We start from the raw sequence: 115,343 nt of genomic DNA, 5'->3' as shown, positions 1-115,343 counted from the left end.
AACCTGCCATTCCATTTTGGGATATACGAGATGATCGCATCAGACAAACGGATATTATCCGCTCTATGCGCCAATATTTCGGAATTCCTGTAGAAATTTTCCCTTCCGGAAACAGTTGGGAAAACTATGGACGGCACGTTCGTAGTGAGTTCGTCACCGGGGTTCTGCCATCGTTCTAGGTAGTCGGGGTGAACAGCACCATTCAGTAGCATATTATAGTTAACTGTTGGAGATCTATAAAAATAGCCCAACCTAAAAACTAAATTGAATGAAAGTTCAAAGCAACCCATGGAAACTGTATTGCGCATATTGCCAAATTTAGTAGGTACAGCGGAACCATTAAATACAAGGTCCTCATATTTAGATCCTGTAGTAAGGTCTCCGTAATTATCTGTCAGCTCCCCTCCTGAGTAGCCCAATGGATTGCCGTTTGCATGATCCAGACCGCCCCAGCGGTAACTAAAAATGCCATATACAGGTTTCCCAATAATTGGAGAGATCAACAGTCCGTTCCCTACGATATCGCTTCCCCCGTTTTTTTCAACTTCGTAAGAAGTGACTCTGTCATTGGCCATACTGAAGTTGAGTTGGGTATTCCATTTAATTTTGCCCTGAATATTGGAACTATTGATGGAAAGATCCATTCCTTTACCCTTCATAGAGGCGACATTTCCTCTGTATCCAAATTTAGTGGTTGAGATCGTAACACCTGTGGTGGGGTCAACTAGAGCATCACCTATAAGATCGGTACTTCTTTTGCTGTAAAAGTCAAAGCTCCCCGATAGCCTCGAAGACAATATGGAAAAATCCAGGCCTACATTTGTTATTGCCGTCTTCTCCCACCTTAGATCTGGGTTCGGCGGATTTATTATGGTCGCAAATTGTTTTCCATTATAAGGATCTGGATAGGTACTATATCGCATAGTTGTATAGGCAGACATAGAATTGTCAACATTTCCATTGAAACCATAGGTCGCCCTTATTTTTAGGTTCTGTATCCATCCCACGTCGAAAAAGGGCTCACTGGTCAGCAGGTAGGAGAGCCCTGCCGACCAAAGCGGTACAAACCGCTGATTGGAATTTACCCCAAATAGGTTTGATCCGTCTTTTCTGATACTTACTGACGCAGTGTATCTATTCTTAAAGCCATAGGCACCATTTATATAGTATGAAATGTTCCTATCTGTCCGATGGCCAAAGCCGGTTCCCTCATATATTTTAGATGTCAGTGCCGGGAAATACAACAGCGGATATTCTTCGTCATAATTGACCAAAGAGCTTGTTAAAACGGCAGCGTTATATCCATACGTACGTGCTTTTTCCCATTTGCCAGTCATCTGCCTAACATCAATCCCCGCAATCCCGGAAAACTCATGGTTGCCGATCTGATAATTATAATTCATCATTGTACGGAAATTATGCGATGCCAGCCTGCTTTCTGTATTGTCCAGAATATCACCCAATGGGACCCGTCTCTTGATATCTCCTGATGTAGTTATTTCTGTAAACTGATTTATATAGTTTCTGGTTTCATAACTATTCACGGATTGTCTATTATGTATTCCCTTCTGCGCTGACAGAAACTGATAAATCAGATTTAGGTTTAAGCCCTTGACCAGCTTTAGCTCAAGGCCTGTCCGCAGTACAATTTCTCTTTCCCTGTTAACATTGTCTCTAAATCCGACATCTTCAATGGGCCTATATTTCCAGTCCAGTGTCCCTCTGGTTTCATTCTCTACCACAAAAGATTCCCTAAAATTACCTGGCCAGATTGCAGGATTATTGTCCCCGTCAAACAATGTGTAATACGACGAAATAGGCACGGTTCCCTTTGGAATCCCGTCCCAGCTCGGTTTCCCGCTATTCTGTTCCGTATTGGTGAAAGTAAGGCCAACATTGAGTTTAAATTTTCCTGACAGCTCAATGGTATTATCTGTACGTATATTGAACCGATTATCAACAGCCTCCAGCGAAGATGCAGCCCTATCGTAGCCTGCATCCAAAAGGTAGGTATGCGTTTGCGCACCCCCGGCAATGTTCATGGAATATTGTTGCCTGTTAGCTCTGGTATACCAGGACCGCTGTAAATCCGATACGATATTGTTACCCTTAAGATATTCTTTTCCCAGTTGAAAATCCTGTTCACTGATCATGTTGTCCCTTCTTTTTATCAACAGCTCCACAAAAGGAGAAAGCGGTTCATGAACAACACTGTTCTCAATATCGGTATAAGCTCCGCTGGAAAATAACAATTCTTCCAATTCAAGCTGATCGGCTGACCCGAGCATTGGAATCTTGACGAGGTTCGGTTTTTGGGCAACTGTAAAATTAAAGGTTCCATTTGCTCGGGCTTTCTGATTCTTCCCTTTCTTGGTCGTTATGACAATAACTCCATTGGCAGCTTGTACACCCCAAATTGAAGCAGCTGCGGCATCCCTCAATATAGTTATATTTTCGATGCTATTGGGGTTTATATTGTTGATATCGCCATCATAAGGAAAATTGTCCAGTACCACGAGAGGAGCGGAATTTCCTTTAATTGTACTCCTTCCCCGAATGCTCATATTTGACATATTCCCCAAAGAATTGTTATTTCTCCGATCAAAAAGGACCGAGCTGACCTGTCCGTCCAAACGATCAAGGAGTCCTATGGTCGTTCTTTTATTGAGTATATTGGAATCGATCAGGGTAAACGAGCCTGTTGACCTCTCTTTTGGGATCTTCTGATAACCGGTAGAAAAAACCTCTATATCATCCAGTTTAGTAGTGGCAGACCGCATGACAATCGTATTCTCTCCATTCTTAATGATATGTTTCTTATTTTCATACCCTATTCTGGTAATAAGGATTGCATGTGCTTTACTCTCCCTGGGGATGATGAACTGAAAGGTGCCGTCGGGATCAGACTGCGAATAGATTTCGCTTTCGATCAGGTGTATAGTAGCTCCAGAGATCGGATTGCCCAATGAGTCTAATATCCGTCCTGACACTTTTATGTGTCCTTGTTGGGCATCCAAGGGGTTTAAAAAGATAGCGACAAATAGGAAGCCAATAATGTGGCTATAAAATAATTTACCCATGATATTATAGTAGTCCTCCTTCAACTTTTTTAAACCTTAAAAAATCTACCTGTTGCATTTCTTTTCGCAATCTTAATCCATAGCCTTTTAGAAAACTGTTTATTTGGGTCAGCGAGGCCGAATTAAGAATTTCTTCATTTATAGCGTAAATCTTTTCTTTGTCAATTTCCGTGGTTACAAAAGGAAGATCTATCCGTTTGTTTAATAGGTAGACAATCCTTCCTGCGGAAACCTTTCCTCCGTTCAATTCGGATGAGTCTTCGAAATGGGGAGTCAATGGCTCAAGGACCAATTGAACCGTGTCTTTGGACACAAGTTTCATTGTAATACCAAAAAGACGCTCAATGTCTTCCTTTACAGCCTTTCTCAGTGCAATAATATCTTGGCTGCCAAACAGCTCATAGCAGAATAAATTATTTCTCTGCCACTGGCGGCTATCCCCATTTTTTCTGTCGATCAGAATATCGTATATTTTATCATCTATGTCCCATAGTTTTCTAGGGATGGACTTCGTTTTAGGGTCGGTCCACATCAAAAGATTTTTTATACCCATATTGGTCGCTTTAAACCATCTTTTGCCAGTAGAGGTATCTGTTGATATACCTATGGAAGAAGGTATACCCGCAAGATATTTTGTCAGCGTGCTCCTTGTTATCTGGTCGGAGCTAAAGTCAGGTCTTTTGAATAGGGTCAACGGTTCATTTAGATCATAATCGAGAATATCAGCTTTCTTGTTGAAAGTTAATGAACCTGTTGAAAGGAGTTTTTTTATATTCGTTCTATTTAAATCATTCGGATATGTTATTGCTACGACTATTCCTTTTTGGTCAATCCACACAAGATGGGGAACAGATCGGTGCGGAAATACGCTGGTCAATATGGATCCGTTAATAACTGATGAAAACTTTAGCGTTTTTAGAATATGATTGTTTTTGATCGTTTCTAGTACTTTGACTGAATTCTCTTCCGTAACCGGAATTATCGAAGTTGAGGGAAACTCCTCTTCTATCCCTATATTTTTTGGTATACTTCCGATACATGCACCGCACCACGTTGCCCAAAAATCCAGAATAATCAGTTTGCCCCGGTATTCGTTCAATGTAATCGTATCTTTTTTGTCTGGATGATTGACTATCTGTAATGGTATATGCCACAGTTCCTCTGGAATGGTATCGCTGATCTGTAGTGGTTTGGCCGGGATGTCTTTTACCACAGCCTGTGCGCTGACAGGCTGTGGAAAAGACAATAAACTAAACATAGAAACGAAAATGAATATATATAATTCTAACAAGTTTCTCCATATAGGGAGCCTTGTTGTTAAAATATCTTTTGGTAATAACAGTATATGTGTGATCATAATATGGTCTGTTTATGATCGAAAAAATGAGCATAGGCCGCCCATTCTGCATGATGCAGTTATTTTTTCGATGAAAATTGGTTTGTTATTTAGGGTTATAAAAAGAGCCGCTCCCAGCCCTTGGAAAATTTATGACGGATTCGGTCGGGACAAAGAGGGAGCGGAATGTGGTTATACTTAGATTATTCTGGAGGACAGGCTAATTTTTGGAGCAAGTACTTTTTGCTTGCATCAAAAGCAAAATAAGCATCACTATTACCATTTTTCAATGATAAAAGACGATGCTTATTCTGTGTACTTATTGTTCTCATCAGCTCTTATTTCTAAGAACTCTCCAAGAAGTGGCAAAAATGGATTGACTGCCGGCTTATCTTTACAGCGAGGTTTTGGCGAAACCTTTACTCATCACCCTAGGGTGTGACTTTCAGTATTCCATACTTCGAAAAGTATGGGCAATGCTCAGATGAAGCAAGCGCCAACCCTACCCTAGGAGTTTATATCTCCCAAAGATAGGAAAATTGACGCATTACCCACCCTCGCATTGCTAAATCGCCAAATCCGCTACGAGAGTTCGATATTGTCTAATTAATATCCTACTTTTTTATTCAATTCTCTACAAGCCCATTTTACTGCTTGTTTAAAACAAATATATTAATAATAATCTAAAAAAGAGAATTTATTTGCGCTTTTTTAGATTATTTTTATTTTGATTTTGTTGCATGAAAAAATTTAGTGCAACAATAACGAGGAAAAATATATTTATATTAATCCGCTATAGTGGACTGACATTGGAGGAATTTGGTAATATAATCGGATTGTCTAAAAGGTGGGTTCAATACGTGAAAGAAGGAAAATATGATTTTGATATACCTTCTATTGAAAAGGCCAGTAATTTCTTCAATGTACCATTTATTAAGTTAACTACAACCATTGTTACACCAAGTTTTGGGTATCGTAAAATGTTGGAGGCATATCATAAAAATAATACTGAATACGGTAAAATCCTGTCTGAACCTCCCTCAATTCCATATCTTATTGAATTTATCTTAATGAAAGACTCAGAATTTACTACGAGAACCGAAATGGAAATTAGAGATATAAGAAAAATTATAAGCAAATATGATCTTGATTATAAAGGGAGCAGTCTATCTACAGAGCTTCAAAAGTCTGATTTTGTGGAATTCTGGCCACACCCGACAAAAAATAGGACAAATTTGTATAGAGCAAAAATATAAATTACTGCCCAATTTCACCCTCTTAAAGCTTAGAGTGGCAAATACCATCCCATTGTCACCACTTAGGCCACCAAAAGGCAAGATGGTACAATTGGGTCAAGGGCGCTAGTAGGGGCAGTGTGATTGGGCGTTCACTATACCCTTGACCTTTGAACCATCGTGGCTATATTTGCTTTTGCGGTGACAATAGATATCCATATTTACAGTTATTGATATATATATAATTCTTTATTATTAGCGCATACCTCGCCCTCTGCCTTTCTTTTTCCGCTTTCTTTTTCTTTCCTCTTCCGCAGCGACAGTATCATGTCCTCCGAAATCCTGAACTGGAGCTAGCAGGATATCCAATAGCCCCCAACCGGCTTCTGCAAATGAAGGTACCCATCCTGTTAGCTGCGGAAATTTCTCTAAGTCCACCTTTGAAAGAATCGGTTCGTTCTGTTGCTTTTCCCTTGCCGTATCTCCGCCACTCTTCAATTGTCTGTCAAGTGTATGCAGTGCCGCCTGCTGGTTAATATTTCCGTTCTTCATCGTATTTGTGTAGAGCAATGTATCTTTCAGTTTTCGGTCAAAGCCGAACATCCTGTCAAAAACTGTCTCGCCGCACTGCTTGAAAGCCATCTGGTCAAACTGCCCCATTTTTTTTGAATGTTCCACATTCCTGCCCCGAGATTTGTTCTGTGGACTCAGTTTGATCCTGTTTGTTATATCTTTTCTACTGACGATGACCTGCACATGGAACTGTGGTCCTTCTTTACGATCCCCCACTTTTTTTGTGCCATTTTTTACCTCTCTGTCCTTATGGCTATAGTACCGGTAGTTTTCCAGTTTGCCAAACCACAAAAGATCCTTATTGCTTTCTATTCCCGGGCGCCTGAAATTGCGTGCATATTCATCCATGATCCTTACCGCGTATTCTTTCAGTTTTTCTTTTGCACCCTGCTCGCCATAAGCAGCTAGCAGAAAGTCGATCTCTTTTCTGCTGGGGCTGATGTTGATCAGAAAAAACTTACTGTCATCTTTTCCCAGCTTGGCGATATTGCCATCTATACCGATACGGACTTCATGCGGCCTGATGTTATTGCTAGCCCCATTGAACCAATGCTGGGATCCTTTGTTTTCAGCAAGGCAATTTTCCTTCTCGAGATAAGAAACTAGATTCCCGCAGCTTTCCTTATTGTTCCCTGTTTCGGAATCTGTGATATTGATATACATAACGACTAAAGTTTATCCAGTGCTTCTTTGACCTGCTTGGCCAGTTCTTCCTTTCTGGCGGCAGAGACCGGCCAGCCCAGCGTCTCCCGTTGACTGATATAATGTTCAAGGATCTTTCTGAAACCATCTTTTAACTCCTGCTTTTCTGCGATCCCCAAAAGTAATTTCTTAAGGACTTTATCAAGACTCCCGAGATATTCCGTATTGGCTTTCAAAAATTTTGATGCCTGCTGCTGTTCATCAGAAATAATGTCTATCGCACCTGATTGTTGTCTGTGCATGGTAGTCAGTTCATCCAGCATGGAATAGACAGGTACCAATAGGTCGGTTTCCTGCTTCCTGATAAAGGAAAGTATACGGCTTACTCCACTGGAAAGTTCCTTTTTCAGCACCTCATCGTTCAGATCGGCCGGATCCTTCTTGCTCCTGTAGAAATAATCGACCATCTGTATCACCAGCAGACGTTTTGTCCGCCCAAGTTTGAGGGAAAGGTGCTCGAGTCTGCCGTCCACTTCCATAGGGAAGCGGACGGATCTTGTGTTTTCATCGGACCTAGCCATTACTGCCAGGATTATTGTTCATGATAAACCTGAACCTGCTCGCTCTAGTGGGGTGCCATGAAGGATTATACTCTAGATAACCATACCGAACAAGTTCGGAGAGACATTTGTGATAGGTAGCTATTGAACGTATGCGCGAAAAATGCATCAGTTTCCTGCGGCTGGTATGAAAAAAATCATTGAAATTATCCTGCCGATGAAAATAACACAAGGCCATGATAAGTCCTATATGTGAAGGCAGCAATCTATTATCCTGCGTGATATATTCAAAATAAATACTAAAGCTAGGGGCATGCGTATTATTAACCATTGCCGTCACCTCCTTCCATCATCATATCTACATCGCTGCTGCGATAATACATACTGCCGCCGATTTTCTTGAAGGGTAATACTCTTGTTATCCGCAGGTTTTGCAAAGTGCCCGGCGATATGTTCAGTTTCTTTCTTACTTCCCGGCTACGGAGCCATTCCCTATCTCCATTTTCAGCTAAGGTTCTTCCTTTTACAATCTGTCTGATTTCATCGAGCAGTTCTTTTTTTAATACCTGCAAGTCTTCCTTTGTCAGAATATCCAATATCATAGAATACCAATTTTGTGAACAATACGGGCAGGCCTGTATGCCGTGCCTCCGTTACAAAATTGGGGTCTGGAAGAGGGTTTTGGATGACCACAAGACTGCGATGGTCATGTTCAATAATCAGACAGGGCGGCCATTAACCCTGATTTTTGGGAATAATGTCGAATAGTTTTTTGTCATCGGGGATCCTGACTCCCTTCATGGAATCTTTCGGGTCTTTCTGTACAAAATAATTGCGGACGGTATTGACCGGTATATCCTTACCATTATAGACAAAATATTTTGAGACCATTTTATAATAGGGACTTTCATGGTCACTGACCAATAGCTTCCTTCCGTTGGGAAGAGTAAGATTTTTCATCTGCTGCAACAGGTCAATTAAAGTGGGGAGGTGTTCGTCCTGTATCATTGGTTTTACAGAGACCTCATATTTCTCCAGATCGGCAAGTTTGTTCTGTAGGATCTCTAGCTCTGACCGTAGTTTTGCGATCTCTTCGTCTTTCTCTTTGATGAGCATATCATTAGGTCGAATATTCCATTTGTCCAGTGGCGTGAGAAATTCCAGAAATTCTCCCAGCTTCATAACATTGGAGATATGGAGCGCATGCTTTGAGGAGAAGGGATCTTGTCCCTTAAAATAATCTATCCTATCAGAAACAATATACCAGACATGAGAAAAGAACTCTTTTTCTGAGCGGTTTCCTCCGGAAAGGTAATATTCCAGATGGTACTGATAATAGTAACTAAAAGCCGCTTTCTCTAGGCCATAGATCTTCAATAGGAAGTGGTTGTCCTCATACCCATTAGGTACTCCCTTGATAGTGCCTATCGCAAATGGGCTAGGCTTGAAATCAAATGCTTTTCTTGCTTTAAAATAATGTTGTGGCATGGACCTAATTTTACCAAAGATATTTATGTGTAATTATTGTGAGCTATCTAGAGTGATATTTTTCAATAACTCACTTAATAGTTCAATTTAATGTATATATTGATACAACTATTGGATATCTGAGATACTAAATTTGAAAGAGCTCTCAATAAGTAGAGGCCATTTCAATGGTATTATTTGGGGGTACAGCGGCATTGCCATTATGTTAATAATCTCGTGTAAGTTCCAAAGTTTTGTTATATTGTTCTGAGTATAGTTCATCTTTTAGTATTAATTTGTTTTCAGTGAACTCAACGACCATCCATTCGCCTTCTAGCTTACTGCTTTGTAATCCTCCAATTCTTAATAGTTTACCTTCTACAATATAGTCAAAGCCACCAGTTTGTGTTTTTTTATATTCATATCGTCCCACTTTATCATCCAGAAATAGCATGCTGATTTCTTCTTCACTCGTTTCATCCTTGAAGTTGATTCGAAGTGTTCCCTTCCATCCAGTCTGTTTAATAGTATTCTTATTAAATTCAAATATAGGTTTAGATGTCTCATCTTTATTGCAGCCAGTTAATATAGAGCCGACCAAAATAACCATTATGTACATTACTTTTTTCATGTTGTATTGATTAATTAAATGTAAAAATAATAAAAAATTGTTCTGCCAACGAAGTTGGCAGAACATTGAATTACAAACCAATTATTGTGTATCTTTGATAAAGATTCGTCATGGAAATAGTCTTTTCCTGCAATGTATCGAACCAATCCTTCATTCCATAGACTTCTAGTATATAATCGTCCAAATAGAAAGAATACGCAGTTAAACCCACGGGATCATAAATATACCACATATCCGATTCAGTGTTATAAAATTTAAGCATTCGGCTTTCGCTAACATTCGCAATATTGATACTAAGTGGAATCCGTAAGAAAGGTAGGATTGTTGTACTTTCATTCGACTTAATCAAACATTGATAGAAATTCATCTTTTCATTTGCGAGCGCTTGACTTTTGGCAGCAAAAATAGAGGGTGTATTATTTGCCCTTAAATCAGCGTCAGTAGCATTGGCTGCCGCTCCTTTTCCTAAAATAATCTTATCTCCTTGCCTTGTATTTAAAACAGCGGCAATATCGTAGAGGCGTTCGCCCGATCCTGTTGTTCTCACCAAAACTTTTACAATTTCTATGAACGGCTCAACAAATGTATTGGTATTAAAATATCCTAAATGGGTATCCTGCAACCTTCGTTTAAAATTAGCTTCCAACATAAAATCAGAAATAGGGTTAAGTCCTTGATCTGCTAGCCCAGAGAACGCATGATTACTTACATTGTTCAGAGAAGAAAGCCATTGAGAAAGATCAATATTAGAATTTTTTATTTCCGTTGGCGGTGTCCGAACCTGAAAGTCATAAGCTCCACCAGTTGTCTCAATAATATAAGAGGTCGACTCAATGTTCGACTGAAATGAACTACCGTTGCCTGTATTTCTTCCAAAACCGAAATTGGCACTTACTGAGTTAGTGGTATCGCCCTTTCCTCCCCATTTGTAAGATGCGGTAATATCAGTTTGCATATCTTTTTCCTTATTTGTAGAATCGGCGCTGAATTTATGAGTCCCATAGTATGTAGCACTAGCTCTTCCTCCAGAGTAATATCCAGTAATTACAAATGGACCGTAAGTATTTAAAACATCAACAATCGTAGAATTGTAAAGATCATCCAAAAACCAACTATCCATATATCCTGACGCGATTCTCCTCATACTACTTGGGGATAAATCCATTCGATACATTGCATCTCGAACTTCGATGTTTAATTGTCCACTTACACTGCGAGACGTTTCCATCGTATTATTCGAGAATTTCTCCGTTGTGGTTCTCTTAGCACCTAAGCTGAATAACCCTAAATTGAGGCTAAATCCAGCAGATACTTTTTTTGTAATGTTAGTCCAACTAGCATATCGCTGAAAATCAGAGAATGCAAAAGATTCGATATTGGTTTTTTTAATGGGATCTTTTACTATTAATCCGTTTGTCTGAAGTTTATTAAAATCAAGAATTTGTCTTCTGACATTATCGACGCTCCCTAGAATGCCGTTCCCTACTGTGTAACCACGACCCGAATATGCATCTATTGGTAATGCGGTAGTATTTTGCGTATTGAACTGATTTGTGCTTTTCTTTTTAGTTGACCTAGACAACACTTTCGGGAGTTTTGAGTTCCTCACCTGAAGTATGATATCCTCAGCGTGTTCCTGTTTGATTGTATCGTTGAAAAGATCATTTTGCTTACAGGAAACGATAAGCGAAAGCAGAGCAATATAGATGAAGTATTTTTTCATTTTTATGTTTTTCTGTGCTAAATTATTTCTCAATTTGTTATTGGACAGCCAAAGGTTTATTTATCGCATTAAGATTTAAGTTTGGATTTGGAAGTTTGACCATTTTTGGAGCTCCTGTGTCTATATCAGTTATTATATAACTGTGGTCACTTAAAGGATATTCATCACTTATCACCCTTCCAGTCCAACGTCCACTTATCTTTATTTCACGATCTTGATATGTAGCGATTGCAACAAAATCAACAGATACTGTATAAGATGCAACTTTATAGTCTATCGCAACTTTTGTACGGGGAGATATAAGAAAAGGTACTTTGGTGAGCATATTTTTTGTGTAACCAGTTGAGTTTAAAGAAACATCAGCTTCAATATTTGATCCTGGATTTAAGTTAATTACCCCTTGGAGCACCGAAGGTCGTTTAAATTTTTGTGCTATATTTTCAAATTGGAAATTAATAGACTTGTTAACGGAAAAATTAGAAGGCAAAAATTCAGACTTCAAACATTCAATATCATACGAAAGATTAGAATAACCAGTGTTTGTATAGCTTCCCTTTAAAATGATATCTGGCCCTTTTGTTACAGTGGCATTATAATCATTAATATATTCCATTGAGCTTAGCGTAAACTTGCTCCTAGGGGTAATCAAGAACTCTTGCTGAGGTTTATTTGAATATTTACCATATCCTATTTTGGTCGCATCTTTTAGTTCTACTACATTATAAAATATGTCCCACATTCCTCCAGGGCCTTGTTCAAGATAAGATTGACTTTCTATGGCAAAATATCCAGGATTATTTGATGACGCAATCAAATCCCATGACGCATTGTATAATGATCCACTTTCATCATTTAAAAGAAACAAAACCTTATTATTTGGGGCATTAGAATATTGTCCAACACTTATTGGTGTATTTTCCTGAAAAGAATAGATGAGGTATGGTATTCCTGAGCTTGCTGGTAAGACCCTTACTTTAAAATTTGTTGTCGAGGGATTATCTGTGGACGTTAAAACCAGCTCTTTACCACGCCCATTGGTTTGCAAATATTTATTTGCAGAGTTTGCGCCTCCTCCTCTGGCTTGAAAAGTTAATGGCATATCCCTAAGAGCATACATATTTGATGACAAATAAGGGTCATAAGATAAACCATTCATCAAACTGAAGGTCTTATTCTGATTTTTACCAAATAATCTTGATTTAATTGAGTCAGGATTTACTTCAATGGGTACGATTGGGCCTTTCGTAGCCAAAGAATCAGACGCTGTCTTTGCCAACATCTTTATTGTTTCTTTTTCTACTATATTCTCTTGTAAAACGTCATTTTGTTTACATGAGAGAATTAACAACATAGTAGATAGGGCTATTATAAATTTTGTTTTGTTCATGATTAGAATTTGATATTTTCTAGTTATTTTTATAAGTCGAACTTTCCTGTAAGGAAACCATTTGTATTACCCATTTTTAGGATATAACTACCTGTGGTTAGTCCAATAGTTGAAATAGAGGTATCGCCGCCCACACTACTCGAAGAATAACTGCGAACTATTGTGCCATCCTCCGTCTCGATTACGATATCTACTATTCCAACATTAGAATAATACTCAATCAATATACCGTTATCAATTAAAAATGCCTTAAGAGCTTCTCCTCCTTTTCTATTTGGGCTACTTGGTGGAAGGTGTCCCGTACAATCAATTTCCTGCTTCTTTTTTTCAGCTTGTATGCCAATGTGATCTTCTTGAGAATTATTAAGAGCTTTGCAAGGAAAAAATGCATTGGTGCTTAATAATAAAGCAAATACTACTTTCATATCTAGTTATTATAAGTTAATACTCTGGCAAATATAAAGGGGTAAATAGTCTAAAAATATATGGAATGATAGCGTGAGGTAAATGTGACGGGTGATTGCGATTAAATAGTTGTTTTTAAGTGAATTAAATAGCGTACTGTGATCGGAGAAATACGCTGTTTAAAGAGGTTGTATTCAACAAAAGGACAATTTCACAAATGCCAAATTAAACAAAATGGGATCAGCTATTGGTTGAATTTAAGAAAGTACGAATCTAAATAATTGAGCTATTTGTTCGGTTCAAATATCTCGGATATTTGTGAATCTAAAAGTCCAATAAGTTGTAGCTTTGATTTCAAACGTGATTTTCGGGTAGTAAGTGCGTGACTTTTAATCTGGAGCAATCCAGCTATTTCTGTGTGTTCAAAATTAGCATGCAATAGTGTAATCAATAATTGCTCTTCTAGTTTTAATTGGGCAATTTCGAATCCTTGTAATAAGTCTAACGATTTGAGATAATTGGTGATAAATGAGGTATAGCCTGAATGAATATTTACCTCCATATCTTCGACAATTTCTCTTATTTTTTCAAAACCAATTCTAGGATCCTTACTATCTTTACGCGAGTATTTCACTATAAGATTGTTAATTTGAGATTTAAATGTCGCGGTGTTACCAATATGATTTCTGTAAACTTGAATTAAGCATTCATTCCTTTCAGATTGCTGTTGCAGTTTGACATTCTCTTCCTTTTGGCGTATATTTTCTTCTTTTTGTCGTCTGTGTTTGAGGGACAAATACAGAACAATTAAACCAATGATTAAAATAATTAGAAAACTCAATGTAAGGATCAGACCAAGTTTGTAGTTTCTAGTTTTTTCATTTGCTAATTGTGATTTCTTTGTTTCTAAATCAAACCTACGTTCGGCATTGGCTAGTTCCTGAACATTTGTATTCCTTATTATTTGCAACATTAAACTATCCTTTAGTTGCATATAGTGTATAGCTAATTGATAATTTTTTTTATCAATATAGTTCTCTGCAAGGAATTTACTTGCAGCGGCTTTAAAATTTATGTCTGAATTATCCTTGATTGAATTTTTTAGCTTGCCACTATAAAATTCTGCAGAATCTAAAATTTTCGCAGCTTTATAGGTTCGCGCTAAATTAAGCTGATAGCGTCCTTCAGCAGTAGAATCCGGATCAATCTGTCTAGCGGTATATAGAAAATTAATGGATCTTAAAAAGTCTCCCTTTTCAAATAGAGCCACTGAAATATTCTGTAAGCATTTTGCCTCTTCAAATTTATTCTGGGCTTGTCTAATTAGCATTAGTGCCTTATCAAAATACAGCAAAGCAGAATCTATTTCTCCTTTCAGCAGAAATGATTGCCCAGCTGCCTGCAAAGAAAGTGCTTGCTTTGGTTTGTCATTTTTATATTTTATAGATGCGTCTTTATAATATGCTAATGAAATATTATAGGTTCGTTTTTCGAAGTAAAGATCCCCTAAATTATATAATACAAACGCTTGGTGAATTTGATTATCCTGACTTTTAGCAATGGAAAGAGCTCGCTTATATTCTTCGACAGTTTTAAAGTAATTTTTTTGATCACGGAACACGCTGCCACTGTAGAAGTGAGCTAGAAAACGTAAATTACCAACATCTGTTTTTTTAGTATCATAATAGTCACGGGCTTTGAAAATGAGGGTATCATCAGAAATATCACGAAAGTTTTTATAATAAACTTGGACACGAGTCACTAGATAAGACATATATTCTTCCTTATCCAAATTACTTTCGGGATCTAATATTGAATCTATTAGCCGCATAGCCTCTTGGGGAGAACTTTCAGCAAGATTTCTAGCCTCTTGAAGTAAAGCTGTTGGATGGCTCCTTGATCGACAAGAAAATAAAAATATCACATATAATGATAGTAAAAAAACAACAATCTTTAACTGCATACTATTATCAATATTTTACACTCCAAATTAGCGATATATTTCGTTAAAAATAATGAAATTTTCGAATTTACACTAAACTCGAACACATTTAAGACTAATTGAATGAGAGGTTAAAAGCAAGAGTTTAAAGAATAACAGAACATAAGCAAGAAATGAGATTTCTTTAAAAATTTTCAAAAACAACTCTCCATTTATCAAACTTTCATTATATTCTTTGTAAAACACTGTGTTTTGGGCATAATATAATAATAGCATCTCATTGGACAACTTTTTACAAAAACGTTATATCCATTTATAATATTCTTACGATACATATTAGTCCAGATATATAGATAAGTGGTTATATAGCCTATCAATTTACTCGTATATGAGCTAAATGAAAACTAGTATACTCCTCAGTATACTAAAAATTGGCTTTATGCTATCGCTAAGGCCTTAGAGTATCCCCGGAGGATGCTCATAACCCCATTTCTGGTAAATGGGGCAAGAAAAGTAGGGCTCTGCCCAACTTCTGCTTGCTCAGATGTCTCGTCCGATTATAGGTTTACACATTGTGTCGTACTTTATAGGTTTAATTTTTTTTCTTACGATTTTTTTTGGTTGAGATGCAGTATTGCTGCTCAGTGATATATATTTTCTGTAATATTAATTATATTTTGCTATATGTGGTAAATAATCTAGTTTAATACACCCATACACTATTGTGTAGTATTTTGTTTTTCTTATGGTTAAAAAGGTATAAAATTTTATATTAGTGATATGCAAGGTATTAAGATGCTTGCTGTATTAATCCAATATTTTATAAATTAAATTTAAATTAAATGAAAACAAAATTTTTTATGATTGGCCTTTTCGCTTTACCGCTAGGATTGGTAGCATTTAGGCCTGCAACTCTTTCCAACTCTGAAGATCTAGCCGCAGTTCAAAGAGTGAGTTATGAAGCCGTGCAGGGCAAAAATACTTTATATGCGGAAGCTGGATTTGTTGCAAAAAAAGGAACAATAACTAAAAGTGCAGAAACCTCAACAGTATCGTCTGAAACAGTGGTTGCATCGTTTGCAACTTTGAATACAGACAATGTGTCTCTTGATGAGTTCATTAAAAGCCATGAATAATTGATCATTTCCTTCCTCCGTATGGGGGAAGGATATTCACAATAAGAATGAAAGAAAAACTGATTAACAATAGAAAAAACCTATTTTTTTTGTTTACAATATTTCATTTTACCATCGTAGTATTCTCTACATTCCTTGGAGGGTATTCAACTGCCAAAGAATACTTTCATGAAAGGACTGTATCTAAGGAAGATTCCTTAGAACCGGATTTAATTCAGAAAACTGTAAGAAGTTTTTTAAATACTCCCGGAATAACTCCTTACGCTATAATAGCAGGAATTGATGCCGGATACGGCTTTTTTGCACCAAATGTAGCTAGCAGCTATATTATAGAATGTGCAATAAAAAATAGAACGGGAGAAATTATATCACGGCAGTATACTCCCAACTTATCTACACAAGAAGCTAGAAATAGATATGAGACTCTGGTATCCGACTTTCAGGAAAGAATGAAAGCACTTGAAAAAGCAAATGAGAAAACTCTTTATACACGTTATTTGGATATTGTACTGAAGAAAATTGGTCAGAATATCTATGATCAATCGTCTGTCGCAGATAAATCTAACGGGACCGTTACTTTATACTTATATAAATACCCTAATTTGAACGACTATATTGCCGGAAATAGAAAGCCTGTATTAATTAGTTTAGTAGCCTTCGATATTAACTAAAAAGAGTTTTAGAATGTATGCATAAAATATCAGTATATTTTGACAAAATTAGATCGTCATTTTTTAAATACCGCGGCGAGGATGAAAATTTCTTTTTTGTTTACAGGCTTGGCATAGGTTTCTTTAGTCTATTCCATTTTCTAGCATGTTTAAAAGACTTTGAGAGACTTTATATAACGAACGATATCATCTCCCAGGACGCGATGAGAATCCAAAAGCCTTGGTTTATACCTAACATAAATGAGGTTCTGCGATTTCTCGGTGAAATTACTTCTGCGCCAGAGAAGTCATTATTGACTGTCTTTATTTCTCTTTATATTATTTTCTGTATTACATTGGCAATTGGTTTTCGAACCAGACTATCTGCCATAGGATTAGTCATTTTACATTTAATTATTGTCAAAGGTTCTCCAATATTTAGCTACGGTGTTGATTATTTTACCACAATTAGCCTATTTTATTGTGCAATTTTTCCTCTTGGTCATGGAAAGGGAATTGATAAAGCAACTATTTATAAGGAAAAGGCGTTCGTCAACCCCAGTCCATACAGAAGAATTTTACAGATCCATATGTGCATAGTTTACTTTGCCGGAGGTATAGAAAAAATTATTGGAGAAGACTGGAGAAATGGAGAATCATTCTGGAAATCCGTGCATCTACCTGGTTTTACAGGTCTGATCAAGATAGACTATGGATTTATGGCTTCGTTTCCAATCACAGCAATACTAGCCGGATGGTTTGTAGTCATTCTGGAACTATTTTACCCAGTATTTATATGGAAAAAATCTTGGCGAGGCTATGTACTAGTGCTAATAAGTCTAATGCATGTTGGTATATTACTAAGTTTAGGACTGTATTTTTTCTCAATCTTAATGATCATTTTAAATTTAACTGCGTTCTTAAATTTGAGTTCTGACAAAAGTAAAAAATGAATCCAATCTTTTCTTATGATTATCTTTTTCCAATTATTAGCATTTTCTTAATATTGGCTATCGGAGGTAAAGGACTATTTAAAGGAGGCATCAAGCATGCTCAGCAATATACGTTTTACAAAATTGATATTTATGTTTTCATATTTTTAGCCTTTTATATCTTAAATAAGTATTTTCTTTCAGCTGTCAGCTTTGTCATTGCGGATTATTTCAGAATTCTAGCTATTTCTACTTTTTATATAATTCTAAGATTATTTATATGTGGGAATGAAGGTCGAAAAAAAAATCTTATTGTGGTATTTGCACTTTTAGGGATATACGAGGCCTTTGTTGCACTATTACAAGTTGTAGAAGGAGGCACAATGGTTGGAAGCTTTGGAAATAGAGCTGTTCTAGCAAATTTTTTTGCAGCTATTTTACCCTTTTTATATTGGACACTTGTTACCCGGGTAAGAAGTAAGGGTTGGTCAATCATCACTATTCCAATCGCCTTATCTATTTTCTTGATCTTGTATTTAGTTTTTTTTCATTCATTTTCAAGAACCGCTATTTTATCGATTCTAATTACTTCAATAGTAGCATTGTGCATTGAATACAAAAGCTTATGGACGATATGCTTTAGGAAAAAGAATTTGCCGGCTTTTTTATTTGGTATAGGATGCTTATGTTTTATATTGGTTACTTTATTACTCTCAAAAAAGGATTCCACTAATGGTCGGTGGTTTGTTATTTGCAGGGAAATAGAATTGCTTAAACAGAACTTTATCACTGGGATCGGGTTTGGTAATTTTGAAAGAGTATATAATCAGTATCAGGCAGAGTACTTTTCCCAACATAATATTGCTACCGAGAAATATCTGGCTTCCTATATCAACGTAAATTATAATGAAATATTAGATTTTCTGCTTCAGGGTGGAATATTCGGTTTTGTACTTTTATCGATTATTACTGTTAAGATATTTAACCTATGCAGAAATTCGGATAAAAATAATTTGGTTTTTGTTTATTCCATAATTTCGTTGACAATACTGGGAACTTTTTCTTATCCCTCTGAAACATTGGTTATTGTATGCATTTTTATTTTTAGTCTTTCAGCGTTAGGCTCATTAAAGAATGAACAGGTTAGATCCATAACATTACCTAAACCACTCGTTTTTTTATTAGTATCTGGAATTTCAATCTTCATCATAGCGGGAATATTGAGCCGGTATAACAACATTCTGCGATGGCATGTAATAAAAACGAAGAGTGCAAATGTACAGAGTTCTAATGCGGATATTTCAAATGCATATAAGGATATCGCTAAAAAACTATCAAATGATCCCGTGGTATTAATCGACTATGGTAAATATCTGATGAAAAATTCCCAATACACAGAAGCTATCGGCGTATTAAAAGAAGCCAGCCTGTACTCTAGCAACCATACCATTTTCATGTATTTGGGAGAAAGTTATGAAAAACTTGGGGATCATTCACTTGCTATAAGATATTACAAATATGCCTCTGTTTTAATACCGAATTTATTTTACCCAAAATACCGTTTGATGAATATTTATAAAAATAATGGGATGAACCAGGATTGCTTACGTACGGCGATGGAAATAACCCAACAGCCGATTAAAGTAGAATCACGGGTCGTACGGGAGATAAAAAGTGCTGCAATTGAAGTTCAAAATATGTTACAAAGAAAACCTTTAAAATGAAAATAAAGTTTTTGCTTTTAGCTCTATGCTTAACATTCTCAGGTGTTGCTCAGACCCGTCTAAATATTTATACCACAGATAAGGACAGCAAAAAATTGCAAAATATTACTATACGAATTAAAGGAGAACATTTCACGCATGAAATAAAGAGTGATGAAACAGGAAATGCTGAGATCTTCTTACCGAAATCTGGGAAATATTTACTTTCTGCAATTTCTGTAGGTTTTAATGATACTGATACAATCGTTTTAGCAAGCCAGCCTGAACAGAGTATTGAGATGAAATTGTCCAAAATAAATATCAATATTGATACGGTTAGTATTGTTGGGACGAAAAGATTTATGCAAATAAAAAAGGGAAGTATTATAATAGATCCTGAGAATAACCCAATGATGAATTCAAGTAACTTATGGGAAATGTTAAAGCAGGTGCCGACTGTTCAAACAACAGAATCCGGCATGCTAACTGTGAGAACTCAGGTGGCTACTGTGTATATTGATGGAAGAAGAGTTTATATGGGAGGTTCAGAGCTCATGGAATATTTAAGATCGACCCCATCAAATGATGTAGATAGGATCGAAGTTATTGCAAATCCCAATAGTACTTTCCCATCCGATGTTGCAACTGTGATCAATGTAAAGTCAAAAAAGCTTAAAACGGACGGCTATAGGGCTACAGTTGGCAACAGTTTAATCAAGGCAAGATATTTTAGCAATATTGCTTCCGCACGAGTGGATTTTAAAAAGTATTTATTTTCCGGCCAGATAGGATCTAATTTCGAAGATGGGAAAAAATATGAAAAATCCGATATTACTACCCAGTATAACGATGATATGATATGGGATGTAATGCAGAATTCTGACAATAAAACAAAAGGACAAAAATATTATTTGAATCTTGGATATGATATAAATAAAAATAATAAGCTTACACTCTACTCTGAATTGAAGTTCAACAAGAATGGGCTGGCTATTAATTCGGACAACGGAGATCCCTCTGCCGATAGGTTACTTGCTGGAGACTCCATTTTTATTTTTAAATCCATGGGAAATGGAAAGAATAGATCATTCTTCGTTCAGGGAACATATGACCTATCTTGGGATACAACGAATCAAAGCTTAAAAATTCAATTGGAATACGGTCGGAATAGAAATAAACTTTTAAATAGTCGATCTATAAATACGGTTATTTCAGATAATAAGGCGAAGGAAAGTTTATATCAAGATTCCCTTCCTAATGGGCTTAATACCTTCGTGGCAAATACCACATATTCAAAAAAAATATTGGGTGGAAATATGATAACCGGTGTTAGATTATTTTATAATAGTTTAACTAATGAGAGTAAAACTACTGAATTAAACCGAAATTCTGCTTTTGTTGCCGATCTTTCAAAGTCTTCGTTTAAATATACTGAACGTACATATACACTATATTCGGAATGGGAAGCTGAATTAAATAAGTTTTATTATCGCGTGGGGATAAAGTTGGAAAATAACCGTATACAGTCTAACGAGCGATTAAAGAATCTTCAAACAAAGATAAACTGGTTTAATATTCTACCATCATTATTGATTCAATGGGATTTGAATGAAAAAAATGTTTGGAACTTGAGTTATAAAAATACTTTTACTCGGCCTGATTATTATCAATTAAACCCCTTTGAAAGATTTACGGATAATTCTGCAGTGAATTTTAAAGGTAACCAAAACATCAAACCTCAAAATAACCATACAATAGATGTTTCATGGACAAATAATGGAGTATTATCGGCTTCTGTTGGTGGCCAATATTTGAAAAACTTTATTAGTACAATAATTTTAGCTAATGAAAATGGGAACCTTTATCAGCAGTTTGACAATTTTACTGCCTATATATATTATGGAAATGTAAATTTAAACTTATCTCCTAAAAAATGGTGGCGATTGCTCGGGACAGGCAACATTACTTATGCTTATGGGGATTATAGAAATGTGAAAAGAAAATCGTCGTCCCCTCTTTTCGATTGTCGGATTACGAACTCTTTCATTATAAAAAATGGTTGGGTTTTTCAAATTGCCCAGACTTACTACAGCTCAATGAGTGACGGTTATTTTAAAAGTGAAAGCTACAATAATACAAGTTTAGCCTTACAGAAAAAATTCACTAAACCTGGAATAACTATAACCGGTACATTTAGTGACCTTTTTAGAAATGAAATAGATAGGACATCAGTACTTTATAATAGCCTTATTTATAGAACGCGTAAATATAATGATACAAGATTTTTCAGGCTTAGTGTTTCTTGGAATTTAGGTATGCAAAAAATAAAGACCGCAGAAAGAAAAGAGTCGGAAAGCGAAGATGCAATTAACAGATTAAAACAGAAATAGAATGAGAAAACTTAAACTAATTTTAATATCGGCTTTTTTGACAAGCTGTTTATATTCCTGTAGAATATATAGTTCAGGGCATACACAACTGGCGTCGTCTGAAAAGTTCGAGGTTTCCTCTTTAAATTCAAAGGCTAAAGTAAAGCTGGAGAACTTTTCGACAAAGAATTTATTTATCGTTAAGAATTCACATAAATTTATATTACCACCTGAGAGCAAAAAAAACATGAAACTGGTTAAGGGTGATACAATCGAGCTGTTTCATAATAATAAGGAACTAGTAGAATGCCAGCTTCGTTGTATAATGCTCTTTAGGAATAGGGTAGATGTAAAAAGAACAAAAATTAATAATTAAGGTTTGTGAAGATGTTAAGAAATTATATACTCTGGTTATTACAATTTATCTTTGTAAGCTGTACAAGCAGCGTTACCTCAACAAAGTCTAATATTCCAAAAGAAATCCAAGGCGATAGACGACTGGAAAGCTATTATACGTTCATCGATACAAATATGTCAGGATTATTTCATTTGTCGGAGAACGGTGACGTAAAAAAAGATAGTGGGAACGTTTCTGAGGAAATCATTCTCAAGAATATTAAGCTAGCCTATCAATCATCGAAAGATCTTTTAGATCAAAGAATTATTTCGGAAAGTGTTTTTAAAGAATTTGTATTGCCTTATAGACTAAACGATTCACCTATACATGATTGGAGGAGCTATATTTGGAATATTCAAAAGAGACGGAAGATTGATGGAATTAACTCAATTAGGACTTTGATAGACAGTTGTAATTCTATTAATAACAAACTTAAAATCGGGTTTAAATTCGATTTAAAGAATACTTATGAAGATACATTAACCATAAATAAGATCCTAGATAATAAATCTGGTTCCTGCGTTACAATGGCAAATTATGCGGGGTACGTTTTTAGGGCGTTAGGAATACCTGTCGCTATTGATTTTACACCAGCTTGGGGCAATACTCCGGGAGGACACGTTTGGAATGCTTTAATAACTTCGGACAGCTCAAGTATACCATTTCTTGGGACTGAAGCTAATATTGGAGGGTATGAGCCTTTCTATCTTTTTAAAATGGGAGATGATAGTATAAAATCTACGTATAAACTACCGGGAAAAATATATAGGCGAACATATTCGGTACAAAAAGGGACTTCGTATTATAAATTTGATAATCAAAGAAACTTTTTACCGATGACTGTAAATTCCCGGATGATCGATGTGACAGATCAATATTTTAAAGTATCCGATATTATTTTGCCATTAAACAGGATAAAAGGAAACCCAAATTTACTATACATAAGTAATTATAATAACGGAAAGTTTGTTCCGGTGATGGCAGTGGAAAGAAGTAAGAGTTATATCTTTTCAAAGATGAATAGAAACTTGTTATATTATGTCTCCACGTATCAAGAAAACAAAGATAACACCAACGAATTTCCATTGTTTTTAGATGAGTCTGGGCATTCTATTTTTCTATACGCTAATTTTGCACGAAGAATAAGTATTACACTTGATAGAACGCAGTCCCCAGAGGCTGATCAAATGGATGTATTGAAAAATGGTTGGGAGGTAGAAGAATGTACTCGGATAGCGAATGGAAAAATAAATTCCCCACCGATCCCAGGGAAGGAATATAAATTATATTTTTGGGATAAGAAATGGGTTCTAGGAGATAAAAAACTTGTAGGCCCAAGCGGCAGTCTTATATTTGATAATATTCCAACCGGTACAATGTATCTGCTATGCGAAAAGGAACCAACAGAAAAAGAACGCCCATTCATTCTGTATAAAGATAAAATAAAATGGGTTTGATCACATAATTGTAGATTAGGTTTAAAAGGTCGTAGGTAGCATACTAGGGTTATTCTTACGTTGCCTAAAAATTTTCATTTAATAATTTATAATAGATTTGGGAAAATATGATGCCATTGTTGTAGGTTCTGGACCAAATGGTCTTGCGGCAGGTATTACACTCCAGCGAAGCGGATTATCAACGCTAATTATTGAAGGTTCAGATTCAATAGGTGGTGGTTTGCGTACCAAGGAACTTACATTGAATGGATTCAAACATGACGTTTGTTCAGCAATACATCCAATGGCTATTGCATCGCCATTTTTTAAATCCCTACCATTGATGGATTATGGTCTAGAATTTACCCATGCAACGTATCCTTTGTCCCATCCAATGGATAATAATCCTACAGTAACACTTTATGATGATCTGAAAAAAACCATAGATTGTTTAGAGGGAAAAGATGGACAAAATTTTGGTCGATTGGTTGAGAAAATTATAGATCATTGGGAAGATTACGCAGAAGCGATTTTAGCTCCATTAACTTTTCGATCTAATTTTCTAAAATACTCGGGATTCGGCCTAGATGCGATTCAGCCTGCAACGTGGACCGCAAAGAGATTTTCGAATTTGCGCACTAAAGCTTTGTGGGCCGGTCTTGCTGCTCATAGTATTCAACCTTTATCAAACTTTGGAACGTCTGCAATCGCAATTATTTTGTCTGCCATTGCTAGTAAATCAGGATGGCCGATTCCCGTAGGTGGATCTAAATCCATTGCTGATGCTATGGTAAATTACTTTAAACATCTAGGCGGGGAAATACAGACCGATATTTGGATTGAAGATGTAAACGACCTTCCAAATCATAAACTATTATTTTTAGATTTGACACCACGGCAAATATTGCGGATAAAAGGATTAAATTTTTCAATAGGCTATCAATCACGCTTAAAAAATTTCAGGTACGGAATGGGAATATTTAAAATGGATTGGGCCCTGTCTGAGAAGACTCCTTTTAAAGACAATAGTTGCAATCATTCTGCAACTGTACATTTAGGAAATACATTCGAAGAGATTGTTGCGAATGAATATAATACTTTTCGAGGGAAAAAAGTCGAAAAACCATTCGTCTTATTTTCCCAACAAAGCACATTTGATAAAACTAGGGCACCAGCCGATCGACATATTGGATGGGCCTATTGTCATGTGCCTCATGGATCCGAAATAGATTATAGCGAAGAAATTGAGAACCAAATTGAACGGTTCGCGCCAGGATTTAAAGATACAATTTTAGCCCGCCATATTATGCGACCGAAAGAACTTGAAGAATATAATCCTAATTATGTTGGAGGAGATATCAATGGAGGAATTATGGATTTACGTCAGCTGGTTGCGAGACCCGTTCTGGGCTCCAAACCTTACCGTACATCTTTAAAGAATGTCTATATATGTTCATCTTCGACACCTCCAGGCGGCGGAGTACATGGTATGTGCGGATTTCATGCGGCCATATGTGCTTTACAGGATCATTTAGGGTTTGAATAAGCTTCATACACATTTTATCATGTATTTAGGTCGTATTTTAATAATAATTGGATGATAGATATAGAAAATTTATACATTTTTCTATATCTTAGTACTATAAGCACTTGCAGCTAAAACGTATATCAAACCAGTGAGTTATTCGGTGAGTAGGGAAAAGGACGGTTTGTAAATTGCTGATAAATAGATTAATGCAAGTAGGGTTCGATTCCCCTACGGGCTACAAAAAGCGACTTCAAAAGAGTCGCTTTTTTTATTTTAGGAACAAATATTAAAAAAGCAAAAAAGTCACTCCGGAAAATGGAGTGACTTTCAGCTCTACCAGATTGCAAGCTAGACTATACTTGAAGTTGTATTATGTCTAATCTCGGATGCATTTTATAATCCTTTGACATATACTTCTGCTATAGCGGATGAAGGCGGACGATTACTTGCTGTTACCGTACATTTTAAATAACGGGCTTTTGTCGTCGGAACATTAACGGCCAACGTTGATTTGGGACTATTTGTTCCAAAATCGATCTTTCCTAATGGAACATATGTTTTATTGTCATTACTAGTCGAGAACTCAACGACTTTTAAGTCATTATTCCATAACCTTCTTGTTAATTCAATCATCATCACATTATATTCCTTTCCAAAATCTATTATGACATAATGCGGTAATGGGGGTTCTCCTCCCATCCAGACATTATGCCAGTAGGTATCGGGATTACCGTCCAATATATTTTCCTTTTCACCACCGCCAATCCATTCGGAAGAAGCCGCAATTACTTTCCAGCCACTACGGGGGATATCTGGCGGTTGAAAGGACACTGGAACCAATATTGTCGAAGCATCGGGGTTAATACCATTTTTTGAAACAGACTTAATCCGTAAAGGCAACGCATACTCCCCAAATAAATTGGTTGTTCCATCAATAAGTCCTTTTTTCAGAATAGTGTATGAAAAACTCGTTTTATTCTCCTTTTCAGCAATTTTATAAGGTGCGGGTAAAAGCTGATAGGCCGCTTTTGGTAGTAATTTCAACTTCTTATCGTCTGATACCGTTCCGTTGTAATTGTCCAAAATCACGGGATCCACTTCAATTTCATAGTCAAGATTCCATTGATTGGGATAATTGGTGACCAATGTCGCTTTTCCTACGACCTGTTCAGCTCCTGTGGGGCTCAGTTTGATCTGATCAAGCTGCAGACCCGGTGAAGTGAATTCCAAAAATGGGTCTTTAACGTTAGGAATCAACAATGTCGTTGCCATTTCAGGTTTCAGCGCATGTAACACCCCTCCCTCTGCTTCAATGCGGCACGGAAGCACATATAATTCCTTATATTTTCCTTGCAGCACTTTTATGCGCTCAGTATCAAAAGCAACTGCAATATCCTGCAGATAATCCTTTTTTTCAAAGGCTAGTGTTGTATTTGCAATTTTATAGCAGTCAGCAGGAAGCAGCTTATAATTTGTCCCTTGCTGCGCGTTATAGGCTGCTAGGTACGCTTCGTCAATCTTGAAGTTTATCTTTGCTCCCTGTTGTCCAATTCCAGCCTTAACAACAGTTACATTATAATCAAATTTTCCCCAGTCAAATACCGTTATTTTATTCTCTTTGAAATCTCTGAAATAAATGGTGTCGTCGACCATGTTGTTCATTCGATCATCCTTTTGACATCCATTCATCAGGAAAAGTGTCAACAGGAGAACACAATAGGATATATAATTTCTCATCGTTTTCAGTATTATTTAATAAGTACTACCATCCATAGTTCTGTGTAATGTTGATCATCTCGCTCAGTTGCTTTTGCTGTATCGGGAAGAAATAATGTTTGGCCTGAAAACTTCGCTTTCCAGGAAAAACATCTTTGGTCCGTTCCCAAGAGGATTCATAAGAAGTTGCGGCAACATTACGGGTATAATAGGGCTCATTCATTTCTTCCTCTGCAATCATCCAGGTTCTCAGATCGGGGTAACGATGGCCTTCAAATGCCAATTCGACCATTCTTTCTTTTCGCAGCAATACCCGCAGGAGTTCTTTATTTCCCCGAACCTCTGGATAAGCAACTTCCAAGTCGTTCAAGCCGCTCCGTTTACGTACCAGGTTGATATATTTTAACGCCTCCACTTCATCACGAGCAGGTTTTTCATTGCAAGCCTCCGCGTAGTTTAGATAGATCTCAGCCAGACGATAATATGGCCATGCAAACTGCCCCCAGTTACCTGCTTCGATGTCATTTGTTGGATCACTCATTCTCCGCCACAAGTAACCTGACTTTACGCAGTCCCCTGTTTTCGTATACGAAGATGTTCCGCCGTCAAAGAATGTCACCTGTCTGGGTTGAGGTTTTGGATTGGTCCAATACATTCCATTTGCCAAAATGGATGCGTAGAAACGTGCATCCCTTCCGACACAACTGTTGTGCGCCTTAAAGGAGGCAAAATTGTCTAACGGATGTACATAGTTATCTGTAAATCCCGTTTCTTGGTATCCTGATTTTTCATCAATTATAGGCTGTCCATTACTACTGTAACCTGTAATCGGGTAGCGTCCTGAACTTGCCATCGGATAGCTGTCGACCAGTTTTAGCGAAGGTGCATAACCGCCCCAGCCCATCGTCACAACTCGCGGTGGAGCTGTACGGACGTTATAATTGAAGCCGTCATCAGACCATCTTCCCCAAATAATTTCCGAATTCCACTTATCAAAATAAATACCCATGTAGGATTTAATTGCACGTCGAAAAGAGTTCGTCTCTTTGTTATCTTGGTAAAGTGCATACACATTCAGGTCAATCAACGCTTTGGCAGATTTGGCCGCAAGCTCCCATTTATTGGGATCTGCGGTTTGTGGAAATAAGAATTCACCGCTTTTATTCCTTATCCCTATATAAAGTTTCGCTCCGTTAAATAGCGGCCTAGCCATATACAGCAGTAATTCAGATTTTGCGGCCATCACAGCCCCTTTTGTCAATCGACCATACCAGGCTTGATCAGTTATTTCCTGTGGCAATACGGCACTTGCTTTATCAAATTCAGAAACTATGAAATCCACATTTGTCTGCAAAGACATACGATCTACTGTTGTTGGATCAATTTTACTATCGGGAGCACGATCGCCCCATACAAATACAGGTCCATATCTTTTTAAAAGCAGATAATAAAAATAGGCTCTTAAAAAACGGGCTTCGGCTTTCATAATATCTTTAGTAGCAGCACTCAATTCCACATTTCTATCAATATTTTCAATGAAAATGGTTGCCTGATTAATCCCTTTATAATTCTGTTCCCAAGTTGTATAATCCTGGGTTGTCACGCCCCATGCCCCATTCGCAAAGTTAAGCCATGGAACCCAGGCTACCCATGAAAATAAGGCTTCATCACTCAGCGGAACATTTCCGCCTTCACCATTGAACATATCATGTTCTATAGGCAAATAGCCATACACCTGAGCCAGATACTGTTCCGTGGTTTTCCGTTTATTAAAAACCTCTTCTAAAGTCATTTGATTTTCTAGATCCACGTCGAGATATTTGCTACATGCCCCGAGGGAAAATACCAGTAATAGGCAGGAAATCGAGTATATATACTTTTTCATTATTATCTTTCAGATTAAAGTGTTACACTTAAACCAACATTAAATACACGCATTTGGGGATAGCTGCTTCCTGAAACTGTTTCCAGTTCAGGATCCCACAACTTGAACTTACTGAATGTGAACACATTTACGCCTTGTGCATAAATACGCACGATTGACATTTTCCATTTTTCCGTGAGCTGCTTTGGCAACGTATAGCCCAATTCTAGATTCTTCAAACGGATAAAGCTCATATCGCGTTGCCATAAAGTGGAAGCCTGAGAGTTATTGGCAATATTAAATGAGAGCCGTGGATAAGTTGCATTTGGATTAGGGTTGTCTGCACTCCAGCGGTGATCAGCGACATCCGAATAGATCTGTCCATAGCCCCAGATGTTGCCAGTCTGACCATATAGAGGTCCTCCCGCTATAATCCGGGATATTTGTCCAACGCCATGGAAAAAAGCCGATAGATCAAATCCTTTCCAAGATACACTGGCGCCAAATCCATAATTCCATTGCGGCATATCTGTATCACCTATCGCTACTTTGTCTTCTTCTGTAATTTCGCCGTCTCCATTGATGTCCCGATATTTTACATCACCGGGACGTATCACATCGCCATAGCGTTGAATCGGGCTATGCGCGATTTCCTCTTCTGACTCAAACAGCCCCAAAGCAATTAATCCGCGCTGTTGTCCCCAGCGTTGTCCTATTTCAGACTGATATGCCCATCTTGGAATCGGCTTGTCATCAAATAATTTTTTATTTCGATTGTAAGTTAGATTACCCCGGACCTGTATGCCGACTTCTCCCTGGCGATGATTAAATTCCAAGGATCCTTCGGCCCCTTTATTTTGCATCTGTCCAATATTAACATAGGGTTTTACATTAATTCCCACGATGGAAGGCACACTTTCCTGAAGAATGTAAATTCCATCACGTTTCTCCGCAAAATAATCGGCCTGTATGGTCAATTTGTTGAAAATGCTTAACTCAAGCCCGATATTACGCTTTAATGCACTTTCCCAGGCAACCAGTGGATTCCCTGGATAACCGGTTGCTATACCCTGAAGATAATTTTTGCCACCAATGCCGAAAGAATAGCCACCATCGAGCTTCATTTCTGAATTGTAAGCAAATCGACGTGAACCACCGATTTTATCGCTACCAATCCGACCAATTGATCCCCGAATTTTCAGAAAGTTAACGACAGGCAATAGCGACTTAAAGAACGCTTCATTACTAATAACATAGCCCATAGCCAGGGAAGGAAAGAAACCAAAACGTTTCTTTGGCGCAAAGTTCTCAGATCCATTGTAGCCAAAGTTACCTTCGATAAAATAGCGGTCCTGGTAGGAATAGGTCAAACGTGAAGCAATCCCCGTATTACGATAGGGGAATGCTGCGATATAATCCCGTTCTGGAAAGTTATTTGTCCGCTCGCGCATGGAGAATAAAAATAGTCCTCCGACGCGATGCTTGTTTCCAAACAACTGGTCATACATCAGGGAACTTTCAAAATTAGTCGCACGCTCTCCCGAATGATAGTCGGCTAAAGCAAGATAATCGCTGCCATTACCATTATCTTTTAAAATAAGATTCCCTTCGCTGTCCCGCGGTTTTGTTTTGTCAACATAATAGGTGGTTGGTGCCTTTCTTTTGTCTAATGTCGAAGAGTTCTTTGCATCCCAGGAAAATTTAACATTCGCTTTTAAACCGGGAGTTATCAACTCCGAAAAATCTTGAGTGATACCAATCAACGACTGCGCATTATTCCAGAAATCCTTCGAGAATCCAGTAGTATTGAGCGAATAATAGGGATTTTGTCCTCCTTGTGGCTGTGCATAGGCGCCATTTGAAAACTGGGTAGGTGTTGCCACTGGTGTGGTGTAGAGCACAATATCATACATATCACCCAAATTTACACCTAATCGGTTTTTTGTTTCGTATTGATTGGAGAGGTTTAGGTTTACTTCAGTCGATCGAGACAGTCTAATATCAACATTCGATCTAAAATTAATCCGGTCGAAATTCACAGATGGATCATAATTCGATGTTTTTCGAGGCTGAAAGATCCCATTCTCTTTCATATAAGAACCCGAAACGTAATATTTAATAAAATCTCCTCCTCCAGTCACATTTACATTCAAACGTTCATTTGATGTTCTCTTTTTAAAGATCTCTTGCATCCAATCCACATTTGGATAGACATCTGGATCTACTTTATTCACATATTTATTTATCTCTTCTTGTGTCAATGGGGCTTTTCCAGAAGCTTCAAAATTGATATCGTTATAATAATCTAACCATTGAGCAGCATTTGCCAATTTCGGTAGGACAACAGGTTCCAAAATACCGCGCTCAACACGTGCATTGATACTCGGTTTAACACTTTTCTTTCCCCTTTTTGTTGTAATGATCACAATACCATTTGCTCCCCTTACGCCATACACGGCTGTGGCAGTTGCATCTTTCAAGACAGAGAATGACTCGACATCCTCGGGGTCTACGAGGTCCATGGGACGTTCGATCCCATCCACCAATACCAGTGGACCGGTCCCCCCCGCAAAACTGCTCACCCCACGTATCCAAAATGACGTTGCAGAGCCGGGCTCTCCCGAACCTTGAACCGTAACAACGCCCGCCATCTGTCCCGCCAATGCGCTGCTGATCTTAGCAACGGGAGTTTTTAATTGTTGCGGGGAAACGCTACTAATTGCACCCACTACGCTAATTTTACGTTGCTTTCCATAAGCAACAACTACAGCTTCCTCCAGATCGCTTACCGCAGGCTCCAAAGTGATCTTCAGCTGATTTGACGCACTAATATTCCGCTCAAACGACTGAAATCCTACGAGCGAAAACTGCAGCACCTTATGCTGATCTTCAATTTCCAAGGCAAATTGCCCCTGCGCATCGGTCTTCGTTCCAATAGTTGTCCCCTTAACCGAAACCGTGACACTTTCCAATGGCGCTCCCTTCGTATCAGACACAACTCCTGTTATTCTACGCCGCTACAAGAACACCGCGGTGCTGGAAGCAACTTGCGGAGAACCCACTTTGGCCATAATCAATACCGTGTTCAGATTCAATTCGTAAGTCAGGTTTCTTTCCGACAGAAACTCTTGTAGGACCTCTTTAAAGTTTTTGTGATTTGCTTTAATAGTCACTCTTTTCTGTTTATTAATCAAACTGTTATTGTACAAAAACTCGTACCCCGTTTGTTTTTGAATCTCATCCAGGACGTCCACCAAACGTCCATTTTTTATATCCAATGTCACTTGTTGACCAAAGCTAGATGCATGAACATGCACCATGGAGATGATGAGGATTAGTATGCATACTTTCATCCTGATAAATGCTTTTACAAAGAATTTTTGTGTAAAAAAGCAACTTTTGCTATTCCTTTTATACATTTGTATAGGTTTGGTGTTAAATGGTTTATAACTCAATTAGGTTTATTTAATTGCTAAACTACGATCGGGAGTGTTGCGAGCACTTCCGATTACTTTTAGCTCAAAGTCTCATTGTTACATAACAAGGACCCTCCCATCCTGAATTTTAAATTTATAATTGGATATTTTTTCCAGCTGCCGGAGTAAATCCGAGAGCTTTTTGGTCCGCTTTATCATCCCCGTAAATTTATCGGTGGACGATGAATTCACCTTCACTTCTTTGATATCATACCATTCGCCCACTTTTTGCAAGACAGTCTCGATATTATCTTCTGTAAAGCGGAAGAAGCCATCCCGCCAAGCGAGAACCTCTTTTAGGTCGGCTTCCTGTACGGAAATTTGTTTCGTATGCAGATTGGTTTGTGCTTGCATTCCAGGGCTTAAAATCTGCTGATTATGCCCCGCACTTACAGCAACCTTACCTTTGATTAAAGTGGTCAGGATTTTAGTTTTGCTGAGATCAGAGGCAATATTGAATTGTGTTCCCAACACTTTGACCTGGGTTTGTTTCGTCTGAACAATAAATGGTTTTCTACTGTCATGAGTGACATCAAAATAAGCTTCACCATCCAAGAATACCATTCTGGTATGTTCATCAAAATGTGTTGGATAGGTCAAGCTCGCGCCCGAGTTTAGTTGAACCTGTGTGCCATCAACCAACTTCACGGTCAATGCGCTACCTTTTGGACTCAGGAAAGTTCTCATCTCAGATTTGCCCTCGACATTATTTTTAACTTGATATACCACTGTACCATCTGTTGCTTTAATGATGCTCAGACCGTTTTTATCCAAGGTTTCAGGATGATCTTCTGAAATTGAATATTGGTCACCATTGGAAAGTTTAAGTATAGGCGCACAGTTTTCTGGCAAGGCGATTTCCCTTGGTGAGACGGCTTGTTGAGAAGTTCCTTCCTTCGCGCTTTGTTGGACCAGAAACAGAATTGAAAAACAAAAGACAACAATTGCGGCAGCAATCCCCCCCCATTTGATGTAGCGCAGCTTTGATTTTCTTCCATCTCCTATCTCTTTATGATGTCCGCCTATTCGACTTGAGATCTGATTTAAAACCTGATCCCTGTTAAATAGCTCCGAGCGTTCAGGAACTCTTTCGCCCATACGTTCAAAAAGATCGGAGAACTCAGCTTCTTCCAGCTGATCTAATTGATCGAGCATCTCTTTCAATTCCGAACGAGAGATTGTATTCCTAAAATAATGGGTTAGCAAATAGCGTAGTCTTTCTTCTTGCATGGTCAAATTGGTTCGTACTTTCTAAGTATTTATTTCAGTACACCGCAAAAACAGAAAAGGACTACAGGAAGAGATATTTTTTTTATTTTTTTTTAGATCCTTATGAAATTGTTATAGGTATAAAATTTCCAATGGAACTTCAGTCCAACTGTTTAGCATATCGATAAGCAGTTGGGAGGATTCCATCAATCCATGAAATCCTTTTCAAAAAAAATAGAAAAATAAGGATAATAGCCGATTTCGTCCAGAACGGACTTGTTTTAAATGTTTCGATGCTCTGGCAAGATGGTTTTTTACTGTGTTCTTAGAAAGATTGAGTTCCGCTGCGATTTGATTGTGGGGTATTCCTTCAATTCGGCTTAATGTAAAAACAAGTTTTTGTTGTTCTGGAAGTTGAGCAAGGTAATTTTCTATTTCATCGGCAAGTTCCTTTCGTTCTATTAAACCATCGGCCCTATCCGAATGATGTTCAATATGGTAATATAGAAGCTCAAAGGCCGAATGAGAACGTTTGATGCTTCTTAGTTTATTGAGACACTCTCTTTTAGTCAATACATAGAGGAACGCCAGAGATCCACATCCTGTTTTATAGTTTCTCTATTGGTCCACAGTTTCACGAAAACTTCCTGCACAACATCCTCGCTCCAACCTGTATCTTTCAGCAAGTGAAAAGATACATCGAAAATGCGGTCTGCATATCGTTCGTAAAGTTTTGGTAAAACAGCCTGCTTCCCTATAGAGAGCGCTTGGATCAAATTGGCTTCATCATTTTCTTTTCTCATAACTAAAGCTCCCAATCTTCAGTTTATTGGTCATTGTGCTTTTCAGGTAACAATTAGATTACAAGGCCAAGTTAACAATTATTTCTACATATTAATCAAGCATATTAAATTTTTCCAAAGCGATCTTATCGTTAATAGATCGCTTTAGGTTCGGATTTTTCCTGTGCTTCTTTGTAGCGTAATACCTGCGATAGTATAGCTGGATTTTCGATCACTTTAGGCCTAAACTTTGTACTGTTCATATACGTTAAGATAGAGCTCAACAGCTGTCTTGCCACGGGTCTGTTGGCTAGATCTGTCTCCAGATCAAACGAAGTAATCATCAGTTTGCCCGCCCCGACTGTCCCTTCAAAAAGAGAGGCTAATCTCCTATTATTAGCAAAGTTATCAATGAGCTCTACAATTGCATTCCCGCCTTTGATCTCATCCGTAATTAGCGTAGTCGATTTAATTTGGAGATCCCACCATTGCCAGTCTGTGTGATTATCTGTTGGGAAATCGGCAAATACAGGGTGTTTAGGGTCACAAAGCAATCCCATGGTACCGGCCTGTTTTGGAAAATGTACGGGGCTCCAAAAAACAGGAACGAACTTCCCTTCAATACCGTTTATTTTCTTCCAATCGGGATTTAAAAGCACCTTTTTCCCATCTTTCAGCAAGCGCATCGCTTCCGCCAGATCGCGCGTATAACTCACGTCCCCAAAATCAACAGCGAGCTGTTGAGGGTATACCCAAATATTCCAATGATTTTCATAGGATGTACCTTCCAGTTTAAGTTGAATCGTCAATTTCTTCGCCTGTCCAATTGCTTGTAATGGCACTTCTAAATGCCCCACATGCCCTTGATGTCCCTTTCCAATGGTCGACTGGAAATGTCCTTGTTCGATTATTTTCCCCCCATCCTTCAGGAACCAGCTAATCCCCTGATTCTTCAAAACCTCTTGGCCGTAATTACTCACATCGATAGAAGCTTCGAACGTTTCATTGTTGGTATATACAGCTTTCGCAAACTGGAGCAAAGGCACTACTGGAGCGCTAAATTGTCGAAATTCTGCCGCAGGAAGTATATCTTTACTGTCCCAAAAAGCATCTATTAAGCCTACCAGCGCCGTTCCCTGACCAGGGAAATTGAAGATCAAGGAGCTGATACCCGCTGATACCAGGTGTCTTCAACGCTCTTTCCATCTCCTCCTTATATAGAATAGCAGCCAATTTTCCTGAAGACATCGTATATGCTTTGGCCTTATGTAATAATCCCTTTTGTTTCAGATCTTCTGCTACAGAAATGAAGTTTAGCGGTTTTAAAACACCTTTATATTTTTTGATTTCGGCGAGATTTGGATAGACAGCATATTGTCCAATTTCATGCGTCACGACCGGAATCGAAATTCCTTCCAAAGAATTGCTGTAATTTTTATTGAATGTGGGTGCTTCGCTATTAAATACACCTTGTCCCCGTACCCAGCCCTTAGCTGTCCACTGGGTAATCAGATAATCATCATAAGGTTCTTCCTTCACACCATGCCCTTGCTGGAATGTAAAAGAAGTTGCCGTATAAAGATGCCGTCTGTCTTTCTGCTTTAGGTGTTTTACCAAAGTATTCAGCGCATTGAAATCACCACTCAACTCATTACCCATACTCCAAAAACAAAAGGACGGATGATTTCCGTAAGTCTGCATTATTCGATCGGCCTCTTCATAGAGAAAACTCATCACTCCTTCATCTTTACCAATATTATTCTCCCAGATTGGCAACTCAATTTGAAGATAGAATCCCAATTCGTCGGCAACAGCAAAGGCCGCCTCCGGAGGACACCATGAATGAAACCGGAGATGATTTAGTCCCCATTCGCGCGCTGTCAGAAAGACTTTCCGCCAACCGGCCTTATCCATTGGCGGATGTCCCGTTAACGGGAAAATACTGCATTCCAATGTTCCTCTCAAAAATAAAGGCTCACCATTGACTTTTAGGATTGTCCCATCAGTAGAAAGCTCACGCATACCTATTGAGGTACACAACGTTGATACGGCATCTGCAGCTTCCAATTCCAGACCGATGTCATACAAATGCGGCGAAAATTCGCTCCAAAGTTTCAGTTTGTCGCCAAGAAGGTAGCTTAGGTTGATCGTTGAATCCCCTGGCGAGAGCTGAATAGTTTTTTCAACCGGTGGTAGGGAACCCCTATTGTCTTTTACCGCTATTTTCAGTTTACCGACAATGCCTTTTGCTAGTTTATTACGGAGATTGATCTGCAGATTGATTTCCTTATTCGCTAGTTTAGGGCTAGCGTACACCGACTTCAGACGCACCGCATCATAGGCCTGAATAGCAATCTTTCCAAGAATACCATTCCAGATAATTTGGGTGTGATCGGTATAAGCATGCGCCATATCATCAACGCTGATTGGAAGCTTCTTTCTGTTATCTACGCGGATTGTCAACCGATGTTTCTTCCCAGTTTTCAGAAGTGAGCTTAGGTCAAACTCATGCGGACTGACAAGGCTACGTTGCTTTTGTACCACTGCTACCCCGTCGATCCAAACCATGGACTCCCAAAGAACACGCTCGAGGGTTAAGATCATCTCCTTACCAGCCCAACCTGCCGGAATTGAAAGTTCCCGCGTATACCATGCTGCCCCAACATAACGATGTGCTCGCGTTAAATGCGAAAGCTGAGGTTTGGCAAGAGCAGGTGTCAACGTATTTAAGGTTCCTAAACCCGCATCATCTGTTGTTCCTGGTAATTTGATCGATGTTTCGAACGATTTACCAGCCCAGCCCTGCTCGATACCGACATCTTCGGGATCAAGCCGAACTTTCCACTCACCTGCAAGGTCAAGCCGATTTAGTCCATCTGCCGAGACCATGTAACTTTGAAATAGAATGACGAATACTATGATATAGCGATACATACGAAATTAATTCTTTAAAGAAGTTTCACCTAAGAAAGAATGCATGATAGCCTGGCTCCCCTGGTGATTGGGATCCAACTGCCGAACTTGTGCAAAATAATCCATTGCCAGAGCACGATCCCCATTCCCCAAATACCCCAATCCCATGACATACAGACAATGTATTTTATTCTTATCATCCAGATTTTCCTCCCAAATATCCATATCAGGTAAGGAAACTGCAAAATAATCTATTTTAAAGGGCTTGTCAATAAATAACTTTCCATGATCTATTAAACATTGAAAACGTTGCTCAGCTCGCCCTGGATCACCAAGCTCATGCCAGGCTAAACCTTGATAGAATATCTTATCTGGTTGTGGATCATTATAGAAAAGGGCTTGCTGGGGTTCATCAGCACCTTCTGTTGCTTTATAGAAATAAACCTTAGCTTCTTCTTCCCGACCCAATAAACGATAGACAAGCCCTTTATAATAGTGAATGTCGTTTTGCTCCATGGTAATCAGCTTACCTTCACCAAGATTATGTGGATAATAATCAATTGCCTCTAGCAAGGAAAGCGCCTGCTGCGGTTCATTTTGCAATATCGATTTTTTGGCCAATTCCAGCTGACATATCGTGTATTGACGAGAGACCTTACCTTCTCCTCCTTCCCAGGGCTTAAACTGCCGGGAAGCAAGCAACGTTTTCGCGCGCTCGTATTCGCCCAACAGATTAAACAGGGTGATCCGCTCCAAGAATAGATCATCTCTAAGCGTCACCAAATTTGGATATCGATCGAGTAACGCCAACCTCTCTTTATAAGGACGGCCCTCCTTTTTGTAAAGCTGATGAAGCTCCATGAGTAAACGTGCATCAGTTTCATCCAATGAAAATGCCTGCTCCAATAAAGTCACGGCTTCCTTCTTCTTACCTATCCGATTATAATAAGCTAAAGCCAAATTGCGAAAAACGGTAGGAAACTCTCCATCCAATTGGATCGCATGCTCCCAACAGTCTGCCGCATCCTGATGCTGTCTTTTTCCATACCAAAGATTGCCCAAATAATACGAGGCTTTTGCGTCAGCACTATTTAAACCGATGGCATGTCGGAGAATTGCAATCTCTTCCAAACGATTTGGAAAACAATAGGTAGGATCCATAGTCATGGCCTGATCACAGTAACTCTTTGCCCTGTCGCGCAAGCCTAACTGGGTCGCAAAATAACCTAGTGTATAATATACCATAGGGTATACTAAGCTTACGTCTTCAATGGTTTTTTCCAGCAGTAACGATGCTTCTTCATACAGACCGGCATGCGCAAAATCCAATGCGTACTCCATCACACTATGAATATTTACACGCGCTAAATCGAGAATAGGAGAAAAAATGGATTCTTCTTTATTTAACAGGTACCATTCGAATCGACAGCCCATATTAAAGGGATCCAATTCCATTGATTCCTGAATAAATGCTAAAGCGGCATCTTTTACCCCAAGTTTTCTTAAAATAGAGGCCTTCAGCTGTCGTCCTTTGTGGTGATACCAGTTTCGGCTCAATGAGTGATCTATTTTTTCCAAAGCAGCTTTCCAATCGCCTCTCTTTGCATCAATTTGTGCCAAACCAAAATAGCCAGAGTCCTTCCAGGCTGCATTCCATGTTGCTTTGTAGAAAGCTGAATAAGCTCCATTCAAATCCCCAGATAGTTGCAGAGCTACACCTAGGTTGTAATAAGGTTCTCCATCATAAGGATTGGGATTACGCTCCGTAGCGCGTGCGATAGCGGTCTCAAAATAAGGAATAGACTCCTTTATCTTACCGCTTCGCAACAAGAAAACACCCATTGCATTATTACATCGGATATCGTTCGGTTCACGTCGCAGCGCTTCCTTATAATAATCCAATGGATTATAAGTTGCATGTCGGTACTGTTCCAAATGCTGTCCCGTCAAAAACAATTCTTCGATAGAACGAATATCTTCGGGTAGCAATGCTGCCTGTGCTGGTTTGGGTATGTCTTTAGCATCCTTTGCCTCCTCTTGCTGGTAGAACAATATTTCATGGTTATTTTTATCGTACACAGTCAATAGGAGTTCGGTTGGATCACTGTCCAATCCAGCAACACTTTGGGTATAAATATTCCGAGGAGAACAGTCCGTTTGTTCGTCCAAATAGATTTTACCTGCCGTATTGCGTAACAAAATACGTATACCTTCATACGTCCCCGTTGTATATAAGACAATGCGAGCGGTCTGCTCCCTAACCTCCATATTGAGCACCACACCTTTTGTTGCATTTTTCACCTGTCCGACTTCTGCGTAAGGCATAAAATACTGAGACCAGGATTTCACTTCATAAGGTTGTAACCAAGCAAAATCAGGCTGATTATCGGTATATACACCGGCCATCAATTCAATGTACGGTCCATTTTCATCGGTCAAATTTCTATCCCAGGCGACACCAAAATCACCATTTCCCCAGGTCCACTGTTTTTTCCCGGGTGAAATGTGATGATCGGCCACATGCAACATCCCCGCATTGGTCTCACCGGCCTCATAGCCGCCAACGAAATTGTATTTCGATTGAATGGCCATATAGGATGTCGGAACAGGAATATTCTTGTATTGTGCTATATCAACACCAGCTGAGTAGTCGTACTTGTAGTAGGTCCCCGTAGCAATCGGAAAAGAGGAAACCTCTCGCTTTCCATGATCAAAAACGGCATTGACATCGGGAGGGAAGACGGAAAAATAGTCATCATTCACAACAACAGCCGGATTGGCCCACCACAGAAAGGTTTGTGGCAATGCTGTCCGATTATATACCTGAACCTTAATTTCTAGATATGCTTTATCGGGATGCAAAGTAAATCCCTGCATGGCCTTCATCCGAAACATACGTTCGATTTCGTTGCACCAAACCGTAATGCTTCCGTCGCTATTGTGTTCGATTAAATGCTCTGTTGGCATAAAAGTAGTCGGTCGATGATGCTGTGGCCAATTAAATTCAATCCCTCCCGAAATCCAAGGGCCAGTAAGCCCTACCAGAGCCGGCTTGATCACTTCGTTATAGTATACAAAATGCCGTTCTCTGACTTTATCATAAGCCATATGAACCCGCCCACCTAAGGCTGGAAGAATCATTACCTTAATATATTCATTTTCAAGAAATAGCGCCTGATAGATCTTGTTTCGCTTCTGATCGCTAATTTTCTCTATGATTGGATAGGGATATACTACCCCTGAGCTACCTTGATATACGCGTTTTTCTGCAAATATGGGATTCTTCTCCATCGTTCCAATCTCGTATGTTGGAATAGCAACTTGCTCCTCCCATGCTTTTACGATCCCTTTTTGATCCACTGTTGATTTTATGAGGTAACGAGTCAATTCTGTCATTTTCTTAATACGCTAATAGGTTTATATAGGTCGAGTTGATTCAGTTGATTATCCGGGTGCCAATTATCCTTCCAGTTCTTGTTCAATTTCTTCTAAGCTTTTTCCTTTGGTCTCTTTCAATCGGCTCCATAGAAACAGACAACCGATAAAACAGACTCCACCATACAGCCAGAATGTACCAGCTGCTCCCAGGTTTTGATTCAGTAAAGGAAACGTATAGGTGAGCACAAAACATGCAATCCATAATAACGATGTTGCAATCGCCATGGCCTGCGCCCTTACAGCGGTAGGGAATATTTCGGCGATAATTACCCAAGTTACAGGAGCCAAGGTCATCGCATATACCGCAATTCCGGCCAGTACAAGGAGAAGCACAAAAATGCCGCTGCAATTGAAATAATAACATGCTCCTAAGGCAATATAAATCACAAAAAGGCCTGCTGATCCGAAAAGCATCAATGCGCGACGACCAATTCGATCAACCAGATACATGCCAATGAATGTAAAAATGACATTGATCACGCCAGTGATAATAATATTGAAAAGCATCCCCGAAACCGTATATCCAGCAGCTGTAAAGATTTCCTGGGCATAATTAAAAATAACATTAATCCCACACCACTGCTGAAAAACCGCAATAAAACTCCCTAGCAGTAGCAACCGCAGCAGTTTCCCCTGAAATAAATTTCTCTTTCGGGATTTAGCCTGACTTAGTTCAGCCGCCTCGGCAATAGAACGTATATTTTCTGCTGCATACTCCTCTCCACCCATGCGTAAAAACACACGTTTTGCCTGTTCGTGCTTCCCTTTTGTATATAACCAGCGCGGACTTTCAGGAATCAGGAAAAGTAGCAATAAAAAAATGACTGCCGGGATCGCTCCTGCCCAAAACATCCATCTCCACCCCTCTTGCGCATTCCAGGTTTCTAGCATAGATTCTCCGGCTAAAACCGGCTTTGCAATGAGCCAATTGACCACTTGTGCTGCAAGGATGCCCAGTACAATGGTCAACTGATTGATCGATACAAATTTCCCTCGACTTTCTGCAGGGGCGATCTCAGCAATATACATCGGTGCCAAATTGGAGGCTACACCAATACCTATCCCGCCCAAAATCCGATAGATAATAAAAGTATCCAGTTCGGACGCCATACCGGTTCCCACTGCAGACATTATAAATAAAATTGCAGCAGTATAAATCAGCGGTTTTCTGCCATAGCGATCGGCCAATCCCCCCGAGAGTAGTACACCAACGAAGCTTCCCACAATCGCCGAAGACATGGCCCACCCCTGCAAGGCAGGATCGGACTCCAAATGAAAATAAGCCTCGTAAAATGGCTTTGCACCACCAATAACTACCCAATCATACCCAAATAGAAATCCACCGATAGCAGCCACAAAAGTGATCAATAGCAGATAGGTCGTCGCAGTCTTTTGCATAAGAGTTTACATATTTAGATTTACTTAGGTAAAATTAATGGAATACTTGGGGAGAATCATGTAAGTGAACACGATAAACATGTAAAATATTACTATTTTTATACGAATAACCAAAAATAAGCTCGATCTATGAAACAAAACCAAGATGTCATCGCTGAAGGATTCAAAGGAGAAAAGGCGATTGTCCTTCCCTATGCCGTATGCAATTACCTGACAGGCAACAACATCACATCAAAATTACACATCACACATATCGGCTATTATCCCAATGCTAAAAAACACTACCGTGATCGTCAAGAAGGATGTAAGGAATATATTCTGATTTATTGCGAAGATGGAAGCGGTTGGATAAAACAGGATGAAACAACGCACAACCTTAAAAGAAACGATATATACATTATCCCGAGAGATAGCGCTCATTGCTATGGAGCAAAATCAAATGACCCCTGGAGCATCTATTGGATTCATTTCGACGGCACAGATGCAGTTCTTTTTCAACATATCATGGGCGAAGTGATTCATATAGATGACGCGGATTCAAACAAACATGCCAACCGCATCCAGCTCTTCGAGAGCATCTACAAAAACCTGGAAATGGGGTATAGTCCAGAAAATTTGGAGTATACGAGTTTTTGCTTTCAATATTTTTTAGCGTCCATTCAATATCAGGCTCAGTTTAGAGAAGGTAACCGAATTCAAGTAGATAATATCATACAGGACATCATTATATTTATGAAAGACAATCTGGAAAACAATATCAACTTGGATGATATTTCAGCACATTTCAACTATTCCAAGTCACATCTTATTAACTTGTTCAAGCAGAAAACATCTTACCCACCCATGGTGTATTACAATCAACTCCGTATGCAAAGGGCTTGCTCCTATCTGCAATTTACCCTACTTAAGATTAAAGAAATCGCATTCAAACTCCATTTTTATGACCCCTTTCATTTTTCAAAAGCGTTTACACGGGAAATGAAAATGTCGCCACAGGAATATCGCAAAAAATATCAAAAATAATGTCGGTTAAAGCTTTCTGATTCAGATTCATGAGCCATCTTAACCAATGCCGCAAAACGATTGGCGCTCAATCCGAACCTCCTTTCTTGGTCTTATTTTACCTCTTCATCGATACTCAAACCTGACAATACACGGCAATATAGCATTTAGCGAAGTGCTGCGGTATTATTCAAAATTGGGTATCCTTTTCGCTAAAAATGCGGAAACACCTTCTTTGAAATCTTCTGTTCCGAACAGATGTCCGAAAGCATCCATTTCCACCTTACTCCCGTTTTGTTGTTTATCTTCAGCAGCGTTAATAGCAGTAATAGCATTTGCCACTGCAACGCGAGAGCGCGTAAATATCTTATGGAGTATTTCCTCCGCACGGGCAATTAGTTTATCCTGTGCGATCACCTCATTGACCAATCCTAGTTCATAGGCTCGCTGCGCGTCAATCATATCACCCGTTAAAATCATTTGCATAGCCTGTCCTTTTCCGATCAACTTGGGTAAACGCTGCGTACCACCATAACCCGGAATCAGTCCCAAAGAAACCTCCGGCAGTCCCATTTTTGCATTGTCAGACGCTATACGAATATGGCAGGCTAAAGCCATCTCCATCCCTCCGCCTAAAGCATACCCATTTATTGCAGCAATAACTGGCTTCGGAGAACCTTCAATAAGGTCCGAAAAAATAATATGTCCTCGTTCACTGAGCCACCGTGCTTGAATTACAGATAAATCCATAAATTCCTTAATGTCTGCCCCTGCAGCGAATGCTTTAAGCCCAGCGCCTGTCAGGATAATACCTCTTACGTGGTCATCGGCATTGAAATGCATGAAGATATCTTGCAATTCGTCAAGGGTTTCCTGATTCAACGCATTCAGCTGGGGTTCGCGATTAATGATAACATAGCCGATGCTATCTTTAATCACATAATTTAAATTTGAATATTGGACCATAATTGCTAAAAATTAAAATGTAAGGATGCTGTAAAGGTATCAGAAGGTATGCCTTCACCACCACTATAGCTTAATCTCTTTTTATACTCTAATCTAATCAATTTAAAGATATTATCCACCCCCACTAGCCCTTCTACATACGGTTTGTTACGCACTGCTTTTGTTTGGATAATACCATTTTTGTCCGCTTCAAACTGAATATTTTCGGGCGTTACAAAGGGGTTGTTGGCATCGCTTAACTTTCCATAAAAAGCCTTAAATCCCGTCACTTCACGCCATTTTAACCGCCTGAACAACGGAATTCTATTGAAAAAGAAACCATTCCAGTTGTGGTAATAGGTCAGTTTCAAAAACTGGTCTGAAACAAATTCCGAGGTAGCCATCAAGTCAAAATTCACCAACGGTCCCTGCTTATCTCTATTGACATCAGGGAGTTCCAGTAAGGTATAAGGCAGATGTTTCCCCCAAATTCTTCCTCCTGAAAACTCAAAATCCGCCTGCCCCGCTGGGGATAAAAATAGTCGTTTGAAAATGCTAAAGCGTAATGCATCATAACTATAGTCTGCGCCCCAAAATCCTTTCAGTCCTTTATTATATTGCAGGGTAAAAATGGGATATTTGTTTTCTACGGTTCCTCTGTCGAGATTATGATAAGTAAATTCTTCATTCGGAGCCCAACGTAAAATCAGCTGTAGGTCATTTGTATTGACTTGTCGGACAGTATCAGGTAAAGGTAGGCTATTAATATAAAACAAGTCAGCGCGCGGTTGTCTGCGGGTATGCGTAAACGCCGTTCCTACGCTAACATGGTTCCCAAATTCGATCAGATGATCGATACGATAGATATCATTAAATTGCCATTTATTAGGCCTGTTTTTCCCAAAAGAACGGAAGAAACCATCCCCTTTTAAAAAACCCAAACCTCGCCCCGGTTCCATGACGTCATGCTGTACTGTAAAGCGTAAATAATTTGCCGGAAACTGAACAATACGTTCTCCATTTAAAGTAAATGCCGTACTCAGGTAGTACTTTAGCTCTTTGTCCTTATCGCCATAGGCTGTGTATCCTTCAATGTAGGCTTTTTCCGAAAATAAACGCGTCGTCCGACCACTCAGGCGCACACGATTCCCCTCGTAATTATTGCGGCTATAAAGATATTCCAGTGGACCAAATTCAACTTTCCCGGCATTATAATATCCCTTTGCTAACAAATAACCCAATGCGACCAACTGATTAAAAGAACGCATATTCTGTACCGAATCAACCTTTTGATAGGCTCCTAATTCAGCATGGCTTAACGGAGTTGGTCTAACCCCTACAATGGGCACCTGCGGTGCGGACTGGAGGAGATACCTCTTTTCAACTGGTACACCAACAAAATTCTCATTCGAAATAGAATCTGTGCGATGTCCCAAGTATTGGGTTTCCCTGCGTCCATACAATACATCTGACTTGCTCCCACCAAATAACATTTTTAGATCTGCACGAACAGGGAGCATGCTACCATTTTTAAATTCACTATAGCTAAGATCTATTTGCACGTCATTGATCCAATTGATATTTGCAGAACGTCCGATATTCAAAGTCGCGCGATGAACAGCATACCTTGTATCATCTGAGATCAGAAGATCACCGTAGAAGAGCAGATCAATAGCCGATTTACCTTGAAAATGGAGCTCAATATAATCCTTGCCTTCGATCTTGACCGTATCTTGAATTTTGTACCTATAAAACGCTGTAGCACCTGCAGCAATTGGGCTCAAGACTCCTTTGTTTGTGATCTGAATTGTATTATCATAGAGATCAACATCACGGAGTATCGTTTGAAACCGCGTCTGCCAATTGTCATTGTTAAAAAAGCGTGGATTTAATTCGGTCTGGTTGTGGCTGATGACAATCTTCTTACTACGATCTGGATTATGGGATGAATAGACATTTGCATAGTTTTCTTCCAAATAAAAGGGTGCAATGGTTTGCCCCCGAAAAGCGGTAGAATCTATATTTTCAAAGAGGAATCGGAATGGTTTCGGAAATTTCTTCGCTTTATCTTCAGGATTGACAAAACCAAACTGCGTCTTTTCATACTCATCAAAACGAATTTCAGGTATGCGGGTGTAATGATTTTGTGGTCGATGTGCAATAACCTGTTCAATCAGTGCTATAGCAGGATCTTTGGTTTTTTTGTTTTTTCGATTGACCACGACCTCCTCTAATGTGTTATTTGAGGCAATTAAGTGCACGGTCAGCATTGAATCCTGTAAACGACGAACATCCACCGTACGCCGCTCATACCCCACCGCTCCAAAGACAAGCTGTCTGTATTTCTTGATATCCAGAATCTTAAAAAACCCAAGGGTATCGCTGCTACCACCGCTATCTCCATCAAGCCAGTTAATTGAAACCCTTGAAATACCCTTGCCTGTTTGTGCATCAATGACCTTTCCACGAATAAAGTCCTGTGCAATTACTTTTCCACCCATACAGAAGAATAGTAACACACTTAAAACACGAATCGAAAAAGATTTAACACACACTTTAAACGCCATCTGCAATTTGATAGGATTTCTTTTTTACAATATACAATTTGTATGCAAGAGTTATACCAATAAAAATAAAAAAAGCACAGCGAAATCGCCATGCTCTAATAAACAACAAGTATTTTAACAGAAACTTTATATTAATTTTAAAAGGCAGTCTGGATATACCCCAATTAAGATTGTAAGCGCTACGGCAAGGAATAATACAAATGAATAATTCCACTGTACATTGACACAGGATTCGTCACTGTCTCTAAAGTACATCGCAACAACAACTTTCAAGTAGTAATACACGGCAATTCCTGCATTGATTACAGCCAATACAAGCAAAACAATATGATAATTTTCCATAACAGAAGAAAACATCATAAACTTACCGATAAATCCAGCTGTCAGTGGTATACCCGCAAGAGAAAGCATTGCTATCGTGATGGCAAATGCGAGCAAAGGATTTCTCTTGCCCAAGCCATTGAAAGCTTCAAAATGTTCAGAACCGGTCGTTTTCTTGACTAGGATCAATCCTGTAAAAGCAACAATGGTGGCTAGAGAGTAGGCAAGGCCATAAGCAAAGATACTATTAGCCGAGGTAGCCCCAACTGCTACAATCGCAAATAACATATACCCGGCATGCGAAACGCTCGAATAAGCAAGCATACGTTTGAAGGAAGACTGCATTAATGCAGAAATATTTCCAACAAATAAGGTGAGAATGGCGATCACTAAGAAAACCGGCGTCCAAAAATCTTGTAAAGGCAATAGACTATAACTGAATAAACGTAACAATCCAGCAAAAGAAGCAACTTTAACCACGGTGCTCATATAACTCGTAATCAATATCGGAGCCCCATCATAAACATCTGGTGTCCAAAAATGAAAGGGAACAGCGCCCACTTTGAACGTCAGTCCTACAATGAGAAGCAATATACCCCCATAAAACAACGGTGAAATTGCCTGCGGGTTATTGACAACATAGTCTTTGATTTCACTTAAATCAAATGATCCTGTGGCACCGTACAAAAGGGCAATACCAAACAATAGAAAGCCCGTAGAGAAAGCCCCCATCAAAAAGTACTTCAATGCAGCTTCATTTGATGCTTTGTCTCTTTTACGTATACCCACCAAAATGTAAAGCGCTACAGACATAATTTCAATACCTAAAAAAAGCATTGAAAAATTATGATAACTATTCACAAGAACAGCACCTGTGAGGGAGAAAATTAATAAGGAATAATATTCCGCAATTTGTCCCTCCTCATCAAAATATCCCTTTGAGATAACAAAAATGCACAAGGTAACTGCGATACATAAGATTGAGAAGGCAATAGCAAAATGATCAAAATGAACCATCCCACTATAGAGCGGTCCACTGGTCGAAGTCCAATCATTCCATAAAAAACCAATAGCGACCAAGAAGCCAAGAATAGAAACAGGCAGTAGCATAGATTTCATCTTGAATAAACCAAGATAAAGGACGACTAATGCTAATATCGAAAGTGTAATTATTGCACCCATACAATTAAATATATCTATTATCTGCCTAAAAATGTACTTAAAACTTCCACGGAACCTGCAGAAAGGTTCAATAGGAAATTAGGGAATATACCAATATAAAGGATCAAGACGGAGACGACTGTCAATACAATAAGTTCCGTTCCTTTTACATCTTCAAATTGTACAGTTTTTTCGGTCGTTTCCCCCAACATCGTTCCTTGGTAAAGCCTAAGGATATAAACTGCGCCCAGAATTAAGGTTAAACCCGCGAAAACAGCAAACCAAAATCCATACTGAAAAACGCCTTTCAATAATAAAAACTCACCAATGAATCCATTCGTTAATGGTAAACCCACTGCCCCCATACAAATAATCATAAAGAAGATGGCCAAACGAGGCGCCTTGCTTGCTATTCCGCCAAGCGCTGTGAGACTACGCGTCTGTGTGCGCTGCTGTATAATATCCAACACATAAAAAAGCCCGATCACAGAAATACCGTGATTTAACATTTGAATAGTTGCTCCACTCAGGCCATTCGTATTCCATGTGAAGACACCGGCACTAATTAAGCCAACGTGGGCTATTGACGAATACGCGATCAATCGCTTCACATCGTCCTGTTTAATTGCGATAATGGAAGCATAAACGATCCCAATAACGCATAAGATCATTGCAAAATGCCCATACAGCGCAACACCAGTTGGTGCGATAGGCAATAGCCAACGCATTAAACCGTAAACCCCCATTTTGAGCATGATACCTGCCAACAACATCGTGCCCGCTGCAGGTGCGTTTGTATACGTATTGGGTTGCCAAGTATGAAAAGGAAAAATTGGTATTTTGATGGCGAAAGCGACAAAAAATGCCCAAAATAACCACCGCTGCGTATTTTCTCCCAAATCTAAGGCAATAAATGAGGTCCATTCAAAATCACGGTTGGGCACTTGTTGATAGAGATAAAGAATACCGATCAACATCAAAAGGCTACCCAAAAAAGTATAAATAAAAAATTTCAAATTTACGCGAATACGATCTCCTTCACCCCAAAGCGCGCAAATAAAATAAATCGGTATCAAGGCAATCTCCCAACCCACATAAAAAGTAAAAGCATCCAGGGCCATAAATACGAGCAATAAGCCCGCTTGCATAAAAGCCATTAATGCATAAAAGTTTCCTTTATACTCCTTCTTAAAGGTAGTAGCAATGATTAAAGGCATCAATCCATTTGTCAATAAGATCAACGGCAAGCTAATTCCATCAACGCCGATATGAAAATGAATATGCAACGAAGAAATCCATAGCCAATTTTGTTCAAATTGCATTCCGCCATTTGCGTCGAAAGTACAGAGGAACGGAATAGTCAAAGCCAAAGACAGTAATGATAAAATCAAGGCAATAGACTTTGCAGCATTGGTCTTTAAGAACGTTAGAATCAATGCGCTTATTAACGGCAATAAAATAAGTAAAAACAAGTTATCCATCGATTACACCAAAATTAAAGACTCAACAATCCATAGATGAAAATGGCAATCACCCCAATTACCATCATCAATAAATAAAAACCAACATTACCATTCTGGAGCAAACGCAATACCTTTCCCGTATCAAATGTTGCCTTACCGGCCCCATTAACAACACCGTCAATACCACGTTGATCCACGACATTTCCGAAGAAAGCCGAGAGCCAATTGATGGGACGTACAATGATGCTATCATAGAGCTCATCCACGTAAAACTTATGGTAAGAAAGATTGCGCAAGAAACCACGCGTACCTTCGCCCTCTTCCTGTAGCTGTTGTCGTTTAACGTATTTATGAAAAGCCAAAGCAACCATAATCAATACTCCAACAACAGAAATGCCCATGAGTAAATATTCCGTACTATGTTCCAAATGATGAGTTGCAGGCATTATCGCTTTTCCCTCTGAAAACACTGGCGTCAGGAAATCCTCAAGCCAATGGTTACCACCCAAAACAGCTGGTAAATTGATCACTCCTCCGATCACAGAAAGTATAGCCAATACAATGAGTGGCACTGTCATACTCTTTGGAGATTCATGCAAATGATGCTTTTGCTCTTCCGTACCACGGAATGTTCCAGAAAAGGTCATAAACAACATCCTGAACATATAGAAAGCCGTCATTAATGCACCAATAAAACCTAAACCCCATAAAACTGGACTCGCAGCAAATGCCCCTGCCAATATTTCGTCTTTGGAAAAGAAGCCGGAGAAGGGTGGAATTCCTGCAATCGCGATTGTCCCCATCAACATCGTCAGATAAGTAATAGGCATTGCTTTCTTCAAGCCTCCCATTTTTCGCATATCCTGTTCTTCACTCATACCGTGTATAACAGATCCCGCCCCCAGGAATAGTAAGGCTTTGAAAAAGGCATGCGTCAATACATGGAAAAACGCTCCCGTAAATGCTCCGACACCAAGGCCAAGAAACATATAGCCCAATTGTGAAACGGTGGAATAAGCCAATACTTTCTTAATATCATTTTGTGTCAATGCTATTGCAGCAGCCAATAGGGCTGTACAAATAGCGATCACAGAAATGAGCTGCAAGGTAAACGGTGAAAGGATAAACAGTACATTGGAACGTGCAATCATATAGATACCGGCCGTAACCATCGTTGCCGCATGAATCAGGGCCGACACGGGGGTTGGGCCAGCCATGGCATCTGGCAACCAGGTAAATAAAGGTATCTGCGCCGATTTACCTGTTGCAGCAATAAACAACAAAATGGTAATGCTAACGACTGTGATATCACCAACAGCAAAATTCTTGGCCGCAGGAAATACAGTTGAAAATTCTAAGGATCCAAAAGTTCCAAGGATTAAAAATACCGCAAGTAGAAAACCTAAATCACCTATTCTATTCATCACAAATGCTTTTTTTGCCGCATTCGCATACGAACTATTCTTATACCAAAAGCCGATCAATAAATAAGAACATAGCCCTACACCTTCCCAGCCGATGAACATGACCAGGTAATTGGATCCCAATACCAATAGCAACATAAAAAAGATAAAGAGATTCAAATAGGCGAAGAACTTACCAAATCCATGATCATGATGCATATAACCAATCGAATAGACATGGATAAGGAAACCAATCCCTGTAACGATCAGGAGCATGATGGCACTTAGTGGGTCTACCAAAAAGGACAGACCGATCTTGAGATTGCCCACCGCAATCCAGTCAAATACATGTTGTTCTATAATACCTGCTTGTCCAGCTTGCCTCGCTTGGTAGACTTCGGAGAAAAGAATACAGCTGCATACAAAAGAAATAAGCACTACAGCGCTGCCAACAGCACCTATCATACCTTTGGAGAAGGCATTCCTACCCAATCCGTTCACAATAAACCCGATTAAGGGCAAAAGGGGAATCAACCAAACTAATTCACTCATCGTATTTATTTCTAAGTTCTACCAACGAAGTTTATTTAAGGAATCGATATCCACAGACTTCGTATTCCGATATACCATAATAATAATCGCTAGGCCTACGGCAACTTCTGCCGCTGCCAATGCCATGATAAAGAAGACGAAGACCTGTCCTGACGAATCGCCATGCTGCACTGAAAAAGCAGCTAAAAGAAGATTCACCGCATTCAGCATCAATTCAATAGACATCATAATAATAATGACGTTACGGCGAATAAGAACACCGATAACACCAATAACGAAAATAATCGCACAAAAAATCAGATAATGATTTATTGGCACCCCCTGCAACTGTTGAACAACTGTTTCCATTAGATTTGTTTAGGTTCTTTCTTAGCTAATAATATTGCTCCAATCATTGCTGTCAATAACAATAATGATGATAACTCAAAAGGAAGCAAAAATTCGTTAAACAACACCTTACCCAGATTCTTAACCAACCCTATTTCCGGATTAACAACAGTTAAGGGATTAGAAATGTCAAATACGCGGTATACACCGAAGAAAGTCACCAATAGGCAACAACCGGCGATAGCACCCATAAACTTAACCAGATTGGATTTCATGGGTTCGGTATCCTTGTTCAGGTTGAGCAGCATCAGTACAAATAAAAACAACACCATGATGGCTCCCATATATACGATGAAATTCACCACAGCCAAAAACTGTGCATTCAAAAGAATATAATGTATTGTAAACGTAAAAAACGTAATGACCAGATACAGTACACTGTGTACAGGATTTTTTGTAAAAATGGTCAGCAGCGCAAAGAAAATAGACAAGAAGGCTACAAAATAAAATACTGTCATAATTTCCTGGTTTAGCTCTTTAATTTGGTAATATCAAAAGTTGGTTCTACCAATTTATCTTTTCCATAGATAAAATCCTTACGTAGGTAATCTGCTGTCACATGCGGTCCATCCAGATAAATCGCTTCTTTAGGACAGGCCTCTTCACATAGACCACAGAAAATACAACGCAACATATTGATTTCATATACCGACGCATACTTTTCCTCGCGATAAAGATTCTCTTCACCTTTTTTCCGCTCGGCGGCAGTCATTGTAATCGCCTCTGCCGGGCAGGACAAAGCACATAATCCACAGGCTGTACAGCGCTCACGCCCTTCCTCATCACGTTTGAGCGAGTGCTGCCCCCTGAAGTTTTTCGAATAAGGTCTTATTTCCTCCGGATATTTAATGGTTGGAATTTTCTTAAAAAAATGCCTTAATGTAATGCGCAAACCTTTGATAATAGCCGGAAAGTATATTCTTTCCGAAAATGTCATCGGTTTTTGTTCAATTACTTTTTTACGATTGGTTAGTTGCATAAAAAGTCCTTTCTTATGAGAAATAAGTATCTTTAATCAATGTAAATACACCTGTGAGTACAATATTGGCAATTGCCAATGGAATCAGCATCTTCCAGCCCAGATTCATCAATTGATCGTAGCGGAAACGTGGTAAAGTCCAACGCACCCACATAAAGAAAAAGATAAACAGCAATATTTTAATGAAGAATACCACTACCCCGATGATCGTGATCATATTGGCCGACAATCCCAGATCATTCATAAAGGGGAAATTATAACCGCCAAAATAAAGTGATGCCATCAATGCAGAGGAAACGAACATGTTAATATATTCGGAAAACATATAGAGTCCCAATTTCATGGAGGAGTACTCCGTATGGTAACCACCGACAAGCTCTGTCTCACATTCCGGTAAATCGAAAGGAACCCGATTACATTCGGCAAAAGCACAGACCATAAAAATGATAAACCCTAGCGGCTGCGCCCAGATATTCCAATTGACAAAACCCGACTGCTGCGCAACGATTTCCTTTAAGGAGAGACTTTGTGTCACCATCAATAAAGCAATAATTGACAATCCCATGGCGATCTCATAACTGATGCTCTGCGACGCAGCGCGAATAGCACCCATAAGTGAGAATTTATTATTGGAAGCCCAGCCGCCCAACATAATACCATATACACCTAATGCGATCACACCAAACATATACAATATCCCAACATTAACATCGGCCACCTGCAAGGAAACGACCCGTCCCCCAATTTGCAATTCCTGTCCCCAAGGGATAACCGCCGAGCTAATACAGGCCGTAATAATGGCAATAGTAGGCCCTAAGATAAAAAGTACCTTGTGTGCCCCTGCAGGGATAATTTCCTCCTTAAAGAAGAATTTACCACCGTCACAAAGCGGTTGCAAGATACCAAAGAGACCAGCCCGGTCAGGACCATATCGATCCTGCATAAAACCTGCAATTTTACGCTCAGCAAGTGTCGAATACATCGCAATCACCAGGGTGACAACAAAAATAACAGACACCAGTATTAATTTTTCTATGACAAAAGACCACTCCATGTTTGTGATTATTTCAATTTTTCCGTTCTAGCTAACTGTTCCCGATTTTGTTCCTGCAATATTGGATTTTCTTTAATGACTTTTGGCGGATTAAATAACTCGTAGTGATTGGCAGAAATAACAGAATGTGGATCTATTTCTGTTGGTTCCTCCAAAATCCAATCGCTTGTTTTTTTCTGATCAAAGCGGCAGGTATTACAGATAAATTCTTCCACTTCACCAAACTCATCCTTTCGAGCAGTTACCCGAATGACTTCTTCTCCCTTATACCATAAGGTTACTTTACCTGAACATGTCGGACAATCGCGATGTGCATCGACAGGCTTTGTAAACCATACCCTGTTCTTGAAACGGAAGGTTTTATCCGTCAAAGCTCCCACAGGACAAACATCAATAACATTTCCGGAGAAATCATTGTTGATGACATTCTCAATATAAGTCGATATTTCGGCGTGATCTCCTCTTCCTAGGATACCATGTACACGTTGGTCGGTCAACTGATTGGCGACATAAACACAACGGTAACATAGGATACAACGGTTCATATGCAATTGGATCTTATCGCCCAGATCAATTCGTTCGAAGGTACGACGATCGAATTCGTAGCGTGTATTAGCGCTGCCGTGTTCATACCCAAGATCCTGCAATTTACATTCACCAGCCTGATCGCAGATTGGACAATCCAAGGGATGATTGATCAATAAGATTTCAACAACACCTTTTCTTGCTTCCACCACCTCTGGCGAAGTAATATTTTGTACTTCCATACCGTCCATCACCGTCGTACGACAAGAAGCCACCAATTTTGGCATCGGCCTCGGATCTTTTTCAGATCCCTTGGAGACTTTGACCAAACAGGTACGGCATTTACCGCCACTTCCCTCCAGTTTGGAGTAGTAACACATTGCCGGAGGGACTATATCTCCACCGATCTTTCTCGCTGCATTTAATATGCTTGTCCCAGGAGCAACCTCTACCGGTATACCATCGATGGTGACCTTAAACTTTACATCTTCCGCTTCTGCCATGATATAATTAATTTATCGTTACAGCTTCTATTATGATACTATTGGTTGTAAAGGATTAGCATAATGTGCCAGTCCATAATTCCGTGTTTGTGACTCTTCCGGATGAAGAATATGCCATTCAAATTCATCCCTAAAATGTCTTATTGCTGCTGCCACAGGCCATGCTGCCGCATCCCCTAATGGACAAATTGTATTCCCTTCAATTTTTCGCTGCACATCCCACAGCAAATCAATGTCTGACATCGAGCCGTGACCGCTCTCGATCTTATGCAGCACCTTCTCCATCCAACCCGTTCCTTCACGACAAGGCGAACACTGCCCACAGCTTTCATGATGATAAAAACGTGCAAAATTCCAGGTATTACGCACCACGCACTGATCCTCATCAAATACGATGAAACCACCCGACCCGAGCATTGTCCCTGTTTGGAAACCACCATCCGCCAATGACTCATAAGTCATCAACCGGCTATTTCCTGCCGCAGTTTTCAAGATCAAGTTAGCGGGTAGGATTGGAACCGAAGAGCCTCCAGCTACGACAGCTTTCATTCGTTTCCCATTGGCAATACCACCACAATATTCATCCGAGTAAATAAACTCTTCCACAGGCAGACCGAGTTCGATCTCATAGACCCCTGGTTTTACAATATTTCCGCTAGCGGAAATTAATTTTGTCCCGGTACTACGCTCCACGCCGATTTTAGCATATTCTTCACCGCCCAAATTGATAATGGGCACTGTGGTCGCAATAGACTCCACATTATTCACCACTGTCGGGCAGTTATATAAACCTGCTATCGCTGGAAAAGGCGGTTTAATACGCGGATTACCCCGTTTACCTTCTAAAGATTCTAATAAAGCTGTTTCCTCACCACAGATATACGCTCCACCTCCCGGCTGAACATAAATCTCCAGATCATAGCCCGAGCCTAAAATATTTTTACCCAAAAAACCTTTTTCCTTGGCTTCAGCAATGGCCCGCTCCAGAATTCTGATTTGCGGCATCATCTCTCCACGCACATAGATATACGATGTATGAGCTCCTAAGGCGAAGCTGGATACAATCATTCCCTCAATGAGCGCATGTGGGATGTGCGTCATCAAATAACGGTCTTTGAATGTTCCTGGTTCAGACTCGTCGGCATTACAGACCAAATAGCGTGGCACCCCTTCAGGTTTAGCCAAAAAGGACCATTTCATGCCCGTAGGAAAACCAGCTCCCCCACGTCCACGTAATCCAGACTTCTTAACCTCTTCAACAACATCCTCAGGAGACATTGTCTTTACTACTTTTTCAACAGCAACATAACCACCTTTTTGTCGATAGACCTCAAAGGTATTGATGCCAGGAACATCGATATGAGTCAACAAAAGTTTACGTGCCATATTATTCTGTTTTAGCTTTTAAATTATCAATCAATTCGTCGACTTTATCTTCTGTCAGATTCTCATAGAATGTATATTCAGGGCCGATCTGTAAGACTGGTCCAAAACCACAGGCGGCCAAACATTCTACACCCCGCCAAGAGAAAAGCCCGTCAGCGGTGACCTGACCTTCCTTTACGCCGAGCTTTTGCTCTAAATGCCCCATGATACGCTCTGCACCGACCAAACAACAAGGTCCGGTACGACAAATCTCCAGTACATATTTTCCTTTAGGTTGCAACAGGAACATGGTATAGAAGGTTGCCACCTCATACACCTCAATAGGCAATATATTCAGGTAAACAGCAACCTTATCCATCGCATCTGCGCTTACCCAGCCATATTCCGCCTGAACCAGATGTAAAATGGGCAATAAGCCTGATTTTTGCTTTCCTTCGGGGTAACGACTTACCACTTCTCCAAACTTGGCTAACAATTCTGGAGAAAAGTTTACGTTTTCATTATGTTGTTTTACACTAAGCATCTAATTCTCCGGCTATAACGTTAAGACTACTCATATTTATAATGGCATCTGAAATCAGCATTCCTGCACTCATTGGCGCGAACATTTGATAATTGACAAAAGAAGGTCTTCTAAAGTGAAGACGATAAGGTGACCGTCCACCGTCATGAATCAGATAAAAACCAAGTTCACCATTTGCCCCTTCGACCGCATGATAGACTTCGGCTTTCGGTGTGTCCACCTCACCCATGACGATTTTAAAATGGTAGATTAAAGCTTCCATATTGGTATACACCTGCTCTTTCGGTGGTAAATAGAAATCAGGCACCTCTGCATGGAAGACACCTTTAGGCTCTTTCTCAATTTTCGCTAATGCCTGCTCTATAATGCGAAGTGATTGCCACATTTCGGCATTTCGAACCACGAAACGGTCATATACATCGCCGGTCGTGCCAACAGGTACGTCGAAATCAAATTCTTCATATGAGCAATAAGGATTCTGTACCCGCACATCGTAATCTACACCTGTCGCCCGTAAAATAGGGCCAGACCAGCTATAATCCAGTGCATCTTCTGCTGTTACAGCAGCAACGCCTGAAGTCCGCTCAATAAAAATACGGTTACGAACAAACAACTCTTCAAACTCTTGCAATACCGGCGGATAGCGTTTTAGAAATTCACGTATTTTCTCAAAGGCTATAGCATTGAAATCACGTTCGAAGCCTCCAATACGACCAATGTTCGTTGTCAGGCGAGCGCCACAGATTTCTTCAAAGATTTCGTAGATAAATTCACGCTCCTGCATCACATACAAAAAGCCCGAAAAAGCCCCCGTATCTACCCCCAAAATACCATTACAAATAATATGATCTGCAATACGGGCAAGCTCCATGACGATAACACGCATATACTGCACCCGCTTAGGAATCTCGATCTTGAGTAGTTTTTCAACGGTCATATGCCAGCCCATATTATTGATTGGAGACGAGCAATAATTTAGACGATCGGTCAAAGGCGTAATTTGATAAAAAGGCCGATGTTCAGCAATTTTCTCAAATGCACGGTGAATATAGCCAATCGTGGAAACTCCGCTAACAATCCGTTCACCATCGATTTGCACGACATTCTGAAATACACCGTGCGTAGCCGGATGTGTGGGACCAATATTTAGGGTAATCAACTCATCCTGTGGATCATTATCATCAAAGACAGGCTGATTAGCTGTTATCTTGCTTATAAATTCGCTCATATCGTATAAATTAACGGCCGAAATACAAATCTTTCTTATCTACGCGATTTGGATCCTCTAAAGGATATTCCTTACGCATTGGAAACACCTCCATATCATCTACATTCAAAATTCTTCTCAAATCGGGATGTCCTATAAAATTGACACCAAAAAAATCGAAGGTTTCACGTTCCATCCAATTTGCACCTCTCCAAACGACTGTTGCCGTTGGAATCTCAGGATTTGGTCCATGCAAAAAGACCTTCACGCGGATTCGGATATTATGAACGAGACTTTGAATATGGTAAACTACAGCAAACTCCTTTTCTAAATGTGGATAATGTACCGCCGTAATATCCGTGAGATGAATAAACTGCAATTCGTTATTCGATTTTAAGAAACGAAGTACATCAATCACATCTTCCATATCAACAACAATGGTCAATAGACTGTGTGCATCTTGAATTTCGTTAATCTTTCCCGGAAAATTTCCTTGGAGCTTATCCAATAAAAAACTGTTTTCCATCATCTATTTATTTGTATGTATTCCGTACTTCTCAAGCAGCGCTTTGTATTCGGGCGTATTTCTCCGGTTCAATGATTCATTTTTTACAATATCCTGCAGACGCAATACACCATCCAAAATTGCTTCCGGGCGGGGAGGACAACCAGGCACGTACACATCAACCGGTATGATTTCGTCTATTCCTTGTAGAACAGAATACGTATCGAAAATACCACCACTCGATGCGCAAGCTCCTACAGCGATTACCCAGCGCGGCTCGGCCATCTGTATATATACTTGTCTTAATACAGGCGCCATTTTTTTAGCGATTGTCCCCATCACCAAAAGCATATCTGCCTGACGGGGCGAGAAACTAGGACGTTCAGCGCCAAATCTGGCCAAATCGTAAGTAGAGCCCATCGTTGCCATAAACTCGATACCACAGCAGGATGTGGCGAACGGCAAAGGCCATAAAGAGTTGGCTCGGGCCAAGCCAATGGCTTTATCCAAACTTGTCGCAAAAAAACCTGCGCCTTCTACTCCCGGAGGAGCTTCTGCCAATTTTATATCACTCATGAAAAGTCGATTTATAGGTTTAAGTATCATTGACTCAAAGAGCCAACGACCAACGGGACGTTTAGTCCCAATTCAATGCTTTCTTCTTGATCACATAGATAAAGCCCAACAAGAGCAGTCCCATGAAAATAAACATCTCAATCAAGCCTTGTAATCCCATCTCCCGGAAGTTTACAGCCCACGGGTACATGAAAATGACTTCAACATCAAAAATCACAAACAGGATAGCCACCAAGAAATACTTGATAGAGAAAGGCTGCCTGGCATTTCCGACAACTTCAATCCCCGACTCAAAAGCCCCAAGCTTGTTTTCAGTACGGACCTTTGGCCCGATAAGATGTGTAATAATTATGGTACTTACTCCAAATCCTACAGCAACTAGAAGCTGTATAAATATAGGCAAGTAGTCTATCGGCATACTATTGGCTTGCTCCATCTCAATTCAATTTATATTGGTAACTGTCTCTAAATATAGAGATTCCAAGGTAAAAAACAAAACAAAAAAGGCGCAGATATTACTATCTGCGCCTAATTTAGAATGATTTTACTTAAGCCTATTTGATCCCTTGTAAATAGCCTTTAACAGCTTCATTCGTTGGATCTATTGCCAATACTTTTTGGAAGCTCTCCTTCGCTTTAGGAAGATCTTGCTTCACATAATAGTAAAGACCGATATAGGTATTCGCATCGATTAAATAATTTTTATTTTTCTCTTGCGCACCACGTTGATTGATTGTTTCAATCAATTTTTGGAAGGATGCTACGAAATCACCTTTAGGCTGCTCCAGATTGTCCGCAGTTAAAGCTGCAAAAGCCTTGTAATAAAGCGCATTGATCAGATATTTATCCTGTGCTTCTTTATTGTCTGTCGTTTCAATAACGGATAAGAAAGTCTGTGATTTTTGCAAATCGGCAATTGCTTTGTCTCTCAATTCTTGATTAACGACAACTTGCTCTTCGTTTTTACTACCGGCATCTTCTTTAGCACCAATTTGATAGTAAGCTTCTCCAGCATAGTAATTTGCATCATACAAATATGTTTTATTGTCTTTGTAAGAAGCAACTAGCTCGAATAGAGAGGCCGCTGTCTGCAATTCTTGCTCCTGATATTTAGCAAAAGCCAACTCGGCTGTTTCACCCAAGAGCTCTTTGTCCAAATCAATTGCTTTCTTAATATCAGCGATACCTTTTTGAATATTTGCTGTATTTTCTGCTGTCAATACCGGAGCCGCGGCTGCTGTGCTATCCGCCCCGCCAGCGGCATGTTTTGGACTGTTAGCCGCAATTTCAGACATTCCTAGGTACATATAATCCAATGGAATTACACGGTCCTTTTCCATTTTGCTGAACATCTGGTTTAAGTAATCCAACGCTTTTGGATAATCTTTCGCTTTTTGGAAGGCGATATAACCCAAATAACGGTAGATCTTTGGATCTACAGAAGGATTTTTAGCTAATTCCTCAGAAACCACTTTCAAATCGTCGTATTGACGTGCATAAACTAAGAAATCAGCGTAGCGGATTTTAGCTTCCAATGAATTATCACCCGCAACTTCTAGATATTTTTTGTATTGCTCAACACCTTTTTTATTTAACTCAACATATTTCTCATCAGAAGTACCCGGTAATCTTGACCATTGATTGTATGTTTCAGCCAACTCACGATAAGTAGGTGCGTAAGCCGGAGTCTCTGCTGCAATAGCTTCCAATTGTGTGATAGCTTCATCAAAAGCTTGTGCACCACGTACGATCACAGCCTGTCCAACTTTCGCTTGTACTGAATTTGGATCGATATCAGTCGCTTCACCATAGCTTGTATAGGCCAATGAACCTTCTTTTAAACCACGGTATGCATCACCTAATGCGATAGGAATTGCAACATCTTTTTTGTTTTTTTCTTTCGCTTGCGTTAAATATTCCAAAGCTTTCGCATAATCGGGCTCAGGCGTTTTTATATATGCACGACCGATTTCCAATAATGGTTCATAATCTTTCTTACCTAATTTTGCGGTTGCCAAAGCGAATTTAGATTCAGCGCTCGCTTTATCCTTTTTCATTAAGTCAACATAGCCCAAACCTACATTGTTGATTGTAGCCTTTGGATCAGCAGCCAAACCTTGGTTGAAAATCGCAGCGGCAGAATCCGCTCTGTCGTTTACCAAATAAATTTGACCCAAATAGAAATAATTATCTCCATTCTTAGGTTGCTTAGTCACTAACTGTTGAAGGATAGTTTTCGCTTTACCATAATTTTCAGCCTCGATGGCTGCTCTAGCATCTTTCAAACTTTGTGCACTTACTGTGCCCACAGATCCCGCCAATAAAAGACTAAATAATAATTTACTGTTTGTCATAATCTATTTTTGTACTATTTATTATCTATTTAATATAACTTTCATCTCTAATAATGATCTCTCGTCCAGGCATTGTAGCAGGAACCAATCCAGCTTTCAATACAATACGTTGTCCACGATCTCCTGTCAAAAAGGCACTGAAGCCTAAACCTAAGCCCATATTCGGCTGATAGTTCATAATGTAGACAGGTCTTATAAAAGGATATAAGCCGTCGGCGATAGTCGATTGGGATGGTCTATAAAAACTGACCTTTTCGCCCTCCTTACCAACACTTTCGATGCTCAATGTACGAATTTTATCCAATAAATTCGAATTTTTTTCTACAGCTTTTAAATACCAATTATAACCAATAACGCCCACCGTATTCGCTTGCTCGCTCACATATTTCATTACATCCTCACTATCTTTCAAAGCAGAAACAGCTTTCGGATCGATTTTGTTCAATTTAAAATAATCTTTCAAATAGCGCAGTGTGCTTGAATTGGCATTGTCAAAGATCAGTCGTTGTCCTGCTAAGTTACCTTCCAACAAAGACTTAACGTCTTTTTGAGGCATTATAGTATCAGCACTGTTACGATTATTGATCAATACAACGGCATCCGACGCCATTTGGAATATTTTAGGTTGAATCCCTCGCTTTTTAAAGTAGCTATCTTCCTCATTTGTCAGCTTGCGCGTCAAAACAACCACATAGGCCGAATCGCCAAGCAATGCATTCACCGCTTTAATTTCAGGACGAGCAATAAGCTCCAAACTCGAATTTGGATAAGAGCTCTCAAACACATCCGCAGATTCTTGGATAATAGGCAACAACGTTTGATCCACAATAACGGGCAGCTTACCTGTTAAAATATCATCGCCCTCTTTCGCTTGCTTTGTTTTATTTTTGCAGGAAACTAAAATGCCCATACAGATGCCAAGCATCACAAGAACCATTTTATATTTTCTCATATGATACATCATAAAATAAGACAGTTTAATTAAAAAATAGTTTAATTTTTGAAGAGAGAATTGGTTGTAGCCAAAAAGAAGAGGGCAGTTAATTAAAAATTATTTTGCCAAAGCCGTACAAATCGCATAAAAGAATACAGGATCAATACGACACCAAAGATTGTTTTGTAGGTTGGATTAATCTCAATGGGAAAATTGTCCCAGAATATAATCAAAAGGCCCAAAACAAAGTAAAAGCCAAACATAAAAAGTCCTAAAATAGACAGAAACCGCTTCAGAGGCGATTTCTGTCTATAATTTGAACTATTATTCGAATTAAAATTTGTCATTCTAATTTTGAAGGTTCAATCGAATTGGTAAAGTGTACGCTACACGAACTGGACGACCATTTTGAATACCAGGTTTCCATTTCTTCGCTTTCTTAAGCAACCTTACGGCTGCATCACCAGTACCATATTTCAAATCGCGTTTGATATTGATGTCTGTTAAGCTACCATCTTTTTCTACAACGAAAGATACCTCAACGACACCATTTACACCATTTTCAGTTGCCGCAGCTGGATACTCGTAGTTTGAACCTACCCAAGACATAAATGCTTGCATACCGCCTACAGGCATTGGCTGAACCTCGATGGCATTAAATGGAAGAATTTCATCTCCATTACCATTTGGATCGCCTTTTGCAGCACCAGTGATTGCGCCATCTTGTTTCTTCGAACCAAATTCACCACGTGCAACAGAAGTACCAGTCGGGCTACCTTTCAAAGTAATACGCGCTGGAGTTTTATTTGGATCTTTCAACTCTTCCTGAGAAGCAACTTCTTCCACAACTTTGTTTGCAGGAGCTACTTTAGGTTCAGGGAAACGAACCAAATCTTCTTTCGGTACATCCATAGCCACTTGTTGAGGTTTTTCTTCCGGTTCTTGTGGAAGCGGCTCCTCTTCTTCAGGCTCTGGTGGTTTGATTTCTTCAAGGTCTTCCAAAGTAACTTCAGTTACTGCAGGAGGAGCCTCAACGGCTTTCTTCGGGAACAGCTTACTTCCATAAACACTAAGGAAACTGGCTATGACTACAATGCCGATAACGACAAGAAGTCCCCTGTTAGTCGCTTTAGGCGCTAGCTTACGAAGCTCATAAGCTCCGTACTCCTTATTGCGGCCTTGAAAAACGACGTCAAGCCATTCTTTCTTAAAAATATCTAATTTTGACCCTATCATATTATTTTAGTTTTTTGTGTCAATCTAATAACTAATCATTATAGATATTGTCACGTTTTAACACGTCCACTTCCTCTGGAGTAATCTTTCCGATCATATAGCGTTTTACGTCTACAATTTTCATCTCGTCAAGAATGTCAACCAGATTACGTTGTGTACATTTATCACTCGGTCTTATGATTACGATCATGTCTTTACCGCCTGAAACGCGAGGTACATATGCCTTTTTCTCCATCAAAACCTTACGAATCCCATCTGCACCGTAACCAGCGACAGTAGGACCTTCGATCGGACGAGCAACTTGACCATATACCCAAGAGACTTTATTGTCAGAACCCAATAAAATTGTAAGAGAACGATTATCTGCTGTAAGCAATTCATCGCTTTGTTGCTCCTTAATTTTATTTTTGTCTGGCATAGCCACATCCATCGCTTGCGGTTTATTTAAGGACGTGGTCAACATGAAGAAGGTAATCAACAAGAACGCCAAATCCACCATCGCTGTAAGGTCGACCTTACCGCCATTCTTCTTGGATCTTACTTTCCCGCCTTTGCCTTTTTTACCACTATCCTGATTTAATTCTGCCATTGTTTGTTCTTATTAAATCGTCAATTATTTCTCCTCAGCACGCATGCCTGTTATGAAACTAAATTTGTTTTGCTTTTGATTGCGCAACGTTTCAATAACTAAATTAACCGAAGGATATTTTTCATTCGCATCTGCTTTGATAGCCATCTTTAAAGGTCCTGGATGCACGAAGTTTTTATCAGATGCTTCTTTTTCCTTATTTACTTCCTCAGCTGCAAGACGGGCATTTTGAACCCAGTAATACAACTCATTTGAAGTATTCTCTGTACTATCAACCGGGATACCAGTTTGCACACCTTTTTCCGTACGCTTACTTCCATCCAGAGCTAATAATCCTTTCAATTTAGACATTGGTACACCAAAGTTTTCCATCAATTTGAAACGATCATAATCTTCTTGTGAAAAGCCAACGCCATATTTTGCTGACATTCTTTCTAGTGCTTTTACGCGAACCTGTTGATCAGTCGTACCGAAGAAAACTTTACCTTGATCGCCTATTGTGATCATACCTACATTTGAATCAGGTAACTTATCTTTTGTAGTCGATGCTGGGGTATCCACCGTCAATGCTTCCGGTTGGCGCGCAGTCGCCGTTAAGACGAAGAACGTAAGCAGTAAGAACGATACGTCACACATCGCTGTCATGTCGATCGACGTACTGGCTCTTTTTACTTTTGCTTTACCCATTTTAAATTCTTCTTTTTAAATTAAAAACTCAATCTTCTATCCTATGATGCTTTTGATTTTTGATTTCCATAAAATAAAATCAAAAACTTTCATCATAGTTCTTATTTGTGGTTTGCAGCGTATGTTTGTACGATTGAGAAACCAGCTTCGTCGATAGAGTAAGTTAATTTATCGATTTTTGCAGTAAAGATATTATACAATACAATAGCGAATGTTGAAGTCGCGATACCAGTTGCTGTATTGATCAAGGCCTCAGAGATACCATTTGCCAATTTAGCTGAATCTGGAGCACCACCTGTTGCTAATGCCGAGAAGGCTTTGATCATACCTGTTACCGTACCCAATAGACCACATAATGTACCGATAGAAACTAATGTAGCGATAACGTTTAAGTTTTTCTCTAACATTGGCATTTCTAATGCTGTAGTTTCTTCGATTTCTTTTTGAATTGCAATAGCAGCTTTTTCAGTGTTTACTTCAGGATCTGCAGATACTGATTTGTATTTCAATAAACCAGCTTTTACAACATTTGCTACTGAACCTTTTTGTTTGTCACACTCAGCGATAGCTGAATCGATGTTTCCACCATTAATCAATGTTTGAATTTTACGAACGAAGTTTCCTACGTTACCATTACCAGAAGCTTTGTTAATAACGATAAAACGTTCTACGGAGAAAACCCATACCATCAAGAATAAACCAAGCAAAACAGGTACGATAGCCCCAGCATGGTAAACCATTCCTAAGTAGTTACCTGGATTTGGAGCATTTTCAGGATTGTTGTCAACGAAGTTAGTTGGATTGCCCATCACAAATTTCCATACACAGAAACCCACGATGAAACAGATGATGATTGCAGCTTGAGCAAAGAAAGATCCTCCGTTGTTGCTCTCTTGTTTTGCAGCAGTTTTAGGTGCGTTTGCCATTTTTCTAATTTTTAGTTTTTTACTGTTGTTTAAATATATAATGTTGTTTAAATTATATGCACTCTTATTCGCTTTTGAAACCAATTTTGCAAAGCAAATTTAATATTTAATGTCAAATTTAAAATATTCATCTCAAATATATAAAAAAAATCAAATTTGTTTTTTCAAACTGAACACACCATTAATCCGTGTTATTTTTCTCAGCAGTTCCCGTTATATAATCATTATTACTCTATGCTAAATCGCTTATTCGCAATAATTATTTTACAATGAAAGCCATTTTTTTTTTGATATGCAAAAAAATCAAGGATTTTAAACGACAAAAAGTAAGTGATTACTCATGTTTCTGAACAACTAGACATCCTACACTCAAAGCATACTTGCCTAATAAACAATTCATTAGATTTACCACGATTATCCCTCATATACTTGTTTAACCACCAACTAATTTTACGCGATACCCCTCTTTAAGTAACAAATCATAGATCTTTTGTTTAAACTCTCCCTGAATGATGATCTCCCCATCCTTCACTGTTCCCCCCACTCCGCACTTCGTTTTCAACAATTTACCTAAGTTCTCCAAGTCGTCCACTTTTCCAACAAAGCCCGCGACCAACGTAACAACTTTCCCCTTCCGCATTTTCCGATCAAGCTGCACCTTTAAGTTTTGCTGATTTACAGGTAACGTATCTGCTTCCTGAAAAAAATCGGCCAGCTGATAGCTGAAGCTGTCATCTGTCGAATATACAACGCCCTCATAGGACTGTTTCTTATTTTTACTCATGATCTTAACAAATTATCTTTAGCGCTTTTGGTATAATGGAAATATCCAATTTATCGCCAAGTTCAATCGGCTCCCCATCCACATGAACCGGGGACACCTTATCAATCTCAATCTGTATATTCTTCCCCGGAATAATCTCGACATAACTGGATTGATCCGCCGATTTATTAAAAAGATGGAAAATCATCTTTGGCAAAATATAAAGTGGAAACTTGTGCACGATACAGACATCTAAAATGCCATCGTTAACCGAAGCCTGCGGTGCTATATAAGCATTATTACCATATTGGGGAGAGTTCGCCACACTGATCATAAAGGCCTGCCTTTCGTACACCTTTCCATCAATTGTCAATTTATAATGTGCAGGTTGGTATTTACTGAGCACATTAAAAACGGACTTCATATACCCCAAAGGTCCACGAATATTTTCATTAGCAAAATTTTCACTTACGGATGCATCAAAACCCAAACCCGCGATATTAAAAAAGCGTCTATCATTAATTACACCACAATCCACTTCTATTGATTCAAAACGATTAATCCGACGGATAGCTGCAGCCTCATTCATTGGAACTCCCAAATAGAGCGCCAGGCCGTTGCCAGAGCCTTCAGGAATAATCCCCAATGGAATTCCAGATCCGACCAAAGCGGATCCCAATTCATTGATCGTCCCATCACCACCGACAGCGATGACTGCATCATAGCCTTCTTTGATCGCTTTCAGCCCAATTTCATAAGCATGGTTCGGTCTCGCTGTTTGTTGGAAAGTAGGATCAAACTTCTGCAGATCAAGCACATCCAGCACCTGTTTTTTAAAGGAAGTTTTATTTTTCCCTCCCGAAATAGGATTAATAACAAATAATATTTGTTTACGTTCTGACATATCCAAAGATAGCGGAAATTACCAATTTCTTAAAATAATGTAATCTTTATACGAATTACCGTACTTCCCCATATTTTTAAAAGTTAAAATATAAATTTGATTTTAAATAATCCACAAAGTATCGTAGCTTTGTCGCACAAAAAATAGAATGTGGACTGATTTGCGTGCTGTTGCGTTACAAGCAACGACAAGGAGATTGCAACCACAGTAAAAAAGTGCTAAAAACCCCTCGCTATCACGGCTCTTATCACTTTGCTGTTATTTCATTCTAGCGCAAATCCAATATTAAAAATTACGTAAAGCATGGCTTATTTATTTACGTCAGAATCTGTTTCTGAAGGGCATCCAGACAAAATTGCGGATCAAATTTCAGATGCATTAATAGACAATTTTTTAGCATGGGACGAGGACTCTCGCGTCGCTATTGAAACGCTAGTAACGACTGGGCAAGTAGTTCTTGCCGGCGAGGTTAAATCAAACATATACCTTGATGTCCAAAAAATAGCCCGTTCGGTGATCCAAAAGATTGGCTATACCAAATCTGAGTATATGTTCGAGGCAAACTCCTGTGGCGTCCTTTCGGCTATTCACGAGCAATCTGCTGATATTAACCAGGGGGTAGACCGCAAGACAAGACAGGAGCAGGGTGCGGGTGACCAAGGTATCATGTTCGGTTATGCCAATAACGAAACCGAAAATTTTATGCCTTTGGCATTGGACTTATCGCATCGCCTGCTTTATGAATTGGCCGAGCTGCGTCGCGAAAATAACGAAATCAAGTATTTGCGCCCGGACGCAAAATCTCAGGTGACACTTGAGTATAGTGATGATCACAAGCCGAAAAGAATTGAAGCAATCGTAATCTCAACACAACATGACGACTTCGCTACTGAACAAGTCATGTTGGATAAAATTACACATGATATCAAAACGATCTTAATTCCACGTGTTAAGGCGCAATTGAAACCAGAACTTCAGTTGTTATTTAACGATGAAATTAAGTTTCATATCAATCCGACTGGAAAATTTGTTATCGGTGGACCTCATGGAGATACAGGACTTACTGGTCGCAAGATCATTGTCGATACCTACGGTGGTCGAGGCGCCCATGGTGGTGGTGCTTTCTCAGGAAAAGATCCATCTAAGGTAGACCGTTCCGCTGCATATGCAACGCGCCATATAGCTAAAAACCTGGTAGCAGCAGGTGTTGCAGATGAAATTCTCGTACAGATTTCCTATGCAATAGGTGTAAAAGATCCGATGGGAATCTATGTAAATACCTATGGAACGAGCAAGGTAAATTTGACAGATGGCCAGATTGCGGAAAAAATAGCCGACTTATTTGACATGACGCCATACGGAATTGAAACCCGTTTGGGGCTGAGAAATCCCATTTATTCAGAAACTGCAGCCTATGGACACATGGGAAGAACACCAAGAAAAGTAACAAAAGAGTTCGAAAGCTCAACAGGCGAGAAAAAGCAAGTCGAAGTTGAACTGTTCACTTGGGAAAAACTAGATTATATCGACAAAGTAAAAGAAGCGTTTGGTTTATAAGAGCCAGATGTCCATCAAAATAGAATGGGGCAGTACAAAATTGGACTGCCCTTTTTTATTCAACTTTATACCCATCCCTTCACAGCGCCTTCTCAGCATTCTATTCTTAAACAGTTTGAACCGACTTTTATACCCAGACTATTGGTGAAATCGCGCAGGTTTTGTATCTTAAACGTTCTAAACCGTTTCAATCATGAAAAGACGCAATTTTCTTCTTGCACCGATGGTGCTAGTAACTGCCCCAACATGGGCAAATAATGTTCAATCGGATGAAGATATCCAACCTACCACTATTGTCCACGTTGTGAATTTTTGGCTAAAAAAAGAGCTCAGTGAAAAAGAAAAAAAGAATTTTGTTGGATTTTTTGAGGAATTGCGCAAGATCGACGTCATCAAAACACTTAATTACGGCGTCCCGGCTCAAACAAACCCGCGACCTGTCGTAGACAACAGCTTCGACTATACCTTGATCGTCACTTTCAAAAACCTTAAAGATATTACCAGCTACGAGAAACATCCAATCCATTTAAAAGCGATCGAAAAATATCAGCATCTTTGGACAAAAGTAATGGTCAAAGATACCTCCATCATTAAATAAGGCCCCGGGCCTTAATTTCCAAATATTTATTGATGGAGTTGATGGTCAGGTTTTCGGGCGCTGTATAGATTGTCTGAAAGCCGTTGCGAATCAGTTCTTGTACGATAAGCTGTTTTTCATAGATAAACTTTTCAGCAATGACCTGATTGTAAATTTCGATTGTCTTTTTAGGCGTACTTTTCGCTAAATCCTCTATTTCTACGTTTTTAAAGACGACAACAACGATAATGTGGCTCCTATTCAACATCGACAGATAATTTATCTGACGTCTTAAGGAATCTAAGGTCTCAAAATTGGTATATACAAAAATAAGCGACCGCTTGTTAATATGCGCATTGGCATAACTATATAATCTTCCAAATTCAGACTCCTCAAATTTGGTCGACACCTGGTATAGTGCTTCTGAAATCTTATGCATTTGATTATTCCTCTTCTCTGCAGCTATAAATGCATTGATATCTTTTGAAAAGGTTAATAATCCAGCTCGGTCCTGCTTTAAGATGGTCGCATTGGAAAGAACAAGTGCAGCATTAATCGAGTAGTCCAATAAGGTAAGACCGTTGAATGGCATACGCATTGCCCGACCTAAGTCAATAAATGAATAGATCGGCTGAGACTTCTCCTCTTCATACTGATTGATCATCAGCTCCTTTACTTTTGCAGATGCCTTCCAGTTCATGTGCCTATAATCGTCCCCCTGCACATACTCTCTAACATGGTCAAATTCCATGGCTGAACCAATGCGTCGAATACGCTTTATCCCCAGTTCATTCAATCGGTTACTTGTTGCCAAAAGCTGATATTTTCGTAGTTGAATATAGGATGGATAACAGGGGATTTCCTGTTCTTGATTGGTAACAAACCTTCTTTTGAAAAATCCAAAACGTCTAACCAAAGCCATACAACGACCAAACTGATAAATTCCCCTTTGTGTAGGCCGCAAGGAAAATGAAATTTCAGAGCGTTGAAAAGCGGGTAAACTGGCTGCAAAATCCTTGTCCCGAATTTGGAGCTGCACCGGAAACTCCTCTAAAACATCTACTTTTGTTGCAAATGGATAAAAAGAGCTCACCATAAGCTTCATCGGGTTTTCATCTCCATTGGATAATTTTTCAGGATATATCCTTGTGATCTCAATTCTGCCCTTCCCTGAAAATAAGACAATAAAATCAAAAGCCAAAACAGCCAACCAGATCCAAAAGACAATCCAGGCCACAATCAACAATCCTTTAACGAAAAAAGAAAATGTAAAGAGTGTCGCTACCCCCAATAGGGAGTAGAAGAATTGATTTGTTAGAAAAAGCTGTTTTAGTTTCTTCATTATCTTGGAATTTCTACAGAATTTATGATTTGATCGATGACATAAGCGGTGGTAAATCCTTCCATTTCCCTTTCTGGAGTCAACATGACACGGTGGCCCAGTACGGCAGATGCTACCCTCCGAATATCCTCAGGAGTAACAAAGTCGCGGCCTGTTAACGCAGCTGAAGCCTTTGCTGATTCCAACAAAGCAATAGAAGCCCGCGGTGAGGCACCTAGTGTCAAACTTGGATTAGTTCGTGTTTTTATAATGACTTGAGCAATGTAAGTTAGCAACTCCTCGTGCACAAAAATAGACTTGATCAATTTCTGGAATTCTAAAATTTCTGTGGCCGAAACGACAGCCTGAACCTGATCCTCTTTATTCTGTGCTTTTTGAGCATGATGCTCCTTCAATATTTCCAATTCCTGTTCAAGTTCAGGATAGTTCACATTGATCTTAAACAAGAAACGGTCGAGCTGAGCTTCCGGCAATCGATAAGTACCTTCGTGTTCGATGGGATTTTGCGTCGCAAAAACAACAAACGGCCCTGGCAATTGATAGGTTGTTCCATCTACCGACACCTGTTGCTCCGCCATGCTTTCAAAAAGTGCTGCCTGGGTCTTTGCGGGAGCACGATTGATTTCATCGATTAAAACAATATTTGCAAAAATGGGGCCCCTACGAAATTCAAACTCATTACTTTTCAAATCGAGTATCGACGAACCGGTTACATCCGAGGGCATTAAATCCGGTGTAAATTGAATCCGCTTAAATTCACTGTGAATCGTTTTGGCGATCAATTTTGCGGATAATGTTTTCGCCACCCCGGGTAAGCCCTCGATCAAAGAATGCCCTGAGGCCAAGATCGAGATTAAGAGCATGTCAATCAATTGATCCTGCCCAACGATGACTTTTTTCACCTCCGACTTTACCTGCGCCATTTTATCGAATAAAACCGAGACATCTATTCGGTTTTCAAAAGATATATATTTATCGAAGTCACTCATATCATTTTTGCTTTATGTTTAAACTCTTCTATTGTATCATTAATCATCTTAAGATCAGCCACATCATGTTGTTTGGCATCTTGCATATGAACAATCAGCCTGATTAAAGACTGCGTCTCTAGGAGCGGAACTCCAGTCCGCTCAGCCAGCTCCTCACTGAACTCCTCTTCCCGCAACATCAGCGTGTCCAAATGAAACCGCATCCGAAGATCGTGCAGGAAGTAATCTATTTTTTTTGCGACCATATTACCTGGTGCGCCATTTTCATAATATAAAGTAGCAATGGTTCCACAAAAGTCCTTCGAGAGATTCGGTTCTGGGCTCACGACCGCCACGGCTCGCTGCTCTCGTCTACTTCGAAATACAAGCAAAAGAACTAGCCCCGCCAACAAAACATACCAAGCTTGCCTAAGACCATCATTCATAAGCAATACACGCAAAGGTGTCCGATATTGCTCCAAATTCGCTTTAAAATCATACCAAGCGATCGGCTTATCATTTAGATAAGATAACGACTTAGCAACATAGGCATATTGCGAAGCGGAATTCAGCAAGTAATAGTTTCCAAATAAATCAGGGGTCAGGTGCAGATAGAATGTCCCTTTACCAAATTGAACGGCTATGAAGTTCGGTAACATAAATTCCTTATAGGTAATCGCGCCCAAAATGGTCGCATGTTTAGGAAGTTTTTCGAATACTTCGCCAAGATCTGATTTACTATAATGAATTTTATTGTTATCGTTCATCAACCGCACACGCAGTTGGCTTTTTATATTCACACCTTTTTTAAAACCATAGAAGTTATCTGTTTTCAAACCGAGGGAATCCAACAGATAAGGATCAATATCCTCGGCTACAATCATTGCTTTCCCACCCCGGTTTACATAATCCAGTAATTTATCTTCCGCTGCTTCACCCATTGAAAAATAGGAGGTGTAAAAAAATAAGTTAGCGTCGGTTTTCTTTGTACTGTCCAAATATTCATACAATGGTCGCTCAATCGTTGTGTTCTTTTGATCAATGATATGCTTTAGTTCTTGACGTAGCACATAAGCGCCAAAAGGATTTTTATCTTTTGCATCAAAAGTCCGATCCCAGATAATCGGTTTCTTACTTGTTGCATCGATAAGGGCTATTAACACTAACACAACAGTCAATAATATCAATCCAAATTTTACCGATCCCTTCATTTAATTTGTTTTTGATACTGGTGAAACAATTGCTGATATTGATTAAAATTGTCCTCTGTTAATTCAAATTGACCAAACCAGACATAATCAAATATTCTTGTACATTCCGCAAATCCACGACGGAGCTCCTCGTTTTGAATCTCTTGTGTAAATTCAGCGTTCGTTTTGCTCAGCTTCCATTTGATATGATCGGATTGCGCTAGTTTCTGAATATTCAATAGCTGTAAGTACCGGATACCCAATGCATAATTCCTTTGAGCGATAGCCTCCTGAATATAAGGCTCCAGGTTGCTATTCATCAGGTTTCGCTCCACATACGCTAAAACGTCCAGTTCACTTTCCTCTTCACTATGCTTAATAAAATATTGTTTTCTGTTGTAGAGCACTTTATAAAGAATAAACGCTAATGCGATGACAGCTAAGAAGGCAAATACATAGCCAAACTCTTCCCGAAATTTATAAGGATTATCCGGCATGATACTCCCGATCCAATCGGCGAGCCGGGCAAGGATGCGTTGCAATACGCCCACCCGATCTTTAATATTTTCAGAATAAACAAAATCGTCTGTCTCGTAACGTTTGATGATATCCTGATAAGGATCCATTTTAAACGAACGTTCTTCGGTATATTTTGGAACCGAATCAAATAATGTTGGATCCCACAGGTCAATTTCGTCTTTTCCCTGTTGGCCATTAGGAGCCTTTACTGCAGAATCAATGCGGACAGAATCTGCTCCCACCAAGGTTGAATCTATTTGCACATTAAGTGAATCAATCCTATCGCTGTTGGAGTCCGTGTCCCTTGGCTTGGGATCACAGGCGTACATAATCGATAAACAGGCAATGCAGAAAAAAGACAAGAGTTTATTCATCTTTTCCTCCTATCTTTTCGATCATGCCATAAATACGTTCTCCAAATTTGAGATCCTTGGCTGTTTCATAAATAATACCATTGGCCAAAACGCCGGACATATAAAGAAAGAGCGTAAATAGTGTGATAAATAAGCCCCCAAATGTCATCAGGAGTTTTCCCCAGGATGAGTCAAAGAAAGCGGCATCTATTCCAAGGAAGTTAAATGACAAAAGCCCCATGATAATCAATGGTACAATGGAAATCATCATGACAGCCATTTGAAAAATAAAGTTCACAATGTAGGTTGCGATACCGTATTGAATCAATTTTTTGCTCAGCATGACATAGGCATCTGTAAAACAGCTTCCCAGATCCGAATAACCTTCCCGATAAAATAGAAAAGAGCAAAACAACCATATCCCAACCATCGAGCCCAATATACCAATGGCAAAACTTCCAATAAAAGGGATAAATGCACAAATCACAGCTACGATTGCCAGTGGGATAAAGACAACGATTAAAGCCAATATCATGGCAATCAAAAACATAAAGTATTTACCGAGGTTAGATCTGAAATTTCTGAATACTTCCGATCCTGAAAATGCTGTGCTTTTACGTTCTTTGAGTAGCATAAAATATTCAATGGAAATACCATAAACGTACAATCCCAAAGCGATCAATGCCAAAATGAGTAATCCAGCCCAAGTAAAAGCATCGATATCCTCAAAAGAATCGCTATTAGCCGAAAAAGTGATTTTTGTAGAAAGAAAATAGTAAACTAAAGCAATCGCTGCTAGGGGAACCGCAGATAAACCAAAAATAGTAGAAACAAAGTGCTTATAGATCAATTTAAAAAGATCTATGAAACTTTGGATAAAGTCCCCCACCTTCCGTTCTTTTTGAAACTCAAAATCTATTTCCATTGAAATCGTTTTGCTAGTCGATAAGGATTAATAACATAAAAATAAAGGATAGCCAGTACGGATAAAACGATAATTATTAAACATAACCAAATTGACATATTATAATACCGTGTTACAAAACCTTCCAATGTTCCGGCTATAATAAAAAAAGGAATCGTGCTGACGAGAACTTTCATTGCAATCTTTGCTGTACGGACAAACGATGTCAAACGTGTAAACGATTTGGGAAATAGAATGCTATTACCGATGGCCAATCCGCATCCTCCTGCCACAATAATTACCGAAATCTCAATAGTGCCATGAATCCAAATCGCCGACATGGCTTTCCCCATAACGCCATACTGGAAAAACATATGGTGAAATGCACCAAGCATAATACCATTGCTAAACAGCACATAACCTGTCCCTACACTGAAAAATAGTCCGGCAGCAAAGGCCATAAAAGCAACCCGCACATTATTAATCGTAATCCACATCGCTGATCCAAAGTTGCTCCCCTTCCCATATACTGCAGCAGGATCTCCTGCTTTTATACTTTCTATCGTCGAATCGACATAGTAGTCACCTAAAATAAGCCGAATAAAATCCATATCGTATACAGACGATACAAAACCAATGACTGAAGCCAAAACAAAAATTAAGAAGGAGTACAACAAAGGTCTACGGATTGACCAGATCGCCTGCGGTATCTCTTCATTGATAAAAGATTTAAACTTATTATTGGAAGCTTTCTGATCTTTATAGATTTTCTGATGCACGGTCACTGCCAGTTCATTCAGGTAAGCCTTTACCTTACTTTCAGGATAAAAAGTTTGTGCATAAGCCAGATCATTAGTGAGCTCAATGTAATTTGAGGCCAGTTCATCTGGATCAACCTGCATATTAATTGATAAATTATTTTCAATTAACGTCCATTTTTCTTTATTTCGTTCTACAAAGGATGCTTCTCTCATTAATTTTTTTAACTGGCTGAACCAAATATAGGAAATATCCATGATTGAAAAGCACAAATTGGAGCTAAAATGACCTAGAAATTCTATATTGCTATTAAACTCAAATAATTTACATATGAATAAGCTTGAGATAAATACAGCACAAAATGTAAAAATCGAATATAATCTTGCCAGTCTTGGTTCAAGAATGATCGCTTTTGCAATAGATTATTTTATTATAGTCTGTTATTATTTCTTTTGCTTCTTTCTCTTGGACAGCATAAACATGAACGCAGGAGATCCCTATCTTTTTTATGGCGTTATGATGGCATTGACCCTACCCGCGTTTTTTTACACATTGATTACCGAAACCGCCTTTGGTGGTCAGACAGTAGGTAAGAAAATCATGAAAATAAAGGTCGTTAAACTTGACGGTTCGCGAGCCAACTTTTATCAATACTTGTCCAGATGGAGTCTATCTATTGTAGATATTTGGATGACGATGGGTGGTGTCGCCATTACCTCGATCGTTTTATCCAAAAATGGGCAACGCATTGGAGATATTGCCGCAGAAACTTCCGTTATCAGCCTCAAACCTACATTAAAATTGAGCGACACAATTTACGAAGAGACTTTCGACAATCATCCAATTCTATTTCCACAGGTTATCAAATTGAGCGACAAGGATGCTAATTCGGTCAAAGAGATCTACCAAACAGCTTTTGATAGAAGAGATGTGGGCATTTTAACAGCTTTGGTCCAGCGTCTTGAGGCGGTTATGGAAGTCAAACATCCTGAAAAAATGACTCCCAACGACTTCGTGCTGCAGGTCATGAAAGATCATTACAGCATGTTTAAGGATAAATAGTTTTTACGCTCATAGTTGATTCTGCATTCTCTCGGTTAAAAAACGGATATCAATCGGAGCTCGTTCGGTGTTTCTTCGCTTGCAACCGAAGAAGTACCGAACGAGCTCCGAACAAGTACCGAATAAGCACCGAGTAATCTCCGAAACTGATCGCTATGTCTTATCCATTTTTACAGGTTAATTCTTGAGGTAAAGTAAGAACCGTATTAGACCTTTTGTAAACATTTTTCAGGGATGGACAGGTAATTCTTGATGTGATTCCGATTTTTCGTTCATAAAAAATGCCCTCAAAAAGTTGGACACTTTTTGAGGGCACAGCAAAATAATTCCTTTTTTTATACTGAATATTTTGTTACGCGGTCACTGAAGCCGCAGAAGTCTGCACCTGACGGTCAACCTTCTTAACCAATCCCTGCAATACATTTCCTGGACCGACTTCTACAAAAGCTGTTGCACCATCGGCCAACATATTTTGTACTGTCTGCGTCCACCGTACAGCGCCAGTTAATTGCGCAATAAGATTTTCCTTGATAACCGCTGGATCTGTCTGTGGTTTGGCATCTATATTTTGATAAATCGGACAGCTAGGCGACAAAATGTCTACAGCTTCGATAGCCGCCTGCAATTCGACTTTGGCAGATTCCATCAATGGTGAGTGAAATGCTCCACCAACATTTAGCTTTAATGCGCGCTTAGCACCGGCCTCGGTCAGCAAAGCACAAGCTTTATCCACACCTTCAATAGATCCCGAAATCACCAATTGTCCGGGACAGTTATAATTCGCTGCCACCACAACGTCATCAACTTTAGCACAGATCTCTTCCACTATAGCATCTTCCAGACCTAATATCGCAGCCATCGTTGAAGGCTGAAGCTCACATGCTTTTTGCATCGCGTTGGCGCGTTGTGCAACCAATTTCAAGCCATCTTCAAAGCTCAGTGCGCCCGCTGCTACCAAAGCCGAAAACTCACCCAATGAGTGACCTGCAACCATGTCCGGTTGAAAAGACTCTCCCAATGCTTTTGCCAAAATGACCGAATGCAAGAAAATAGCCGGTTGGGTTACGTTGGTTTGTTTCAACTCCTCGTCTGTACCGGAAAACATGACATCCGTGATGCGAAATCCTAAAATATCGTTAGCCTGTTCGAACAAAGCTTTCGTTTCATCATTTAAATTATACAGGTCTTGCCCCATTCCAACAAATTGGGCCCCTTGACCAGGAAATACATATGCTGTTTTCATCCCTTATATTTTTTATTCGTTTATTTGTCTGCTACAATAGGTATTGAATCTGCTTTCTGCAGTCAATGGTTGATGAGAACGAATTCCCGTAAGCGCAAACTTAGATAAATTGCTTTTTATATGCAATATAAATTCATTTCAGCCAGCTATATTCCCATCTTCGGCCGTTCGAACTCATATTGTTCATTTCCTCAGAAGGATCTATCGATCCTTAAATTCAGTCTTCGGGAACAAAACTTAGCGATAACATCTTCTTGGGGTCAAATACATCTTGCGCTATTTCCAGCAGCCCTGTATTAGTCAAGTCCTGAATTTTTTCAATTACTTCGTCCAATAAGATGACACGATCATAGTCCATCACGTTTTTCGCGGCAGAGATAATCATACTCATACGGTTCTCTTCGGTCAAAGCAATCTGACCAATAAATTTCTGCTTCGCCTTTTTTACTGCAGTTTCGGATAGCGGTTGCTCGGTTAGCTTCGCTAGTTCTTTAAAGACGAGTTTTTTAGCTTTTTCAACTTTTTCTTCATCGGTACCGAGGTAAATACTAAATAACCCTGTATCCGAAAAAATAGTATAATTAGATTCAATGGTATAGGCTATTCCATATTTCTCCCGAATAGAAAGATTCAGAATAGAACCCATTCCCATGCCGCCAAGCATATTGTTCAAAAGCAACAGCCCTGTCTTACGCTCATCACGATAACCGTAAGCCAAAGATCCAAGCATGTAATGAACCTGATTAATTGGTTTTGCAACTGCAAGATGCTGTTCAATAATTGGATTGACATCGTTTCTCATCCGCATAATTGTATTTGCTGGAACACCACCAAAGATCTTGTGCAACAATCGCTCAACTTCTTTTAGCGTATAATTACCTGTGATACCAATAACCATTTCATTTGTATCATAGTTTGCCTGCATAAAGTCTACGATATCGCCCTTTTGTAGTGCGAGAAGCTGATCTTCCAGTCCCAAAATATTGTGTCCTAAACCCGACCCCTGAAAAACCAGATCCTCAAAATCGTCTACAATAGACTCTTCTGGGCTATCCAGGTAAGACGCCATTTCATCTACAATGACAGATTTTTCTTTATCCAATTCTATATCGGGAAAAGTGGAATGAAAAAAGATATCTTCAAAAAGATCTAAGGCACGACTTAAATAAGGCTGAAGAATAGAGGCATGTACACAGGTATATTCCTTCGTTGTATAAGCATTCAAATCTCCGCCAACGGATTCCAAATGATTTATAATCTGTTGTGTAGAGCGTCTTTCTGTTCGTTTGAATAAAAGATGCTCAATAAAATGGGCTACACCATATTTTCCAGCAGACTCATCCCGAGACCCCGCATTGATGACCATGCAGACATGTGTAACCGGTAAATTCTGATATTGAAATACTACGCGTATTCCGTTTGAAAGTCTAATAATTTCGTATTCCATGCAGTATAAACTTGCTGTAACTTCTTTAGTCTATCTATTTTGTGTGCCCGTTAGCCTTGACTATCTCCTCCAAAAAAATATACAATCGTACATTCTTTCGCCACTTTGCTCAATCTTCAAATCATAGGGCACATGAAGTGATCACAAAACTAGGCATTTTTAAACGCAAAACGGTCATAGCGAAATCACTATGACCGTTTTTATATCCTATAGCAATAAGATTATTCAAATTACATACGCGGTGGTCTCATTCCGCCTGGGAATCTGTTTTCGCCTTCAGGGTTCCCCATAGCGAATTTTTGGAACTTGTAGGTAAACAAAATCATAAAATATCGTCCCAAACGGTTGGTACGGCTATCTGTAATCATAGATTCGCTCACTGTCCGGGAAACATTCGTTTGCTGATTCAATAAGTCAAATGCTTGTAAACGTACTGTACCACGTTGTTGACTCAAGAACTTCTGCTCAAGGTACGTATTGATGACAAACGGGTTTGCATTGATACCGGCTCCATAACCACTATTGAATTGCTTCGATAGATCCGCTCCGAAAATTGTAGTTTTTGTGATGTTAACAGAGCCAATCAATGTGGGTGTCCAAGAAGAAACATTCGTCGTACGATTTGTCAATGAATTCTCCGTATGATTAAATTGGTAGCGTACTCCCGGATTGATTTCCAAATTCTCCGAAGGATTGTATCTAAACATCAAACCTTGATTTAATACAATATTCCGGGCAACGTTCTTTTGACCGATGTTATCATCTTTCTCCGTAGAAACATATCCAATATTTTTGTTGTAGGACACCCCGCCCATTAACATAATATTATATGTTTTTTCTTTCAATGACTTTCCGTAATGATAAAAAGAACTCACATTAAATGGTTTATCGCTTGTTTCATTCAAGTAGCCAGTTTCGGATACTAACGTAGAATTTGTTTGTCCAGTTTGATAGTCCATTAAATCATCAAAATAGCTTTTGCTCAAGCTCACAATCTTGTTGTTAGTCAAACCGGCATTAACGAACGCAAAGAAGTTATTTCCTTTTTGAAAATCATTTTTACGGAACCGTACATTCAATTGATGGCTAAATTCCGGATTCAGATTGGCGTTACCGATTACGATACTGGTCCGATTTGTACTCATATCAAAGGGCAAGATCTGCGTTACTGAAGGCTCATTCGGTGTTCCCGAATAATTGACAGAGATATTGGACTGTCTCGAAAATTTATACTCAAAACGTGCAATAGGCATCCAGTTCATATTGTTGCGATGAATTGGAACGACTAAGCCTGAACTGATCGCATCTCCTCTTAATTGGGAAGGTTGAGCTGCTGCTCCAATGGAATAGGTTATTTTATCGCCACTATACAAATAGTTTGCCCCTATTTTATGTGTTGTGAAGGAATAATCGTAATTATAATCAAAATTCAACTTCGGGTCTTCTGCTATAAGGTTTCCATCGCGGTCAAATCCTTGCTGTTTGTTCGAATTATCATACTTATTTTTGTTGAAATCATAGGTAAACTCTACTTTTCCTTTCTCGGAAACAGGTTCAGTATAATTCACCGAGGCTCCTCCATTCCAACTTTTATTATTAGCTTCCAGAATCGTCTTCTCATAGATCGAATCTAAGGGAGCATTTGCATTGTTGGGATCGGCCAACAACCTATTCAGAATGGCATTCTGATCTTTCGTTGTTTTTGCATTATTGAAGTTCATGTTTACAAAAACATTCCTTCCTTTATCATTAAATTTATGATTGTATAAACCGCTAATCCCAAATCTCGGTGCAGTGGAATTGGCAACAATATCTTGCGCCTGAGAATTATTAAATACACTACTACGATACGTGAGCGAATTCGTACCTGTCGTTGCATCGCTCTTGTCGTAGCCAAACTGAGGCGATATTTTGATATAATCTTTCGTTGTAGGCTTCCATTCGACATTTGCTTCGAAACGATGGCTATCACCAACCGTGTTCGAATTGGATGTCACACTGTCCGTCTGCATGATATTAGGCAGTGTATTTTCCTGAAAACGTTGGGATAGTGTTGTATTGTTGCTATGGCTAAAACTATAGCTACCGTAAACAGTCAGTTTATCATTAAAGTCTTTGCGGTAATTCAGTCCTATGGAACCAATTTTTGTCAAACCGTCCGTGCCACCAAACATACCACCACCTCGGCGGCCGCCACCACCCTGGCCACGGCGGGCGCCACCACCTACAGTACTAAAATCGAATAAGGGGGCATTGGTATTGTTCAAATTCCCCAGCACCGAAATTTGTTCACCTTCACGCATCCCCATCCACATACCGGTAGCCTGATAGCGATCTTCTGTTCCCACGCCAGCCCGTAGGGTAGTCATATGCCCAGTATTGTATTTGGGATCTATCTGAATATTCAACACCTTTTCCGAATCACCGTTTTTATTGCCAGTGACATTGGCCATATCACCATAATCATCGATGACCTGCATCTTTTGGATAATATTTGCAGGTAAATTTTGGGTAGCTGTCTTTACATCTCCACCAAAAAAGTCCTTACCATTAATACGAACCCGCTTTACGGATTCACCTTGTGCTGTAACGTTACCATCTTTATCCACTTCGACTCCCTGTAACTTTTTCAACGCGTCTTCCGCAACGGCGCCATCGCGGAGCTTTAGATCTTTCATGGTGTATTCCAGGGTATCACTTTTAACAACGACAGTAGGGACACCATCAACCACAACTTCCTGCAGCATCTGTGAATTCTGTTGTAAAGTTAAACTTGGAATTATATATTTTGACTCGCCTTTAGGAATACTAAATTCCTTTTCAAAGCGCTCGAAGCCTAAGTTTGAAACGGTAATTTTAAAGGTATCGGATTTGATCTTATCAAAGATAAAAATCCCCGCCATATTGGATCCTGTAGTCATAGAATCCAACTTTGACGTCAGCTTAACCGTCGCCCCGGCAACAATTCGATTCTTGTCATCTTTCAAGATTCCCTGTACGCTATTCGTCTGGCCATAAACAGTCCATCCCATCAGCATACTAAACAACAAAAGCATAAAGCCTCTCATAATATGTATTTTTATATTTCTATAATTGTTAAATCTTTGACACCAAAACTATTGCCCAAGTTTAATATTGAAACAATATGGCCCAGACCGGAACAACTTCTTATTTTGCTAATGAAAATTATTCCATCATATTAATAGTCTAGTGCTCTAAATCTTTACAAAAGAAGACATTATTAGTGTTAATTAATGTAAATGGCCAATATTCACACAGAAGTTACAATAAATAACTCCAAATTTATTTGTAATTTCGGCTATTTTAAGAATCGCATATGCTATTATCATATTATCAGGAACAGTGGATTGAAGCCGGTTGTGACGAAGCTGGAAGGGGCTGTCTGGCAGGGCCCGTTTTCGCTGCAGCAGTGATTTTCCCAACAGACTATTACCACGATCTCCTTAACGACTCCAAACAACTTAGTGAGAAAAAAAGGATGATGTTGCGGCCAATTATCGAACGCGAAGCTCTCGCATTTGCAGTTGCCAGTGTTTCAGCCGAAGAAATAGATCGCATAAACATCCATAATGCAAGCTACTTAGCCATGCACAAGGCGCTTGATCTCTTAAAGACCAAAGCGGAGTATATCATCGTTGACGGAAATAAGTTTATTCCCTATCAACAAATTCCGCATACATGTATCGTCAAGGGGGATGGCAAGTATCTGTCGATCGCAGCTGCTTCAATTCTGGCCAAAACTTATCGGGATGAATATATGGACAACATTGCTGTGGATTATCCCCACTACGACTGGCTCAACAACAAAGGGTACCCAACAGTTAAACACAGAACAGCTGTATTGGCGCATGGGTCTACGCCACATCATAGAAAAAGCTTTAGAATAACTGATCCACAACTCAAATTATTCTAAAGCTCACACAATAAAAAGAAACAGCAGCTAAGCCACTGTTTCTTTTTTATTCCCTTTAAAGGAGAAATATATCGCCGCCCCTATTCCCAATACTAGAACAATAGACGAGATTAAAGTCAATACATTACCCAATTTGTGCGACTCTGGATCAAAAACAAATTCTACCTTATGCGTTCCTGCAGGTAACTGCAGTGCTCTTAAGATATAATCCGCACGAATAATAGGCGTTTCCTTTCCATCCACATAAGCTTTCCACCCTTTATCGTAAAATACTTCAGAAAATACCGCAAAGGCATCATTGGCAGATGTATATTCATATTGCATTTTATCGGGATGGTAGGAGGTCAACTTAATCTCTCCTGTCGTTGAAGCATTCGAAGTTTTAGCCTTAATCTCATTTTGATATTGTTGATTCACAAAGGCCTCCTTATGTGGGTCAAACGAACTGATTGCCTGCATTTCTTCGGCATTTCCTTTTACAAAACTTACCCGATCTACAAACCAAGCATTTCCTGCAGCTGTACTTCTTCTTACAATACGTTGTGACTGATTCTGAGGATCTGTCGTAATCAAATAACGTACGTTGAACATATCCAATACATCTTCGTTAAGGGCGCCATTAAATTGATTTTCCAAAATTTCCTGGAAACGCATTAATTTTGCTGCATGGTATCCGCCTAAGGATTTATGGAAGTAGGACGGCCGGGCATCCGAAAACGGATCCGAAGTCAAGTCAAGCACGCGGTAGCTTGGATCTTTATCCATTAAGATCAATTGATCCACTTCACGTTGTTGGAATACTTGCTGTGCTGTAGCCCCCTTCTCCATAAAAGATTTATCATTCAAGAAGCGCTTATCTACACTCCATAAATCAAACAGGAATAAGACGAGCAAAGCCCCTAATAATACACCCTCGCTCAGTTTTTTCTTTAAAAAGACCCAAACGAATCCAAAGGTCAGCAAAACAATGAAAAAAGAACGGTAGGCATCTTTACTCGCGATATCTTTGCGATCCAGAACCAACTGGTTTGCCAACTCTGTCGCAAAGGCCTTATCACCGATTTGACGCTCTAACATTTCTACCAAATTGCTATGCCCCGCATTTCCAAAATTCAAAAAGAGATCCGGCATTATGGCAATCAACAGACAGACTCCACCGACTCCAATAAAAGTATATAAGATTTTTTTATCTAAGTTTGGTATCTCCTTAGCACGTGTTAACAGTTCATTTAATGCCATAATCGCCATCATTGGCACTGTAATAGAAACCACAACAAGAATAGATTCAACAGCCCTAAACTTATTGTACATGGGGAAATAGTCAAAGAACAGATCCGATACAAGGGTAAAGTTTTTTCCAAATGACAAAAGCAATGCTAAAATGGTTGTTGCCAAAATCCACCACTTGAAGCGATCCTTGACAATAACAAGGCCCAACACAAATAGGAAGAAAACTCCTGCCCCAAAATACCATGGTCCCGAAGTAAAACGTTTGTCGCCCCAATAGGTTGGCATGCCTTGCGCCATCTGGCCAGCTTGAATCTCCGACGCCCCTCCTCGTTCCATTAAGAACTTAGCGACATGTGATTTCTCGTCCAATTGTCCTCCAGTTGAACCACCATAGGCATTCGGAATTAAAAAGGTAATGGTTTCACCAATCCCTTGGCTCCACTCATAGGCATATTCTTTATCAAGCCCTTTCTCTTTAGCATTGTTGTTATCAACCTTCGTGATATTGGCATGCCCACGCGTACTTAATTTACTATATTCCCAAGTCGGCAATAAAATAGATGCATTTACCATCAAAGCGATGACCACTGCAATAATCTGCCTTCCTGAAGCTATAAAAAAACCTTTTAATTGCTTTTGTTTAAGTGCATCGATGAACGTGAAAATCACGTATACCATGAGGACAATCAACAGATAATAGGTTGTCTGTAAGTGATTGACGCGAATTTCCAGCGAAAGAAACAACGCCAATAATACAGGCCCCCACAATTTACTTCCCCGGTAACACATAATAACCGCAGCAATAACAGGCGGAATAAATGCGATTGCATTGGCCCTTGTTATATGCCCAGCTTCAATATAAATAAAATTATAGGATGTAAATGCAATGGCTATTGCGCCGACTGCGGCAAGCCAGGGTTTGATCCGTAAGACACTAAAAAGGAAATAAGCCCCCAACAAATAAAATAGCACCGTATCCATTGGGCTCGGAAAGGCGAACTTAACGGCTTTTAAGAAATAGGTACCAATGTTATTCTCATTTTCTTGCCAAATTTGATAAGTCGGCATTCCGCCAAACATCGAGTTAGTCCATAAGGGCGCTTTACCATCCTTTGCCTTAAAATCAAATAATTCCTTCTGCGCCGCCTGCGCCTGTACCACATCCGACTGCGCCAGTGTTTTTCCTTGCCAAACAGGGGTAAAATAAAAAAATACGAGCGCAATAAATATCGCAATAACGATCAAATGTGCTGAATTCGCCTTAAACCAATTTTTCATCCGTATAAATTTGTCATTTTAAGGTGATGAATATATCTAATTTATTCAACTTACCAAATAATCGTTCATTCATAACTTGCTTTTCGTTGTATCTATGAACACATTATATGCGGTTTGATAAATCTCGATGATTTCATTTACCTTCTTAGGTTGTTTAAAAGTCTTAAAAGCCAAACTTAGATAAATTTGTTTTTATATACAATTATAATTATCGCTCAGTGTCCTGTTAACAGCAAGGTGTTAGCTGTATTGACTCGGCAATCGATCGCTCTTCCTTTTAAATACATAAATAGAAGGTGTCTAGAAAAACCGGGCCAAGCCTTTGGGCACTCAATAGCTGAAATGTTGCCTTAGCGAGGGACACATAAAAAAGGGAGCAAAATTTTTTGCCCCCTTGTAATTAAGATCTCATTTTTACCGCCGTTCCCGTTGCGCCCACCATCATCATTCCTCCTGTTCCTACCGTCTGGAAGTCCAGTCGAACCCCAACGACCGCATCAGCGCCCAAGGCGCGTGCACGGTCTTCAAGTTCACGCAGCGCTGCTTCACGGGTTTCCTGGAATGCGCGTTCATAAGAGTTGGATCTTCCGCCAAAAAAATCGCGAAAACCCGCCATCATATCCTTGATTGCATTTGCCCCCAGAACTACTTCGGAAGAGACTATTCCCAAATAGCGTTCAATTTGGTGTCCCTCAATAGTACCTGTTGTTGTCAATAACATATTTTATTCTCCTTTTTGAATTAACTTATTAATATTGGATAGCTCACCAAAAACAACCAAAATATCACCCTCTTCCATGATCGTTTCCGATGCGGCAATTCCTGAAGCTTCTTTTTGTTCTTTAGTCACACCATCCTTTTTCATTTCTGTAATTTTCACGGTGGTTAAGACGATCACCTTGTATAAATTCGTCAGGTTCGCTTCACGCAAGGTCATCCCCACGTAACGCGCCGGAACTTTAGTCTCCACAATAGAGTATTTATCCGAGACTTTAAACGAATCGACGATATCAATATTGTCTAAACGCATTGCCAACCGCTCAGCAGCCTCTTCTTCCGGCATGATATATTCATTGATTTCCATGGCCTCCAACACAGTTTTTTGTAAATCTGAAACAATACGACCAATGATGCGTTTAACTTTCAACTGTTTTAAGAGCGCCACGGTCATGAGCGAAGCTCCCTCATCCTCTCCAATTGCAACAATGACAGCATGAGCATCTTTAAGCGGTAATGACGATACCGCTTCTCGGTCGGTTGTATCTAGGCATACCGTGTGCGTTATCTTGTCCTTTAATTGTTCAACGATACTGAGATTTCGGTCGGCACCAATCACCTCATGCCCGAGTTCAGTAAGATGTACCCCTAAAGAACGTCCAAAATGCCCCAATCCTAAAACAATATACTTCATATCTCAAACTAAAATAAATTTACCTTTAATTCCAAGCTATCTTTCAATTTATATGCTCATATTCCGCTGATAAAGCCATCAAATTTAGCCAAAACGGTCACTTGTCTGCTTAAAACAAGATTTTTTCTTCCGGAAATACAATATTTCTCCGGATTGTATTTTTAATAAAAGCTACCAATAGCGTCAACATCCCAACACGTCCAACAAGCATTGTCAACGCAATAATTAATTTGCCCCCCGTACTGAGCGACGGTGTAATCCCCAAACTTAATCCACATGTTGTATAGGCTGATAGTGATTCAAAGAGGAGTGCTTTCATACTCTTATCGGGATCTGTAAAAATGAGCACAAAAAAACTGAATCCAACCACAAAAAACGATAATAAAATAATCGCAAAAGCCTTGTTAACAGACTCGCCTGCTATTCGCCTTTTAAAAATCTCTATATATTCTTTTCCTTTAGCCAGCGAAACAATATTCAACAGTGAAACAGCAACGGTAGTTACCTTTACTCCCCCACCAGTAGATCCGGGAGAGGCCCCGACCCACATCAGCAGCATAATCAAAAAAACAGTTGGTGGCCCAACAAAACTCAAATCAACACTATTGTAACCTGCCGAACGTGCGGCATTGGCCATAAAGAAGGAAGTCGCCCATTCCCCGTCGATTCCCTTTTCAAGAGAAAGTGTATTCCCTCGCTCCAAGAAATAGAAAAACAAAGTGGCACCTACAATAATAATCGCATTACAGACCAGCACCAATTTAGAATTAAAGCTAAAGCTCCATGCTTTATGCTTATAGTTTTTCTTTGTGATCCATCGGTGATAATAAAGCAATATGGATTCTTTCATATAGGTGTAGAAATTCAATACTATTCCAAACCCCAAACCGCCCAGAATGAAAAGCGAGGACAATGCCAATTGGAACGGATAATTGAATTTATAGGCTTCATGGGTAATTCCTCCAGATAAAATCGAAAATCCAGCGTTACAGAATGACGAAATGGAATGAAAGATCGAAAAGAAAACCATGCTCCCCAAATTTGGAAAATTAGCACTTTCCAAGGTACTAAAGATCAGTATCGCTCCAAGCAATTCAAACAGCAGCGTAATAAAGATCATGGTCAATAAGGTTTTAATGACGGAGGCTACTTTATTTTCACCTAAAATTTCACCAAACATCAATTGATTCTTAAATGAAAATCCACCCGAAAAAAAATAACCAAAAAAACCTGTAAATGTCATAATACCTAATCCTCCAACCTGTATCAAGACAATGACCACAGTTTGTCCGAACATGCTAAAATTTGTTGAAATATCGGCAACCGACAAGCCCGTGATACAAACAGCGCTTGTTGCCATAAATAAGGCGTCCACAAAACTTAACGGAGCTTCTACCGTGGTCCGCGGCAACATCAAGAGTACCGTGCCAAGCAGGATAAGAGCGAGGAAACTGATGACAAATAATATGGTCGGATTAAAATAAAAATTATCAAAGAAAAGTGTGCTCTTCGACAGCTCCGCGATAAAAATTAGATAGATTCCGAGATAAACCCACTGTTCTCTTGAAAAAACAGCGAGTGCTCCAAACCCTGCAAAACGGGCAATAAGAATAAATACAAAGTAAATGAGAATAACCAAGCCCGAGTAATGCTCCACAGCAATTTTTTTGAGTGCGTAAATGGAGGATGACTCGCGGAGAGCAATCATGAAAAAGAGCACAAAGAATAGATAATGAATTGTTTTACCCAGCAATTTCCCTAATGCAGGATCAGTAACATAGCCTACATTAAATAAAACGATTGCAGCGCAAATCATGCTCACATAGAACATGATTTTGTCTACAAGCCCATTTTTATATTTGAAAACAAATCGGATAAAACTTAAAATCGAATCTATCATAATGTCTCAAACTAAGATAAATCTGTCAATAAATGCAAATCTATCTCCGTTGTGTTTTTTGGCACGCCGACTTAACCAAGGCAACCTTTTCACGTGAAACGGGTCTTTAATTTCCCGCCCCTTCTTTCTCGAGTTCCTTTTCAGCCTTTTCACGGTCACGCTTCCTTTTCTCTTCAATCTTTGCCGCCTCTTTGGCCTCATCTTCTTTTTCTTCCTTCAGCAACTCCTCAGGCGTTTTGTGCTTCTTAAATATACTTGAAATCATTTTCTTGGCCTTGCTGATTCCCCCAACGACTTTTTCAACTTTTCCAGCTGTGTTCATCAGTTTAGCTTCCCGTTCTGGACCAAGGCCGACACATTGCTTAATTCCAACCAACAAAGTCTGCCACATCGCTTTAAAAAATGGATGATTGGGGTCCCTGCGCTTATTGATATGCCCTACCGTATATTTCCCGTATAAATCCGGATTGCTCGGATTAAACAACACCTGATTAATCATAAAAGACAGCAGCCCCTTTTTTTCTCGACGACCATCATCACCTGGCTCCGACAGGATATTAACTTTGAGATCATCATAATCCATTTTAAAGGTTCCTTTACTACGGTAATCGTTGGCCCATATGTCAAATGTAATCTGACTGAGATTGCCCGATTTAACCTCAACATTTAACAATGGCCGGATCATTTTATTAACGACTGTTAGATCCATTTTCCCAAGTGTGCCCTTGTAGGTATAGGCCCCAACCTTAGAGGTCATATCAAAAACGAAGTTGGTAGAAAGCTTGCCTGCATTCATAAAATTGCTGCTCAAATTTGCACGCATGAGCTTCTGCTTAAGCAATTTTGTCGAATCATTTGTCACATTCAATATCGTACCATACGTGTGATCAAAAGTAATGGTACCGATTTGACTATACTCATCACTCATTTCAGCATACGTAATTCCTATATTATCTAAAATCAATGAATCAATTCCCAAGCGTGTCGACATCTGCATTAATTTCATGTGCGGAGCATTTCCAATCTGACTGGTGGGTGGGCTTTTATAATGTTTATCACTATAAATCGAAAGAGAACCATTTTTTAAGCGTGCATTTTGTGCATATATTTTCTTATCACGAGAAATCTCGGCAAAATTGAATCCCGTCAAAAGCAGGGTATCCATTTTCAGCACCATATAGCTTCCACCTTCACCTTTCTTTCGGTAATATGCAGCCTTATTCAGCGTCGGCTGATAAGCAACTTTAGTCAAGAGGACATTGCGATTTTTACTATTGATTTTCAACTGATCAAAGTTTATCTTATAAAACCCGTCTGGAGTTTTATAGGTAAAACCAGGCACCTCAATATCAATCATTTTCGTATGATAAAAGCGCTGCTTGTCTCGCTCAGAAGTCGAATCGATTAAAACGTCATCTATACGAACCTTGACCTTCTTGACTTCGAAATCTTGATACACCCCTTTTTGGACCTGCGTATATTTAAAATCGATATCATTCAAATTGACAGCCCGAACCTGAATTTTTTTCAGATTATCCTTTATCTTCTCATACAATGGTTTTTTAGGTCCCCTACTCACCGTATCGTTATAACGGTGTACCTCATTGATGACATGAATCGTTGGTGTTTCGACGGTGATATCATTCAAAAAAAGTTCCTTATCCATTAATACCCTTCGGATACCAAAGCTTTTTATTTTCAGCCTATTGATGGAAATTTCAAAGCGGTTATCTGGCGCTTTTTTGACCAACTCCAACTTTTTATATACGGAACTGTCTGAGACGAGCTGCAGATTGTCTATTGTTATATTGCCTAATAATAGGTTGACGTGGATATCGTCGTATGTAATAGTATACAAATTGTCCGTTGCTTGAGACACCAGCTGCTTGATTTTAGTATCTAAAAGGGGCTTCCACTTACTGCTAAAATACCAAATACCACCAGCCAACGCCAGTAGGATAAACGCTACAATACCAAGAATCCATTTGAAAATAGGCTTCATAAAGTCACAATCTCTTTGTAATTTCGTCTTTATTTTATTGAATAACAAACAAAATTAAGCCCATTTTGTTTGAATTACGACTAAATAAAGTGAATATGCTGCGTAAAACACAACTATTTTTATTTCTTGTACCACTATCTCTACTTTTTTTAGGTTCCTGCACCAAAACAAAACATGAAACGGGCTTCTATTTTTGGAAGACCGTATTTCTGTTAGATACCGCAGAAAGCCGCTCCTTAAAAGAAATTGACGCGAAATCTATCTATGTCCGCATCATGGATATTGATCTCGATCCATCCGGTGTACAAGCCGTCCCTATTAGCCCCATTACGTTTACGCAACCTGTCCCCAAAGAACAGCAATTGATTCCTGTAGTATTCGTCAACCAACGTGTTTTTGCAGAGATGGATAGCCTGCAGATCAGGGGAGTGGCAAATAAGATTGTTCCGTTTGTGACGGCTAAAATACAACAAGCTGGGAAAGAAAAATTTACCGAACTCCAACTGGACTGCGATTGGACAAAGACATCCCGTGATAAATTTTTCTATCTGCTCAGCTATTTGCAGCAATTACCGGCATTAAAAGATGTTATCGTGAGCTCTACGCTGCGGCTCCACCAAGTCAAAAATACGGTCACCAGCGGAATTCCGCCTGTGAAAAAAGCGATGTTGATGTGTTACAACATGGGAAATCTCAGACAATTTGGCAATCAGAACTCCATTTTAAATCAACAGGACCTCAAGACCTATCTAAGCGGAACATTACGCAACTATCCCATGGAAATGGATATTGCATTACCGCTATTTCAGTGGTTTGTCGTTTTCAGAAATAATAATTATATCGGTATTTCAAAACATATCAACGAAGAGGATATTAAAGACTCGGGGTTATTTACCCATAACCCCAATACGAACCTCTATATTTTAACAAAGGATCTCCCAAAAGCAAACCTTAAAAAGGGAGATGTTATACGTTTTGAATCCATCAATCAGGATGAACTCCTACAAACGGCAAAATTTTTGAAGGGAGAGCTGAAAGGAAAAGAACACCGGATTATTTTTTATCATTTAGATCAAGCTACACTAGCAAACCATGGCAATGCCGAATTACAAAAAATTATTGCTGCTTTCTAGCACTACATTAGCTTTCTTCTTTGGAGAGATTGCAACCAATATCGCCTGTGGTCCTGAAGTGGATCCTTACGACAATCAAACGACCTATTATCTCCCCAATCTGGAGGACAATGGATTTTCTGCCTTTCAATTCATCCCCTACCAATTTCTTTATACGGAGGAAGCACCAGTCAAAGAAAGTTTAATCAATTCCGAAACTTGGGTGAAGCACCTCGGCTCCCAGGTCAAGGTTAAGGATGTCGAGCAATTGATGTACAACAGCAACGCTGCAACCGCTAATTTAGCGAGCAATCAACAAAAGTCGACTTGGATCAACCTGCCAGATTCCATTAAAGGAAATACGTTCTTAAGCACATTGATTGACGGAAAACATGAAGCTGAACGCGCTTATTTTATGTTCACCAAAAAGCAGGAACCCATCACGAATATTCAACATAACTATTGGGATCCGGATACCCGAAATTTCAAAGAAATCACACAATTAGCTGAACTCGCCGAACAGCAGATCCCCAAGTACCCCAAAAATAGCTTTCTCTATATCCGCTATGCTTATCAATCTGCCCGTTTATATCTATTTGGGCAGGAATACGCCAAGAGCATGACGATTTATGAAAAGTACCTGCAATCTGCTAAGGGAGACGAAGCTATCCTCAATTGGGCACTATCCAACTATGCGGGGGCTGTCCGCAAAAATGGTGATCCTGCAAGGGCAGCTTATCTCTTTTCCAAATTATTCACCGCCAGTCCGGAAAGGCGTATCCTCGCATATGCTAATTTCCATTATATTACAGCCAGCGATGCCGAGATATTTCAATATGCAAAAAATGATGCCGATAAATTCAACATCAATGCGATCATTGGCTTTGGAACAAGTGACTATGCCCTGAAATATCTGAGCGACTGCTATCAGCTCGATCCTGCTAACACCGTCAATGCGGTACTATTAGGACGCGAAGTCAATAAGATAGAAACAGAAATGAACGAGTCTTTTTACCTCAGTAGCGATAATTATAATTACTACAGTAAAAATGACGATAAAGGAAAGGTTAAGCTACATCTGGATTCGCTCCGCAATTTTGCGCTAAAACTTTATCGCGACAAAAAATATGTTCAACCCCAATTGGGCCTTATTACTGCTGCCTACCTAAGTTGGATGAATAAGGAAAATACTTTAGCAAAAGAATACCTTGCTGGAATAAAAGAGACTGACCTCAGTCCAAAATTGATTGATCAGCTTCAAATTACCCGATTGCTCACACAATTGACGGACTGGCAAAGCAGTAAGCAGCTGGATGAAGTTCAATTGACCAAAACCTTATCGTGGTTAGAAGAAAAAGCAAAACTAGATGGTAAAGAAGATATCCGCAAACAAAACTGGGGTTATAGTGCTTTTGAATACAGCAACTATAGTTTAATCTGCCGGAACATTTTACAAAATCTTGTTGTAAAACACTATATGAACACACAAGACACCGCTATGGCTAGTTTAGCTGCTGTAAAGGCAGATGCTTTTTACAACTATGGCTTTGTGAAAGACTCATTGGAAGATAATATGCAGTGGACAACAATGCACTTTTGGGAAAATAGCCTTACACCTAAAACGCTGTTAAAAATAAGGAATTTATTGTCGGACAATTCCCAACAGAACACCCTGTCTAAATTCTTATTGAAAGATATCAAACATTTTAATAGGGATTATCTCACCGAATTACTGGGTACAACTTATTTGCGCGAACTGGATTTCCAAAAAGCAGCAAAAACATTAGCAGCACTTCCTAAAGACCATAAAATAAAGGAAATTAAAAACTGGTATAGCACGGATGAAGATGACATCAAACCCAACCCCTTTATTGTGACGATAAATGACTATCCAAAAAAATACGGAAAGGAAAATACAACCAAACTAAAATATGCTGAACGGATGGCGCGGTTGGAAAATGCGATAAAAACGGAAAAAGACAATCAGAAAAAAGCGGAATATTACTTTCAAATGGCTACAGGTATCTATCAGACAAGTACCTACGGCAATGCATGGTCCATCGTATCCTACGATTGGTCATCGACAGATAACCATGCTCCCTCGACACTCCATTGGCAACGAAACTACCTACAGACTAAATCGGCTAAGGAATGGTATAGCAAAGCGCGCGCGCTCAGTTCCAATAAAGAATTCAAGGCTAAATGCACTTTTATGCTGGCCAAATGCGAACAAAAGGATTTTGTTTATACCAATGAATCGCGTTGGCAGTATTATGATTCACCTTTGAAAAATCCTTTTTATCGCTTTTCAATGCAAAATAGGTACTTCAAAGAATTGAGCACACAATATAAAGATACCCCATTCTTTACCATCGCGTCAAAAGAGTGTACCTATCTTCGCGACTTTTTAAACTTGACACAAGCGATACAATAAGGGCTGCCGCCTAACTTGCTTTATAAAAATATAGCGCCTTNNAAGGCGCTATATTTTTATAAAGATTAAGATCTACTATCTTCATTATGATATATACTGAGGTAGCTATCATAGCGGGAACTCTCAATATCGCCTTCTTCCACAGCTTCCATAATGACACAACCGGGTTCATTGATATGCCTGCAATTATGAAATCGACATTGATTCATCAACGCGCGCATCTCTGGAAAAAAATGGGATAGCTCCTGTTTTTCTATATCGACAATTCCCAACTCACGAATACCAGGCGTATCAATTAACTTCCCTCCAAAAGGAAGATCAAACATTTCAGCAAAAGTAGTTGTATGCTTTCCTTTGTCAGACCAATCGGAGATTTCACCAGTTTTCAACCCGTATTCAGGAACGATTGCATTGATCAACGTTGATTTGCCAACCCCAGAATGACCTGATACCAAGGTTATTTTATCTTTAAGCAGTTGCTTGACAACGTCGATATTGGTACCGGTTAACGCAGAAACCTCGAAACAGGGGTAGCCAATATGTTCATAAATAGCTTTATAGTCTGCCAATATCTCCAACCCCTCATCACTAAAAAGATCCAATTTATTGAAAATAATTACGGCAGGAATTCCGTAAGCCTCCGTTGTTACTAGAAAGCGATCGATAAAACCTAAAGATGTTGGCGGCGAGGCAAGTGTCACCACTAAAAAAGCTTGATCCAGGTTTGCTCCGATAATTTGAGTTTGCTTAGACAGATTGACGGATTTTCGAATGATATAATTTCGACGAGGTTCCAGTTCGTGAATGACCGCACTTTCCTGATCAGGTTCCACATCAAAATGTACCCAATCACCCACAGCAACAGGATTAGTCGTTTTTATTCCTTTAGTACGAAACTTTCCTTTAATACGACAATCGTATCTTTTATCATCTTCGCCCAAAACTTGATACCAACTCCCTGTCGATTTAGTTACCAGTCCTCTCATAAATCCTGTTGCATTAAATGTGTCATAGTACAAAAATCGGAAAAATTTATTAAACTTACCCTTTGATGAATTTCTTACCTTTGTAAGGAGACTAAAATTCAATTTTGTGAAAAAACTATTTCTTCTAGATGGAATGGCTCTTATATATAGAGCTTATTTTGCATTGAGCAAAACTCCCCGAATTACCTCAACAGGGTTAAATACGGGAGCAATCATGGGATTTACCAATACCCTATTGGATGTATTGAAAAATCAGCAACCTTCCCACATAGCAGTAGTGTTCGACACGGCGGCACCTACCGCACGACATATTGAATTTGAAGCTTATAAAGCACATCGCGAATCTATGCCAGAAGACCTTGCGGCCTCTATCCCCTATATCAATCGCTTAATTGAGGGCTTCAATATTCCGATCATCACCATGGATGGATACGAGGCCGACGATATTATCGGTACGCTGGCAAAAAAGGCTGAAAAGCAAGATTTTCAGGTCTATTGCATGACACCGGATAAAGATTTCGGGCAACTCGTGTCTGAAAATATCTTTATCTATAAACCTGCACGCATGGGTAATGGAGCAGAAGTACAAGGTGTCAAAGAGATTCTTGAAAAATGGGAAATTTCTGACGTTTGCCAGGTCATCGATATCCTTGGTCTTTGGGGCGATGCCGTGGACAATATCCCTGGTATACCTGGAATTGGAGAAAAAACAGCGAAAAAACTTGTTCAGGAATACGGATCTGTCGAAGGCATTATCGCTAACGCGGATCAGCTTAAAGGAAAAATGCGCGAGAATGTGGAGAATTTTGCAGAACAAGGGCTTATCTCCAAAAAATTAGCCACTATTTTATTGGATGTACCCATTGAACTTGATGAAAAATCCCTAGAACTGGAAGATCCAAACAAAGAAATCCTTGAACCACTATTTGCAGAATTGGAATTCCGAACACTTGGAAAACGAGTTTTCGGCGATGAATTCTCCGTACTTGACAAGAGCATTCCTACAAATGGGCAAATGGATTTATTTTCGACAACAACGACGACAATTACCACGACCGAAATTGTCACTGAAATCAGTGTCGAAAATGTCGCAATAAATAATATACATAATACAGCACATGAGTATGTTTTGGCCGACACAGCGGAAAAACAAGTAGCGCTAGCCGAACAGCTTGCGTCTTTAGATAGTTTTTGTTTCGACACAGAAACAACAGGATTGGATGCAAACCTTGCCGATATTGTGGGCTTATCATTTTCTTTTGAAAACGCTAAAGCGTATTATGTCCCAACACCTGCCGATCGTGAGGGTGCTCAAGCTATAGTCGATATTTTCAAGCCAGTTCTAGAAAACCCAAACATCGAGAAAATAGGACAAAACATCAAATACGATATTTTGTTATTAGCACGCTATGGTGTAAAGGTACAAGGTTCCCTTTTTGACACCATGCTTGCACATTATCTAATTGATCCAGATACCCGCCACGGGATGGATGTACTTGCAGAAAATTACCTGAATTACAGCCCGGTATCAATCACCGAACTTATCGGTGAAAAGGGAAAGAAGCAAGGGAATATGCGCGACGTTGAAGTCGAAAAAATAAAAGAATATGCTGCTGAAGATGCAGACATTACCCTGCAGCTAAAAAATGTGTTTCACCCGCTTCTTGTCGAGACCAACACCATGCAGCTCGCTCAGGATGTCGAATTCCCATTAGTCTATATACTCGCTGAAATTGAACGAAACGGTGTAAAAATAGATGTTCCGGCACTTGAAGAGTTTTCAAAAACACTGGAGCAGGACATTAAAAATCTCGAGGAATCCATCTTTGAGAAAGCGGGCGTAAATTTCAATATCGCCTCCCCTAAGCAATTGGGAGAAGTCTTATTCGATAAACTGCAACTGGATCCTAAAGCTAAAAAAACAAAAACGGGACAATATAAAACAGGTGAAGATGTGTTATTGGCATTGGCCCATAAATCAGATATCGTCCAAGATATCTTGAACTTTAGGCAGATGCAAAAACTCAAATCTACCTATGTTGATGCGCTACCTGAATTGATAAACCCAGAAACAGGGCTCATTCATACGTCATACAATCAAGCGGTTGCCGCAACAGGCCGTCTGAGCTCAACTAATCCGAACTTGCAAAATATCCCGATCCGTACCGAACGGGGGAGAGAAGTCAGAAAAGCCTTTATCCCAAGATCTGAAAACAACGTGATCCTCTCAGCCGATTATTCACAGATTGAACTCCGCCTGATTGCCGAACTCAGTAAAGATCAGAATATGATGGAAGCATTTAGTCAAGGTCACGATATCCACCGGGCAACAGCCGCGAAAGTCTATAATGTGGATTTTGATGCCGTTACTTCTGAACAACGTCGCAATGCGAAAGCAGTTAACTTCGGCATTATCTATGGCCAGTCGGCGTTTGGCCTTTCCCAAAACCTTGGCATATCTCGTAAAGAAGCATCCGATATCATCAATGAATATTTTAACCAATATACAGGTATAAAAAAATACATGAGTGATGCCGTCGAGTCTGCAAAAGAGAAGGGTTACGTTGAAACAATTTTAAAACGAAGACGTTATTTGAGAGATATCAATTCTGCAAACATCACCGTTCGCGGATTCGCTGAAAGAAACGCAATTAATGCTCCGATCCAAGGATCGGCGGCAGATTTGATCAAACTTGCCATGATCGCCATTCAGAAGGAAATTGAGCAGCGAGGTTTAACAGGCAAAATGATCATGCAGGTGCACGATGAATTGGTTTTTGACGTACCTAAAGACGAGATCGAGGTATTCAAAAAAATTATTTTGGACAAGATGTCCAATGCTATAAAAACAAGTGTTCCTTTGATCGTAGAAATTGGAGAAGGCAAAAATTGGCTAGAAGCACACTAAAGTTATGATAAAAAAATTCATCCATATCTTATTATTATTGTCTGTGTGCAGCTTTACAAACCTGTATGCACAGGATGAAAAACCTGTATTCTATGAAAAATTAGACCAGGGATTGATTCGTTTTTATTTTGACAAATATTATTATTTGGTTTCAAAAGAGTGCGAGTTTAAAACGATTGAACGTGTGAGCAAATTTGATTTTGCAAAGCAAGTCTTTGACGGAGAGTTTCGCGATTTTGCGCCAAATGGAGCGAGAATACTCATTGGCTCCTATAAAGATGGCAAAAAAGAAGGCGTATTTCAAGCCTTCCATCCAAATGGAGTGCTGAAATGGGAAGTAAATTTCCAGAATAACCATCCGATCGGTGATTGGAAATATTACTATCCGGACGGAAAACCACTATTGACCATAACTTATAGTGAACAAGGCTACTTTATAAAAGATTACTGGGACAACAGGGGCAAACAGGAAGTAATAAATGGCGAAGGCAATTATGAATTTTCTATTCCGTTTGAAGGATTTACTGAATTTGGGTTTGATTTCTATCTACGCAAAGGAAAGGTAAAAAGCGGCAGGCCACAGGGAAACTGGAATACATATTTCTACAATGTGGGTCAGCAACCCGTTTATGCTATGACACAACGCTTTGCAAATGGTGTACTCACAATGACATATGACGACAATGGCGACCTAAATAATGAGGATTTCATGTCGCTAAGCATCCTCCCTTATGACTATTTTATACGAGCGGAACTATTTAACGGTAAGTCTTGCAGCTTTGATGATTATTCCAATTTTTATGCTTTCTTAACTAAACGTTTTAATGACAATCTCAATAAAACCGGACTAGATATCACCAAGCAGGTTAATTTTTCTTACCTCGTGGAAGTAAAGAAAACCGGAATGGCTAATCTAAAAAGTCTCAAGTTAACATCAGATTCCGGAAACGAATCTTTCGATGGCATTTTGAGCCGTATTGCGAGAAGTATTGACTTCTATTTCCCTACGTATAAAGACAACCAGCCTCAAGACGACCTCATCAGAGTGTCTGGTGGGATCACACAGGGTAACGATGGAAAAATCTATACCCATTCAATTAAAATCGAAAGACAAATAGACAATTCGAGTAAATAATTATCTTTGCAGAAATAAATAGATATGAAATTTCATAAAGAAGGATACACCACATTAGCGATCGCTGTACTTTTTATCTTCATTATCAATGCCGTTGCGGATTATTATGACGCTCCGCAATATGCCAAATGGTTTATTTATGCGCTATCAGCATTCCTATTCATTACAGTTGTCCAGTTTTTCAGAAGTCCCAAAAAAGTGGTCAACCCGCAGGATGACGTGATTCTTTGTCCAGCGGATGGAAAAGTTGTTGTTATCGAAGAAACTGAGGAAAATGAGTATTTCCATGATAAGCGTATACAGGTATCTATATTTATGTCTCCTGTCAATGTGCATGTCAACAGAAACCCAATCAGTGGTTTAGTCACGTTCTTTAAATACCATCCCGGTAAGTTTCTGGTGGCTTGGCACCCCAAATCATCTACAGATAACGAAAGAACAACAGTCGTTGTCAAAGATAAGGTTGGTCGGGAGGTTCTTTTCCGCCAGATTGCAGGAGCCTTAGCGCGTCGCATTGTATGGTATGTAAAAGAAAAAGACGAAGTCGTGCAAGGCAATGAGTTTGGTTTTATCAAATTCGGTTCCCGCGTAGATCTATTTCTTCCTTTAGGCACAGAAATCAATGTTAACATTGGTGACAAGGTTACTGGAGCAAAAACGATTATCGGAAAATTTTAACAATTTATTAATATCATTATAAGTAACTTAGGCTCCAAATCAGGGGCCTTTTTTATTCTGCAAATGAACTTTAAACAATTATTACTGGCAAACTCCGCAGCTGTCGGCATTGCAATATCTACGATCAGCTTTTATTATAAACATGACCTACAGACAGCGCTGATCATTTTCTTTGTTGCTGTGGTAACGAGTTTCCTTCTATTTAACTATCTATTTGAAAAATATATATATCGTAGACTCAATACGATGTATAAATTAATTCATAACCTTAAACTCGGTAAGGATCTTAAAGATGCTATCGGAGAACATGTCAGTGAGGATCCTATCACAGATGCTGAGAACGAAGTCAAAGCATGGGCAAAAGATAAAAAAAATGAGATAGAGCAGTTAAAATCACAGGAGAAATTCCGAAGAGAGTTTTTATCCAACATTTCTCATGAATTCAAGACGCCTTTATTTGCCACCCAAGGTTACATTGAGACCCTGCAAGATGGCCTGATGGAAGAAGACATGGAAATGGCCAAGAATTTCTTAGATAAGGCTGCCCGGAATCTAGACCGGCTAAATTACCTGATTCAGGATCTTGATGAAATATCCAAACTGGAATCCGGAAAAATGGTCCTGAATATAGAAAAATTCGATATCGTCGACCTCATTAAAGACACCACCTACTCTCTTGAAGACAAAGCTAAACAACACAATATCAAAATAGAATTCAAACCCAAAGTGGGTACACCCCATTGGGTTAAAGCTGACCGAAATAAAATTCATCAGGTATTATACAACCTGATAGATAATTCCCTAAAGTATGGAAAAGAGGGCGGGACAACGAAAATTAAGATTTTCCCACTGTTTGAACAGGTTCTTATCGAAATTACAGACGACGGTTATGGCATCGAAGAAAAAAATCTGAGCCGTGTATTCGAGCGCTTTTTTCGAACTGATAAGAGCCGATCACGCGATATTGGAGGATCAGGATTAGGATTGGCTATCGTAAAGCACATTGTCGAAGCACATCAGCAAAACGTAAATGTGCGTAGTACAGAGGGCATTGGAACAACATTCGGCTTTACTTTACAAAAAGTTCAGTCCGGTAATTAAACAATTGATGACACTTTTGTGTTTAAACAAAATCAATGTTAACATTAACTTAACATTAAGGTATTATTTTTGCAAAAATAAATTTAAGATATGTCTTTAAATAGCATTTTTCAATACTTCGTTCCAAAGGATAAAAAGTTCTTCCCTTTGTTTGAACAAGCCGGCAACAACTTGATCGAGATGTCAAAGTTGTTAAAAGATATTGTTAACTCAAGCAATCCTGAAAAGAAAAAGGAATTAACACGCAAAGTGGAAGATTTGGAACATAGAGGCGACAACATCACGCATCAAATTCATTTGGAGCTGGGAAAGAACTTTATCACTCCTTTTGACCGCGAAGATATACACTCTTTGGCAAGCTCATTGGACGATGTCGCAGATTTTATCCATGGTGCCGCCAATAGAATGGACCTTTACAAGGTTGAAAAGGCCACCGAGCCAATGATTGAAATTGCTGACTTACTAGTCGAAGCTACAGAACATGTATCAAAAGCTATTCATGAGCTTAGAGATTTGAAAAATATCCGCAATATTACGGATTCATGTGTTCGCATCAATAGCGTAGAAAACAAAGCGGATTATATTTTCGATAAAGCTGTAGCTGACCTTTTTGAATTTGAAAAAGATGCAATTTCATTAATTAAACACAAGGAAGTGTTATCTGCAATGGAAGATGCAACCGATAAATGTGAGGATGTTGCTAACGTATTAGAAAGCATTCTGGTTAAAAACGCATAATCATTCGATTTAAGTGCACAAAAATTCTACGAGATTATGATGTCAACATTACTCGTTGTTGTAATTGTCCTTGCGATTGCTTTTGACTACATCAATGGATTCCATGATGCCGCCAATTCTATTGCGACAGTTGTATCAACAAAAGTTTTAACGCCAGCAATGGCCGTTTTATGGGCTGCGATATTCAACTTTGCAGCTTACTTCTACTTTACAGATCATAAAGTAGCCAATACCATTGCAAAAACAGTATTGGAAGAATACATTACCTTAGAAGTTATTTTTGCGGGGTTACTTGCAGCAATCGGTTGGAACTTATTTACATGGTACTATGGTGTGCCATCCAGTTCATCCCATACGCTTATTGGAGGTTTTGCAGGATCGGGAATGGCTTACGCGTTCATCCTTGGCGCAGATCCTATCCACGCCATCAATATTGATGCAACCTTAAAGATTATTGCATTTATCGTACTGGCCCCTATTATAGGTATGACGATATCGGTTATCATCACATTGATTGTAATCAACCTGGCAAAAAACTCCCGTCCAAGTGTTGCCGAAAAATGGTTCAAGATATTGCAACTTGTTTCTTCTGCCGCATTGAGCTTTGCACATGGAGGTAATGATGCGCAGAAAGTCATGGGAATTATCCTTGTAGCGATGGTTGCTGGTGGCTATGTCCCAACGACTGAACACATGCCTGAATGGATTCCATTAACTTGTTACGCAGCAATCGCTGCCGGAACAATGAGCGGTGGGTGGAAAATTGTTAAAACGATGGGAACCAAGATTACAAAAGTAACACCCTTGGAAGGTGTTTGTGCTGAATCTGCAGGAGCTGTCACCTTGGGTATCACAGAACATTTTGGGATACCAGCCTCAACTACGCATACCATTACAGGTGCAATCATCGGTGTTGGTGTTGTCAAACGTGTATCAGCAGTACGTTGGGGGGTAACAATTAGCTTGTTATGGGCTTGGATATTAACCATTCCGGTTTCAGCTTTGTTGGGCGCGTTGTCGTTATTGGTCGTACATTATTTGCTTTAGAAAAAAATACTTAATTTTTTTCTTAAACCTATTGAAACAAAACAAAAATTTGGTACTTTCGTACCGGATTTTTGTTTTGTTGTTTCACATTAAATACTTAATTTAGTACAAAATATAGCAAAAACAAAATTTTAACATAACTTTAAGACTTTGGCACGGCAATTGTACTATTCCATGTGTTAATACGATAATTAAATTTGAAAACGATTAAAATTAATAATAACCTTAAAAACAAGAGTATGAACTATTCTACAATTAAAAAAACAGCAGTTGCTGCTACATTAGTTGCCGCTTTAGGTTTCGCTGGTACAGCACAAGCTCAACAAGTATTCGGTGGTAGATCACAATACAGAACTTGGTCTATCGGAGTTCAAGGTGGTATAACTACACCGAACACAATTATCGGTGGATCTAACGCTTTCGGTCAAAAAGTTGGTTACTTTCAAAATAAAGTAGGCGAGTACTATGGCTTGACAGTTCGTAAACAATTCTCACACTTATTTGGTTTAGAATTAGAAGCAAACCGTGGTAAGATCAAAACTTACAATCATGATTTATCTGGACCTAAAGCAGAAAACTCTTTGGGAGCTACTTCTGCTAAGACTGATGTAAATTGGGCTGCTAGTTTAAACGGTGTATTCCAATTGGGTACAATCGATTTCTTGAGAAGAGAAAATGCAGTTAACTTCTACGCCAAAGTTGGTTTGGGTGTTTTAGCTAATAATCCTATTCAGTATGCAAATAATGATTTTACTGGTTCCGAAGTTTATAATAATAAAGGAAAATGGGGTGAAGAAATTTTTGGCGATCGTGAAAAAACCGGAGATCGTGATAACAAATTAACTGCTTTCGTGCCTGTAGGTGTTGGTGCTAAATTCAAATTATCTGAAGTAGTTGCGTTGAACTTGGGTTACACGATGAACTTCACTGATGATAACTTATTGTATGGTCCAGCTCGTACTGATTACAAAGGTAAATTCTCTACAGTGATGGCTGGTTTAGAATTCACTTTAGGTTCGAAAGACAAACAAAACTTGACTTTTGCTAACCCAGTTGCTACATTGTATGATGAGTTGAAAGATCCTTCATTGAGAAACGAAGTTGAAGCGTTGAAACAACGTGTAAGCACTTTAGAAGGTACTGTTAACACATTAAGCGCTGACGCTGATGGTGACGGTGTATCTGATAAATTTGACAAATGTCCTGGTACTCCAGCTGGTACTCCAGTAGATGGTTCAGGATGTCCAATCAAATTCCCAGAGCCAGTTGCTAACAACGTTACTTCTAACGGTTACTACGCTCCAATTCAATTCGAATTTGATAGCTCAGTATTGAAAACTTCATCTTACTCTACATTAGACAAATTGGCTAAAGAGTTACGTGATAACAATTCATCTGTACAATTAGATGGTTATGCTTCTGCTGAAGGTTCTGAAGCTTATAACGTGACTTTATCTAAAGACCGTGCGAACTCTGTAAAACAATATTTAGTAAACGCTGGTGTTTCTTCATCAAGCATCACTGCTAACGGTTACGGAGAGAAAAACCCAGTTGCATCTAATGCTACTGAAGAAGGTCGTGTTCAAAACCGTCGTGTTGAGATCAAAAAATAATCGTATATAACTTATACCATTATATTAGAAGCCGGCTTTAAAGCCGGCTTTTTTATTTTACCCGTATTTATCCTTAACTTTGTGGAGGATATCCGATTTGTGGAAAATTAGTTCGAACAAATTAGATAAGAAATTAGTATTTTGAATTAAAGAACAGAATACTGGTTTTAAACTTTTGAGAATGGAAGAGGATTTTGAATTTGAAAACCCCGAAGAAAGAAAAATCTCGGTGGACAGATATGAGGAAATGCTTCGAAACGAGGATCAGTATTTTTTTGACTCCAAGGCTTTTGAAGGAATTATTGATTACTACGCTGAAAAAAATGACCCTGTTAAGGCCCTACAGGTTACCGAATATGCGATCAGCCAACACCCTTTTGATATTACCTTCCTATTGAAACAGGCACAACTGTTTTCAACGATTCAACAATATCAGAATGCACTTGCAGCGCTTGATAAAGCGGAATTATTGGAAGCTTCAGAAGGAGACATCTTCTTGATCCGCGGTGGCATATTAGGCAGTATCGGCCAGTTTGATAATGCTTTGGGACAACTCTTCAAGGCACTTCCACTATTAGATAATAAAGATGAAGTCTACTTCCATATTGCGATGATCTTTCAAGCGCAAATGAATTATGACAAAGCAATAATTTATCTAAAGAAAGCACTTGAGCTCAATATGGATTACCAAGAAGCACTCTATGAATTGGCCTATTGTTATGATATATTGGATAGACAGGAAGAAAGTATCTCCTTTTATAAGAAGTACATTGATTCAGACCCATACTCCTATTATGCTTGGTATAATCTAGGAAATTCTTACCATAAAATAAGCCGGTTTGAGGAAGCTCTGGATGCTTATGACTATGCTATATTAATTAAAGAAGACTTTTCTTCAGCTTATTTCAATAAGGGGAACGCTCTTGTTAATCTAGATCGCTATCAGGAAGCATTGGACGTATACAAACAAACATTTGAATATGAGCAACCAAGTGCTGATACCTATTGTGCGATTGGCGAATGTTATGAGAAACTTGAGCAGATGGAGGAAGCCCGCAATTATTATAAAAAGGCAGTCAAATTAGATGCGGAGCTTGCTGATGCCTGGTTCGGTATTGGGGTCACCTTAGATTTCGAAGAGCGTTATTTTGAATCTCTTCATTTCTATAAAAAAGCATTGGAGCTGGAAGATACAAACCCCGATTACTGGTTTGCGATTGCCGATGCCCGATACAAACTACAACAAATAGATCTTGCAGAAGAAGCCTATAAAAAGGTAGTCGCTTTGAACCCAACAGATATAGATGCGTGGCTCGATTATTCCTCCATTCTATTTGAACAAAGTAAAATTGAAGAAGCCATTGATGTAATATCCGATGCCATCACACAAAATCCAAATGCTGCAGAGCTGTACTATCGTGTGGTTGCTTATCTATTTGCCAATGGACAATACAATGAAGCGCTGAACTTTTTAGAGCTTGGTCTGGCGACGGATCCCGATAAGCATCATATTCTTTTTGATTACCTTCCACAGCTACAAGGGAATCAGATTATTACTGAAATTGTAAAAAAATATACAAAGCCGAAAGATTAACATGTAAGAGGCTCATATCCGGTCATTGCTATGCAATGACCGGATATTAAAATTGAAAATATATTCCTGTTCCCACAACGTACTTTTCGCAATTCAAATGAAAAAATTAGGCTTAATAGGATACCCGTTAGGGCATTCTTTTTCAAAAAAATATTATCTAGAAAAATTTCATCAAGAGGGTATTACCGATGTGGATTATGATTTATATCCACTTGCTCAAATAGCCGATTTTACAATAATTGCTTCCAATAAAGACTTTTACGGTGTCAATGTGACCATTCCCTATAAGATAGAGGTTATGGATTATTTGGATGAGCTCTCGGAAGAAGCTCATGCAATACAAGCTGTAAACTGTATTCGAATCAGCCATACATCAGATGGCATAACACATCTTAAAGGCTACAATACAGATGCCTATGGTTTTGAGGCATCGCTAAAGCCGCTATTAAATCCCCAAGCGGATAAGAAGGCTTTGATTTTAGGTAATGGGGGCGCTGCAAAAGCTGTCATTTATGCCCTGAATCAACTTGGAATAACACATACTTTAGTAAGCAGAACCAAACAGGCAGGCCAGCTCACTTATGATGAAATTGATCGTGCTATCCTAGCTGACCATACTTTGATTATCAACTGTTCACCGGTTGGTACATTTCCCAATACAGCAGAATATCCGAAAATTCCTTACGAATTCTTAACTGAGAATCACCTCTGTTATGATCTCATATACAACCCAGAGGAAACAACGTTTCTTCGAAAAAGCAAAGAAAAAGGTGCCAGAATCAAAAACGGGTATGAAATGTTGGTTCTACAAGCAGAAAAAAACTGGGAAATCTGGAATAGTTGACCTTTCAATAGTAAGAAATCAATAAAAACTGTAATTTTACCACTATGCTTACGATCAAAACATTCACTTTCAATCCCTATCAGGAGAATACTTATCTACTTTATAACGAGTCAGGAAATGCCATTATCATTGATCCTGGGATGTACGGCGAGCAAGATCAGCAAGAACTCCTAGCTTTCATCGCAAACAATAAACTCAAGCCGACACTCCTATTAAATACACACTGTCATATTGACCATGTATTGGGGAATAGTTTTGTCCATGAAAAATTTGGCTTGCTTCCGCAGTTTCACGAAGGTGAGGTACCAATTTTAGTAGCGGTTCAGAATTATGCTCCTCAAATGGGCATCCGATATGACATTTCCCCAATTGGGGAAACATTTCTAAATGAGGATGATACCATTCATTTAGATGATGATGAGCTAACGGTCATTCTTGCGCCTGGACATTCCCCTGCACATATTTGCTTATATTCAGCTGATCAAAAATTCTTGATCGGAGGAGATGTTCTATTTCGCAATAGCATTGGCCGTACTGATCTTCCTGGGGGAAATCACCAGCAGCTTTTGGATAGCATAAAAACAAAACTTTATACCTTGCCCGACGACACGATCGTCTATCCGGGGCATGGCCCATCGACTACGATTGGCTTCGAAAAAAATTCTAATCCATTTATCCAAGGATAAAAGTCATGAACCTGCCATTTCTATTTGCAAAAAGATATCTGTTTTCTAAGAAATCAGTTAATGCCATTAATATCATCTCTTCAATTAGTGTGATTGGCGTAATGGTAAGTAGTGCCGCATTAATCATTTTGTTATCATCATTCAATGGAATGGAACAGCTGATACTATCCATGTACAGTAAGTTTGCTCCTGAGCTGAAGATTGAACCCAAGAAAGGCAAACTTTTTGATAGCAAACAGGCTATCTTCAGCGAATTACGAAAAGATTCTAATGTGGTTCATTATACGGAGGTTCTACAAGAGAAGGTATTGTTACAATATTCAAATAGACAATTTATTGCAAATATAAAAGCTGTCGAACCTCAATCGCTAAGTAAGAAGACCGGAGACAGTATCCTCGTAGATGGCCAATACAAACTTACTCATGACTCGACTAACCTCGCAATTCTAGGGGCTAGCGTACAGGCAAATCTGGCGATTCCTATGCAGAACTCTTCGGGACAAATTCAAGTGTATTCACCGAGAAAAGGGGTAAAAAATTCCTCCAATCCTGCTGAAGAGTTCAACATCCGATCCATAACTCCTGTAGGGGTAATGCGCTATCAACAAGATTTTGACAATTTGATAATTACACCGATTTCATTTGCTAAAGAGGTTCTCGGAGAATATGACCGCGTTTCATCGATCGAATTTTACCTAAAAGATGGTATAGATGTCAACTTATTTGGGCAGACATTACAAAAGAAAATAGGACCAGATTATATTGTAAAGAATAGGGAAAAACAAAACCCCACCTTATATAAAAATGTACGTGTTGAACGCTGGGTCGTCTTCTTTATCCTGACCTTAATCAGTGTGATTGCAATCTTTAATATTGTAGGTTCCTTAACCATGCTTGTACTGGACAAACAAAAGGATATGACGATCCTGAAAGGTTTGGGTGGGGCTGATAATCTAATTCAACGTATCTTCTTTTATGAAGGTCTTATGATCGCTATTATCGGTTGTGTATTAGGTCTATTGATAGGCGGCATATTCAACTATATTCAGTCAGTCTATGGAATCATTCGTGTAGAAGATGGAGCGAATACCATTATTGACAGCTACCCTATGGTAAGTAAGTGGAGTGATTACATTTTAGTATTCATAACAGTCATTGGCATCTCTGGTCTAGTTTCCTATTTCTCCGCTAAATTAAGTGTGAGAGAACTCAATAAACTGAAATCGACTGATTAATAACTTGAACTTTTTCGGCTTTGACTTCCTTTTGTAATCTGTTGGATTAAACTGCCCCATGCAAAAGGATTTAACAATGGATTAGCATAACGTTGGTTGATGACTTTATTATTCATGGTATTAAAGCTCTGCGCATTATTAATTGAACGCATTTCATTTCCGTCACGTGGTATTACAGCTGCCATTGCAGACAAGGACTCATACGACAAGGATCTTCTTACTCTAACGATGTTATCTTCGGAAACGTCTAGATTCATAAATGCAATGTTAAACTCTTCTATACTTGCCCAAGGATAGGGCGTTACCATCGGAAGTTCCGTCACTAGATTTTGCATAATGATATTTGCGGTATATTTATCTCCAGAAACCTCAGGAATAGTGACAACTAAAGGATCAAAACCGACAGATGTAAAACGAATTGTATCGCCTACATGTGCCACAAAAGAGAAATAGCCCTCGTTATTTGCAGCAAATGCTTCATTTCGGAAAGATAAATTAGTGACAGTCGCATAACCTACAGGAAGTCCAGACCCAACCGTTGTTACGATACCGGAGTATTGAATAATTTTCCTTTCCTGCGCTTGTAATGCGGCGGAGCAAAAAAGTATAAATACAGCAAATAATATAGAAACCAGCAACTTCATAGAACAAATTTAAACAAAAGTAGCCGAACTAGCCGTTAAATTGTGTTAATAGAAAAACTAATTAACAGAGGGTAAAGTTGCTTCTGGGGAATCTGGATCTGTTAAATTAATAGCCTCTACTGCTGTAATTTCAGGAACAGCTTTCTTAATTGCCTGCTCTAAACCAGCTTTAAAGGTCATAATGCTCATTGAACATGAAGCACATGCTCCCAATAATTTTAAACGCACGACATTATCCGCTGTAATCTCTTCAACACTCACATTTCCGCCATCAGTCTCCAAATATGGTCTCAAGGTATCTAATGCTTGCTCAACTTTTTCTTTTAAAGTCATACTCTTAATGCTATTCAATGATTGTAATATGTAAAGATAATCAAATATTTTAAAATGTGTATTTTTAGGCTTCGCTACCATTGGAAAAACAACAAGTATATGACAATATACCCTCTTCCGAGCTACAATCGAGTTAAAGAATGTTAATAAGAAATGTTGTTTTTGCGATCAAATAATTATTAAACTATATTGCGCAGTAAAATTTAATTGATTAGTATAACAAATTCACTTATATTTGTAAAATGTTTTTAAATAGGCGTATAGCGGCTATCTGTGCCGGCATGATGTTTCTATTGGTATTTACTGGCTGTAAAAGTAAATTTGAGAAATTGCGCGCAAGCAATAACATCGCTCAAAAGTACGAAGAGGCCGTAAAACTTTATGAGAAAAAGAAATATACAAAGGCGTTAGTTTTGTTTGATGACTTGCGGACCAAATTCCGTGGACAAGCTGAAGCAGAAAATATTTACTATTATTTGGCATTTGCCAACTACCGTCTGAAAGATTATACATCTGCAGCATTTCACTTTAAAGATTTTGCGGATGTTTATCCAAATAGTGCAAGAGCAGAGGAATGTCGTTTTATGCATGCCTATTGTTATTATTTAGATTCTCCGAGATCGACGTTAGATCAAGCAAATACAAGAAAGGCAATTGATGCTTTACAGCTCTTCGTCAATCTCTATCCCGAATCGGAACGGTCCAAAGAAGCCGCAGATCTTATTCAGAAATTAAGAGATAAACTTGAGCTTAAAGCATTTGCTAATGCAAGACTGTATTATGATATGGGTCTTACGGATGATTATAGGGCAGCTGTCATCGCATTACAGAATGTATTAAAAGAATACCCTGATACAAAATACGCAGAAGAGATTGAGTTTTTAACCTTAAAAGCACAATACATCTATGCGTCAAAAAGTTTCTTCCTGAAACAAGAAAGCAGATTTGATGATGCCTTGGATTATTACCGTAGCTTCGCAAGTAATTTTCCGAATAGCAAACATATGAAAGAGGCAGAATCTCTTCGTGAGAATTCTGAAAAAGGGATTAAAACCGCCCTCTCTCAAGTGAAGGATTATAATAAGGCCGTTGCGGAGCAGGAAGTGTATATTAAAGAACAAAAGGCGAAAAAAGAAAAAGAAAATACCCAAAAAGATGAGTCAAAAAAATAACAATTCAGTTCCAAACTCTACAGTCACACGTGACTTGAGACAATTGGACAAAGGCACTGACAATCTCTATGAATCTATTGTAGTTATTTCTAAACGCGCGAACCAAATTGCAGTAGATATTAAAGAAGAATTGAATGGAAAACTTGCTGAATTCGCGAGCAACAACGATAACTTGGAAGAGGTATTCGAAAACCGTGAACAAATAGAGATTTCAAAACATTACGAGCGTATGCCAAAGCCTACTTTGGTTGCTATTGATGAATTTTTACACGATAAAGTGTACTACAGAAATCCTTCAAAAGAGCAGGACTAATCCTTAAACAATGGCTTTAGCTGGGAAAAATATTGTAATTGCTGTATGCGGCAGTATTGCCGCATACAAGATTGCATCCCTTATCCGCCTTTTGGTAAAAGCGGAAGCCAAAGTTAACGTAGTCATGTCAAAAGAAGCGACAGCCTTTATTACCCCGCTTACGCTTTCCACACTCTCCAAAACCCCCGTTTTAATAGATTATTATCAGCCGAATACCGGGGAATGGAACAATCATGTCGAAATTGCTTTAAATGCAGATTATATTTTAGTCGCACCAGCAACGGCAAATACCTTGGCCAAAATGGCCAATGGGTTTTGCGATAACCTCTTAACAGCCGTGTATCTATCAGCAAAATGTCCAGTACTATTCGCTCCAGCAATGGATTTAGATATGTGGAAACACCCTTCAACACAGTCCAATATTAATAAGCTTAGTTCTTATGGCAATATCCTCATTCCTCCGGGAAAAGGGGAACTGGCAAGTGGTCTAGTGGGTGAGGGGCGTTTGGCGGAGCCGGAAGAAATAATGGATTTCTTAGTTAAATTTTCGGAGCGAGGACTGCCCTTAGCAGGAAAGAAAGCATTAGTATCAGCTGGCCCTACTTATGAAGCTATTGACCCAGTCCGCTTCATTGGCAATCATTCAAGTGGAAAAATGGGCTATGCCATCGCCAAAGAACTTGAAGAACTTGGCGCAGACGTCACTCTAGTATCGGGACCGACTGCCCTGAAATTACCCGAGCGCGTCTATACGATTTCAGTTACCTCGGCAGCTGAGATGCTGAGCGCCTGCGAAGAATATTTTGAAGCAGCAGATATTGTTGTGATGAGCGCTGCTGTGGCAGACTACACTCCAGTTGAAGTCGCTACCCAAAAAATAAAAAAGAAAGAAAACGAATTCGCTATCGAGCTGACGAAAACCGCCGATATTCTAGCTACTTTAGGTGCCAAAAAGAAAGAAAACCAGTTACTCGTTGGGTTTGCATTGGAAACCAATAATGAACTCGAAAATGCAAAAGACAAATTGGTTCGAAAAAACCTGGATTTTATTGTGCTCAATTCCATGCAAGATAAAGGTGCCGGCTTTGCCACGGATACCAATAAAGTCACTATAATCGATCGGTCTGGAAATACCCGTGAGTTTAGCCTAAAATCGAAAGAAGAAGTTGCTAAAGATATCTGCTCAATTATCGTGAGCCTATCCTAAGCAAATTTTATATATACTCCCCTTGGAGTATAATGTCTCCAGCTCTTATAAATTTGCAATCCTCAATTCCTTTGGATAATAGTTGTTTATTCGGTTGGTCAATACCTTCATCCAGCCCAAAGGTTTACCTTGAAAACTTGCTATGGCCCATCCTTGAATATTTTCGCCAATCGTATCCACAGCTATATTTTCCTTTCTAAGATAATTGCGGGCATCCTCAAGCGACAATTCCACCAATTGGAAGTCTTTGGTCAAATGAATGCTCAAAGCCAGCGCATGGCTTGGTATTAGCTCCTTTCTGTTAAGTTTCCCAACATTAGTTCCCGCATTCTTAAGATAAAGTACATTTTGGAGATACTTTAGATCATGTTCATACATTTTTGGAAAAACATATACATCCTCATGATGAAGAAAAGTATGAAAACTGGCACTATCCGAAATCCAATTATCTAGAATTCCTCTAGGTACCTCTGATTTTTCGGGTTTAATTCGCTTTCTATTGAACGTTTCCTGTTCGCCAATCTTCTTAAGGACAGCAATAAAAAAGCCCTCTCCACCTAATTTATGCGGGTAAAATCGATAACCGTGTGCACGATGCTTATTAGAACTTGTATGATCAATTCCCCAATGCTCTTCAATAGCTATTTCAATAGATTCGAAATCACCGCTATCCAGTAACCAATCGACAATATCTTCATTTTCTTCCGGAGAATAAGAACATGTTGAATAGAACAAATATCCGCCCTTATTTAAAGTCGCCAAGCTTTCAGCCAAAATTCGCTGTTGTCTTTCGCTACAAAGCTTAACATTAGCTTCGGACCATTCATCGATGGCATCGGTATCTTTTCTAAACATTCCAGATCCAGAACATGGGGCATCAACAACCATCAAATCGAAGTATCCTGGAAGGCGATTAAACGCTGCAGGATCATTATTTGTCGTTACTGTGTTAGCATTTCCCCATTTTATTAAGTTATCTTGCAGGACGGTAACCCTAGTTTTAATAATTTCATTTGCAACCAAGAGCGATTCCGGATGCAAACTACTGTTTAATAAAGTAGACTTTCCTCCTGGAGCGGCGCATAAGTCCAACGCCCGAACACTCCTTTCATTTAACTTCAAACTTCGAATAATATGATCTATGAACATGGAAGAAGCATCTTGTGGATAGTATGTTCCAGCATGAAATAAAGGATCTAACGTAAACACTGGACGATCCTGAAGATAATAAGCCACATGACACCAAGGAACTTGTTTTGCATTAGGAATCGGACAATCTTCTAATTTATTAGGGTTTAGGCGTATTGCTGTCGCCCGAATACCTTCTTCATGTATCTTAATAAATGCATCAGTATCAAATAATGGATTCACCCCTAACTTTTTCACTAAAGAATTTGGCAGAAAATTACTCATGTTGTCCTAATAGTTTGCGATAAAATTAAGATAAATAAAAATGAAGTCAAAATAAGTGGTAAATTACAAGAAAGAGTAACTTTGCACCATGAAAGAATTCAAGAAATATGCTATTATTCCTGCAACTCCAGAGGAGCTGTATCTTGCATTAACGACCGAAATTACCGCTCGTCTTTGGACAGGAGACCTAGTGTCCATAGACGCTACTATCAATGGAGAATTCTCCTTATGGGATGGTGCTATAACTGGCCGATTCTTGGAACTGGAACCTTCGACAAAAATTGTGCAAGAATGGTACTTCGGTGAAACAGACAACCCTTCGATTGTTACATTAAAGCTGCATGAACATAAAAAAGGGACATCCTTGGAAATTAGGCAGACAAATATACCGGATGAAGACTTTGAAAATATCTCGGATGGATGGGAAGACCCTTATATCTCCTCGTTGATCGACTTTTATACAGAAGAAGATTAAAGCAATGCAGCTATTCTTCCAGGGTATAGTGTAATAGCCAAGAACATCAGGTATTTGTATTCCATATAGACCGTTGGCAATACAGATACCTCCTTTACTGTGCCCGACTTTCCACCTTCCAATATATAATAATTGATATTTCACTATTACACAACATGTGAGTCGTTTCAATATCTCAAATAGAACGGATTATAATTTCTACATGCTCCTTTAATCCCAATCTTCATACATATAAAATATCCCACAATAGTTTCAAACACCAAACTCAAAGCTCCTGCCGATATATTCATCCTTTACAGGCAAAGGTGTAGCAATCTTACAACATAAAATCGGCAACAGCGAAAATTATGGTGTTAAAAAGTTTTCAATCCTATCTAATAGAAATACGAATGATATATCCAAAAACCGAGACTTTCTCACCTCCGTAAACCATTGGGGTAATAACTGAGACAAGACATGCTCCTAGTGATTACAAGTAGCTTGTGTAGTGACCGCCGAATATTTGATTTACAGATGCGTCACACTGCTGCGGAACAGCGCCGGTCGGGGGGTACGGCAGATATGCAATAGCTTGTACAGGGAAGTACAGGCAGGTATCTAAACGAAAGAAGCCCTTGAC

The 115,343-nt window shown here is 39.2% G+C and carries 95 protein-coding genes (1 of these 95 running past the window's edge); 30 read left to right on the top strand and 65 right to left on the bottom strand.

Annotation, left to right across the window (positions count from 1 at the left end; translation table 11 throughout):
* The 3 genes from B2O97_RS12365 to B2O97_RS12355 all read right to left on the bottom strand — a co-directional run.
* On the bottom strand, positions 1–3,080 hold the 5' portion of the coding sequence (locus B2O97_RS12365; RefSeq protein ID WP_286767484.1) for a SusC/RagA family TonB-linked outer membrane protein. The gene continues 145 nt to the left of window position 1, outside the view; the window shows 3,080 of its 3,225 coding nt (coding positions 1–3,080); the start codon lies at positions 3,078–3,080; the stop codon falls past the left edge of the window.
* Between the two features lie 4 nt (positions 3,081–3,084).
* Positions 3,085–4,338, bottom strand: a complete 1,254-nt coding sequence (locus B2O97_RS12360) for a TlpA family protein disulfide reductase (protein ID WP_286767483.1) — start codon at positions 4,336–4,338, stop codon at positions 3,085–3,087.
* A 281-nt stretch (positions 4,339–4,619) separates the two neighbouring features.
* The gene (locus B2O97_RS12355) at positions 4,620–4,748 is read right to left on the bottom strand and encodes a hypothetical protein (RefSeq protein WP_286767482.1); all 129 of its coding nucleotides are present in this window, start codon (positions 4,746–4,748) and stop codon (positions 4,620–4,622) included.
* Positions 4,749–5,156: 408 nt separating this feature from the next.
* Here B2O97_RS12355 and B2O97_RS12350 point away from each other — a divergent pair, with 408 nt between their 5' ends.
* On the top strand, positions 5,157–5,672 hold the full coding sequence (locus tag B2O97_RS12350) for a helix-turn-helix domain-containing protein (RefSeq protein ID WP_286767481.1): 516 nt from the start codon (positions 5,157–5,159) through the stop codon (positions 5,670–5,672).
* Between the two features lie 234 nt (positions 5,673–5,906).
* On the opposite strand, the gene B2O97_RS12345 is transcribed toward B2O97_RS12350, so the two are convergent.
* The 9 genes from B2O97_RS12345 to B2O97_RS12305 form a co-directional block, all read right to left on the bottom strand.
* Complete coding sequence (locus B2O97_RS12345) at positions 5,907–6,887, bottom strand: DUF5712 family protein (protein ID WP_286767480.1); 981 nt, start codon at positions 6,885–6,887, stop codon at positions 5,907–5,909.
* A gap of 5 nt (positions 6,888–6,892) precedes the next feature.
* Entirely contained in the window at positions 6,893–7,447 is a 555-nt protein-coding gene (locus tag B2O97_RS12340) for a BfmA/BtgA family mobilization protein (protein WP_286767479.1), read from the bottom strand.
* Between the two features lie 302 nt (positions 7,448–7,749).
* On the bottom strand, positions 7,750–8,028 hold the full coding sequence (locus B2O97_RS12335) for a helix-turn-helix domain-containing protein (RefSeq protein WP_286767478.1): 279 nt from the start codon (positions 8,026–8,028) through the stop codon (positions 7,750–7,752).
* A gap of 133 nt (positions 8,029–8,161) precedes the next feature.
* Positions 8,162–8,914, bottom strand: a complete 753-nt coding sequence (locus tag B2O97_RS12330) for a hypothetical protein (RefSeq protein WP_286767477.1) — start codon at positions 8,912–8,914, stop codon at positions 8,162–8,164.
* 205 nt (positions 8,915–9,119) lie between these two features.
* Complete coding sequence (locus B2O97_RS12325; RefSeq protein ID WP_286767476.1) at positions 9,120–9,524, bottom strand: hypothetical protein; 405 nt, start codon at positions 9,522–9,524, stop codon at positions 9,120–9,122.
* Positions 9,525–9,594: 70 nt separating this feature from the next.
* Positions 9,595–11,247 carry an MAC/perforin domain-containing protein gene (locus B2O97_RS12320; RefSeq protein WP_286767475.1) on the bottom strand — a complete coding sequence of 551 codons (1,653 nt, stop codon included), beginning with the start codon at positions 11,245–11,247 and terminating at the stop codon, positions 9,595–9,597.
* A gap of 37 nt (positions 11,248–11,284) precedes the next feature.
* The gene (locus B2O97_RS12315) at positions 11,285–12,634 is read right to left on the bottom strand and encodes a hypothetical protein (RefSeq protein WP_286767474.1); all 1,350 of its coding nucleotides are present in this window, start codon (positions 12,632–12,634) and stop codon (positions 11,285–11,287) included.
* 29 nt (positions 12,635–12,663) lie between these two features.
* Positions 12,664–13,059, bottom strand: a complete 396-nt coding sequence (locus B2O97_RS12310; protein ID WP_286767473.1) for a DUF3244 domain-containing protein — start codon at positions 13,057–13,059, stop codon at positions 12,664–12,666.
* Positions 13,060–13,325: 266 nt separating this feature from the next.
* Complete coding sequence (locus tag B2O97_RS12305) at positions 13,326–15,002, bottom strand: tetratricopeptide repeat protein (protein WP_286767472.1); 1,677 nt, start codon at positions 15,000–15,002, stop codon at positions 13,326–13,328.
* Between the two features lie 821 nt (positions 15,003–15,823).
* Between B2O97_RS12305 and B2O97_RS12300 the strand changes: the two genes are divergently transcribed.
* The 7 genes from B2O97_RS12300 to B2O97_RS12270 all read left to right on the top strand — a co-directional run bounded on the left by B2O97_RS12300 (position 15,824) and on the right by B2O97_RS12270 (position 25,150).
* Entirely contained in the window at positions 15,824–16,117 is a 294-nt protein-coding gene (locus B2O97_RS12300; protein WP_165305214.1) for a hypothetical protein, read from the top strand.
* Between the two features lie 47 nt (positions 16,118–16,164).
* Positions 16,165–16,788: a hypothetical protein gene (locus tag B2O97_RS12295; protein ID WP_070562441.1), complete on the top strand. Its 624-nt coding sequence runs from the start codon at positions 16,165–16,167 to the stop codon at positions 16,786–16,788.
* 17 nt (positions 16,789–16,805) lie between these two features.
* Positions 16,806–17,720: an HTTM domain-containing protein gene (locus B2O97_RS12290; RefSeq protein WP_286767471.1), complete on the top strand. Its 915-nt coding sequence runs from the start codon at positions 16,806–16,808 to the stop codon at positions 17,718–17,720.
* Complete coding sequence (locus B2O97_RS12285; protein WP_286767470.1) at positions 17,717–19,423, top strand: O-antigen ligase family protein; 1,707 nt, start codon at positions 17,717–17,719, stop codon at positions 19,421–19,423. Before B2O97_RS12290 ends, B2O97_RS12285 begins: the two co-directional genes overlap by 4 nt.
* On the top strand, positions 19,420–21,792 hold the full coding sequence (locus tag B2O97_RS12280) for an outer membrane beta-barrel protein (protein WP_286767469.1): 2,373 nt from the start codon (positions 19,420–19,422) through the stop codon (positions 21,790–21,792). The genes B2O97_RS12285 and B2O97_RS12280 overlap by 4 nt, the downstream gene beginning before the upstream one ends.
* A 366-nt stretch (positions 21,793–22,158) precedes the next feature.
* A complete protein-coding gene (locus tag B2O97_RS12275) occupies positions 22,159–23,625 on the top strand; it encodes a transglutaminase domain-containing protein (RefSeq protein ID WP_286767468.1) in 1,467 nt (488 codons plus the stop codon).
* Positions 23,626–23,722: 97 nt separating this feature from the next.
* Entirely contained in the window at positions 23,723–25,150 is a 1,428-nt protein-coding gene (locus B2O97_RS12270) for an NAD(P)/FAD-dependent oxidoreductase (RefSeq protein ID WP_312440394.1), read from the top strand.
* Positions 25,151–25,525: 375 nt separating this feature from the next.
* Here B2O97_RS12270 and B2O97_RS12265 read toward each other — a convergent pair whose 3' ends face one another.
* The 11 genes from B2O97_RS12265 to B2O97_RS12220 form a co-directional block, all read right to left on the bottom strand.
* Entirely contained in the window at positions 25,526–26,869 is a 1,344-nt protein-coding gene (locus B2O97_RS12265) for a BT_3987 domain-containing protein (RefSeq protein ID WP_286767467.1), read from the bottom strand.
* A gap of 25 nt (positions 26,870–26,894) precedes the next feature.
* The gene (locus B2O97_RS12260; protein ID WP_115046354.1) at positions 26,895–28,733 is read right to left on the bottom strand and encodes a RagB/SusD family nutrient uptake outer membrane protein; all 1,839 of its coding nucleotides are present in this window, start codon (positions 28,731–28,733) and stop codon (positions 26,895–26,897) included.
* Positions 28,734–28,747: 14 nt separating this feature from the next.
* Complete coding sequence (locus tag B2O97_RS12255) at positions 28,748–31,720, bottom strand: SusC/RagA family TonB-linked outer membrane protein (RefSeq protein ID WP_286767522.1); 2,973 nt, start codon at positions 31,718–31,720, stop codon at positions 28,748–28,750.
* A gap of 9 nt (positions 31,721–31,729) precedes the next feature.
* Complete coding sequence (locus tag B2O97_RS12250) at positions 31,730–32,065, bottom strand: STN domain-containing protein (protein ID WP_286767466.1); 336 nt, start codon at positions 32,063–32,065, stop codon at positions 31,730–31,732.
* A gap of 180 nt (positions 32,066–32,245) precedes the next feature.
* Positions 32,246–33,418, bottom strand: coding sequence for a FecR family protein (locus tag B2O97_RS12245; RefSeq protein ID WP_286767465.1), 1,173 nt, complete (start codon positions 33,416–33,418; stop codon positions 32,246–32,248).
* Positions 33,419–33,622: 204 nt separating this feature from the next.
* Positions 33,623–33,970, bottom strand: coding sequence for an RNA polymerase sigma factor (locus B2O97_RS25255; protein ID WP_369012012.1), 348 nt, complete (start codon positions 33,968–33,970; stop codon positions 33,623–33,625).
* Positions 33,967–34,200, bottom strand: a complete 234-nt coding sequence (locus tag B2O97_RS12240) for an RNA polymerase sigma factor (protein WP_286709843.1) — start codon at positions 34,198–34,200, stop codon at positions 33,967–33,969. Before B2O97_RS12240 ends, B2O97_RS25255 begins: the two co-directional genes overlap by 4 nt.
* Positions 34,201–34,331: 131 nt before the next feature.
* Entirely contained in the window at positions 34,332–35,339 is a 1,008-nt protein-coding gene (locus tag B2O97_RS12235; protein ID WP_286709842.1) for a hypothetical protein, read from the bottom strand.
* Entirely contained in the window at positions 35,272–37,113 is a 1,842-nt protein-coding gene (locus tag B2O97_RS12230) for a sugar-binding domain-containing protein (RefSeq protein WP_286709841.1), read from the bottom strand. The genes B2O97_RS12235 and B2O97_RS12230 overlap by 68 nt, the downstream gene beginning before the upstream one ends.
* Positions 37,114–37,119: 6 nt before the next feature.
* On the bottom strand, positions 37,120–40,488 hold the full coding sequence (locus B2O97_RS12225) for a tetratricopeptide repeat protein (protein WP_286709840.1): 3,369 nt from the start codon (positions 40,486–40,488) through the stop codon (positions 37,120–37,122).
* Positions 40,489–40,551: 63 nt separating this feature from the next.
* Positions 40,552–41,928, bottom strand: a complete 1,377-nt coding sequence (locus tag B2O97_RS12220) for a sugar porter family MFS transporter (protein ID WP_070561001.1) — start codon at positions 41,926–41,928, stop codon at positions 40,552–40,554.
* A gap of 129 nt (positions 41,929–42,057) precedes the next feature.
* Between B2O97_RS12220 and B2O97_RS12215 the strand changes: the two genes are divergently transcribed.
* Positions 42,058–42,951, top strand: a complete 894-nt coding sequence (locus B2O97_RS12215; protein WP_070560999.1) for an AraC family transcriptional regulator — start codon at positions 42,058–42,060, stop codon at positions 42,949–42,951.
* Positions 42,952–43,116: 165 nt separating this feature from the next.
* On the opposite strand, the gene B2O97_RS12210 is transcribed toward B2O97_RS12215, so the two are convergent.
* The 24 genes from B2O97_RS12210 to B2O97_RS12095 form a co-directional block, all read right to left on the bottom strand.
* Positions 43,117–43,896 (bottom strand): enoyl-CoA hydratase/isomerase family protein, encoded by a 780-nt coding sequence (locus B2O97_RS12210; protein WP_286767464.1) that lies wholly within the window; start codon positions 43,894–43,896, stop codon positions 43,117–43,119.
* A 5-nt stretch (positions 43,897–43,901) separates the two neighbouring features.
* Positions 43,902–46,376: a DUF5686 family protein gene (locus B2O97_RS12205; RefSeq protein WP_286767463.1), complete on the bottom strand. Its 2,475-nt coding sequence runs from the start codon at positions 46,374–46,376 to the stop codon at positions 43,902–43,904.
* Between the two features lie 192 nt (positions 46,377–46,568).
* Positions 46,569–47,945 carry an NADH-quinone oxidoreductase subunit N gene (locus B2O97_RS12200; protein WP_201639981.1) on the bottom strand — a complete coding sequence of 459 codons (1,377 nt, stop codon included), beginning with the start codon at positions 47,943–47,945 and terminating at the stop codon, positions 46,569–46,571.
* A gap of 17 nt (positions 47,946–47,962) precedes the next feature.
* Positions 47,963–49,405: a complex I subunit 4 family protein gene (locus B2O97_RS12195; protein WP_286767462.1), complete on the bottom strand. Its 1,443-nt coding sequence runs from the start codon at positions 49,403–49,405 to the stop codon at positions 47,963–47,965.
* 14 nt (positions 49,406–49,419) lie between these two features.
* Positions 49,420–51,342, bottom strand: a complete 1,923-nt coding sequence (gene nuoL, locus B2O97_RS12190; RefSeq protein ID WP_115046333.1) for an NADH-quinone oxidoreductase subunit L — start codon at positions 51,340–51,342, stop codon at positions 49,420–49,422.
* An 18-nt stretch (positions 51,343–51,360) separates the two neighbouring features.
* Positions 51,361–51,690 (bottom strand): NADH-quinone oxidoreductase subunit NuoK, encoded by a 330-nt coding sequence (gene nuoK / locus B2O97_RS12185; protein ID WP_046673084.1) that lies wholly within the window; start codon positions 51,688–51,690, stop codon positions 51,361–51,363.
* Positions 51,690–52,187 (bottom strand): NADH-quinone oxidoreductase subunit J, encoded by a 498-nt coding sequence (locus B2O97_RS12180; RefSeq protein ID WP_070560985.1) that lies wholly within the window; start codon positions 52,185–52,187, stop codon positions 51,690–51,692. The genes nuoK and B2O97_RS12180 overlap by 1 nt, the downstream gene beginning before the upstream one ends.
* An 11-nt stretch (positions 52,188–52,198) precedes the next feature.
* Positions 52,199–52,708 carry a NuoI/complex I 23 kDa subunit family protein gene (locus B2O97_RS12175; protein ID WP_070560982.1) on the bottom strand — a complete coding sequence of 170 codons (510 nt, stop codon included), beginning with the start codon at positions 52,706–52,708 and terminating at the stop codon, positions 52,199–52,201.
* Positions 52,709–52,721: 13 nt separating this feature from the next.
* Positions 52,722–53,762, bottom strand: a complete 1,041-nt coding sequence (gene nuoH / locus B2O97_RS12170) for an NADH-quinone oxidoreductase subunit NuoH (RefSeq protein ID WP_070560980.1) — start codon at positions 53,760–53,762, stop codon at positions 52,722–52,724.
* 8 nt (positions 53,763–53,770) lie between these two features.
* Positions 53,771–54,790, bottom strand: a complete 1,020-nt coding sequence (locus B2O97_RS12165; protein ID WP_070560978.1) for a 2Fe-2S iron-sulfur cluster-binding protein — start codon at positions 54,788–54,790, stop codon at positions 53,771–53,773.
* A 30-nt stretch (positions 54,791–54,820) separates the two neighbouring features.
* Positions 54,821–56,176, bottom strand: coding sequence for an NADH-quinone oxidoreductase subunit NuoF (nuoF, locus tag B2O97_RS12160; RefSeq protein ID WP_286767461.1), 1,356 nt, complete (start codon positions 56,174–56,176; stop codon positions 54,821–54,823).
* Position 56,177: 1 nt separating this feature from the next.
* Entirely contained in the window at positions 56,178–56,699 is a 522-nt protein-coding gene (gene nuoE / locus B2O97_RS12155) for a complex I 24 kDa subunit family protein (RefSeq protein WP_112375107.1), read from the bottom strand.
* The gene (locus B2O97_RS12150; protein WP_286767460.1) at positions 56,692–57,927 is read right to left on the bottom strand and encodes an NADH-quinone oxidoreductase subunit D; all 1,236 of its coding nucleotides are present in this window, start codon (positions 57,925–57,927) and stop codon (positions 56,692–56,694) included. The genes nuoE and B2O97_RS12150 overlap by 8 nt, the downstream gene beginning before the upstream one ends.
* Positions 57,928–57,937: 10 nt before the next feature.
* Positions 57,938–58,435: an NADH-quinone oxidoreductase subunit C gene (locus B2O97_RS12145; protein ID WP_070560971.1), complete on the bottom strand. Its 498-nt coding sequence runs from the start codon at positions 58,433–58,435 to the stop codon at positions 57,938–57,940.
* On the bottom strand, positions 58,436–58,987 hold the full coding sequence (locus tag B2O97_RS12140) for an NADH-quinone oxidoreductase subunit B (protein WP_070560969.1): 552 nt from the start codon (positions 58,985–58,987) through the stop codon (positions 58,436–58,438).
* A gap of 61 nt (positions 58,988–59,048) precedes the next feature.
* The gene (locus B2O97_RS12135; protein WP_070560967.1) at positions 59,049–59,423 is read right to left on the bottom strand and encodes an NADH-quinone oxidoreductase subunit A; all 375 of its coding nucleotides are present in this window, start codon (positions 59,421–59,423) and stop codon (positions 59,049–59,051) included.
* A 118-nt stretch (positions 59,424–59,541) separates the two neighbouring features.
* A complete protein-coding gene (locus B2O97_RS12130; protein ID WP_286767459.1) occupies positions 59,542–61,341 on the bottom strand; it encodes a tetratricopeptide repeat protein in 1,800 nt (599 codons plus the stop codon).
* Between the two features lie 25 nt (positions 61,342–61,366).
* Positions 61,367–62,293 carry a PstS family phosphate ABC transporter substrate-binding protein gene (locus B2O97_RS12125; RefSeq protein ID WP_286767458.1) on the bottom strand — a complete coding sequence of 309 codons (927 nt, stop codon included), beginning with the start codon at positions 62,291–62,293 and terminating at the stop codon, positions 61,367–61,369.
* Between the two features lie 330 nt (positions 62,294–62,623).
* Positions 62,624–63,511: an energy transducer TonB gene (locus B2O97_RS12120; RefSeq protein ID WP_088163319.1), complete on the bottom strand. Its 888-nt coding sequence runs from the start codon at positions 63,509–63,511 to the stop codon at positions 62,624–62,626.
* Positions 63,512–63,542: 31 nt separating this feature from the next.
* On the bottom strand, positions 63,543–64,100 hold the full coding sequence (locus B2O97_RS12115; protein WP_075990314.1) for an ExbD/TolR family protein: 558 nt from the start codon (positions 64,098–64,100) through the stop codon (positions 63,543–63,545).
* A gap of 24 nt (positions 64,101–64,124) precedes the next feature.
* Positions 64,125–64,787 carry an ExbD/TolR family protein gene (locus B2O97_RS12110; RefSeq protein WP_112375110.1) on the bottom strand — a complete coding sequence of 221 codons (663 nt, stop codon included), beginning with the start codon at positions 64,785–64,787 and terminating at the stop codon, positions 64,125–64,127.
* Positions 64,788–64,888: 101 nt separating this feature from the next.
* A complete protein-coding gene (locus B2O97_RS12105) occupies positions 64,889–65,713 on the bottom strand; it encodes a MotA/TolQ/ExbB proton channel family protein (RefSeq protein WP_075990316.1) in 825 nt (274 codons plus the stop codon).
* Between the two features lie 433 nt (positions 65,714–66,146).
* Positions 66,147–66,497, bottom strand: a complete 351-nt coding sequence (locus B2O97_RS12100) for a translation initiation factor (RefSeq protein ID WP_286767457.1) — start codon at positions 66,495–66,497, stop codon at positions 66,147–66,149.
* Positions 66,498–66,501: 4 nt separating this feature from the next.
* A complete protein-coding gene (locus tag B2O97_RS12095; protein ID WP_070560959.1) occupies positions 66,502–67,380 on the bottom strand; it encodes a diacylglycerol/lipid kinase family protein in 879 nt (292 codons plus the stop codon).
* A gap of 303 nt (positions 67,381–67,683) precedes the next feature.
* Between B2O97_RS12095 and metK the strand changes: the two genes are divergently transcribed.
* Together metK and B2O97_RS12085 are read left to right on the top strand one after the other, a co-directional pair.
* On the top strand, positions 67,684–68,937 hold the full coding sequence (metK, locus tag B2O97_RS12090; protein WP_286767456.1) for a methionine adenosyltransferase: 1,254 nt from the start codon (positions 67,684–67,686) through the stop codon (positions 68,935–68,937).
* Positions 68,938–69,130: 193 nt separating this feature from the next.
* Positions 69,131–69,535, top strand: a complete 405-nt coding sequence (locus B2O97_RS12085) for a Dabb family protein (RefSeq protein WP_286767455.1) — start codon at positions 69,131–69,133, stop codon at positions 69,533–69,535.
* Here B2O97_RS12085 and B2O97_RS12080 read toward each other — a convergent pair.
* From B2O97_RS12080 to B2O97_RS12055, 6 genes are read right to left on the bottom strand one after another with little or no spacing between them, the layout of a single operon-like run.
* Positions 69,528–70,856 carry a DUF58 domain-containing protein gene (locus tag B2O97_RS12080; protein WP_286767454.1) on the bottom strand — a complete coding sequence of 443 codons (1,329 nt, stop codon included), beginning with the start codon at positions 70,854–70,856 and terminating at the stop codon, positions 69,528–69,530. The two genes, B2O97_RS12085 and B2O97_RS12080, sit on opposite strands and share 8 nt — an antisense overlap.
* Positions 70,856–71,845, bottom strand: coding sequence for an AAA family ATPase (locus B2O97_RS12075; protein ID WP_201639975.1), 990 nt, complete (start codon positions 71,843–71,845; stop codon positions 70,856–70,858). Before B2O97_RS12075 ends, B2O97_RS12080 begins: the two co-directional genes overlap by 1 nt.
* Positions 71,842–73,035 carry a DUF4350 domain-containing protein gene (locus B2O97_RS12070; RefSeq protein WP_286767453.1) on the bottom strand — a complete coding sequence of 398 codons (1,194 nt, stop codon included), beginning with the start codon at positions 73,033–73,035 and terminating at the stop codon, positions 71,842–71,844. Before B2O97_RS12070 ends, B2O97_RS12075 begins: the two co-directional genes overlap by 4 nt.
* Positions 73,032–73,907: a DUF4129 domain-containing protein gene (locus tag B2O97_RS12065; protein WP_286767452.1), complete on the bottom strand. Its 876-nt coding sequence runs from the start codon at positions 73,905–73,907 to the stop codon at positions 73,032–73,034. Before B2O97_RS12065 ends, B2O97_RS12070 begins: the two co-directional genes overlap by 4 nt.
* Positions 73,900–74,811, bottom strand: coding sequence for an ABC transporter permease (locus B2O97_RS12060; RefSeq protein WP_286752832.1), 912 nt, complete (start codon positions 74,809–74,811; stop codon positions 73,900–73,902). Before B2O97_RS12060 ends, B2O97_RS12065 begins: the two co-directional genes overlap by 8 nt.
* Positions 74,802–75,764 carry a stage II sporulation protein M gene (locus B2O97_RS12055; protein WP_286767451.1) on the bottom strand — a complete coding sequence of 321 codons (963 nt, stop codon included), beginning with the start codon at positions 75,762–75,764 and terminating at the stop codon, positions 74,802–74,804. Before B2O97_RS12055 ends, B2O97_RS12060 begins: the two co-directional genes overlap by 10 nt.
* A gap of 115 nt (positions 75,765–75,879) precedes the next feature.
* Here B2O97_RS12055 and B2O97_RS12050 point away from each other — a divergent pair, with 115 nt between their 5' ends.
* Positions 75,880–76,611, top strand: coding sequence for an RDD family protein (locus tag B2O97_RS12050; protein ID WP_115046318.1), 732 nt, complete (start codon positions 75,880–75,882; stop codon positions 76,609–76,611).
* A 352-nt stretch (positions 76,612–76,963) separates the two neighbouring features.
* Here the strand turns inward: B2O97_RS12050 and fabD are convergent, their stop codons facing one another.
* The 3 genes from fabD to B2O97_RS12035 all read right to left on the bottom strand — a co-directional run bounded on the left by fabD (position 76,964) and on the right by B2O97_RS12035 (position 82,369).
* A complete protein-coding gene (fabD, locus tag B2O97_RS12045) occupies positions 76,964–77,854 on the bottom strand; it encodes an ACP S-malonyltransferase (RefSeq protein WP_070560944.1) in 891 nt (296 codons plus the stop codon).
* A 217-nt stretch (positions 77,855–78,071) separates the two neighbouring features.
* Positions 78,072–79,301: a M16 family metallopeptidase gene (locus B2O97_RS12040; protein ID WP_070560942.1), complete on the bottom strand. Its 1,230-nt coding sequence runs from the start codon at positions 79,299–79,301 to the stop codon at positions 78,072–78,074.
* A 230-nt stretch (positions 79,302–79,531) separates the two neighbouring features.
* A complete protein-coding gene (locus B2O97_RS12035; RefSeq protein ID WP_286767450.1) occupies positions 79,532–82,369 on the bottom strand; it encodes an outer membrane beta-barrel protein in 2,838 nt (945 codons plus the stop codon).
* 269 nt (positions 82,370–82,638) lie between these two features.
* Here B2O97_RS12035 and B2O97_RS12030 point away from each other — a divergent pair, with 269 nt between their 5' ends.
* Positions 82,639–83,235: a ribonuclease HII gene (locus B2O97_RS12030; RefSeq protein WP_070560938.1), complete on the top strand. Its 597-nt coding sequence runs from the start codon at positions 82,639–82,641 to the stop codon at positions 83,233–83,235.
* A 27-nt stretch (positions 83,236–83,262) separates the two neighbouring features.
* Here B2O97_RS12030 and B2O97_RS12025 read toward each other — a convergent pair whose 3' ends face one another.
* From B2O97_RS12025 to B2O97_RS12005, 5 genes are all read right to left on the bottom strand, one after another.
* Positions 83,263–85,743 (bottom strand): YfhO family protein, encoded by a 2,481-nt coding sequence (locus tag B2O97_RS12025; protein ID WP_070560936.1) that lies wholly within the window; start codon positions 85,741–85,743, stop codon positions 83,263–83,265.
* A gap of 400 nt (positions 85,744–86,143) precedes the next feature.
* Positions 86,144–86,464, bottom strand: a complete 321-nt coding sequence (locus B2O97_RS12020) for a YbjQ family protein (RefSeq protein WP_046673052.1) — start codon at positions 86,462–86,464, stop codon at positions 86,144–86,146.
* A gap of 3 nt (positions 86,465–86,467) precedes the next feature.
* Positions 86,468–87,154: a potassium channel family protein gene (locus tag B2O97_RS12015; protein WP_046673051.1), complete on the bottom strand. Its 687-nt coding sequence runs from the start codon at positions 87,152–87,154 to the stop codon at positions 86,468–86,470.
* Between the two features lie 109 nt (positions 87,155–87,263).
* Complete coding sequence (locus tag B2O97_RS12010) at positions 87,264–89,054, bottom strand: TrkH family potassium uptake protein (RefSeq protein WP_254667626.1); 1,791 nt, start codon at positions 89,052–89,054, stop codon at positions 87,264–87,266.
* 106 nt (positions 89,055–89,160) lie between these two features.
* Positions 89,161–91,056: a hypothetical protein gene (locus tag B2O97_RS12005; protein ID WP_286767449.1), complete on the bottom strand. Its 1,896-nt coding sequence runs from the start codon at positions 91,054–91,056 to the stop codon at positions 89,161–89,163.
* Between the two features lie 95 nt (positions 91,057–91,151).
* Here B2O97_RS12005 and B2O97_RS12000 point away from each other — a divergent pair, with 95 nt between their 5' ends.
* On the top strand, positions 91,152–92,189 hold the full coding sequence (locus tag B2O97_RS12000; protein ID WP_286767448.1) for a hypothetical protein: 1,038 nt from the start codon (positions 91,152–91,154) through the stop codon (positions 92,187–92,189).
* Entirely contained in the window at positions 92,149–94,602 is a 2,454-nt protein-coding gene (locus B2O97_RS11995) for a hypothetical protein (RefSeq protein WP_286727450.1), read from the top strand. Before B2O97_RS12000 ends, B2O97_RS11995 begins: the two co-directional genes overlap by 41 nt.
* A gap of 65 nt (positions 94,603–94,667) precedes the next feature.
* Here the strand turns inward: B2O97_RS11995 and rsgA are convergent, their stop codons facing one another.
* Positions 94,668–95,588, bottom strand: coding sequence for a ribosome small subunit-dependent GTPase A (rsgA, locus tag B2O97_RS11990; RefSeq protein ID WP_070560929.1), 921 nt, complete (start codon positions 95,586–95,588; stop codon positions 94,668–94,670).
* A 106-nt stretch (positions 95,589–95,694) separates the two neighbouring features.
* Here rsgA and polA point away from each other — a divergent pair, with 106 nt between their 5' ends.
* The 11 genes from polA to B2O97_RS11935 all read left to right on the top strand — a co-directional run bounded on the left by polA (position 95,695) and on the right by B2O97_RS11935 (position 109,167).
* On the top strand, positions 95,695–98,496 hold the full coding sequence (gene polA / locus B2O97_RS11985; RefSeq protein WP_070560928.1) for a DNA polymerase I: 2,802 nt from the start codon (positions 95,695–95,697) through the stop codon (positions 98,494–98,496).
* 4 nt (positions 98,497–98,500) lie between these two features.
* Positions 98,501–99,631: a toxin-antitoxin system YwqK family antitoxin gene (locus B2O97_RS11980; protein ID WP_070560926.1), complete on the top strand. Its 1,131-nt coding sequence runs from the start codon at positions 98,501–98,503 to the stop codon at positions 99,629–99,631.
* A 24-nt stretch (positions 99,632–99,655) separates the two neighbouring features.
* A complete protein-coding gene (locus B2O97_RS11975) occupies positions 99,656–100,309 on the top strand; it encodes a phosphatidylserine decarboxylase family protein (protein WP_286767447.1) in 654 nt (217 codons plus the stop codon).
* Positions 100,310–100,372: 63 nt separating this feature from the next.
* Positions 100,373–101,410 carry a sensor histidine kinase gene (locus B2O97_RS11970; protein ID WP_070560922.1) on the top strand — a complete coding sequence of 346 codons (1,038 nt, stop codon included), beginning with the start codon at positions 100,373–100,375 and terminating at the stop codon, positions 101,408–101,410.
* A gap of 90 nt (positions 101,411–101,500) precedes the next feature.
* A complete protein-coding gene (locus B2O97_RS11965; protein WP_046671637.1) occupies positions 101,501–102,148 on the top strand; it encodes a DUF47 domain-containing protein in 648 nt (215 codons plus the stop codon).
* A 36-nt stretch (positions 102,149–102,184) separates the two neighbouring features.
* Entirely contained in the window at positions 102,185–103,195 is a 1,011-nt protein-coding gene (locus B2O97_RS11960) for an inorganic phosphate transporter (protein ID WP_046671636.1), read from the top strand.
* 239 nt (positions 103,196–103,434) lie between these two features.
* Positions 103,435–104,808, top strand: coding sequence for an OmpA family protein (locus tag B2O97_RS11955; RefSeq protein ID WP_159333548.1), 1,374 nt, complete (start codon positions 103,435–103,437; stop codon positions 104,806–104,808).
* 181 nt (positions 104,809–104,989) lie between these two features.
* Complete coding sequence (locus tag B2O97_RS11950; RefSeq protein ID WP_070560920.1) at positions 104,990–106,402, top strand: tetratricopeptide repeat protein; 1,413 nt, start codon at positions 104,990–104,992, stop codon at positions 106,400–106,402.
* A gap of 97 nt (positions 106,403–106,499) precedes the next feature.
* A complete protein-coding gene (locus B2O97_RS11945) occupies positions 106,500–107,246 on the top strand; it encodes a shikimate dehydrogenase family protein (protein ID WP_070561041.1) in 747 nt (248 codons plus the stop codon).
* Between the two features lie 44 nt (positions 107,247–107,290).
* A complete protein-coding gene (locus B2O97_RS11940) occupies positions 107,291–107,932 on the top strand; it encodes an MBL fold metallo-hydrolase (protein WP_070560919.1) in 642 nt (213 codons plus the stop codon).
* 5 nt (positions 107,933–107,937) lie between these two features.
* Positions 107,938–109,167: an FtsX-like permease family protein gene (locus B2O97_RS11935; RefSeq protein WP_286767446.1), complete on the top strand. Its 1,230-nt coding sequence runs from the start codon at positions 107,938–107,940 to the stop codon at positions 109,165–109,167.
* Here the strand turns inward: B2O97_RS11935 and B2O97_RS11930 are convergent.
* Both B2O97_RS11930 and B2O97_RS11925 read right to left on the bottom strand, forming a co-directional pair.
* Positions 109,164–109,811, bottom strand: coding sequence for a carboxypeptidase regulatory-like domain-containing protein (locus B2O97_RS11930; RefSeq protein ID WP_070560915.1), 648 nt, complete (start codon positions 109,809–109,811; stop codon positions 109,164–109,166). The genes B2O97_RS11935 and B2O97_RS11930 overlap by 4 nt on opposite strands.
* 57 nt (positions 109,812–109,868) lie before the next feature.
* Positions 109,869–110,144 (bottom strand): NifU family protein, encoded by a 276-nt coding sequence (locus B2O97_RS11925; protein WP_046671629.1) that lies wholly within the window; start codon positions 110,142–110,144, stop codon positions 109,869–109,871.
* A gap of 242 nt (positions 110,145–110,386) precedes the next feature.
* Here B2O97_RS11925 and B2O97_RS11920 point away from each other — a divergent pair, with 242 nt between their 5' ends.
* Genes B2O97_RS11920 through coaBC form a run of 3 tightly spaced genes read left to right on the top strand, consistent with a single transcriptional unit; the run spans position 110,387 to position 112,836 of the window.
* Complete coding sequence (locus B2O97_RS11920; RefSeq protein WP_112375121.1) at positions 110,387–111,316, top strand: outer membrane protein assembly factor BamD; 930 nt, start codon at positions 110,387–110,389, stop codon at positions 111,314–111,316.
* The gene (locus B2O97_RS11915; RefSeq protein WP_046671627.1) at positions 111,300–111,629 is read left to right on the top strand and encodes a DNA-directed RNA polymerase subunit omega; all 330 of its coding nucleotides are present in this window, start codon (positions 111,300–111,302) and stop codon (positions 111,627–111,629) included. Before B2O97_RS11920 ends, B2O97_RS11915 begins: the two co-directional genes overlap by 17 nt.
* Positions 111,630–111,639: 10 nt before the next feature.
* Entirely contained in the window at positions 111,640–112,836 is a 1,197-nt protein-coding gene (gene coaBC / locus B2O97_RS11910; RefSeq protein WP_286752844.1) for a bifunctional phosphopantothenoylcysteine decarboxylase/phosphopantothenate--cysteine ligase CoaBC, read from the top strand.
* 45 nt (positions 112,837–112,881) lie between these two features.
* Here coaBC and B2O97_RS11905 read toward each other — a convergent pair whose 3' ends face one another.
* A complete protein-coding gene (locus B2O97_RS11905; RefSeq protein WP_286767445.1) occupies positions 112,882–114,249 on the bottom strand; it encodes a methyltransferase RsmF C-terminal domain-like protein in 1,368 nt (455 codons plus the stop codon).
* Positions 114,250–114,337: 88 nt separating this feature from the next.
* On the opposite strand from B2O97_RS11905, the gene B2O97_RS11900 reads away from it, so the two are divergent.
* Complete coding sequence (locus tag B2O97_RS11900; protein WP_070560908.1) at positions 114,338–114,724, top strand: SRPBCC domain-containing protein; 387 nt, start codon at positions 114,338–114,340, stop codon at positions 114,722–114,724.
* The last annotated feature ends 619 nt before the right edge of the window (positions 114,725–115,343 follow it).

This window comes from Sphingobacterium sp. UBA865 (assembly GCF_002295765.1).
Taxonomy (GTDB): domain Bacteria; phylum Bacteroidota; class Bacteroidia; order Sphingobacteriales; family Sphingobacteriaceae; genus Sphingobacterium; species Sphingobacterium multivorum.
The sequence above is the reverse complement of the archived record's forward strand: the minus strand, read 5'-3'. Positions and strand labels throughout refer to the sequence as shown.

Coding starts and splice junctions, on each gene's coding strand:
- B2O97_RS12360 (WP_286767483.1), bottom strand. CDS start 4,338: ATGTTTAGTTTATTGTCTTTTCCACAGCCTGTCAGCGCACAGGCTGTG.
- B2O97_RS12355 (WP_286767482.1), bottom strand. CDS start 4,748: ATGAGAACAATAAGTACACAGAATAAGCATCGTCTTTTATCATTGAAA.
- B2O97_RS12350 (WP_286767481.1), top strand. CDS start 5,157: ATGAAAAAATTTAGTGCAACAATAACGAGGAAAAATATATTTATATTA.
- B2O97_RS12345 (WP_286767480.1), bottom strand. CDS start 6,887: ATGTATATCAATATCACAGATTCCGAAACAGGGAACAATAAGGAAAGC.
- B2O97_RS12340 (WP_286767479.1), bottom strand. CDS start 7,447: ATGGCTAGGTCCGATGAAAACACAAGATCCGTCCGCTTCCCTATGGAA.
- B2O97_RS12335 (WP_286767478.1), bottom strand. CDS start 8,028: ATGATATTGGATATTCTGACAAAGGAAGACTTGCAGGTATTAAAAAAA.
- B2O97_RS12330 (WP_286767477.1), bottom strand. CDS start 8,914: ATGCCACAACATTATTTTAAAGCAAGAAAAGCATTTGATTTCAAGCCT.
- B2O97_RS12325 (WP_286767476.1), bottom strand. CDS start 9,524: ATGAAAAAAGTAATGTACATAATGGTTATTTTGGTCGGCTCTATATTA.
- B2O97_RS12320 (WP_286767475.1), bottom strand. CDS start 11,247: ATGAAAAAATACTTCATCTATATTGCTCTGCTTTCGCTTATCGTTTCC.
- B2O97_RS12315 (WP_286767474.1), bottom strand. CDS start 12,634: ATGAACAAAACAAAATTTATAATAGCCCTATCTACTATGTTGTTAATT.
- B2O97_RS12310 (WP_286767473.1), bottom strand. CDS start 13,059: ATGAAAGTAGTATTTGCTTTATTATTAAGCACCAATGCATTTTTTCCT.
- B2O97_RS12305 (WP_286767472.1), bottom strand. CDS start 15,002: ATGCAGTTAAAGATTGTTGTTTTTTTACTATCATTATATGTGATATTT.
- B2O97_RS12300 (WP_165305214.1), top strand. CDS start 15,824: ATGAAAACAAAATTTTTTATGATTGGCCTTTTCGCTTTACCGCTAGGA.
- B2O97_RS12295 (WP_070562441.1), top strand. CDS start 16,165: ATGAAAGAAAAACTGATTAACAATAGAAAAAACCTATTTTTTTTGTTT.
- B2O97_RS12290 (WP_286767471.1), top strand. CDS start 16,806: ATGCATAAAATATCAGTATATTTTGACAAAATTAGATCGTCATTTTTT.
- B2O97_RS12285 (WP_286767470.1), top strand. CDS start 17,717: ATGAATCCAATCTTTTCTTATGATTATCTTTTTCCAATTATTAGCATT.
- B2O97_RS12280 (WP_286767469.1), top strand. CDS start 19,420: ATGAAAATAAAGTTTTTGCTTTTAGCTCTATGCTTAACATTCTCAGGT.
- B2O97_RS12275 (WP_286767468.1), top strand. CDS start 22,159: ATGTTAAGAAATTATATACTCTGGTTATTACAATTTATCTTTGTAAGC.
- B2O97_RS12265 (WP_286767467.1), bottom strand. CDS start 26,869: ATGAGAAATTATATATCCTATTGTGTTCTCCTGTTGACACTTTTCCTG.
- B2O97_RS12260 (WP_115046354.1), bottom strand. CDS start 28,733: ATGAAAAAGTATATATACTCGATTTCCTGCCTATTACTGGTATTTTCC.
- B2O97_RS12250 (WP_286767466.1), bottom strand. CDS start 32,065: ATGAAAGTATGCATACTAATCCTCATCATCTCCATGGTGCATGTTCAT.
- B2O97_RS12245 (WP_286767465.1), bottom strand. CDS start 33,418: ATGCAAGAAGAAAGACTACGCTATTTGCTAACCCATTATTTTAGGAAT.
- B2O97_RS12240 (WP_286709843.1), bottom strand. CDS start 34,200: ATGAGAAAAGAAAATGATGAAGCCAATTTGATCCAAGCGCTCTCTATA.
- B2O97_RS12230 (WP_286709841.1), bottom strand. CDS start 37,113: ATGTATCGCTATATCATAGTATTCGTCATTCTATTTCAAAGTTACATG.
- B2O97_RS12225 (WP_286709840.1), bottom strand. CDS start 40,488: ATGACAGAATTGACTCGTTACCTCATAAAATCAACAGTGGATCAAAAA.
- B2O97_RS12220 (WP_070561001.1), bottom strand. CDS start 41,928: ATGCAAAAGACTGCGACGACCTATCTGCTATTGATCACTTTTGTGGCT.
- B2O97_RS12215 (WP_070560999.1), top strand. CDS start 42,058: ATGAAACAAAACCAAGATGTCATCGCTGAAGGATTCAAAGGAGAAAAG.
- B2O97_RS12210 (WP_286767464.1), bottom strand. CDS start 43,896: ATGGTCCAATATTCAAATTTAAATTATGTGATTAAAGATAGCATCGGC.
- B2O97_RS12205 (WP_286767463.1), bottom strand. CDS start 46,376: ATGGGTGGAAAAGTAATTGCACAGGACTTTATTCGTGGAAAGGTCATT.
- B2O97_RS12200 (WP_201639981.1), bottom strand. CDS start 47,945: ATGGGTGCAATAATTACACTTTCGATATTAGCATTAGTCGTCCTTTAT.
- B2O97_RS12195 (WP_286767462.1), bottom strand. CDS start 49,405: ATGGATAACTTGTTTTTACTTATTTTATTGCCGTTAATAAGCGCATTG.
- nuoL (WP_115046333.1), bottom strand. CDS start 51,342: ATGAGTGAATTAGTTTGGTTGATTCCCCTTTTGCCCTTAATCGGGTTT.
- nuoK (WP_046673084.1), bottom strand. CDS start 51,690: ATGGAAACAGTTGTTCAACAGTTGCAGGGGGTGCCAATAAATCATTAT.
- B2O97_RS12180 (WP_070560985.1), bottom strand. CDS start 52,187: ATGACAGTATTTTATTTTGTAGCCTTCTTGTCTATTTTCTTTGCGCTG.
- B2O97_RS12175 (WP_070560982.1), bottom strand. CDS start 52,708: ATGCAACTAACCAATCGTAAAAAAGTAATTGAACAAAAACCGATGACA.
- nuoH (WP_070560980.1), bottom strand. CDS start 53,762: ATGGAGTGGTCTTTTGTCATAGAAAAATTAATACTGGTGTCTGTTATT.
- B2O97_RS12165 (WP_070560978.1), bottom strand. CDS start 54,790: ATGGCAGAAGCGGAAGATGTAAAGTTTAAGGTCACCATCGATGGTATA.
- nuoF (WP_286767461.1), bottom strand. CDS start 56,176: ATGGCACGTAAACTTTTGTTGACTCATATCGATGTTCCTGGCATCAAT.
- nuoE (WP_112375107.1), bottom strand. CDS start 56,699: ATGCTTAGTGTAAAACAACATAATGAAAACGTAAACTTTTCTCCAGAA.
- B2O97_RS12150 (WP_286767460.1), bottom strand. CDS start 57,927: ATGAGCGAATTTATAAGCAAGATAACAGCTAATCAGCCTGTCTTTGAT.
- B2O97_RS12145 (WP_070560971.1), bottom strand. CDS start 58,435: ATGATGGAAAACAGTTTTTTATTGGATAAGCTCCAAGGAAATTTTCCG.
- B2O97_RS12140 (WP_070560969.1), bottom strand. CDS start 58,987: ATGAGTGATATAAAATTGGCAGAAGCTCCTCCGGGAGTAGAAGGCGCA.
- B2O97_RS12135 (WP_070560967.1), bottom strand. CDS start 59,423: ATGGAGCAAGCCAATAGTATGCCGATAGACTACTTGCCTATATTTATA.
- B2O97_RS12130 (WP_286767459.1), bottom strand. CDS start 61,341: ATGACAAACAGTAAATTATTATTTAGTCTTTTATTGGCGGGATCTGTG.
- B2O97_RS12125 (WP_286767458.1), bottom strand. CDS start 62,293: ATGAGAAAATATAAAATGGTTCTTGTGATGCTTGGCATCTGTATGGGC.
- B2O97_RS12120 (WP_088163319.1), bottom strand. CDS start 63,511: ATGATAGGGTCAAAATTAGATATTTTTAAGAAAGAATGGCTTGACGTC.
- B2O97_RS12115 (WP_075990314.1), bottom strand. CDS start 64,100: ATGGCAGAATTAAATCAGGATAGTGGTAAAAAAGGCAAAGGCGGGAAA.
- B2O97_RS12110 (WP_112375110.1), bottom strand. CDS start 64,787: ATGGGTAAAGCAAAAGTAAAAAGAGCCAGTACGTCGATCGACATGACA.
- B2O97_RS12105 (WP_075990316.1), bottom strand. CDS start 65,713: ATGGCAAACGCACCTAAAACTGCTGCAAAACAAGAGAGCAACAACGGA.
- B2O97_RS12100 (WP_286767457.1), bottom strand. CDS start 66,497: ATGAGTAAAAATAAGAAACAGTCCTATGAGGGCGTTGTATATTCGACA.
- B2O97_RS12095 (WP_070560959.1), bottom strand. CDS start 67,380: ATGTCAGAACGTAAACAAATATTATTTGTTATTAATCCTATTTCGGGA.
- metK (WP_286767456.1), top strand. CDS start 67,684: ATGGCTTATTTATTTACGTCAGAATCTGTTTCTGAAGGGCATCCAGAC.
- B2O97_RS12085 (WP_286767455.1), top strand. CDS start 69,131: ATGAAAAGACGCAATTTTCTTCTTGCACCGATGGTGCTAGTAACTGCC.
- B2O97_RS12080 (WP_286767454.1), bottom strand. CDS start 70,856: ATGAAGAAACTAAAACAGCTTTTTCTAACAAATCAATTCTTCTACTCC.
- B2O97_RS12075 (WP_201639975.1), bottom strand. CDS start 71,845: ATGAGTGACTTCGATAAATATATATCTTTTGAAAACCGAATAGATGTC.
- B2O97_RS12070 (WP_286767453.1), bottom strand. CDS start 73,035: ATGAAGGGATCGGTAAAATTTGGATTGATATTATTGACTGTTGTGTTA.
- B2O97_RS12065 (WP_286767452.1), bottom strand. CDS start 73,907: ATGAATAAACTCTTGTCTTTTTTCTGCATTGCCTGTTTATCGATTATG.
- B2O97_RS12060 (WP_286752832.1), bottom strand. CDS start 74,811: ATGGAAATAGATTTTGAGTTTCAAAAAGAACGGAAGGTGGGGGACTTT.
- B2O97_RS12055 (WP_286767451.1), bottom strand. CDS start 75,764: ATGAGAGAAGCATCCTTTGTAGAACGAAATAAAGAAAAATGGACGTTA.
- B2O97_RS12050 (WP_115046318.1), top strand. CDS start 75,880: ATGAATAAGCTTGAGATAAATACAGCACAAAATGTAAAAATCGAATAT.
- fabD (WP_070560944.1), bottom strand. CDS start 77,854: ATGAAAACAGCATATGTATTTCCTGGTCAAGGGGCCCAATTTGTTGGA.
- B2O97_RS12040 (WP_070560942.1), bottom strand. CDS start 79,301: ATGGAATACGAAATTATTAGACTTTCAAACGGAATACGCGTAGTATTT.
- B2O97_RS12035 (WP_286767450.1), bottom strand. CDS start 82,369: ATGAGAGGCTTTATGCTTTTGTTGTTTAGTATGCTGATGGGATGGACT.
- B2O97_RS12030 (WP_070560938.1), top strand. CDS start 82,639: ATGCTATTATCATATTATCAGGAACAGTGGATTGAAGCCGGTTGTGAC.
- B2O97_RS12025 (WP_070560936.1), bottom strand. CDS start 85,743: ATGAAAAATTGGTTTAAGGCGAATTCAGCACATTTGATCGTTATTGCG.
- B2O97_RS12020 (WP_046673052.1), bottom strand. CDS start 86,464: ATGTTATTGACAACAACAGGTACTATTGAGGGACACCAAATTGAACGC.
- B2O97_RS12015 (WP_046673051.1), bottom strand. CDS start 87,154: ATGAAGTATATTGTTTTAGGATTGGGGCATTTTGGACGTTCTTTAGGG.
- B2O97_RS12010 (WP_254667626.1), bottom strand. CDS start 89,054: ATGATAGATTCGATTTTAAGTTTTATCCGATTTGTTTTCAAATATAAA.
- B2O97_RS12005 (WP_286767449.1), bottom strand. CDS start 91,056: ATGAAGCCTATTTTCAAATGGATTCTTGGTATTGTAGCGTTTATCCTA.
- B2O97_RS12000 (WP_286767448.1), top strand. CDS start 91,152: ATGCTGCGTAAAACACAACTATTTTTATTTCTTGTACCACTATCTCTA.
- B2O97_RS11995 (WP_286727450.1), top strand. CDS start 92,149: ATGGCAATGCCGAATTACAAAAAATTATTGCTGCTTTCTAGCACTACA.
- rsgA (WP_070560929.1), bottom strand. CDS start 95,588: ATGAGAGGACTGGTAACTAAATCGACAGGGAGTTGGTATCAAGTTTTG.
- B2O97_RS11980 (WP_070560926.1), top strand. CDS start 98,501: ATGATAAAAAAATTCATCCATATCTTATTATTATTGTCTGTGTGCAGC.
- B2O97_RS11975 (WP_286767447.1), top strand. CDS start 99,656: ATGAAATTTCATAAAGAAGGATACACCACATTAGCGATCGCTGTACTT.
- B2O97_RS11970 (WP_070560922.1), top strand. CDS start 100,373: ATGAACTTTAAACAATTATTACTGGCAAACTCCGCAGCTGTCGGCATT.
- B2O97_RS11965 (WP_046671637.1), top strand. CDS start 101,501: ATGTCTTTAAATAGCATTTTTCAATACTTCGTTCCAAAGGATAAAAAG.
- B2O97_RS11960 (WP_046671636.1), top strand. CDS start 102,185: ATGATGTCAACATTACTCGTTGTTGTAATTGTCCTTGCGATTGCTTTT.
- B2O97_RS11955 (WP_159333548.1), top strand. CDS start 103,435: ATGAACTATTCTACAATTAAAAAAACAGCAGTTGCTGCTACATTAGTT.
- B2O97_RS11950 (WP_070560920.1), top strand. CDS start 104,990: ATGGAAGAGGATTTTGAATTTGAAAACCCCGAAGAAAGAAAAATCTCG.
- B2O97_RS11945 (WP_070561041.1), top strand. CDS start 106,500: ATGAAAAAATTAGGCTTAATAGGATACCCGTTAGGGCATTCTTTTTCA.
- B2O97_RS11940 (WP_070560919.1), top strand. CDS start 107,291: ATGCTTACGATCAAAACATTCACTTTCAATCCCTATCAGGAGAATACT.
- B2O97_RS11935 (WP_286767446.1), top strand. CDS start 107,938: ATGAACCTGCCATTTCTATTTGCAAAAAGATATCTGTTTTCTAAGAAA.
- B2O97_RS11930 (WP_070560915.1), bottom strand. CDS start 109,811: ATGAAGTTGCTGGTTTCTATATTATTTGCTGTATTTATACTTTTTTGC.
- B2O97_RS11925 (WP_046671629.1), bottom strand. CDS start 110,144: ATGACTTTAAAAGAAAAAGTTGAGCAAGCATTAGATACCTTGAGACCA.
- B2O97_RS11920 (WP_112375121.1), top strand. CDS start 110,387: ATGTTTTTAAATAGGCGTATAGCGGCTATCTGTGCCGGCATGATGTTT.
- B2O97_RS11915 (WP_046671627.1), top strand. CDS start 111,300: ATGAGTCAAAAAAATAACAATTCAGTTCCAAACTCTACAGTCACACGT.
- coaBC (WP_286752844.1), top strand. CDS start 111,640: ATGGCTTTAGCTGGGAAAAATATTGTAATTGCTGTATGCGGCAGTATT.
- B2O97_RS11905 (WP_286767445.1), bottom strand. CDS start 114,249: ATGAGTAATTTTCTGCCAAATTCTTTAGTGAAAAAGTTAGGGGTGAAT.
- B2O97_RS11900 (WP_070560908.1), top strand. CDS start 114,338: ATGAAAGAATTCAAGAAATATGCTATTATTCCTGCAACTCCAGAGGAG.